General features: G+C 42.4%; 115 protein-coding genes, 5 tRNA genes and 1 pseudogene (1 of these 121 cut by a window edge). 76 read left to right on the forward strand and 45 right to left on the reverse strand.

Features of this window, described 5'->3' with window-relative positions; translation table 11 throughout:
- The first annotated feature begins 70 nt into the window (after nucleotides 1-70).
- From H528_RS0100010 to H528_RS11930, 9 genes are all read left to right on the forward strand, one after another.
- On the forward strand, nucleotides 71-907 hold the full coding sequence (locus tag H528_RS0100010; RefSeq protein WP_022852299.1) for a FliH/SctL family protein: 837 nt from the start codon (nucleotides 71-73) through the stop codon (nucleotides 905-907).
- Nucleotides 894-2204 carry a FliI/YscN family ATPase gene (locus H528_RS0100015; protein ID WP_022852300.1) on the forward strand — a complete coding sequence of 437 codons (1311 nt, stop codon included), beginning with the start codon at nucleotides 894-896 and terminating at the stop codon, nucleotides 2202-2204. Before H528_RS0100010 ends, H528_RS0100015 begins: the two co-directional genes overlap by 14 nt.
- Complete coding sequence (locus H528_RS0100020) at nucleotides 2201-2641, forward strand: flagellar export protein FliJ (RefSeq protein WP_022852301.1); 441 nt, start codon at nucleotides 2201-2203, stop codon at nucleotides 2639-2641. The genes H528_RS0100015 and H528_RS0100020 overlap by 4 nt, the downstream gene beginning before the upstream one ends.
- Nucleotides 2628-3194, forward strand: coding sequence for a MotE family protein (locus H528_RS0100025; RefSeq protein WP_022852302.1), 567 nt, complete (start codon nucleotides 2628-2630; stop codon nucleotides 3192-3194). Before H528_RS0100020 ends, H528_RS0100025 begins: the two co-directional genes overlap by 14 nt.
- 60 nt (nucleotides 3195-3254) lie before the next feature.
- On the forward strand, nucleotides 3255-3731 hold the full coding sequence (locus H528_RS0100030; RefSeq protein ID WP_022852303.1) for a flavin reductase family protein: 477 nt from the start codon (nucleotides 3255-3257) through the stop codon (nucleotides 3729-3731).
- Nucleotides 3731-4399, forward strand: coding sequence for a tetratricopeptide repeat protein (locus tag H528_RS0100035; protein ID WP_022852304.1), 669 nt, complete (start codon nucleotides 3731-3733; stop codon nucleotides 4397-4399). The genes H528_RS0100030 and H528_RS0100035 overlap by 1 nt, the downstream gene beginning before the upstream one ends.
- Nucleotides 4399-4905, forward strand: a complete 507-nt coding sequence (locus H528_RS11925; protein ID WP_022852305.1) for a DnaJ family domain-containing protein — start codon at nucleotides 4399-4401, stop codon at nucleotides 4903-4905. Before H528_RS0100035 ends, H528_RS11925 begins: the two co-directional genes overlap by 1 nt.
- 35 nt (nucleotides 4906-4940) lie before the next feature.
- Nucleotides 4941-5017: transfer RNA gene (locus H528_RS0100045), tRNA-Pro, on the forward strand.
- A gap of 460 nt (nucleotides 5018-5477) precedes the next feature.
- On the forward strand, nucleotides 5478-6719 hold the full coding sequence (locus tag H528_RS11930) for an ATP-binding protein (RefSeq protein WP_022852306.1): 1242 nt from the start codon (nucleotides 5478-5480) through the stop codon (nucleotides 6717-6719).
- Between the two features lie 13 nt (nucleotides 6720-6732).
- Here the strand turns inward: H528_RS11930 and H528_RS14230 are convergent.
- From H528_RS14230 to H528_RS0100070, 3 genes and pseudogenes are all read right to left on the reverse strand, one after another.
- Nucleotides 6733-7107 (reverse strand): annotated as a pseudogene (locus tag H528_RS14230) (transposase); the annotation flags it as partial.
- 182 nt (nucleotides 7108-7289) lie between these two features.
- Nucleotides 7290-8327: a hypothetical protein gene (locus tag H528_RS0100065; RefSeq protein WP_157608046.1), complete on the reverse strand. Its 1038-nt coding sequence runs from the start codon at nucleotides 8325-8327 to the stop codon at nucleotides 7290-7292.
- A 64-nt stretch (nucleotides 8328-8391) separates the two neighbouring features.
- Nucleotides 8392-8958 (reverse strand): hypothetical protein, encoded by a 567-nt coding sequence (locus tag H528_RS0100070; RefSeq protein ID WP_022852310.1) that lies wholly within the window; start codon nucleotides 8956-8958, stop codon nucleotides 8392-8394.
- 302 nt (nucleotides 8959-9260) lie between these two features.
- Here H528_RS0100070 and H528_RS0100075 point away from each other — a divergent pair, with 302 nt between their 5' ends.
- Nucleotides 9261-9623, forward strand: a complete 363-nt coding sequence (locus tag H528_RS0100075; RefSeq protein ID WP_022852311.1) for a hypothetical protein — start codon at nucleotides 9261-9263, stop codon at nucleotides 9621-9623.
- Nucleotides 9613-10125, forward strand: a complete 513-nt coding sequence (locus tag H528_RS0100080; protein ID WP_022852312.1) for a type II toxin-antitoxin system VapC family toxin — start codon at nucleotides 9613-9615, stop codon at nucleotides 10123-10125. Before H528_RS0100075 ends, H528_RS0100080 begins: the two co-directional genes overlap by 11 nt.
- Nucleotides 10126-10269: 144 nt before the next feature.
- Here the strand turns inward: H528_RS0100080 and H528_RS0100085 are convergent, their stop codons facing one another.
- Entirely contained in the window at nucleotides 10270-10845 is a 576-nt protein-coding gene (locus H528_RS0100085; protein ID WP_022852313.1) for a flavodoxin family protein, read from the reverse strand.
- A 329-nt stretch (nucleotides 10846-11174) separates the two neighbouring features.
- Between H528_RS0100085 and H528_RS0100090 the strand changes: the two genes are divergently transcribed.
- Nucleotides 11175-11597: a Fur family transcriptional regulator gene (locus H528_RS0100090; protein WP_022852314.1), complete on the forward strand. Its 423-nt coding sequence runs from the start codon at nucleotides 11175-11177 to the stop codon at nucleotides 11595-11597.
- A gap of 3 nt (nucleotides 11598-11600) precedes the next feature.
- Here the strand turns inward: H528_RS0100090 and H528_RS0100095 are convergent, their stop codons facing one another.
- Entirely contained in the window at nucleotides 11601-12065 is a 465-nt protein-coding gene (locus H528_RS0100095) for a universal stress protein (RefSeq protein ID WP_022852315.1), read from the reverse strand.
- 324 nt (nucleotides 12066-12389) lie between these two features.
- Between H528_RS0100095 and H528_RS0100100 the strand changes: the two genes are divergently transcribed.
- The gene (locus H528_RS0100100) at nucleotides 12390-13151 is read left to right on the forward strand and encodes a hypothetical protein (RefSeq protein WP_022852316.1); all 762 of its coding nucleotides are present in this window, start codon (nucleotides 12390-12392) and stop codon (nucleotides 13149-13151) included.
- A gap of 31 nt (nucleotides 13152-13182) precedes the next feature.
- On the opposite strand, the gene H528_RS11935 is transcribed toward H528_RS0100100, so the two are convergent.
- Genes H528_RS11935 through H528_RS0100115 form a run of 3 tightly spaced genes read right to left on the reverse strand, consistent with a single transcriptional unit; the run spans nucleotide 13183 to nucleotide 15297 of the window.
- Nucleotides 13183-13776, reverse strand: a complete 594-nt coding sequence (locus H528_RS11935; RefSeq protein WP_022852317.1) for a phosphohydrolase — start codon at nucleotides 13774-13776, stop codon at nucleotides 13183-13185.
- A 4-nt stretch (nucleotides 13777-13780) separates the two neighbouring features.
- On the reverse strand, nucleotides 13781-14575 hold the full coding sequence (locus tag H528_RS0100110; RefSeq protein WP_022852318.1) for a 4Fe-4S dicluster domain-containing protein: 795 nt from the start codon (nucleotides 14573-14575) through the stop codon (nucleotides 13781-13783).
- A complete protein-coding gene (locus tag H528_RS0100115) occupies nucleotides 14575-15297 on the reverse strand; it encodes an ATP-binding protein (protein WP_022852319.1) in 723 nt (240 codons plus the stop codon). The genes H528_RS0100110 and H528_RS0100115 overlap by 1 nt, the downstream gene beginning before the upstream one ends.
- A 252-nt stretch (nucleotides 15298-15549) precedes the next feature.
- Here H528_RS0100115 and H528_RS11940 point away from each other — a divergent pair, with 252 nt between their 5' ends.
- Complete coding sequence (locus H528_RS11940; protein WP_022852321.1) at nucleotides 15550-17049, forward strand: methyl-accepting chemotaxis protein; 1500 nt, start codon at nucleotides 15550-15552, stop codon at nucleotides 17047-17049.
- 94 nt (nucleotides 17050-17143) lie between these two features.
- A complete protein-coding gene (locus H528_RS0100130) occupies nucleotides 17144-17620 on the forward strand; it encodes a hypothetical protein (protein ID WP_022852322.1) in 477 nt (158 codons plus the stop codon).
- A 23-nt stretch (nucleotides 17621-17643) separates the two neighbouring features.
- On the opposite strand, the gene thiC is transcribed toward H528_RS0100130, so the two are convergent.
- Both thiC and H528_RS0100140 read right to left on the reverse strand, forming a co-directional pair.
- A complete protein-coding gene (gene thiC, locus H528_RS0100135) occupies nucleotides 17644-18948 on the reverse strand; it encodes a phosphomethylpyrimidine synthase ThiC (protein ID WP_022852323.1) in 1305 nt (434 codons plus the stop codon).
- A gap of 1 nt (nucleotide 18949) precedes the next feature.
- The gene (locus tag H528_RS0100140) at nucleotides 18950-20032 is read right to left on the reverse strand and encodes a 3-isopropylmalate dehydrogenase (protein WP_022852324.1); all 1083 of its coding nucleotides are present in this window, start codon (nucleotides 20030-20032) and stop codon (nucleotides 18950-18952) included.
- A gap of 85 nt (nucleotides 20033-20117) precedes the next feature.
- Between H528_RS0100140 and H528_RS0100145 the strand changes: the two genes are divergently transcribed.
- The 3 genes from H528_RS0100145 (at nucleotide 20118) to H528_RS0100155 (ending at nucleotide 22556) form a co-directional block, all read left to right on the forward strand.
- Nucleotides 20118-20690 (forward strand): HD domain-containing protein, encoded by a 573-nt coding sequence (locus H528_RS0100145; RefSeq protein ID WP_022852325.1) that lies wholly within the window; start codon nucleotides 20118-20120, stop codon nucleotides 20688-20690.
- Entirely contained in the window at nucleotides 20677-21645 is a 969-nt protein-coding gene (locus H528_RS0100150) for a (Fe-S)-binding protein (RefSeq protein WP_084677607.1), read from the forward strand. The genes H528_RS0100145 and H528_RS0100150 overlap by 14 nt, the downstream gene beginning before the upstream one ends.
- Before the next feature lie 323 nt (nucleotides 21646-21968).
- Nucleotides 21969-22556 (forward strand): hypothetical protein, encoded by a 588-nt coding sequence (locus tag H528_RS0100155; protein WP_022852327.1) that lies wholly within the window; start codon nucleotides 21969-21971, stop codon nucleotides 22554-22556.
- A 7-nt stretch (nucleotides 22557-22563) separates the two neighbouring features.
- Here H528_RS0100155 and H528_RS0100160 read toward each other — a convergent pair whose 3' ends face one another.
- The 5 genes from H528_RS0100160 to H528_RS0100180 all read right to left on the reverse strand — a co-directional run bounded on the left by H528_RS0100160 (nucleotide 22564) and on the right by H528_RS0100180 (nucleotide 29677).
- Nucleotides 22564-25845 carry an LAGLIDADG family homing endonuclease gene (locus H528_RS0100160; RefSeq protein ID WP_022852328.1) on the reverse strand — a complete coding sequence of 1094 codons (3282 nt, stop codon included), beginning with the start codon at nucleotides 25843-25845 and terminating at the stop codon, nucleotides 22564-22566.
- Nucleotides 25846-25898: 53 nt separating this feature from the next.
- Entirely contained in the window at nucleotides 25899-27827 is a 1929-nt protein-coding gene (gene selB, locus H528_RS0100165) for a selenocysteine-specific translation elongation factor (RefSeq protein ID WP_022852329.1), read from the reverse strand.
- A gap of 9 nt (nucleotides 27828-27836) precedes the next feature.
- Nucleotides 27837-28379, reverse strand: a complete 543-nt coding sequence (locus H528_RS0100170) for an archaemetzincin (protein ID WP_022852330.1) — start codon at nucleotides 28377-28379, stop codon at nucleotides 27837-27839.
- Nucleotides 28380-28445: 66 nt separating this feature from the next.
- Nucleotides 28446-28982 (reverse strand): SAM-dependent methyltransferase, encoded by a 537-nt coding sequence (locus H528_RS0100175; protein ID WP_022852331.1) that lies wholly within the window; start codon nucleotides 28980-28982, stop codon nucleotides 28446-28448.
- The gene (locus H528_RS0100180) at nucleotides 28979-29677 is read right to left on the reverse strand and encodes a segregation and condensation protein A (RefSeq protein WP_022852332.1); all 699 of its coding nucleotides are present in this window, start codon (nucleotides 29675-29677) and stop codon (nucleotides 28979-28981) included. The genes H528_RS0100175 and H528_RS0100180 overlap by 4 nt, the downstream gene beginning before the upstream one ends.
- On the opposite strand from H528_RS0100180, the gene H528_RS14410 reads away from it, so the two are divergent.
- The 10 genes from H528_RS14410 to H528_RS0100230 all read left to right on the forward strand — a co-directional run bounded on the left by H528_RS14410 (nucleotide 29676) and on the right by H528_RS0100230 (nucleotide 36338).
- Nucleotides 29676-29843 carry a hypothetical protein gene (locus tag H528_RS14410; protein ID WP_022852333.1) on the forward strand — a complete coding sequence of 56 codons (168 nt, stop codon included), beginning with the start codon at nucleotides 29676-29678 and terminating at the stop codon, nucleotides 29841-29843. The genes H528_RS0100180 and H528_RS14410 overlap by 2 nt on opposite strands.
- A 125-nt stretch (nucleotides 29844-29968) precedes the next feature.
- Nucleotides 29969-30394 (forward strand): tRNA (N6-threonylcarbamoyladenosine(37)-N6)-methyltransferase TrmO, encoded by a 426-nt coding sequence (gene tsaA, locus H528_RS0100190; RefSeq protein ID WP_022852334.1) that lies wholly within the window; start codon nucleotides 29969-29971, stop codon nucleotides 30392-30394.
- A gap of 3 nt (nucleotides 30395-30397) precedes the next feature.
- On the forward strand, nucleotides 30398-30862 hold the full coding sequence (locus tag H528_RS0100195) for a 23S rRNA (pseudouridine(1915)-N(3))-methyltransferase RlmH (RefSeq protein ID WP_022852335.1): 465 nt from the start codon (nucleotides 30398-30400) through the stop codon (nucleotides 30860-30862).
- Nucleotides 30859-31713: a glycosyltransferase family 2 protein gene (locus H528_RS0100200; RefSeq protein WP_022852336.1), complete on the forward strand. Its 855-nt coding sequence runs from the start codon at nucleotides 30859-30861 to the stop codon at nucleotides 31711-31713. The genes H528_RS0100195 and H528_RS0100200 overlap by 4 nt, the downstream gene beginning before the upstream one ends.
- A gap of 30 nt (nucleotides 31714-31743) precedes the next feature.
- Nucleotides 31744-32085 (forward strand): PilZ domain-containing protein, encoded by a 342-nt coding sequence (locus H528_RS0100205; protein ID WP_022852337.1) that lies wholly within the window; start codon nucleotides 31744-31746, stop codon nucleotides 32083-32085.
- Between the two features lie 916 nt (nucleotides 32086-33001).
- Nucleotides 33002-33418, forward strand: coding sequence for a Fur family transcriptional regulator (locus H528_RS0100210; protein ID WP_022852339.1), 417 nt, complete (start codon nucleotides 33002-33004; stop codon nucleotides 33416-33418).
- A 3-nt stretch (nucleotides 33419-33421) separates the two neighbouring features.
- The gene (locus H528_RS0100215; protein ID WP_022852340.1) at nucleotides 33422-33529 is read left to right on the forward strand and encodes an RCKP-type rubredoxin-like domain-containing protein; all 108 of its coding nucleotides are present in this window, start codon (nucleotides 33422-33424) and stop codon (nucleotides 33527-33529) included.
- 15 nt (nucleotides 33530-33544) lie between these two features.
- Nucleotides 33545-33982, forward strand: a complete 438-nt coding sequence (locus H528_RS0100220; RefSeq protein WP_022852341.1) for a hypothetical protein — start codon at nucleotides 33545-33547, stop codon at nucleotides 33980-33982.
- Between the two features lie 64 nt (nucleotides 33983-34046).
- Complete coding sequence (iorA, locus tag H528_RS11945) at nucleotides 34047-35738, forward strand: indolepyruvate ferredoxin oxidoreductase subunit alpha (protein WP_022852342.1); 1692 nt, start codon at nucleotides 34047-34049, stop codon at nucleotides 35736-35738.
- A 9-nt stretch (nucleotides 35739-35747) separates the two neighbouring features.
- Entirely contained in the window at nucleotides 35748-36338 is a 591-nt protein-coding gene (locus H528_RS0100230; protein ID WP_022852343.1) for an indolepyruvate oxidoreductase subunit beta, read from the forward strand.
- Here the strand turns inward: H528_RS0100230 and murJ are convergent.
- Nucleotides 36325-37899, reverse strand: a complete 1575-nt coding sequence (gene murJ / locus H528_RS11950; protein WP_028845696.1) for a murein biosynthesis integral membrane protein MurJ — start codon at nucleotides 37897-37899, stop codon at nucleotides 36325-36327. The genes H528_RS0100230 and murJ overlap by 14 nt on opposite strands.
- Before the next feature lie 276 nt (nucleotides 37900-38175).
- Between murJ and H528_RS0100240 the strand changes: the two genes are divergently transcribed.
- Together H528_RS0100240 and H528_RS0100245 are read left to right on the forward strand one after the other, a co-directional pair.
- Entirely contained in the window at nucleotides 38176-38694 is a 519-nt protein-coding gene (locus H528_RS0100240) for a TRAP transporter small permease subunit (RefSeq protein ID WP_022852345.1), read from the forward strand.
- Nucleotides 38684-40042 (forward strand): TRAP transporter large permease, encoded by a 1359-nt coding sequence (locus H528_RS0100245; RefSeq protein ID WP_022852346.1) that lies wholly within the window; start codon nucleotides 38684-38686, stop codon nucleotides 40040-40042. Before H528_RS0100240 ends, H528_RS0100245 begins: the two co-directional genes overlap by 11 nt.
- Here H528_RS0100245 and H528_RS0100250 read toward each other — a convergent pair.
- Complete coding sequence (locus H528_RS0100250) at nucleotides 40019-41119, reverse strand: TRAP transporter substrate-binding protein (RefSeq protein WP_022852347.1); 1101 nt, start codon at nucleotides 41117-41119, stop codon at nucleotides 40019-40021. The genes H528_RS0100245 and H528_RS0100250 overlap by 24 nt on opposite strands.
- Nucleotides 41120-41324: 205 nt before the next feature.
- Between H528_RS0100250 and H528_RS0100260 the strand changes: the two genes are divergently transcribed.
- Entirely contained in the window at nucleotides 41325-41672 is a 348-nt protein-coding gene (locus tag H528_RS0100260) for a hypothetical protein (protein ID WP_022852349.1), read from the forward strand.
- 132 nt (nucleotides 41673-41804) lie between these two features.
- On the opposite strand, the gene H528_RS0100265 is transcribed toward H528_RS0100260, so the two are convergent.
- Together H528_RS0100265 and H528_RS0100270 are read right to left on the reverse strand one after the other, a co-directional pair.
- On the reverse strand, nucleotides 41805-42770 hold the full coding sequence (locus H528_RS0100265; RefSeq protein WP_022852350.1) for a histone deacetylase family protein: 966 nt from the start codon (nucleotides 42768-42770) through the stop codon (nucleotides 41805-41807).
- Entirely contained in the window at nucleotides 42763-45228 is a 2466-nt protein-coding gene (locus H528_RS0100270; protein WP_022852351.1) for a bifunctional acetate--CoA ligase family protein/GNAT family N-acetyltransferase, read from the reverse strand. The genes H528_RS0100265 and H528_RS0100270 overlap by 8 nt, the downstream gene beginning before the upstream one ends.
- 382 nt (nucleotides 45229-45610) lie before the next feature.
- Between H528_RS0100270 and H528_RS0100275 the strand changes: the two genes are divergently transcribed.
- The 17 genes from H528_RS0100275 (at nucleotide 45611) to H528_RS0100355 (ending at nucleotide 59815) form a co-directional block, all read left to right on the forward strand.
- A tRNA-Lys gene (locus H528_RS0100275) sits at nucleotides 45611-45686 on the forward strand.
- Between the two features lie 16 nt (nucleotides 45687-45702).
- A tRNA-Glu gene (locus H528_RS0100280) sits at nucleotides 45703-45780 on the forward strand.
- Nucleotides 45781-45805: 25 nt separating this feature from the next.
- On the forward strand, nucleotides 45806-46684 hold the full coding sequence (locus tag H528_RS0100285) for an MBL fold metallo-hydrolase (RefSeq protein WP_022852352.1): 879 nt from the start codon (nucleotides 45806-45808) through the stop codon (nucleotides 46682-46684).
- A gap of 31 nt (nucleotides 46685-46715) precedes the next feature.
- Nucleotides 46716-47873, forward strand: a complete 1158-nt coding sequence (gene metK / locus H528_RS0100290; RefSeq protein WP_022852353.1) for a methionine adenosyltransferase — start codon at nucleotides 46716-46718, stop codon at nucleotides 47871-47873.
- 6 nt (nucleotides 47874-47879) lie between these two features.
- Nucleotides 47880-48107 carry a hypothetical protein gene (locus H528_RS0100295; RefSeq protein WP_022852354.1) on the forward strand — a complete coding sequence of 76 codons (228 nt, stop codon included), beginning with the start codon at nucleotides 47880-47882 and terminating at the stop codon, nucleotides 48105-48107.
- A complete protein-coding gene (gene ahcY / locus H528_RS0100300; protein WP_022852355.1) occupies nucleotides 48107-49363 on the forward strand; it encodes an adenosylhomocysteinase in 1257 nt (418 codons plus the stop codon). Before H528_RS0100295 ends, ahcY begins: the two co-directional genes overlap by 1 nt.
- Nucleotides 49363-50043 (forward strand): 7-cyano-7-deazaguanine synthase QueC, encoded by a 681-nt coding sequence (queC, locus tag H528_RS0100305; protein ID WP_022852356.1) that lies wholly within the window; start codon nucleotides 49363-49365, stop codon nucleotides 50041-50043. Before ahcY ends, queC begins: the two co-directional genes overlap by 1 nt.
- Nucleotides 50024-50413: a YkgJ family cysteine cluster protein gene (locus H528_RS11955; RefSeq protein ID WP_022852357.1), complete on the forward strand. Its 390-nt coding sequence runs from the start codon at nucleotides 50024-50026 to the stop codon at nucleotides 50411-50413. Before queC ends, H528_RS11955 begins: the two co-directional genes overlap by 20 nt.
- Nucleotides 50414-50909: 496 nt before the next feature.
- Entirely contained in the window at nucleotides 50910-51146 is a 237-nt protein-coding gene (locus H528_RS0100315) for a DUF465 domain-containing protein (protein WP_022852358.1), read from the forward strand.
- An 11-nt stretch (nucleotides 51147-51157) separates the two neighbouring features.
- Nucleotides 51158-52849 (forward strand): biosynthetic-type acetolactate synthase large subunit, encoded by a 1692-nt coding sequence (ilvB, locus tag H528_RS0100320; RefSeq protein WP_033396017.1) that lies wholly within the window; start codon nucleotides 51158-51160, stop codon nucleotides 52847-52849.
- Nucleotides 52850-52859: 10 nt separating this feature from the next.
- Nucleotides 52860-53369 carry an acetolactate synthase small subunit gene (gene ilvN, locus H528_RS0100325; protein ID WP_022852360.1) on the forward strand — a complete coding sequence of 170 codons (510 nt, stop codon included), beginning with the start codon at nucleotides 52860-52862 and terminating at the stop codon, nucleotides 53367-53369.
- Between the two features lie 33 nt (nucleotides 53370-53402).
- Nucleotides 53403-56075, forward strand: a complete 2673-nt coding sequence (locus H528_RS11960) for a cation-translocating P-type ATPase (protein WP_022852361.1) — start codon at nucleotides 53403-53405, stop codon at nucleotides 56073-56075.
- A gap of 53 nt (nucleotides 56076-56128) precedes the next feature.
- A complete protein-coding gene (locus tag H528_RS0100335) occupies nucleotides 56129-56941 on the forward strand; it encodes a shikimate dehydrogenase (RefSeq protein ID WP_022852362.1) in 813 nt (270 codons plus the stop codon).
- Nucleotides 56931-58208, forward strand: coding sequence for a 3-phosphoshikimate 1-carboxyvinyltransferase (gene aroA, locus H528_RS0100340; RefSeq protein ID WP_022852363.1), 1278 nt, complete (start codon nucleotides 56931-56933; stop codon nucleotides 58206-58208). The genes H528_RS0100335 and aroA overlap by 11 nt, the downstream gene beginning before the upstream one ends.
- Entirely contained in the window at nucleotides 58205-58735 is a 531-nt protein-coding gene (locus tag H528_RS0100345) for a shikimate kinase (RefSeq protein WP_022852364.1), read from the forward strand. Before aroA ends, H528_RS0100345 begins: the two co-directional genes overlap by 4 nt.
- A 213-nt stretch (nucleotides 58736-58948) precedes the next feature.
- Nucleotides 58949-59680 carry a PEP-CTERM sorting domain-containing protein gene (locus tag H528_RS0100350; protein ID WP_157608048.1) on the forward strand — a complete coding sequence of 244 codons (732 nt, stop codon included), beginning with the start codon at nucleotides 58949-58951 and terminating at the stop codon, nucleotides 59678-59680.
- Between the two features lie 47 nt (nucleotides 59681-59727).
- Nucleotides 59728-59815 (forward strand) — tRNA-Leu (locus H528_RS0100355).
- Between the two features lie 142 nt (nucleotides 59816-59957).
- Here the strand turns inward: H528_RS0100355 and H528_RS0100360 are convergent.
- The 8 genes from H528_RS0100360 to H528_RS0100395 are packed head-to-tail and all read right to left on the reverse strand — an operon-like array spanning nucleotide 59958 to nucleotide 70496.
- Nucleotides 59958-61346: a sigma-54-dependent transcriptional regulator gene (locus H528_RS0100360; protein WP_022852366.1), complete on the reverse strand. Its 1389-nt coding sequence runs from the start codon at nucleotides 61344-61346 to the stop codon at nucleotides 59958-59960.
- Nucleotides 61333-62775, reverse strand: coding sequence for a sensor histidine kinase (locus tag H528_RS0100365; protein ID WP_022852367.1), 1443 nt, complete (start codon nucleotides 62773-62775; stop codon nucleotides 61333-61335). The genes H528_RS0100360 and H528_RS0100365 overlap by 14 nt, the downstream gene beginning before the upstream one ends.
- A 10-nt stretch (nucleotides 62776-62785) precedes the next feature.
- Nucleotides 62786-65362 (reverse strand): PEP/pyruvate-binding domain-containing protein, encoded by a 2577-nt coding sequence (locus H528_RS0100370; RefSeq protein WP_022852368.1) that lies wholly within the window; start codon nucleotides 65360-65362, stop codon nucleotides 62786-62788.
- A 14-nt stretch (nucleotides 65363-65376) separates the two neighbouring features.
- On the reverse strand, nucleotides 65377-65757 hold the full coding sequence (locus H528_RS0100375) for a response regulator (RefSeq protein ID WP_022852369.1): 381 nt from the start codon (nucleotides 65755-65757) through the stop codon (nucleotides 65377-65379).
- A gap of 18 nt (nucleotides 65758-65775) precedes the next feature.
- Entirely contained in the window at nucleotides 65776-68313 is a 2538-nt protein-coding gene (locus H528_RS0100380) for a PEP/pyruvate-binding domain-containing protein (protein WP_022852370.1), read from the reverse strand.
- A 9-nt stretch (nucleotides 68314-68322) separates the two neighbouring features.
- Nucleotides 68323-69099, reverse strand: a complete 777-nt coding sequence (locus tag H528_RS0100385; RefSeq protein WP_022852371.1) for a TIGR02186 family protein — start codon at nucleotides 69097-69099, stop codon at nucleotides 68323-68325.
- 1 nt (nucleotide 69100) lies between these two features.
- The gene (locus H528_RS0100390; RefSeq protein ID WP_022852372.1) at nucleotides 69101-70036 is read right to left on the reverse strand and encodes a sulfite exporter TauE/SafE family protein; all 936 of its coding nucleotides are present in this window, start codon (nucleotides 70034-70036) and stop codon (nucleotides 69101-69103) included.
- A gap of 1 nt (nucleotide 70037) precedes the next feature.
- Nucleotides 70038-70496, reverse strand: a complete 459-nt coding sequence (locus tag H528_RS0100395; protein ID WP_022852373.1) for a hypothetical protein — start codon at nucleotides 70494-70496, stop codon at nucleotides 70038-70040.
- 234 nt (nucleotides 70497-70730) lie between these two features.
- Between H528_RS0100395 and H528_RS0100400 the strand changes: the two genes are divergently transcribed.
- The 7 genes from H528_RS0100400 to H528_RS0100430 all read left to right on the forward strand — a co-directional run bounded on the left by H528_RS0100400 (nucleotide 70731) and on the right by H528_RS0100430 (nucleotide 80572).
- Nucleotides 70731-72251, forward strand: a complete 1521-nt coding sequence (locus H528_RS0100400) for a hypothetical protein (protein WP_022852374.1) — start codon at nucleotides 70731-70733, stop codon at nucleotides 72249-72251.
- Nucleotides 72226-74130: a hypothetical protein gene (locus tag H528_RS0100405; RefSeq protein WP_157608050.1), complete on the forward strand. Its 1905-nt coding sequence runs from the start codon at nucleotides 72226-72228 to the stop codon at nucleotides 74128-74130. Before H528_RS0100400 ends, H528_RS0100405 begins: the two co-directional genes overlap by 26 nt.
- 211 nt (nucleotides 74131-74341) lie before the next feature.
- Nucleotides 74342-77362: an FAD-dependent oxidoreductase gene (locus H528_RS0100410; protein WP_022852376.1), complete on the forward strand. Its 3021-nt coding sequence runs from the start codon at nucleotides 74342-74344 to the stop codon at nucleotides 77360-77362.
- Nucleotides 77363-77373: 11 nt separating this feature from the next.
- Nucleotides 77374-77826: a hydrogenase iron-sulfur subunit gene (locus tag H528_RS0100415; protein WP_022852377.1), complete on the forward strand. Its 453-nt coding sequence runs from the start codon at nucleotides 77374-77376 to the stop codon at nucleotides 77824-77826.
- On the forward strand, nucleotides 77801-78781 hold the full coding sequence (locus tag H528_RS11965) for a 4Fe-4S dicluster domain-containing protein (protein WP_022852378.1): 981 nt from the start codon (nucleotides 77801-77803) through the stop codon (nucleotides 78779-78781). Before H528_RS0100415 ends, H528_RS11965 begins: the two co-directional genes overlap by 26 nt.
- Complete coding sequence (locus H528_RS11970; protein WP_022852379.1) at nucleotides 78781-79761, forward strand: 4Fe-4S dicluster domain-containing protein; 981 nt, start codon at nucleotides 78781-78783, stop codon at nucleotides 79759-79761. Before H528_RS11965 ends, H528_RS11970 begins: the two co-directional genes overlap by 1 nt.
- Before the next feature lies 1 nt (nucleotide 79762).
- Nucleotides 79763-80572 carry an FAD/NAD(P)-binding protein gene (locus tag H528_RS0100430; protein ID WP_022852380.1) on the forward strand — a complete coding sequence of 270 codons (810 nt, stop codon included), beginning with the start codon at nucleotides 79763-79765 and terminating at the stop codon, nucleotides 80570-80572.
- Here the strand turns inward: H528_RS0100430 and H528_RS0100435 are convergent.
- A complete protein-coding gene (locus tag H528_RS0100435; protein WP_022852381.1) occupies nucleotides 80547-80999 on the reverse strand; it encodes a bacteriohemerythrin in 453 nt (150 codons plus the stop codon). The genes H528_RS0100430 and H528_RS0100435 overlap by 26 nt on opposite strands.
- 64 nt (nucleotides 81000-81063) lie before the next feature.
- On the opposite strand from H528_RS0100435, the gene H528_RS13850 reads away from it, so the two are divergent.
- Complete coding sequence (locus H528_RS13850; protein ID WP_022852382.1) at nucleotides 81064-81906, forward strand: rhomboid family intramembrane serine protease; 843 nt, start codon at nucleotides 81064-81066, stop codon at nucleotides 81904-81906.
- On the opposite strand, the gene glk is transcribed toward H528_RS13850, so the two are convergent.
- From glk to H528_RS0100460, 4 genes are read right to left on the reverse strand one after another with little or no spacing between them, the layout of a single operon-like run.
- On the reverse strand, nucleotides 81872-82849 hold the full coding sequence (gene glk, locus H528_RS0100445) for a glucokinase (protein WP_022852383.1): 978 nt from the start codon (nucleotides 82847-82849) through the stop codon (nucleotides 81872-81874). The genes H528_RS13850 and glk overlap by 35 nt on opposite strands.
- Nucleotides 82846-83376, reverse strand: coding sequence for an OmpH/Skp family outer membrane protein (locus H528_RS0100450; protein ID WP_022852384.1), 531 nt, complete (start codon nucleotides 83374-83376; stop codon nucleotides 82846-82848). The genes glk and H528_RS0100450 overlap by 4 nt, the downstream gene beginning before the upstream one ends.
- 12 nt (nucleotides 83377-83388) lie before the next feature.
- Nucleotides 83389-84000: a peptidoglycan-associated lipoprotein Pal gene (pal, locus tag H528_RS0100455; protein ID WP_022852385.1), complete on the reverse strand. Its 612-nt coding sequence runs from the start codon at nucleotides 83998-84000 to the stop codon at nucleotides 83389-83391.
- Nucleotides 83997-84581: a hypothetical protein gene (locus H528_RS0100460; RefSeq protein WP_022852386.1), complete on the reverse strand. Its 585-nt coding sequence runs from the start codon at nucleotides 84579-84581 to the stop codon at nucleotides 83997-83999. The genes pal and H528_RS0100460 overlap by 4 nt, the downstream gene beginning before the upstream one ends.
- A 58-nt stretch (nucleotides 84582-84639) precedes the next feature.
- Here H528_RS0100460 and H528_RS0100465 point away from each other — a divergent pair, with 58 nt between their 5' ends.
- The 5 genes from H528_RS0100465 to H528_RS0100485 all read left to right on the forward strand — a co-directional run bounded on the left by H528_RS0100465 (nucleotide 84640) and on the right by H528_RS0100485 (nucleotide 88481).
- Nucleotides 84640-85521, forward strand: a complete 882-nt coding sequence (locus H528_RS0100465) for a YicC/YloC family endoribonuclease (RefSeq protein ID WP_022852387.1) — start codon at nucleotides 84640-84642, stop codon at nucleotides 85519-85521.
- An 87-nt stretch (nucleotides 85522-85608) separates the two neighbouring features.
- Complete coding sequence (locus H528_RS0100470; RefSeq protein ID WP_022852388.1) at nucleotides 85609-85917, forward strand: DUF370 domain-containing protein; 309 nt, start codon at nucleotides 85609-85611, stop codon at nucleotides 85915-85917.
- Between the two features lie 2 nt (nucleotides 85918-85919).
- Complete coding sequence (gmk, locus tag H528_RS0100475; protein ID WP_022852389.1) at nucleotides 85920-86522, forward strand: guanylate kinase; 603 nt, start codon at nucleotides 85920-85922, stop codon at nucleotides 86520-86522.
- 1 nt (nucleotide 86523) lies between these two features.
- Nucleotides 86524-87261 carry a 23S rRNA (guanosine(2251)-2'-O)-methyltransferase RlmB gene (gene rlmB / locus H528_RS0100480; RefSeq protein WP_022852390.1) on the forward strand — a complete coding sequence of 246 codons (738 nt, stop codon included), beginning with the start codon at nucleotides 86524-86526 and terminating at the stop codon, nucleotides 87259-87261.
- Nucleotides 87261-88481, forward strand: coding sequence for a 3-deoxy-D-manno-octulosonic acid transferase (locus H528_RS0100485; protein WP_022852391.1), 1221 nt, complete (start codon nucleotides 87261-87263; stop codon nucleotides 88479-88481). The genes rlmB and H528_RS0100485 overlap by 1 nt, the downstream gene beginning before the upstream one ends.
- Here the strand turns inward: H528_RS0100485 and H528_RS0100490 are convergent.
- Together H528_RS0100490 and H528_RS0100495 are read right to left on the reverse strand one after the other, a co-directional pair.
- Nucleotides 88474-88725, reverse strand: coding sequence for an Lrp/AsnC family transcriptional regulator (locus tag H528_RS0100490; RefSeq protein ID WP_022852392.1), 252 nt, complete (start codon nucleotides 88723-88725; stop codon nucleotides 88474-88476). The genes H528_RS0100485 and H528_RS0100490 overlap by 8 nt on opposite strands.
- A complete protein-coding gene (locus H528_RS0100495; protein ID WP_022852393.1) occupies nucleotides 88715-89095 on the reverse strand; it encodes a response regulator in 381 nt (126 codons plus the stop codon). Before H528_RS0100495 ends, H528_RS0100490 begins: the two co-directional genes overlap by 11 nt.
- On the opposite strand from H528_RS0100495, the gene H528_RS0100500 reads away from it, so the two are divergent.
- A complete protein-coding gene (locus H528_RS0100500) occupies nucleotides 89073-89735 on the forward strand; it encodes a 5-formyltetrahydrofolate cyclo-ligase (protein ID WP_022852394.1) in 663 nt (220 codons plus the stop codon). The genes H528_RS0100495 and H528_RS0100500 overlap by 23 nt on opposite strands.
- Here H528_RS0100500 and H528_RS0100505 read toward each other — a convergent pair.
- Both H528_RS0100505 and H528_RS0100510 read right to left on the reverse strand, forming a co-directional pair.
- The gene (locus H528_RS0100505; protein WP_022852395.1) at nucleotides 89718-90728 is read right to left on the reverse strand and encodes a potassium channel family protein; all 1011 of its coding nucleotides are present in this window, start codon (nucleotides 90726-90728) and stop codon (nucleotides 89718-89720) included. The genes H528_RS0100500 and H528_RS0100505 overlap by 18 nt on opposite strands.
- A gap of 5 nt (nucleotides 90729-90733) precedes the next feature.
- On the reverse strand, nucleotides 90734-92443 hold the full coding sequence (locus H528_RS0100510) for a phosphoglucose isomerase (RefSeq protein WP_022852396.1): 1710 nt from the start codon (nucleotides 92441-92443) through the stop codon (nucleotides 90734-90736).
- A 162-nt stretch (nucleotides 92444-92605) separates the two neighbouring features.
- Here H528_RS0100510 and H528_RS0100515 point away from each other — a divergent pair, with 162 nt between their 5' ends.
- The 11 genes from H528_RS0100515 (at nucleotide 92606) to H528_RS11990 (ending at nucleotide 101873) form a co-directional block, all read left to right on the forward strand.
- The gene (locus H528_RS0100515; protein ID WP_022852397.1) at nucleotides 92606-92908 is read left to right on the forward strand and encodes a hypothetical protein; all 303 of its coding nucleotides are present in this window, start codon (nucleotides 92606-92608) and stop codon (nucleotides 92906-92908) included.
- Nucleotides 92908-93699, forward strand: a complete 792-nt coding sequence (locus tag H528_RS11980; RefSeq protein WP_022852398.1) for an ATP-grasp domain-containing protein — start codon at nucleotides 92908-92910, stop codon at nucleotides 93697-93699. Before H528_RS0100515 ends, H528_RS11980 begins: the two co-directional genes overlap by 1 nt.
- 81 nt (nucleotides 93700-93780) lie before the next feature.
- A complete protein-coding gene (locus H528_RS0100525; RefSeq protein WP_028845703.1) occupies nucleotides 93781-94161 on the forward strand; it encodes a hypothetical protein in 381 nt (126 codons plus the stop codon).
- Nucleotides 94158-94826, forward strand: a complete 669-nt coding sequence (gene rpe / locus H528_RS0100530; protein WP_022852400.1) for a ribulose-phosphate 3-epimerase — start codon at nucleotides 94158-94160, stop codon at nucleotides 94824-94826. The genes H528_RS0100525 and rpe overlap by 4 nt, the downstream gene beginning before the upstream one ends.
- A 93-nt stretch (nucleotides 94827-94919) precedes the next feature.
- Nucleotides 94920-96329, forward strand: coding sequence for a membrane-bound lytic murein transglycosylase MltF (mltF, locus tag H528_RS11985; protein WP_022852401.1), 1410 nt, complete (start codon nucleotides 94920-94922; stop codon nucleotides 96327-96329).
- A gap of 223 nt (nucleotides 96330-96552) precedes the next feature.
- Complete coding sequence (locus H528_RS0100540; RefSeq protein WP_022852402.1) at nucleotides 96553-96981, forward strand: MamS/MamX family magnetosome protein; 429 nt, start codon at nucleotides 96553-96555, stop codon at nucleotides 96979-96981.
- 311 nt (nucleotides 96982-97292) lie between these two features.
- Nucleotides 97293-97832 (forward strand): MamS/MamX family magnetosome protein, encoded by a 540-nt coding sequence (locus tag H528_RS0100545; protein WP_022852403.1) that lies wholly within the window; start codon nucleotides 97293-97295, stop codon nucleotides 97830-97832.
- A 37-nt stretch (nucleotides 97833-97869) separates the two neighbouring features.
- The gene (locus H528_RS0100550; RefSeq protein WP_022852404.1) at nucleotides 97870-98415 is read left to right on the forward strand and encodes a hypothetical protein; all 546 of its coding nucleotides are present in this window, start codon (nucleotides 97870-97872) and stop codon (nucleotides 98413-98415) included.
- Nucleotides 98393-99937: a sensor histidine kinase gene (locus tag H528_RS0100555; protein WP_157608052.1), complete on the forward strand. Its 1545-nt coding sequence runs from the start codon at nucleotides 98393-98395 to the stop codon at nucleotides 99935-99937. The genes H528_RS0100550 and H528_RS0100555 overlap by 23 nt, the downstream gene beginning before the upstream one ends.
- The gene (locus H528_RS0100560) at nucleotides 99934-101280 is read left to right on the forward strand and encodes a sigma-54-dependent transcriptional regulator (RefSeq protein ID WP_022852406.1); all 1347 of its coding nucleotides are present in this window, start codon (nucleotides 99934-99936) and stop codon (nucleotides 101278-101280) included. The genes H528_RS0100555 and H528_RS0100560 overlap by 4 nt, the downstream gene beginning before the upstream one ends.
- Nucleotides 101280-101873 (forward strand): DUF4405 domain-containing protein, encoded by a 594-nt coding sequence (locus H528_RS11990; RefSeq protein WP_022852407.1) that lies wholly within the window; start codon nucleotides 101280-101282, stop codon nucleotides 101871-101873. The genes H528_RS0100560 and H528_RS11990 overlap by 1 nt, the downstream gene beginning before the upstream one ends.
- A 42-nt stretch (nucleotides 101874-101915) precedes the next feature.
- On the opposite strand, the gene H528_RS0100570 is transcribed toward H528_RS11990, so the two are convergent.
- The 8 genes from H528_RS0100570 to tsaB form a co-directional block, all read right to left on the reverse strand.
- Nucleotides 101916-102680 (reverse strand): slipin family protein, encoded by a 765-nt coding sequence (locus tag H528_RS0100570; RefSeq protein ID WP_022852408.1) that lies wholly within the window; start codon nucleotides 102678-102680, stop codon nucleotides 101916-101918.
- Between the two features lie 134 nt (nucleotides 102681-102814).
- A complete protein-coding gene (locus H528_RS0100575; protein ID WP_022852409.1) occupies nucleotides 102815-104368 on the reverse strand; it encodes a sigma-54-dependent Fis family transcriptional regulator in 1554 nt (517 codons plus the stop codon).
- Nucleotides 104369-104388: 20 nt separating this feature from the next.
- Nucleotides 104389-105558, reverse strand: a complete 1170-nt coding sequence (locus tag H528_RS11995; protein ID WP_022852410.1) for a LeuA family protein — start codon at nucleotides 105556-105558, stop codon at nucleotides 104389-104391.
- Between the two features lie 186 nt (nucleotides 105559-105744).
- Nucleotides 105745-105832 (reverse strand) — tRNA-Leu (locus H528_RS0100585).
- 91 nt (nucleotides 105833-105923) lie between these two features.
- On the reverse strand, nucleotides 105924-106364 hold the full coding sequence (locus H528_RS0100590) for an Hsp20/alpha crystallin family protein (RefSeq protein ID WP_022852411.1): 441 nt from the start codon (nucleotides 106362-106364) through the stop codon (nucleotides 105924-105926).
- 67 nt (nucleotides 106365-106431) lie between these two features.
- Nucleotides 106432-107256: an ABC transporter permease gene (locus tag H528_RS0100595; RefSeq protein WP_022852412.1), complete on the reverse strand. Its 825-nt coding sequence runs from the start codon at nucleotides 107254-107256 to the stop codon at nucleotides 106432-106434.
- Nucleotides 107257-108240 (reverse strand): ABC transporter permease, encoded by a 984-nt coding sequence (locus H528_RS0100600; protein WP_022852413.1) that lies wholly within the window; start codon nucleotides 108238-108240, stop codon nucleotides 107257-107259.
- Nucleotides 108233-108958, reverse strand: a complete 726-nt coding sequence (tsaB, locus tag H528_RS0100605) for a tRNA (adenosine(37)-N6)-threonylcarbamoyltransferase complex dimerization subunit type 1 TsaB (RefSeq protein ID WP_022852414.1) — start codon at nucleotides 108956-108958, stop codon at nucleotides 108233-108235. The genes H528_RS0100600 and tsaB overlap by 8 nt, the downstream gene beginning before the upstream one ends.
- Before the next feature lie 39 nt (nucleotides 108959-108997).
- Between tsaB and H528_RS0100610 the strand changes: the two genes are divergently transcribed.
- Together H528_RS0100610 and H528_RS0100615 are read left to right on the forward strand one after the other, a co-directional pair.
- On the forward strand, nucleotides 108998-109687 hold the full coding sequence (locus H528_RS0100610; RefSeq protein ID WP_022852415.1) for a Crp/Fnr family transcriptional regulator: 690 nt from the start codon (nucleotides 108998-109000) through the stop codon (nucleotides 109685-109687).
- 367 nt (nucleotides 109688-110054) lie between these two features.
- Nucleotides 110055-110828 carry a C-GCAxxG-C-C family protein gene (locus H528_RS0100615; protein WP_022852416.1) on the forward strand — a complete coding sequence of 258 codons (774 nt, stop codon included), beginning with the start codon at nucleotides 110055-110057 and terminating at the stop codon, nucleotides 110826-110828.
- 48 nt (nucleotides 110829-110876) lie between these two features.
- On the opposite strand, the gene H528_RS13855 is transcribed toward H528_RS0100615, so the two are convergent.
- On the reverse strand, nucleotides 110877-112583 hold the full coding sequence (locus tag H528_RS13855; RefSeq protein ID WP_022852417.1) for a cytochrome c3 family protein: 1707 nt from the start codon (nucleotides 112581-112583) through the stop codon (nucleotides 110877-110879).
- A gap of 285 nt (nucleotides 112584-112868) precedes the next feature.
- Here H528_RS13855 and H528_RS0100630 point away from each other — a divergent pair, with 285 nt between their 5' ends.
- Nucleotides 112869-113185 carry the beginning of a TlpA disulfide reductase family protein gene (locus tag H528_RS0100630; protein WP_022852419.1) on the forward strand. 697 nt of this gene lie beyond the right edge of the window, so the window shows 317 of its 1014 coding nt (coding positions 1-317); it begins with the start codon at nucleotides 112869-112871; its stop codon lies beyond the right edge, outside the window.

The raw sequence follows: 113185 nt of genomic DNA on the forward strand, positions 1-113185 counted from the left end.
AACATTATCAAAGTGGCCAAACGCCTTGAACAAGAAGGAAAAATTGTGCTGGCCGTAGGGGAGGATGAATTTGTCTAAGATAATCAAAGGCGGAAAAACCAAGGTTTTTAATTTCTTTCTCCCTGAAGAAAAAGAAGAAAATTTCAGTGCCTTTTGCGAACTTTTGCCCGAGGAAGCCTGGCAAGAAATCGAAAGAAAAAGAGCTGAACAACAAAAAAAACATGAACAGATAGATCAAGAAAATGTTTCAACCATTGAAAATAACGTATCTTCTGAAGAGATCATAACTGAAGAAGAAAATAAAAATCTCCCTGAAGAAACAGAGAGCGAGGCTGAAAGCTTTGATATTTCCCAATTAAGCATTGAAGATTTGCGTGCTCATCCGGAAGTATCCCAGCGCATTGCCCTTATTGAGCAAGAGGCCTATGAAAAAGGCTTTGCCCAGGGGCAAAAAGACGGTGAGGCCCTTGCCAAAAAACAATATGAAACCCTCACGACAAGGGTTTCGGCACTGCTTAAAAATCTTGAAAAAACTATCGAAGAGCATGTTCTTTCTCTTGAACCCCAGCTCATTTTGCTGGTTAAGACTATTGTTTCCCAGATTGTTCAACGTGAAGTGGCTCTTAATGCCGAAGTAGTCAAAGCTTCTTTGCGTGAGGCGCTTTTGCACGTGGTTGAACAAACCCGCGTGAAGATTCATCTTCACCCAGACGACATGGAGTTTTTAGACGATATTTTGAACGAGTTAAGGGGAGAAATAAGCAAGCTTAAAGACTTTGAGATTGTGCCGGATGCCAACTTACAACGCGGAGGTTGCCTCCTTGAAACCGATTTTGGCCTGGTAGATGCCACGCTTGAACGTCGTTTTCGAAAAATTTTTGCGAGGTTGGATCGTGAAGGTTCCTAACCTAGAAGCCTATATCTCCCTTGTTAAAGATATCGAGCCGGTCACTGTCTGTGGCCAGGTAAAAAGGGTAGTGGGGCTAGTGGTGGAAGCGCAGGGCCCAAACGTGAGTGTAGGCGGGCTATGTGAGATAGAAGTAAATGGCGGGCCAAATATCCTTGCCGAAGTGGCAGGTTTTAAGGATGAAAGGGTACTTCTGATCCCCTTTGGAGACCCTCGTGGCATTGAACCTGGAAGCAAAGTTTTTGTGAGACCGCAAAGCGGGGTAAGGGTAGGGGAAGCCCTTCTTGGCCGGGTGGTAGATGCCTTGGGAGAACCCCTTGACGGCAAAGTGCTTCCGCGCCTGGAAAAACTTTATCCCCTTTATGCTGAGCCTTTAAAGCCCTTTGAGCGGGAACGCATTAAAGAACCTCTTGACGTGGGAATAAGGGCTATTAACGCCCTTCTTACTGTAGGCAAAGGGCAGAGAGTGGCCATCATGGCTGGCTCAGGTGTGGGGAAATCAACACTTCTTGGTATGATGGCGCGGCACACCAAAGCCGATGTAAACGTTATTGCGCTCATTGGCGAGCGCGGACGTGAAGTGCGCGAGTTTCTGGAAAGGGACCTGGGGGAAGAAGGCCTAAGGCGCTCGGTGGTGGTAGTGGCTACCTCTGATCAACCCCCACCCCTACGTATGCGCGGGGCTTATCTGGCCATGGCTATTGCTGAGTATTTCCGCGATCTTGGCAAAGACGTTCTTCTTATGATGGATTCCCTTACGCGTTTTTGCATGGCAGGGCGTGAGGTTGGTCTTGCTGTAGGGGAGCCACCTACGGCAAGGGGTTATACCCCTTCTGTTTTTGCGGCCTTGCCAAGGCTTCTTGAGCGCCCTGGGCCTAAGGTGGGCGGCGGAAGCATCACTGGCTTTTTTACCGTGCTGGTTGAAGGGGATGATTTTAACGAACCTGTGGCTGACGCGGTGCGCTCTATTGTTGACGGGCATATTGTTCTTACCCGTGAGCTTGCTCATCAGGGGCATTATCCGGCCATTGATGTGCTTCAAAGTGTGAGCCGGGTGATGCGCGATGTGGTTTCTCCTCAGCAAATAAATGCCGCTAAAGAGCTCATTAACACCCTTGCCATTTATCGCCGAGCTGAAGACCTAGTTAACATTGGGGCCTATGTTAAAGGAAGTAATCCCCAAATTGATAAGGCCCTTGCCAAAATTGACCGCATAAATGCTTTTTTACGCCAGGACGTAAATGAAAAAGCAACTTTTGAAGAAAGCGTTAAAAAGCTTCTTGAGGTCACACAATGAAAAGGCCAAGCAAAGCGCTGAAAACTCTTCTTTGGGTGCGGGAATTAAAAGAACAACAGGCAGAGCAAAGGTTTCAGCAGGCTCAGCAGGCGCTTTTAGACCTTGAAAACATGCTCAAAGAGGTAAGTGCAAGGCCTAAGAAGATTTTTGATGAAATTTCAGGAAAGGTTCTCTCAGGTGAGGAGATAAAGGCTGTTTATCAACATGTAGAAAAGCTCCTTGCTGAAAAAGAAGAAGTAGAAAAAATCCTAGAACGAAAACGAAAAGAGCTAGAGAACTTACGGCGAGAGACCATCAAGGCCCACCAGCACCGCCAGATTGCAGAGCGTCTTTGGGAAAGGGCTCAGAAGGCCTTTTTGAGGGAGCTTTTAGCAGAAGAAACCAAAACCGTAGAAGACATCATCATTATGAGGGGTAGGGGAGATGAAAACGCTTAAACTGATGCCTTTTCTTTTGATATTGGCTTTGCTCAAGCTAGGAGTCACCGGATGTTATTTTTTTCTCATTAAACAGGGAAAGATTGCTCTTCCGTCTCCTGTGTCAAAGGCCTATGCTGAGGCCCAAAAAAGCGAGCAAGGCTCTCCTTTTTCCTGCCCAGAGGCCCTTTATGAGGCCTTACGCCTTGAAAAAGAACAAATCGCCCGGGAAAAAGAATCTCTTTCCAAAAAGCAAGCTGATTTGAAGTTATTAGAAGAGCAGGTTTTAAGGCGTATTGCCGCCCTTGAAAGCCTTGAAGAAGAAATTGACAAAAAACTAAATGAACTTCGTGTTATCAAAACCAAGCGTTTTAAGCTTTTGGTAGGGGCCTATGGGAACATGAAACCTTCAAAGGCTGCTAAACTCCTTGAGGCCATGGAACCCAACATGGCTATCAAGATCCTTTCGGCCCTTAAAACCGAACAAGTAGCCCGCATTCTTGCGGCCATGCCCCCTGAAAAAGCCGCTTCTCTGGCAGAGGCCCTTTCTGGCCTTCCGCCAAAGGAACTTTAAGGCTTTTCTTATCCCTGATTTTTCTTTATGATTTAAGCATACGACCTAAAGGAGGGAGGCATGGGATTACAACAACTTATCACGAAATATGTTCCCCAAGGTGTTTTTGTAATTACGGTAAGGGACGGTGAAAAGATTAACGGGATGACCGCGGCCTGGGTCAGCCAGGTTTCCTTTAAACCAAGGCTTCTTTCAGTGGCCATAGCCCCTCAGCGCTACACCTACGACCTTATTCAGAATTCAGGCATCTTTTGCATCAATGTCCTGGGCGAAGGCCAGGTAGAGCTTGCTAAGCACTTTGGTTTTAAAAGCGGACGCGAGGTAAACAAATTCGAAGGCATCGACTATACCACGGCCCTTAAAGGTTCACCGGTGCTAAAAGATGCTATTGCTTATTTTGAATGCCAGGTAGTATCAACCTGTGAGGCAGGGGACCATGTGCTTTTCATTGGTGACATCCTTGATCATGGCGTTTTAAAAGAAGGTGTTGAACCCTTAATTTTCCGCTGGGATGATTATTTCGGAGGAAAGGGATAATGGCTGAAGAGAAAAAAAAGACCGAAACAGCTTCAGAGCCGGAACTTTTAGTGCTTCATGAAAGATGGGTTGAAGCGGCACGTTCCCATTTAAAAGAAATCATTGCTGCGGCTATTGCTATCGTTTTAGTGGTAGCGGCCTGGTCTGGTTTTGATTATTACCGCAAGAAAAAGGCAGATGACGCCGCGCTTCTTTATGCTCAGGCCTTGATGACTAAAGATGAACAAACACGCACGAGGATTTTAAATGATGTTGTCAAAAAATACTCAGGGACACCAGCAGCCCTTGAAGCCCGAATGGATCTTTTTGACGAGTACCTTGCGAAAGGCAAAATAGACCTCGCTTTAAAGGAACTTGAAAAGATCAATCAAAAGGCCAAAATCCCTCTTAAAGAATTCTCTAGCTTGGGTGTAGGTTACCTAAAGGAAGAACAGCGAAAATTTAACGAAGCGGAAAAGTTTTACCAGGAAGCAGCTAAGGCTCATATTGGTCTCGAAAAAGTTGCTTATTGGGATTTGGCCCGAGCCGCTGAACTTGCCAACAAAAAGAAAGAAGCACTTAAGTACTACGAAAAATTACTCGGTCTTAAGCCTGCGCCTGAAGTGGTAGATTTTATTCAGGTTAAGTTAGCCAGGTTTTCGGAGAATTTGTCTGACAAGGGGTCGTAATGTCCCTTTTGGTTTTCCAAAGGCTTGCTGAACAGCGTATCCAGGACGCTATCAAGCGAGGGGAGTTTGAAAATCTCCCCGGTAAGGGAAAGCCTCTTGAGCTTGAAGATTTAAGCCATATTCCGCAAGAGCTCCGGTTGGCGTACAAGGTGCTTAAAAATGCCGGGTTTCTGCCACCAGAGGTAGAACTTTTAAAAGAGATCCGGACCGTTGAAGACCTTATCGAACACCTGGAAGATGAAGAACACAAACTAAAGCAGATTCGCAAGTTGAATTACTTGATAATGAAGCTTAATCAGTTTCGCAGCCGGCCTATAAAGCTTGAAAAAGACCAATACTACTACCAAAAGATTGTAGAAAAGATAGAAGTTTTTGGTAGCAAAAAGAGCAAAGCCAAACGTTTAGAAGAACTAGAAGACGGGCGTGTCCCCAAGGTAGATTACAAGCGCATTCAACAACAGACCGTCCTTCACGCCCTCATGCGTCTTCACCGTCGCCGAGGTTGACACCCTTTGTGAGCAATTTATTATTAGTGGTGGTTCGGGACGTGGCTCAGCCTGGTAGAGCACTGGGTTCGGGACTCAGGGGTCGCAGGTTCAAATCCTGCCGTCCCGACCATCTTATCTCACTACCCTGAAATTGAAGACATCTCCTTTTTTTCACACCATGTATCCCGTGGTACTGGTTTCAGTCAGATTAATTCTTTCGGTATTCTTCCATGCGGATGTGTTTTAAGGCCTTCTTCGTCTTTTTTCACTTCACCAATGTCTTTCCCACGTCCTAGATTCCAGTAGCAGGACCACGATCATTTTGTCCGATCTGGAAAAAGGGAAGGGATTATACTTCTGGAGACCTTTGAATAATGTAGGAGCCAAGGGAATATCTTTTTCTATCTGAGAGCTTTGCGAAATTGCCTAGATCAGTATTGCAACCACCACTGCAAGGGATCCGTTCCCATTTTTTCGAAACGAAAAATAGGAACGGTTGCTTGAACGGGCCTTAAGAAAAGGTGTTTTGCAAAGGTCTCAAATTTGTATGGATGGTTTCGCTTCTAAAATAACCCTGTTAAAATGAAACTATGCTTCAAAACAGTAGGGTTAAAATTTATGTTCCACGTTTTTTGGAAGAGAAGATTACCCGGTATCTGGAGGCCCCGGAGATCATCGCCGTCCTCGGCGCCCGCCAGGTGGGCAAAACTACCCTTCTAAAACGTCTTTACGAAAGGGTTCCCGGGCCCAAAATATTTCTAGATTTTGAAGATCCCGAAGTACTGGCCCTCTTTGAGGAAGACGTCAAGGCTTTTGCTAGGCTCTATATCGAGGGCAAACGTTTTATCTTCATTGACGAATTTCAATACAGCCAAGACGGTGGCCAGAAACTCAAGTTCCTTTACGATCACTATGAAGCCAAATTTTTCATCTCCGGTTCGTCAAGTCTTGAAATCAGTTTAAAAACGGTTTCCTTCTTGGTGGGGAGGATCTTCATCTTCGAGCTTTATCCCTTCTCTTTCGGGGAGATCCTGTGGGCCAAAGATCCCAAACTCTTTGAACTCTTCTCAGAGGGCGCTCCTCTACCCCCTTCTTTGCACGAAAGGTTCCTTCAAATCTTTGAGGAATATTGCCTCTACGGTGGTTATCCCCGCGTGGTACTAGCTAAAGACCACAAGGAAAGACAGGAAGTCCTCAAAAATATTCTTAGAACTTACCTTTTGAAGGACATACGAGGGTTCTTCCGCCTGGCCACGGAGAGCCATCTTCAAAAACTCATCAAGGCCCTGGCCCTGCAGATCGGAAACCTTGTTCGCTACCAGGAGCTGTCCCCATTGGCCGAACTTTCTGTCCCATCCCTCAAGAAACATCTAGCCATCCTGGAAGAGACCTATATCATCAAGCTCTTGAAACCCTTCTACACCAACCGTCGAGTTGAGATCGTAAAAAATCCCAAGGTATACTTTTGGGATCTAGGCCTGAGGAACTATCTTGCCAGAGATTTCCGGCCCCTTTCCGAAAGGCCGGATCAAGGTACTTTGGTAGAAAACGCCATCGCCGTGGAGCTCTTCAAAAAGGGCCTGGAGGTGAACTATTGGCGCAGCAAATCCGGGGCGGAGGTGGATTTTGTAATTCAAGACCGTAAGCCCCTTCCAGTAGAGGTAAAGGCCGGCGTGGCCAAAAGCCCGGGAAAAAGCCTCCTGAGCTTCCTCAAACGCTACGCATCGAAGAGGGCTTTCATCCTCCACCGCGGCCAGCCCTTCTCCGAAACCCGCGAAAAGACCGAGCTCTACTACCTCCCCTGGTACGAGATAGCTCGGCGTACTTTTTGATTTTTTGAGAGCTTTTAAGTTCATCGAAACAACGGCGATAAAGATTCATGGATTTAAGGTCCTTTCGGAAGCGAGAGATGGTAGAATGGTCGGGGATGGAGTCTATGGCTGAGAGGCCGAGGAAGCGGCAATAGAAGAGGTTGCCTTTGAGCATGAGTTCCATTTCGGGGTCGGAGTGGCCGTAGATTTGCTGGATGATGAGGATTTTGAGCATGAGGACGGGATTATAGGCTTTGCGGCCGACTATGGCCGGATGGAGGGCGGCAAGGATTTGTTCTAAGGGATGCCAATCAATAAGCTTATTGATGCGAGAGAGGATGTCTTCGGGAAGATTTTGGTACATGAGATGCTCGCCGATAGTGAGCTGTCCGTTATTTTTCTTGAACATTGATTGACTCCTTTAGTTTTTCACTTAGAAATAGCATGAGAGAGCCTGATAATCAAGGATTTTGCAAAGGTCTCATTTATATTTTGTAATGATTGTTTCAATCTATATTCACTATTAGCAATTACAGCACAATAAAACCAGATCCCCATATTAATATATTCTGGATTTAGTTTGTTTTGTGATTAGAAATATTTCATTATTTCTACTTCTAATCTTTCTTTTTCTTCTTTTAATCTCTTTATGTATTTGAAATTTGATGAATCACTCATTCTCTTGATAATCCTAAATAGTTGTTTATGTTTTATATCGTTAAATAGCTTTCTGACTTTCTCATATTGATTTTTAAAATGAGGATATTCCACTAAAATTTCTCCCAAGATAGTTATAATTTGATCATTTTCTTTGATAGCACCTCTAAAAGAAAAACAGGATGCTATATCAAAACAGGCCGCGTCATTTGTTACAAAAATACTTCTATGGTAAATTTTATTTAAGGGAAAAATTATAGAATATTGTTGGACAATAAATAAGTAGAAAAGATCCCAAGCTGCTCCCCAAATACTTTGGAAAGGATCTTTATATTTTTTTATATTCAAAACTTTCCTTGCTTTTGTATCGCCACCAAATATTGCAAGGGCTACTTGTATGGGGTAAATGGTCTGAATTCCTAATTTTTCTGCCCAATAAATATATTTTTCTAAATTAGCAAAAGCTTTTTCCTTGTTCAAGCCTTCTCTAGAAATACAATAAATTTTTAATAAATGTACATAAAAAAGTAATAATAAATTTATTATAGGGTATACATTCTGAGGAGCTTCCTTCTCGTCTATAATATAATCTATAGTAAAGTTTCTATTAAATTTTGTATATTCATAAGAGGATAATAAATTCAAAATTTTTTTAGAAAAAGACAGAAATTTTTCATTGTTGACAGTCAAAGTTGCACGATCCGTAGCTAATTCTAATATTCCAAGATAAACAATAACATCAACTTTTGAATGATCTATTAATAGCATAAGAGTTTCAACTTTATTGGCTTGCTTGGGAGGTAACTTATCACGGTTAATATAGAATAATGCTAAATCTTGACATACATTATTATCTAATAATAAAACTGTCACTATGTCATTTTTAGCCAATTTTTCTACTTCAGAAAGAGATGGAGGATTACATTCTCCTTTATAGTCAATAAAATAATAAAAATCTGTAATGATCATCATCTAACGTCTTGGGTCAGTGGCTGGAATGAGCGCCAGCGGAATGCCAGTCCACTGAACACAATTGTTAGCGATTGTATCTCTTTAATACTTTTTCAATAAAGAAATTGATGTTAATTCCTATACCAAAAAAAGTGGGTTTTAATTCTATTGCTTCTAAACAATCTACTATTTTAGTGTTTTTTTCTTCAAATCTCTTCAAGAAGGATTCATTTTTGTCTATGGCAAAACGACATAATTCATCAAAGAAAATTTCCAATTCATTAAATTTCATATCAATTTCTGATATTGGAGCATAGAGTACAAGATCTTCTTCTGTAAGTTCATTTGGATGCGCTCCTAATAACAAGAGAGATGTACCAGAACGGTCTGCTTTGCGAACTAACGATTCAAGCATTCTATAATCAGGCAAACGCTTATGTAAGCATCTTGTTAATTCATTCGTTAAATTGATTCCGTCATGTCCTGCCACTATCGCCGCTTTGGGTCCAAGATTTTTTGCTAATTTACTAAAATTTTTTTCGATGATTTCTCTGTATCCACCTTGCCATTCATAATTTCCTAAAACGAAAACATATAAGTCTATCCCAGGAATTACAGGTAAGTTTTCAATAGTCGTTATTCTATAACCCATGTATTTTATCCTTCAGTAGCGCTAACATTTTATTTTAAGCGGCGATGATGAGTTTAGAAATTGGTTTATTACCCACCTTCTAATTCAGGCCCCTACCATGCATCTTATTCGATGTCAAGAAAAGTTGTCCCAAAGTCAAGCCCTGAACGCCCTGGTTTTCCTTTACAAACACGTACTCAAAGAAGAGTTGGAGAAACTCCTCAGGGAAGGTGTGCGTGTAGTGCTGGAGTAATCAGTCTCAAATTTGACAGTCTTTACGAATCGGCTTATCCTGTAAAAGACTGAATAAGAGGGAAAGGACTATGCGGCAAATTTCATCTCCAGCAACCTTCAAAGATAGTTATATTGCCGAGGTCAAAGAAGAACTCGCCAAAGAAGGAATACTGGTTCTCAAAATAAGGAAATCCGTTTCTGACAGAAAACCAAGGAAACTCAAGGCTCCAAAGCACATCAAGGTTATACTGCGCGAGGCTATTCTGGAACTTCTAAAGGAGAATAGAACACCTACTTACAAAGAAATTAAACAGAAAGCACTTGAGATATATAAAGAGAAGAAGCGCCAGCAGGAATCGGTTGTGGATAAATATTATGGTTTATGGAAAATAGAGGATAAGAACTTGGTGGATGAAATCGCTCTTGACGAAGAGATTTATTATGAGATCTGACATTAAATCCTTTTATGGTCGTAAGATTTTGGTGGATAGTAATGCTTTTATTTATTTCCTTACTGGCCAAAGTCCTTTAATTAAAGAAATTTTCCGTGCCTCAGTAGATAGAAAGCTCAAACTTCTTATTACTGTAAGGATTCTCGACGAAGTTATTTTTAAAATGTGTCTTTTATTGGCAAGAGCACGCTTCGGCTTTGAGAAAAATACATTAAAAAAGCTTAAAAATAATCCTTCCCTGATAATAGAGTTATCTAAAGATTGTCGGAAAATTATTGAGATGTGCGAGGATTTCAGATTCTCAATATTTGATTTCACTTTTAAAGATTTGCAAAAATTGCCTGATACAATGCACGATTACAGATTGATAGGTAATGATGCTTTGATAGTTGGTTTTATGCAAAAAATGAATTTAAAATATCTCCTTTCTGCGGATAAAGATTTTGACGCTGTTCCATGGATTAAAAGGATAGATCCTTTGGATAAAGAGGTAGTCTTATAAGGAAAATCCCTATGCGCAAAAACCCGCACGCATATTGAGGAATTTATAGAAAACGATAACCTTGCTGGTTTTATTCGGGAATGTCCACCCACCTTGATTTGTTCATTTTGAATTATAATTAGGTGGACACTCCCTCCCGACCATTTACCCGTAAAGCTTTTTAAGGACCCAGGCCATATTTTCTCCAAGGATTTTCATGGTTTTTATGCCTTCTTCGTCTTTTTCCACTTCGCCTATATTTTTTCCTCGTCCTAAGTTCCAGTAACAGGAGCCAACCACGATCATCTGTCCGATCTGGAAAAAGTGGTTTAGGGAGTCAAAGGTGTGAACCGCGCCTCCTCGCCTTACCGCCACCACCGAGGCACCAACCTTACGCCGAAACATATCCCCGTTGGCGCGGGCCACCATGCCACACCGTTCAATCAACGCCTTCATATTGGCAGTTAGATCGGCAAAATAGACCGGCGAGCCAAGGAGAATGCCGTGGGCCTCTTCCATCTTGGCAATGTAATCGTTTATGGGGTCATCTTTTTGGGCACAGCGCCTGTTTTTTTCTTTAAAGCACTTGTAGCAAGCAACACAGCCTGAAAGATTAAGGCCTGCAAGCTGGATAAGCTCTGTTTCTATGCCGTTTTCTTCAAGGACACCCAGAACAATCTTTAAAAGGATGGCGGTATTTCCGTCTTTGCGGGCACTTCCGTTAAAGGCCACTACTTTCATAGCGTTCCTCCTTTAATTTAGAAGACCTTTGTAAAACACCTATGATTTTTAAATAAAAAGTATCATCGATAAAAGTCTTTGCAAAACATTGGGAATCAAAATACCTTTGGGGCATTGATTAGGGCGCTTTTATTTCCTTTGCTTGACTTGTCGTAGCAGTTCTTATATAAGAAAATCTATTACTGGAAGCATTTTTTAATTGACAATGCTCTAAGGAATACGTTCTTATTTTTCGTTCTGAAAAATAGGAACGGATCCCGAAAGAATGTTGACTCAAAAATGCCCCTATTAATAACAAATTATTAAGACTTTTTACTGGAGTAACGTACATGGAGAAGCTTTTAGAGGAATTTAAAAAAATATGTCAGAAAAACGGTATCAAGGTAACTCCTCAGCGCATAGCAATTTATCAAGAATTGCTAAAAGCAGATGATCATCCTTCAGCAGTTGTTGTCTATGAGCGTATAAAAAAAAGATTCCCTAATATTTCGCTTGATACGGTTAACAGAACTCTTCTTTTGTTTGCTGAACTTGGCCTGGCAAGGATAATAGAAGGGCACGGAGATCCCAAAAGATTTGACCCCAACACTAAACCCCACCATCATTTTCGGTGTTTGAAATGTGGCAAGATCTTCGATTTTTATCACGAGCCTTATGATGAATTACATGTACCGGAAGAGATCAGCTCCAGATTTAAAATTCTATATAAACGAGTCAATCTTGAGGGCTTTTGCGAAAACTGCCGCAACTAAGCTTTAAGGTATAGCAAAGGGATCTGGCAACTCAGGAGACTTAACGATCAGTACAGTTTTATTAGTGCGATCAAGAACCCCGCGCGCAACACTTCCCAAGTAGCTTTTGGTGCTATGCGCTCCGTGGCTAGCCATGACGATAAGGTCAACATCTTTTTCAGCAGCCAATTTGGCAATCTCAGTTGAAGGAGAACCTTCGCGCACAACTTTGCTAATATTGATGCCAGCTTCTTCAAATTTTTTAACAGCTTTTTCAAGGGCTTTTTCAGCATCTATTCTGAGGGTTGCTATTAGATCTTCTCGCTCTACGTCGATAGGTGCAGCCCATAGGCTTGGTAAGTGTATTACGTAAAGACAAATCACTTCTGCATTTTCTTTTTTTGCCAAATAAATAGCCGGGTCAAAAGCAATAGCTGCCTCTTCGGAGCCATCAAAAGGGAATAAGATTTTTTGGATTTTCCAATTCATAATTTCCCTCCCTTACTTTTTTTAGAAGATATGAATCATTTTTATGAGTTTCAAGCGTTTTTTATCGAAAAACATCGTTTTAAAGAGAATAGTTTTAAATAACAAGAATTTTTTTTCACAAAATGCTTTTTAACTCAATTTGTGCAAAATATAGCTAAAGAGAGTTATTCTCAATAAAGTGAAGCTCTTTTGCCAATAATCTTTGTAGGGCTTTTTTTGGCTTGTAGTGACCTTTTTCTGCCCGCAAAGTTCCTCAATGGACATTGAGTTAGAAAAGAAAAATAAATAAAATGGTATCAAAATTTTAGAAATAGGAGGTTGTTTATGCGCAGGCTATTTTTTTTGTTGGTGTTTCTCTTTGTGGTTGTTCCTTTTGTTAACGCACAGCCAACTAAAATCGTCGTTAGGGTTAAAGCAAAAGACGCCAAATTTATAGGTTCAAGTTTAGGAGGAGTTCTCGTTATTATTAGAGATGCCCGTACGGGAAAGATTCTGGCTCAAGGCAAAACTGTTGGCACCACCGGTAATACAAAACTGATCATGAAGACCCCTCACCCAAGAGGCGTCCCCATTTCGGATGCTAAATCAGCCAAGTTTGAAGCGGTGATTGATATTAACGAACCAACTAAGATTGAAGTAACCGCCTATGGCCCTTTAGCACAACCTCAAGCGGCTAATAAGGTTTCTGCTACCCAGTGGGTTGTCCCCGGTAAAAACATCGACCAGGGAGATGCCTTTATGTTAGAGCTTCCCGGCATGATGGTAGATGTGCTTGATCCCCCGGCTCACGTAAAACTTAAAGGTACCCCTCAGGAGATAGCCCTGCGAGCTAACGTTGCCATGATGTGTGGGTGCCCTATCATCCCTGGAGGAATTTGGGACGCTAATAATTTCGAGGTAAAGGCTATTATCAAGCGCAACGGCAAGGTAGTAGATGAAATTCCCTTAAAATATGCTGGAAAACCAAGCCAGTTCGCAGCCACTTACAAGGCTACGGAAAAGGGAGTTTATGAGGCTATCGTTTACGCTTATTGCCCTGCCAATGGAAATACCGGGGTTGACTTCACCACTTTTATCGTGAAGTAGACAAAGAAGGCCGCCATGCCGGCGGCCCTCTTTACATCATGGCTTTGGCCAATATTTTTCCAGCTTTAGTCTTTAATTCTTTTGACATTTTGATACCTTCAACTAAAGCGCTTAAAACAACCGCATCATTTAAAACGGCGCTCTCAAGGCAATCTTCTTCAAGGGTTTTTAAGATTTCCTTGACGAAAATTTCCGGGATATTCAAATTTTTTAAAAAATTTTCTGGCTCTTGAATATCAAAAACGCAGGCTGCCGCAAGCACTACCGGAAGTTTAGCCCCTTCTTCAAGGGCAAGGCGTTCTGCGTATTTGAGCCTGTTTTTTAATAGGGCTCTTTTTTCTTCCGCTATTGTGCTAAGGGCTTCGGCTTCGATGCGGTCCTTAAAAACAGCCTGCTGTTTTTCCCGAAGCTCTGAGGGGAGTTCTCCTAAGCATTGTTCCGCATAAGGACAATAGGCAGCGCAACCAAAATCAAGGCGTGGATTAGGAAGCTTTTGCCCACAACCAGGGCAGGTTCTCGCTGCGTCATCCTTGAAAAATTCAACACTTTCCCCACAATTGGGGCATTTTACTTCAAAAATAGCATCGTCTTTCCAGTAACGGGTGTCTTGTCCTGGGCATTTCATTTTTTTAATTCCGTAACTCCTTTTTGGTTTGTTCCCAGCCAAGGCGTTCAATAATGGCGCCCAGACGTTCTCCTGCTTCACAATATTTTTTGTAAAAAGCTAACGTTTTTTTGAAAATTTCTAGGACTTCCTTGCCATTTGCGAAAGGTACCAGTTCTTTGGCTAACCGAGGATGGCGACCCAATTTTCCCCCAACAAGAACCTTATATCCTGTTTGAAAAATATTGATAGTACCCGTTTCACAAACCTTGGCACATGCTCCACAATGAAGGCAATTTTCTTCTTTTATCCGGGGGCCATCTGTTGCTAAAAAAATAGCGTTTTCTTCACAAGCCGTTTCACATTCTCCGCATAAGGTACATGTTTCAGGATTAATTTCTATTTTGGCCTGGCCTATTAAGGCAAAATCTTTTATCTGTACCTGAGAACACGCGTTGGGACATTCTGCTAGAGACACCCTGAACTGATGGTGATGCTTCAAAGGGCCTTTTATTTTTCCTTTTATAAAGGAAGTCAATTTTTCTTCTTCAAGGATTTTTTCGAGCTCCTGTAGCAGGTTTTCTGATGAAGTCACCGCATTCGGGCATCCCGACCCTCCAAAGCAGCTTTCAACTGAAAAGCCGGTTTCAGTTTGGGCGGCTTTTTCACGAAGGGCCTCTCTTGCAGCAAGCATCGCTTCTTTGGTAACAATTTTTTCACCACGTGCCTTTACGAATTCTTCTACTTTACGCTTTACTTTTTTTCTCACAAAAAATGGCACTCTTTTCAGTAATGCTTGAGCATCTTTTTCCCATTCCATCAGGTCCATCTCTCCTCTGAAATTATTTTTCCGTCAAGAGAGACAACTATTACGTTAAAGGGTTCTTTTATGCCGGCAAGTTCTCTGGCTTTTTTGATGATCATGGTAAGCCCGCGACAACATGGTACCTCCATGATCGCAAGGGTTAAGTCTTTTATCTCGTTTTTGCGAAAAATCTCGGCAAAGCGGGCTACGTAATGGTCAACGTCGTCAAACTTGGGGCATCCAATCATAAGAACCTTGCCGGGAAGGAAGTCCCTGTGAAAGGCTGGATAACTGAAGCCCACACAATCAGCTGCCACAAGTAACGATGCATCTTTTAAAAAGGGGGCCTCTGGGGGAATAAGCTTAATTTGGATAGGCCAGTGAGAAAGTGCTGAAGGGACGCTTTCCTTTTCCGTAAAGAAATTTCCGCTTGGTTCAAGATTTTTTAGCATTTCTCCTGGGCAGCCGCAGGCAAGGTCGGGCTTTTCTTTGTGTTTGAGAAATTCTTCAACAGCTTTCTCATCAAAGGCTTCTGCTTCTCTTTCAACGATTTTGATAGCCCCTTTTGGGCAGGTGCCAAGACATGCTCCTAGTCCGTCGCAATATTTTTCTGCGATAAGTCTGGCCTTGCCGTTTATTATCTGAATAGCGCCCTCCGCACAGGATGGAACACACTTTCCACATCCATCACAAAGCTCTTCGTCTATTTCGATTATTTTGCGCATTATCCGAGGCATAGGAATCTCCTTTTTAAAGTTTTATTTAAGAGACCTTTGCAAAACATTTTCAAAGGTCCGGCCCAGCCACCGTTTTCATTTTTCCCTTCCGAAAAAAACAGGAACGGAGTCCAAGTATTTTGCGTTCTTAAAAGATATTAGGCTGGTCTTAATAAAAATTCTTTGATGCAAATCAAGTTCTTCACTTCTTAAGATTTTTCTTAAGGCGGTCGAAAAGATAGGCGAAGACACCAGAGACAAGGAGGGTATCCTATGAACCTTAGCACTATCAAAGGACGTATCCAAGCGATTATCGTGGTTATGTTCTTGCTAAGCATCTTAAATGCCGGGGTGGTTTTTTGGTCCCTTCATAAAAACGAAGGAGATGCCAGATACGTGAACTACGCTGGTAGAGAACGAATGTTGGTTCAAAAAATTACCAAAGAAGTCCTTTCGAAGGATTTTGAATCCGCAAGGCAGACAGCAGCCCTTTTTGACAGTAGCCTCAAGGCCTTGCGCTATGGAGATGAAGCTATGGGGCTAAAGCCGGTTAAAGACGAGGCTATTATCGAAAGCTGGGAAAAATTAAATACCGCCTGGCAAAAATTCAAAAAGGCCCTTGATGAGTACATGGCCACCCAAGATGAGACAAGCCTTAAGTATCTTCTTGATCACAACATACAGGTTCTAAAACTCGCTAATGATCTCACCAAGAAATTCGAAGAAAAGGCCGTGGCTGGTCTTCACCGTTTGCGTATCTATCAGGTCTTAATTTCAGCCTTTAGTATTTCTTTGCTACTTGCTATCTGGTGGATGGCAAAGACCAAGATCATAACCCCGGTGGAAAAGGCAGTTGCCCTTGTTTCAAGGATTGCCGAGGGTGATTTTACCGTTAGGTTTCCTAAGACCGGGAAAGACGAGATCAGCCAGCTCTTGCAGGCCCTTGAAGGTATGACCACAAGACTGAGAGAGACCCTTTCTGGTGTAGTGCAGTCTTCTGATAAAGTTTACCACGCTTCAGAAGAAATATTCCGTGCTGGTGACGAGGTAGCAGAAAAGGCCCGCCACTTGGCTCAGGAGGGTGAAGAGGTTAAGGCAGCCGAAGAAGCTATCAATAACAATATCAGGGCGGTTTCTGCTGCTTCAGAACAGATGGTAGAGGCCATTACCGAGATCTCCCGTAATACTTCTGAAGCTGCCCATATTGCCAATGATGCCGTGGTAAAAGCTCAGGAAACCAATGAAATAGTCAACAAACTTAGCATTTCCTCTGAAGAAATCGGCGAGGTGGTAAACCTTATCCAGAGCATTGCTGAGCAAACAAACTTGCTTGCCCTTAACGCCACGATAGAAGCCGCAAGGGCAGGGGAGGCAGGAAAGGGCTTTGCTGTGGTGGCAGGAGAAGTAAAAGAGCTATCCCGTCAGACCACCGAGGCCACTGAAAAAATTGCCAAAAAAATCCAGGCCATCCAGAATGATGCCCGGGCTTCGGTAAAAGCTATCGAAGAGATTACCGAAATCATTAGCCGTATTAACGACATTTCCAACATGATAGCAAGTGCTGTCGAAGAACAGACCGCCATGATGGGAGAGATAAGCCAGGCAGCCAGTATGTCTGCAGAAAGTGCGGATCAAATCAAGGAAAAAGTAGAAAAAATGTCAGTAGCCATCCAGGAAACCGCAGAAAAAGGAGAAAGAAGCCGCGAACTCTCGCAGGAGATGATAGAGCTTGCCGCACGCCTGAAAGAGCTTGCTTCAAAATTCAAAGTCTAATGCCAAAAGGGGCGGCCAAGCCGCCCTTTTTTGTTTCCCAAATTAGAATTTTCAAGTAATAATAAAAGAAAAGCCTTTTCTTGGAGATCTGAAAATGTCTTTTAAGGTACTTTTCTCGCTACTTGTTCTAATACTTTTGAGTACAAGTTTAAATCAAGCTTATGCAGAAGATTTTACCCAGGAAGACCGGGAAAGACTCGTCCGCATTGAAACCACCTTGCAAGTTTTTATGGAACAAATAGACAAGCGCTTCGAGCAAGTAGACAAGCGCTTTGAACAAATAGACAGGCGTTTCGATGATGTTAACAAAAGGATTGACGAGGTTAACAAAAGGCTAGATCTCCTTACCACTTTTCTCTGGATTCTGGCAGGTATCTTTACTACTCTTACGGCCACGGTCATTGGGTTTGCCTACTGGGATCGGCGTACCATCATCCGCAGGGCAAGAGAAGAAAGTCTTGACTACTTTGAAAGAGAAGGAAAGTTTGCCAGGCTCCTTGAGGCACTCAAAGAATTTGCCAAGGAAGACGAACGCCTGGCAAAAATTTTGCGCTCTCATGGCCTGCTATAACCAGGGGCGGCCAAGCCGCCCTTTTAATTTTCTTTTTCTCCTTTGATATAGTCTTTGAAAACTACTTCTGCCTGCTCTAAGGCGCAGAGGTCTCCGCACATAGAGCAACGCCTTTGTTTCACGGATTTTCGTTCTTCTACCAATTGTTTGGCGTCATCAGGGAAAAGCAGACTATCAAATACTTTGTTCCAATTAAGGTCTCGTCGATCTTTACTGGCCTGCATATCGCGCTTGTCTGCGACACCACGGCGCTTAACGATATCGCCTACATGGGCTGCCAGACGGGCCGCTTTAACACCCAAAACTACATCTTCTTCGTTGGGAAGTGATAGATGCTCTGCAGGTGTTACGTAACAAATCAAATCTGCACCGGCTTTGGCAGAAATGGCGGCTCCAATGGCAGCGGTAATATGGTCATACGGGGCGCCGATGTCGGATGGTAATGGTCCAAGCATGTAATATGGCGCACCACCAGACATCTTTTTGGCTAAGAGTACAGAGGCTTCAATTTCATCGAGAGGAACATGCCCTGGGCCTTCTACCATGACTTGGCAGCCAGCTTCGCGCGCCAGCTCGGCAAGCTCGCAGTTAATAAGAAGCTCTGCTATTTGGGCCCGGTCAAGGGAATCATGAATTGCGCCAGCCCTTAGCCCGTTTCCAAGGGAAAGTACCGTGTCGTATTTTTTGAGGATATTGATTAAACGATCAAATTGTTCATAAAGCGGATTTTCCCGTTTGTTTTTGGTCATCCATTGGGCCATAAGGCTTCCGCCTTTGGAAACCAGACCCCCAAATCGATATCCCTGTTTTTCAAGCCTCTCTAGGGTAAAAAGATTTATGCCACAATGAATGGCCATGAAGGCAATGCCGTCGGCACACTGCCTTTCTATGAGCTCAAAAAGATATTCAGGGTCGAGTTTGGCAGGATCTTGATAGTCACGAATGGTTTCACAGAAAGCCTGATAAAGGGGTACATTTCCCACTGGAAGTGAAACTGCATTGATAATTTCTCGCCTGATGGTGTCCATGTCACCGGCAGCAGAAAGTTCCATCAAAGTGTCTGCCCCAGCTTCCTCAGCAAGGCGTGCTTTTTTCATTTCAAATTCAAGGTCACATACCAGGCTTGAGGTCCCAATGGAAGCGTTAACTTTAGTCCGCAAAGGCCCGCCAATACCTACTACGCGTCCGCTTTGGCGGGCCTTAAGGATGATAACCTTCCCTGAGACTACCAGGTCTCTTATTTCTTCTGGGGCAAGACCTTCGGTTTTCGCCACATCTTTTATTGCTTGCGTTAATTGACCGGCCCTGGCTGCTTCAAGCTCAGTCATGCTAAAGCTCCACCCCTTCTTTGGTGTAATTGGCTACTAGGTCACCTACTTCGCTGGTGCTATAGCCCATTTTGCCTGCTGAAAGGCTCTTTAAGTGATCGCGACACACCTTGATAACCGCCTTTTCTATGGCCTGGGCAGCCTCTTCTTCACCAAGGTGCTCAAGCATCATCATCCCTGCACAAATAGCAGCCAGGGGATTGATAACGTTTTTACCGGTGTACTTGGGGGCTGAACCGCCAATGGGTTCAAACATGGAGACCCCTTCAGGGTTAATGTTTCCGCCGGCAGCAATACCCATGCCTCCCTGGATAATGGCACCTAAGTCTGTAATGATGTCACCGAACATGTTGTCAGTCACGATAACATCAAACCACTCGGGGTTTTTCACAAACCACATGCAGGTGGCATCTACATGGGCATAGGATGTCTTGATGTCAGGATAGTCCTTGGCTACTTCGTAAAAAGTCCTTTCCCAGAGGTTCCAGGCGTAGGTTAAGACGTTGGTCTTGCCAACCAGGGTGAGTTCTTTCTTTTTGTTGCGCTTTTGGCAATATTCAAAGGCATAGCGAATACAGCGTTCTACCCCAAAACGGGTGTTAATGGATTCCTGGATAGCTACTTCCTGGGGGGTTCCCTTGCGTAAAAAGCCACCACCGCCAGCATAAAGACCTTCGGTGTTCTCTCGTACCACGACAAAATCGATGTCTTCCGGGCCTTTGTCTTTGATGGGGGTCCAGACTCCAGGATAAAGCTTAACAGGCCGCAAGTTGATGTACTGGTCAAGTTCAAAACGGATACGCAAAAGGATTTCTTTTTCAAGGATACCCGGGGTTACGTCAGGATGACCAATGGCGCCAAGGTAAATGGCGTCATGCTTTTTCAGTTCTTCAATGCCGCCTTCGGGAATGGTTTCTCCGGTTTTTAAGTAACGTTCGCCTCCCCAATCAAAATAATTGTAATTAAGTTTAAAACCAAAGCGCTCAGAGGCTGCATCAAGGACTTTTACCCCTTCTCGGATTACCTCTGGCCCGGTGCCGTCACCGGGAATTACCGCGATCTTGTAATTTTTTGTTTCTGCCATATTTTCTCCTCCTGAGATTTACTCTTGCATCTGCTTTTTTTAGTAGCAGAATAATTTTTTTCAAGTAAGTCTTTGGGGAAGAAAAATGAAATGGCACAGGTTAGCAAAGCTTCTTTTTGAGGGTGCTATGCTCAAACGCCTTGAGCGTACAGGTTACGCTTATTTGGGTACGGGAAAGGAAAATATCGCTGCCCATTCCTTTGGAGTGGCTTTGGCCGCAGCTACCCTTGCTAAGATGGTCCCTGAGGCCGATGAGTTAAAACTTTTAAAAATGGCCATTTTGCATGATTTTCTTGAGGCCCGCACTGGGGACTTAAACTCTGTCAATAAACTTTACGATCAGGTCAATGAGGAAAAAGCGGCTCAGGATGCCTTTTCCGAGCTCCCCTGGGCAGAGGAGTGGCAGGAACTTCTTGAGGAATACCGCGAGGCGAAAACACTTGAAGCCAGGCTTGTTCATGATGCCGATCAGCTTGATCTCATGATAATGCTTAAAGAGCAACACGATCTAGGCAATCCTTACGCACGGCGCTGGCTGATCTATGCGAAAAGACGCCTTAGGACAGACATTGGCCGACGTCTGGCTGAGGCCATAACAGAAACAGACTGGGCCTCATGGTGGCTTGATCAGTTTGTCGCTAAAGATGAAACCAAGTGATCTCTGCGCGCGTTGCGGAAAATGCCTGTCTGTATGCCCGGTTTTTAGGGCCACTGGAAGAGAAACCTACTCTCCACGGGGGAGACTCATGGCCTTATCAGGGGAGGCCGAAAGTGCCTCTCTTTTGCTTACGTGTATTCTTTGCGGTGCATGTGAGAAGACCTGTCCTAACAAAGTTCCTCTTCTAGAGACTTTTGCCCGGGCTAAGTTAAAACATCCAATTTCCACAAAGTATGCCTTAGAACTTTATGACCTGCTCCGTCCTTTTGCTTCAAAAATCAGGTCTGCCAAAAAAGACCTGGCACACCTAAGCCAAGGAAAGGTTGCCCTTTTTCTTGGCTGCGGCGGAGAGTTTCTCTATCCAAACGCTATTAAACACTTTATCAAGATTTTTCCTGAAAAAGAGCTTATTTTTGTGCCACAGGATCAGACCTGCTGTGGACTTCCTTTTTTGGCGGCAGGTGATGAAAAGGCCTTTTTAAAAAGTGCCAGGCAAAACTTAAAAGCACTTTCTCTGGCGGAAAAAGTTACTACCCTTTGTGCCTCTTGCTTTTTCGTCTTAAACGAACTTTACCCGCGGCTGCTTGGCGACGAATACAAAGTCTTAGCCGCCAAAACTTGCGAAGGACATTCCTATCTCTTTTCTCATCGGGCATTTAAGTTTTCCGTGTCTCAAGAAGAAATCTTTTTCCAGGTGCCGTGTCACCTTAAGAATACAGAAGTTTATCCTTTTTGGCGGGAGCTGGGCTTAAGTTATTACGAAGGATGCTGCGGACAAGCAGGAGCCTTTGGTTATCTTTTTCCAGGTTATGCCAGAGAAATAAACCGCAAACTATTCAAAGAGGCTTTTTTAACTGGTCCGCGCTTTTTGGCCGCAGCCTGTACCTCTTGCTTGCTGGCTTTGAAAAAGACTTTTCCAGAATATCCGGTAAAAATGCTGGTTGAATTTTGCTAAACTGTGATAAGCTATTTTCGGTCTGTCTGATTACTAGGAGCACAAAAAAGATGACATTTTGAACATGGTCATTGCGAGCGGTCCCCATTTCTTGTCATTTGCGAGCGAACACAGTGAGCGAAGCAATCTCGAAAGCGAAGGGACGGGACCTAGCGAGCGTGCAAGTCGCCTCGCGAAGATACTTTGTTGGATAAAATGTACTTCTAATAATATTTTTCGGAAGGAAAGATGGGAACGGATACCTGGCGAATGAGCCTGCAACACTGATCTCGGCAATCTTGCGTGGTCTCTTTAAGCTATCAATAAAAAGAGGAGGTTTAGGTATGAAACGTTTATTAGTGGTTGCTTTTCTTTTTTCTTTGGTGTTGGTGTCGGTGGGCTTTGCCGGAAATCTTGGTCTTTTTATCAGTGATAAGAACATTTACGCCTATGGTGAACAGGAAGTCTATACCTATTCCGGGACACCTTTAAACGCAGGGTTAGGTTTCTTCTATACCGACGATGATGGAAATTCTTGGCTTCTCAATCCCTATCTTGTAGCAACTGACCTTTACCAGCAAAAACCTCTTAACTTAGGGGTAGGATTTCAGGCAATTTTAGGAGAAGTTGAGCCCCACAATGTAGGTTACGATATCTTTGCTTTGGGCTTCCTCTTTACAGGTTCCTTTGATTTCACCAAAACCGCATCAAAATGGCCGGTTTATTTTGAAAGTAGACTTTTTTATGCCCCAGATATTTTGAGCTTTGCTGATGGCGAAAGTATCCTTTCCCTTGATATTGGTGCTTATTATAACGTAACCACTACTGCCTCTGTGGGGCTTTGCTTCAAAATAATGGACGTAAATATCGACAAACCTGACACTTCCTGGGATGAAAGTGCCCTGATGGTAGGAGCTAAAATCAGATTTTAAGCCCGATTTAGTCGCATTTTGAAAAGCCGCAACTGCGGCAAAAAAGACACCCTGATTCCATTTCAAGGGGGCCCCCGCAATCAGGGCAGGCCCCAAGAGAGGGCCTCTCTTCGGGCTTAATTTCAATGTTTAAAGCCTCTGCTAACACCTTGGCCACGGCATCAGGGCAAGAAAGAATGGCTTTCCCGTCTTCCCAGGCAGGGGAGGGGCACCTGATGCCAGCCAGTTGTTTGATTATGGCCTGAGGAGCTACTCCTGAGCGCAGGCAAAGAGAAATCAGCCTGCTGGTAGCTTCTATCTGACAGGCCGCACAGCCTCCGGCCTTGCCCATAGTGGCAAATACTTCACAAAGCCCCTTTTCATCCCAGTTAACCGTTACGTAAAGGTTTCCACAGCCCGTGCGTATTTTGCGGGTAAAGCCGTGGGTGATTTTGGGACGTGGCCTCGGAACAGTCCCTTCGCGGCGTAAAAGATTAAGTACCTGTGTGGGCCTTGAGCCGTAACGGTAAACCGTGACCCCTTTAAGCTTTAGCTTATGGGCCAAAAGATAGACCTTGCGCACGTCTTCTTTGGTAGCGTTCTCAGGGAAATTTATGGTCTTTGAGACCGCATTGTGCACGTGGCGTTGAAAGGCTGCTTGAATACGCAGGTGTTCCTCAGGGGTTATGTCAAAGGCCGTTACAAAAAGCTCTCTTATGTTTTTGGGGATTTCCTCTAAGTGTTTAATGCTTCCGGTCTTAAGGGCTTTTTCGGTGATTTCGGTAATTTTTTCTAGGGAAAAGCCGACTTCTTTGAGCGCTTTTTCAAAAAGGGGATGTACTTCCCGAAGCTCCGTGCCATCAAGTACCCGGCGCACGTATGCCACGGCAAAAAGAGGCTCTATTCCTGAAGAGCATCCGGCAATTATAGAGATAGACCCGGTGGGGGCTATGGTTGTGGTGGTGGCATTGCGCATGCATGGTGTCTTGGGACTATCCCATATGCTTCCCCGGTAGGCAGGGAAATTTCCGCGCATCTTGGCAAGTAAAGAACTTGCTGAAACAGACTCACGATTTATAAAACCCATTACCTCTTCGGCAACTTCCACGGCTTTTCGGGAATTGTAAGGGATACCCAGCTTGATGAGCATGTCTGCAAAGCCCATTACGCCAAGGCCTATTTTGCGGGTTTTTTTGGTCTGGGCTTCGATTTGAGGAAGAGGAAAACGATTCACGTCGATTACGTTATCAAGAAAGTGTACTGCCAGGTGGACGGTTTCTCGCAAACGCTCGTAGTCTATTTTTTTGTTTTTTACAAAATGTGAAAGATTAATAGAGCCGAGGTTACAACTTTCGTAAGGAAGAAGGGGCTGTTCCCCGCAGTTATGAACAATAAATCCGTTTGCATCAAAGGCATTTACCCCAGGTACTGCACAATCATAAACAGGCTCTGGCGGTAAAATTTTAATGTCGGTGACTTTGACAACAAATCTCTCTTTGTTCAGCTTTCTTTGATAGTTTTGGATAGCTTCCTTTAACTTTTGGCTTTTCTTTTTATGAGAAAATCCTATTTTTTCGTAAAAAGTTAAAATATTTTCTCTGGAAATAATCAGTTCGTGTTGTGTTTTTGTCCAATATAGAGAATAGCTACCTTTCCCATTAGGCAATTTTTTTCGTTGTTTGGAACGTCTGTTTTGATAAATGCGTGAAAAGATTCCCAGCCTTAGAAGCATTCTTTGAACGCGTTTCAGATTATTAAGACTACTTTGGGCCAAACGGATACTTATGCCTTTCTGATGACTTCCTTGTACGGATCCGTCAGCGTCAAAAAGTCCTCTCAGAAATCCCCGGTAAAAATCACTGGAACATTTTTCGATTGAAGCTGTTATTTGTTTTTGGCCAGGAGTTATGCCATATCTTTTTGCAAGAGACTTGATATAGGCAAGTGAAAGCCGGCATTCCCGGCGTTTAGAAAGAAAGATCCAGCCGCAAAAATCTCTACGATGTGGAAGAGAATAAGCAGCGGCTAAGGCTCCATAGTAAATTCCTTCATCAAAGGAGCCCTTTTCTTCAAAAAGCGAAAGAGTTGCCTTGTCTTTTTTTATCGTACCGTCACCTATCAGTAACCCCAACAAGTAACCTTCTTCAAAGTTGCCTTCTCCTGGCCAGTAAGTATTTTGACGGTGGTCGTTTAGTACGAGTAGATCGCCTATTCTAATTTCTCGAGCAAGGGTCCAATAAGTTTCTAAGCGGCAACGGGTCCTGGTACGAACTTTTAATAAAGGATGATTTTCGGTGACTTTAAGTTGAAACCCTTCTTTGGTGCAGATTTCATAGACTATTTTATTGCCGGTATAGAAAAAGCCGTAAGGGGCCCAAAAATCTTTTCCGTTAATTCTTGCCTGAAAAGAGACCTTGATAAGGTCTTTGACTTGTTTTGGCCCCTCAGCAGTCATTATCCAGGTGTCTTTTGTTACGCAGGGGTTGGTGGCCTCGATCATCCCTAGATTAGGGGTAGGATTTTTTTCGTTTATGTAATCAATAAAAATGACACCAGGGTCTCCGGTAAGCCAGGCGTTTTCCACCAAAAGATCAAAAAGCTTGCGGGCAGAAACACGGCGCACTACTTCTCCGTTTCTAGGGTTTATCAGGGCAAAGTCCTTGCCTGCAGCATAAGCCTGCATGAATTTTTCCGTAATAGCCACTGAGATATTGAAGTTAGTGAGCTTGGTGATGTCTCTTTTGATGGTGATAAATTCTTCGATATCTGGATGATCAATGCGAAGGATTCCCATGTTGGCCCCGCGTCTTGTGCCTCCCTGTTTTATGGCCTCGGTGGCAGCGTCATAGACCTGCATAAAAGAGACTGGTCCACTTGAGACTCCGTGGGTGGTGCGCACGATGTCTCCCTTTGGCCTTAATCGGGAAAAAGAAAATCCCGTGCCTCCGCCGGATTTGTGGATTAGCGCCGTGTGTTTAAGGGTTTCAAAGATGGATTCAAGGGAGTCTTCAATAGGCAAAACAAAACAGGCAGAAAGCTGACCAAGCTCGCGCCCAGCATTCATGAGGGTAGGGGAGTTTGGCAAAAAATCAAGGCTAGCCATGAGTTGGTAGAATTTTTCTTCTAGTTCTTCGAGGTTGGCGTTTTTGTCATAAAGAAGCTCAGCAGATGCCACCGCGCGGGCAACCCGGCGAAACATGTCTTCCGGGGTTTCTACAGGATTTCCTGCCTTGTCGCGCAAAAGATATCTTTTGGCCAGTACGATGAGGGCGTTTTCAGTAAGAGGAAGTTTTGTTTCTGGAAGCTTCATCTCTTGCCTCTTTTTTATTGAGGCTATCACAGGAAAAAAATTTCTGGCAAGATTTAAGTTTCTTTGCGGCGGAGTACGCGTTTGTCTCCCAGGCGAATAGTGACTTTTTCTCTGTCAAGGTATTCAAGGAGCGGAATCATGTATTTGCGGCTTGAGCCGTCAACGAGTTTACGGAAATCGCCCACTGCCATTTCTTTGTTCTTGGTGAGGAATGAAACTACACGTTTTTTGACTTCTTCAATTACATCATGGTGAAAAACCAGTTCATCACGAAGCTTAACGAGCTTTCCTTCCTGGAGAAGCAAGGAAAAGATTTCTTGTACAAGAGCGGGGTTTTCTTTGAACCTGGCAAGGATTTCGTCTTTATCAGGGGGAGTAAACCCTGCCTTGCGAAAGGCGTCTTCGATTTTTCTTTTAAGGGCTTCCTGTTCCTCGGCAAGGACGATTTTATGCTCTTTTAAGCGGATTATCTCTTTTTCCTGGACTATTTTGCCCTTTGCAATTAGCTCTTCAAGCATCTTTTCGTAAACACGCACTTCAAGCCCTGAGGGCAAACGTTGTTTGAGTTCTTCTTTTGTTAGGCCGGGTTTTAAGGGGAATTTTTCGTGAAATTTACGCAGGCGGTTTAGAATTTCTTGTTTGATTTCGTCGTATATTTCACGCGCCATGAAAAGACGTTTTGCTTCGGTTCGAATCTCTTTAATCTTGCCGTGTTCTTTGAGCTTTTTAAGGATTTCTTCAAGATCTTCCCCAAAAATAGAAACTCTTAGGGCAATTTCTTCAAAAGGAAGCCCCATCTCTTCGGCAATACGAAGGTGATAAAGAATGACGTCTTCGGTGGTTCCATCGCGCAAAAGCTTTAGTTCCTCTAGCTGGTGGCGTTGGGAGCGTTTGCGCCTGAAGGCCACGGGGTTAAGGACTACACCACCTCCAATGGTTATCATAGGTGAGTAGCTTCTGATGACAAAGTGGTCCCCTCGCCAGCAGACTACCGGTTCTTCCAGGCGCAATTGGGCCAGGGCCTCGCTTCCTGGTTCTATTTTGTCCGTGCCAAATAGAAAGACCCGTCCCAGGACCTCGCTTGTGCCGATATGGAAGCGTACCCTGGTATTGTGTTGAAGGGGCTTTGGGGCGCTTGAAAGATACTTGAGGGCTACGTCCACGATAAGGCTAGGTCTTAAGGCCCCTTTGTGGGCTACTACGTCGCCGCGTTCTAAGTCTTCTTTGGTAACTCCATGCAGATTCAAGGCGGTGCGCTGACCAGCCTCTGCCTGGTCACGGTCTTCGCCGTGGACCTGGATACGGCGCACTTTGGCATCTAGTTCTTTGGGATAGATTTTTACTTCGTCTCCTATTTTTACCTTTCCAGAAAGAGAGGTTCCGGTGACCACGGTGCCAAATCCCTTTACCGTAAAAACACGGTCTATTGCCAGGCGGAAGGGGCCTTTTGCCGGACGATCAGGTACCTGTTTAACAACTTTATCAAGGAGAGAAATGAGCTCTTCCAGGCCTTCTCCCGTGGTCGCTGAGACAGCAATCATGGGTGCATCTTCAAGGAAGGTTCCTTTTAGGGCCTCGGCAATGTCTTCTTTGATGAGCTCGAGCCACTCTTCGTCAACCAGGTCTTTTTTGGTGATAACTACGATTCCGGTCTTGACGCCAAGGAGTTCACATATTTCAAGGTGTTCTTTGGTTTGTGGCATAACACCTTCGTCTGCTGCTATCACCAGGGCCACGAGATCGACACCACTTGCTCCTGCTACCATGTTTTTTACAAAGCGCTCATGCCCTGGGACATCAACAATGCCAAGGCGCACTCCGCTTGGCAGGGTGAGATGGGCAAAGCCGAGTTCTATCGTGATTCCGCGTTCTTTTTCTTCTTTTAGACGGTCTGTATCAATGCCGGTTAAGGCCTTTACTAAGGTAGTTTTTCCGTGGTCAATATGTCCTGCGGTGCCAAGAATAACACGCTTTTCCGCCATAATTTCCCTCTAAATATTTCTTCCGAGTAATAAATTAATCCTTCGCCAGCACTCTGGACAAAATTTAGCAGGTTTTACGTCAACTTCCATGACGCTATTGGAATAATGCATTACGCAGGGGGCTTCGCAGTGGTCAAGGCCAATGGCATGGCCAAGTTCGTGAAGCGCTTCTTTTTGAACCCTTTCGTATAAGAGCCTGTCGTTAGGGGGTAAGTGATAAAAGGCATTATCAAGCCGCCGATAAGAGAGAAGGGCCGTGCCCTGTTTTAAGATTGAAATGCCAAAGACAAAATTTAAATCCCAGGCGTAAAGATCCACTTCACAAATACCGAGCTTAAGGCGCGAGCGGGTTTCGATATTTTGCTGGAACCAGGTAACCAGGTCGTCTGCTTTGAATTGTCCTCGTTCTTTATCAAAAAATTCCTGAGGAAGAGGGGCAGGTTCTTCAAAATAAACTTCTAGATTCAAATTCTCGTAAATACCACCTGCTATCGCGTCAATTACATCCTGACGCACGGTACCAAGGGGCACAAGGGATACCGCTTTAAACATCTCTTCCTCCTTGCCAAGGATGTCTAGAAAGAGTTAGCACAATGGCCACAAAGCACAAGATCATGTTCAGATGCGGTAAAAATAGATGGGGTCCTCTACTCTTAAAACTAAATAGGGAGAAAAACCCGGTAAAGGGAAATTGGCACTGATTATGATAGTGCCAGGCCTTGCTTCTTTTTTGATTTTAGGAGCAAGATCAAGCAAAAGATCCGGAAAAAGATAACAAAAGATTAAGTCATATTGAGAGAGATCACAGTTAAAGAAGTTTTTGCGATGAATTTTTACCGGGGTGCGGGTGAGGTAATTTAGCGTTTTTGCCAAAAGGTAAGCAAAGGGGTTTATTTCATATCCCTCGCCGATGACGCCGAATCTTTTATAAACTGCCCGCAAAAATCTTCCGTCCCCACAGCCAAGGTCGACAATTCTCTTCTCAGGGGAAAGCTCAAGGTGTTCGCAAATGGCCTTTATCTTCTTGCGCGAAGTGCCTACAAAAAGAGCGCCTTTTGTGCGACGTAGCACAGAAATAGTCCCTACGGCATAACAAAGCTTTAAAAAAGCAAGGGGCAAAAATAAGGCCAAGATAGCGTATAAAATGATCTTCATCTTTTTATGATCTCTACTTCTGCCAAAGGCTTTTGCTGAATAAGCCTTAGTTTTTCTCTTAGGGCAAGCTCAAGAAGTGCCAGAAAATAAGTTATGGCCTCTTCACGGCTCTTAGCCCGTTTAAAAAGATCTCGCAGATAAATGCGCTTTTTTTCAGAAAGGAGTTCTTCTATTTCTGCCATTTTTTCCTGGATTAAAAAGCGAGCCCTTGAAACCTCAAGAGGAGAGGGGGGCTTTCTTCCTAGGACTTCCTTTAACGCAGCAAGCAAGTCAAAAATAGAAACAGATATTTCTTCTGGCCGTGGCATATCGTACGGAGGTGCAACAAACACATCCCTGCCAAGAAGAGGCCTTTCCCAGAGTTTTTCTGCGGCTTTTTGGTAACGGTCAAGTTCTAGGAGTGGTTCGACAATCTCGCGCCGCGGGTCTTCTTCAAGTGATGTTTCTTCGGTTTCTTCCTCATCAGGGAGAAGCATTTTGCTTTTGATATAAAGAAGGGTAGCGGCCATGTAGAGGTATTCCCCTGCAATCTCAAGATCAAGGGCCTTCATCATCTCAAGATAGGCAAGGTATTGCTCGGTGATAAGGGAAATGGGAAGGTCAAAGATGTTAAGCTTGTTTTTGCGCACCAGGTGCAATAAAAGGTCAAGGGGGCCTTCGAAAACAGGAATTTTGACGATATACTCTCTGGTCATGAAGATCGAAGTTTTTTATCTCCCAAAATGCCGTAGTTGGCAAGGCATAATCTCCTTTTTAGAAAAGGCCAAGACTGAGCTTGGCCTTGACGCAGAAATAATTACCCGAGAAATCAAAGACAGCAAAGAGGCGCAGAAAATAGCTAAAACCTGTTCCTGGTTATGAATGAATCTTATTACTGTGAGTATTTTTTAATAGACAATGATCTCAGGGATCCGTTCCTATTTTTCGAAGCGAAAAATGGGAACGGATCCAGTAACGTCGGGCGATTAAAGCCCCCTAATTAAAAAATGGCTGAAGAGATTCCTTTAAAAAAGATTTGCTTTGAACCTATTGGCTTTGTGCACACCGAGGCCAAAGAAGTGCCGCGCTTTTACACGATTTCGCAGGTAAAAGGCCGCCTTGAAATTTTCCCAGAATACAAGCTCGGGTTAAAAGACATTAAGCCAGGAGACAGAATCTGGGTTCTTTTCCACTTTCACAAAAGCCCGCCTTTTGAAGAGCGCTATCTGATCCAAGAGCCCCCTCATCGTCCAGGAGAAAAGCGCGGGGTCTTCAGCACATGTTCTCCTGTTCGTCCGAATCCCATTGGGCTTTCGGCCTTAAAAGTGCTTTCTGTAAAGGAAAATATTATCGAGGTAGAAGGCCTAGATATCCTTGATGGCACCCCTATTCTTGACATAAAGCCCTATAAAACTGCAGAGGAAGATAAATAGCCCATGCGCTGGCCGGCAAAAGTGCGCGTAATTACGCCGGGAAAGATAAAGTTTTCTTTTATCCGGGAAGGTGTAGCATATTACGAAAAGCGTCTTAAAAATTATCTTTCGTTTGCTCTTGAAGAAAAAAAAGTCCCCAAAACTTCTCTTTCGACCCTAAAACAAAAAGAAGGAGAAGTTTTGCTTAAGGCCACCGGGAATGCCTTTATTGTTGCACTTGATGAAAGGGGAAAAATTTTTACTTCGCAAGAGTTTGCAAGGAAGCTAGAGAGTTTGCTTAATAGAGAAAGAGAAGTGGCATTTGTTTTGGGCGGAGCCTATGGGCTTTCAGAGGAGGTCCTTAAGCGGGCGGATTTAAAACTTTCTCTTTCCCTAATGACTTTTGGCCATGAAATAGCACTTCTTGTTTTTTGTGAGCAACTATACCGAGCACTTGCTATTCTTTCTGGTGAACCATACCACAAATGAAACCCCTGGTTTCAGTGATTATTCCTACGCATAACAGGGCCTCTTTTCTAAAAGAAGCGCTTGACTCTGTTTTTGCCCAGACTTTTCGAGATTTTGAAGTCATCGTGGTAGATGACGGCTCAAGTGATTACACGGTCAAATTAGTGGCCAATTATCCGATACGCTTTGTTAAGCGAGCCCAAAGGCGCGGGGTTTCTTCGGCAAGAAATGCAGGAATTCGCCGGGCGCGCGGAAAATTCTTGGCTTTTCTTGACAGCGATGACCTCTGGCTTCCCAAAAAACTTGAAATGCAGGTTTTGTTTTTTAAGAAACACCCTGAGGCGGTGGCTGTTCAGACTGAAGAAATCTGGATACGCAGGGGCAGGCGGGTAAATCCCCGCAGGCGTCACCAAAAACCCTCTGGCTTTTTCTTTGACAGGGCCCTTGAGCTCTGTCTGATAAGCCCGTCGGGAATAATGCTTAAAAGGGACGTGCTTTATGAGATAGGACTTTTTGACGAGAGTTTTCCTGTATGTGAAGATTATGAACTCTGGTTAAGGCTTCTAGCACGCTATCCGGTCTTTCTGATAAAAACCCCCTTGGTGGTAAAAAGGGGAGGCCATGAAGATCAGCTTTCCCGCACCCCAGGCCTTGATTATTATCGTTTAAAGGCCCTTTTTAAGATTTATCCTGAGCCATATTTGACGCCAGCTATGAGACTTTTGATAATTAGAGAAGCCAGCCAAAAAGCCGCTGTTTATCTAAAAGGGGCTAAAAAACGTGGAAAAATTCTCAAGATAAAAGAGATAGACGAAAAACTTAGAAAAATAAAACTATTTCCTGGACTTCCCTGTTTTAGAGCTTTAAAGTAAGCAAGATTTTCCGCCGATATAAAAAAAGACATGTTAGACAAACGTCTTTTCGAAAGATTTGATGTCAATTTTAGGTGCCACTTTGCTATTGATGGCACACCCCAAGTTTTAGATGCCAAGCTCGAAGACATTAGCCTTGGAGGCTTTCGTATTTCAACCTTTACTTCTCTTAGCCCTGGTCAGAGGATACTTTTTTCTTTTGAATCAAAGCCACCGGTAAAAGGCAAAGCCCGGGTTGTTTGGGTGCGCAAAGATGGCGAAAAATACTACGCCGGCCTTGAAATCGTAGAATTAAAAGATAAGTTTCGCAAAGCCTTTCAGGAGTTAATCAGTGAACTTACCTTTGAACACCTCCCAAGTGCTTACACATAGTTTGAGACCTTTGCAAAATTGCTGAGATCAGTGTCGCAAGCACAACCGCAGGGGATCCGTTCCCATTTTTCGTTCCGAAAAATAGGAACGGATCCAGAAACAGGCCTTAAGAAAAAGTGTTTCGCAAAGGTCTCAGTTTACAATTTTTAGATTAAATTTTTCTCATGAGAAATCGTTGCAAAAATCTATGAAATTTTGAACAACGTCATTGCAAACGAAGCCGAGCAATCTAGATCCCTCACTGTGTTCGGGAAAGCGATCGCTTCGTCGGCCCTAACGGGCCTCCTCGCGATGACGCCTTGGTGGTCATTGCGAGCCAAGCGAAGCAATCTCGGGTAGAAGAGTTTGTAGAGGTTCTAGAGGTTCTAGAGGTTTGGATTGAATGGGTATCGAAAGCACTATTTTTGTCAGTCATTGCGAGCGAACGCAGTGAGCGAAGCAATCTCGGAAAGAGAAGGGACGGGATCGCGCGGGCGTAAAGGTCGCTTCGCGGTGACTCCTTGTCGGACAAAACATGCTCCCCCGTTCCTGAAAATGAGGCCTCCCCGCCTGCCCCCGCGACGCTTTTTTATGCTTTCGTTTTGCCCCGCTGGGGTATGGGGGTTAATAATTCTGCAAAGGTCTCTTTCATGATTATTTTTATCATTTTAACATTTTTATCATTTTGCTTCTGTGTTACATGCCACTATTTACCTTTTTGGGCCATTTTGCGTATAAATGACTCTTGTCTTTGCGAGATAAGAAGTGCAGAATGTAACCCGAAAGATTAGCAGGGTGTGCTAACATTGCCTTGCAATGCTTTTTATCGAAATCCATATCACTAAGCGGAAAAATTAGTTGTAACAAGCTTGCAAAAAAAATATTTCTTATTATTTTATAAAGAGTCTAAATCAAAATAAATTTTGAGGTGATAGCCGTGACCAAAGAAAAGATCGAATATTTTAGAAAACTTGGCCTAAAGATGACCCCTCAACGTCTGGCAATCCTTGAATATCTTGAGGGGAACACCAGTCATCCATCTGCAGAAGAGATTTTCCGTTATGTGGAAGAAAAATTCCCGAGTATGTCCTTTGCTACTGTTTATAACACCCTTGAAGCCCTTAAGGAACGCGGACTTGTGCGCGAACTTAGCATTGAGCCCGGCAAAAAACGCTTTGATCCCAATACTTCTCCCCATCATCATTTTATTTGTGAACGCTGCCATCGGGTGTTTGATATTTTTGTTGATTTTGATTTCGAACTGCCAGAAGAATACAAAAGCCAATTTAAGATAACTAGTAGCGAAATTGTATTTCGCGGAATTTGTAAAGAATGTTTGGGAAAGGAGGTGTAAGCTATGGCAGTTTTTCGTTGTGAAAAGTGCGGAGCCACTAAAGAAGGCCGTTGTAAACCTCGCAAATGCCCTAAATGTGGAGAGCAGGGCACCATGAAAAAAGAAGAATAGGTATTGCCTATGTGTATGGAAGTAAGAATTCGCTGTGAATGTGGGGCCAAAGAGGCCCCTTTTAATCTAAGGGACAATATTTTGCCCCCTGAAGTTATTGTGGCCCTTTATTGTCCTGAGTGCTCTCAGCACGTCTCTTTTGACAAAGCCACCATGATTCTGGACAACGGCTGGATAATTGAATACGACATGGACCTTGCGCGTTTCATGGCGGTGGCCAAACTTGGCCTTCCTGCTGAAAAAATTACTCCTGCATTTCTTTTTGATGAGGGATATGCCACCTGGAAAGAGCTTTATCCTGGTGAACTTGAAGACATAAAGTCCGAAAAAGAAGCTATTGTTGCCATCCTTAAAGAAGATCCCCATCGGTATTTTCAGGAACTTAAAAACTGGGCCAATGCCAGAATGGAACGTTTGAAAGCCGAAGGCTGGCGCAAGGCCCAAAGTATTTAATTTCTACTTGCCAAAAAAACTCCCTCCAGTTAAAACCGTTACCTAACATAGGCGGGAGGTTTGTATGCATCCTCTAATCAAATCTAAACCCAAAGAAAAAGTTTTACTCCTTGGCAACGAAGCTATTGTTCGTGGTGCCCTTGAAGCAGGGCTTCGTGTTGGAGCTGCTTACCCTGGCACTCCTTCTTCTGAAATTGGCAACAATCTTTTTAGGATCCAGTACGAGCTACCTGGGCTTTATTTTGAATTTTCAACCAACGAAAAGGTCGCCACTGAAGTAGCAGCGGCGGCTGCGGCCGCAGGGCTTCGTAGCCTTACCTGCATGAAGCATGTCGGGTTAAACGTAGCAGCAGATGCCCTGATGACCCTTGCGTATATAGGGGTACGTGGTGGGATGGTGATAGTGGTAGCTGATGACCCGTCATGCCACTCAAGCCAAAACGAACAAGATTCCCGTTATTATGCCAGGCTTTCAGGGCTTCCGCTGCTTGAGCCGGCAACGCCTCAGGAAGCCTACGAAATGACCATTTATGCCTTTGATCTTTCCGAAAAATTAGAGCTTCCGGTTATCTTGCGCACTACGACTCGCGTTTCTCACGCCCGAGGCATAGTCCAGGTAGGAGAGCTTGCCTCTTATGACCAGGAAGTGAAAGGAGAGTTTAAAAAAGATCCCCGCAGATGGGTTCCTATACCAGCGGTGGCCAGGGTGCGGCACCAAGTACTTCTTGAAAAGATGAAAGATGCCACCCTTATTGCTGATAGTTCACGCCTCAATTATCAATACGGTAAAGGCAAACAAGGCATTATCACTTCAAGTGTTGCGGCAAACTATGTTTATGACATTGTCGAAGAATTCGATTTAAAAGACCAAGTCAAGGTTTTGGTTCTTGGATTTACTCATCCTCATCCAGTGAATCTTCTGGCGGATTTTTTGCGCTCGGTGGCAGACGTACTGGTTGTGGAAGAGCTTGAACCCTACCTTGAAGAGGCAGCCAGAGTAGTGGCTAAGGAAAGGGGCCTTTCTGTAAATATCATGGGAAAGGCCACCAGACATCTCCCGCGTACTTTTGAGTTTGAACCAAAAATAGTCAAAAAAGCTATGGCAGATGCCTTTGGTATTTCTTTCCCTGAGGGAGAAAAAATCGATGTTTCCTGGGTTCCAGAGCTTCCGCCAAGGCCTCCCACCCTTTGTCCCGGATGCCCTCACCGCGAGACATACATGGTAATTAAAGAAACACTAAAAGAACTCGGTGAGCTTGAAAATAGCATTTTCCCAACTGATATTGGCTGTTACACCCTTGGTATCCTTCCTCCTATCCAGATGGCAGATTATCTTATTTGTATGGGGTCAAGTGTGGGTTCTCCATGTGGATTTTCTGTTGCCACTAATCACCGCATTGTCTCTTTTATAGGAGACTCTACTTTTTTTCACGCCGGGCTTTCTCCTCTGGCAAATGCGGTTTTCAATAAACACAACTTTACGCTGGTAATTATGGACAATGAGACCACTGCCATGACTGGCCATCAGCCGGTACCTTCGCAAGAATTGCGTTTTAAGGAGTTGGCTGACAGACCACGCATTGATATTGAAGCAGTAGTCAAGGCCCTGGGAGTCAAAAACGTGGTGACTATCAATCCCTATCGCAAAGAAGAAGCTAAGGCATTGGTAAAGCCTTTGCTTGGAAAAAAAGAGCTTTCAGTGATAATAGCCAAAGCTCCGTGCATCCTTTATCGGCAAAGGGTTGCCAAAAAGTAGGAGGAATACATGCAAAAGCTTCGTATATTGACTGTAGGCGTTGGAGGGCAGGGAATTTTGCTTTTCTCTCAGGTGCTAGGGCGTGCCTGCCTTAAGGCAGATATTCCCGTGGTCATGTCTGAAGTACACGGTATGGCCCAAAGGGGCGGGGTGGTTGAAACAAATATTCTTATTGGTGGTTACAAGAGCCCCCTTATTTCAGAAGGCGAAGCCGATGTGCTGGTGGGGCTTGAGCCGGCAGAAGTACTTCGGGCTTTGCCCCGGGGGCGTAAAGACACGGTCATTGTTTCCAGCACCGACCCGGTTATTCCCCAGATTGTCAAAGACGGCCTTGCCAAATATCCTGACCTTGATCCTCTTTTTGAAAAACTGAAAGAATCTTTTCCAAAAGTTTATCTTTTTCCTGGGGAAAAACTTGCTAAAGAAGCCGGTACAGCCAAGGCTCTTAACATGGTAGCCCTGGGCGCCCTGGCAGGTACCGGGCTTGTCCCACTCAGTAAAAAAGCGTTCTTGGATGCAATGAAAGAAAGCATCAAGGAGAAATTTCTTGAGGCGAATTTTAAGGCTTTTGAAGCGGGATATCAGGTTACTTCTTCTTAGCCGTTAGTGAGAAGAGATAAAGACCTTCCCTAGGGCCTATTAACTTAATGATGCCAAAGTAAAGGCCAGCGCAAAAAGCAATGGTGCCAAGGGTGCCAAGGGCAAGCAAAGGGCCCTTGGCATCCCATAGTATTTCTCTAGCAAAATAAGCAATTCCACCCATGATTGTTACCGCAAATGAAAGTTTGACTACCCCTTTTGTGATCTTTCCAAACTCAAGCTTTTTAAGGATTTTCGCAAGAAAGGCTATCTGAAAAATGGCCTGGGCGGTGATACCAAGGCTTGTGCCAAGGGCTATAGCGCGAAAGCTTAAAACATGGACCAGGGAGACTACGGTTATCAGGTTTATCGCCACTGAAAGAAAACTAGAAAACATGGGGATCTTCGGGCGGTGAAGGGCGTAAAAAATCGGCGAAGTGACTTTGGTTAACGCGTATGCAGGAAGAGCCAGGGCAAAAAAAGAAAGGGCAGAAGCCGTGGCTAAGGTGTCCGCTTCGCTGAAACGTCCGCGTTCAAAAATGAGCTGTATTATAGGTTTGGCAAGGATTATTAAGCCTATCCCAGAAGGAAGGGCAAGGGACAAAGCCATGAGAACCCCAGAAGAATAGGTCTTGCGCAAGCTTGAGAAGTCTCCTTGACCAGCCTGGGCAGAGGCTACCGGAAGAATAGCCGTGGCAAGAGCTACCCCAAAAAGACCAAGAGGAACATACATTAAACGGAAGGCGTAGGAGAGCCAGGAAAGCGAGCCTTCTTCGCAAAGGGAGGCAAAATACGTGTTGATAAAGATGTTTAACTGCACCGCGGATAATCCGATAACGGAAGGCAACATCAGGTGAAAAATCTTTTTCACGTAAGGGTCTTTGGGTGCAAAAGAAAGCTTAAAGGAAAAACCTCTTCGCTTAAGAGCTGGGACCTGTATTGCTGCCTGCGCAAGCCCACCTGTAACTACTCCAATAGCCATGGCCAAAATAGGGGGGTATCCAAGTTTCACAAAAACAAAATAAAGCAAAACACCTACGGAGATAGAAACGAGATTGAATACCGCTGAGGAGGCAGCTGGCAAAAAGAATATGCCAAGTGCGTTTAGCATGCCGGCGAATACCGCTGAAACACTAACCAGGGCAAGAAAAGGAAACATGATACGTGTAAGTTCAACCGCAAGATTTTCTTTAAGGGGATTAGCTTTAAAACCAGGGGCCAAAAGATTTACCAGTTCACGGGCAAAGATTTCGCCGAGCAACACCAGCAATATTACCAAGACGAGGATAGTTCCCAGGGCACGGCCTGCCAGGCGCCAGGTCTTTTCAAGACCCCATTTTTCTTTGTGCTGGGTGAAAACCGTAACAAAAGCAGCAGCAAGGGCTCCTTCGGCCAGCAGGTCGCGAAGTAAATTGGGGATGCGGTAGGCCACCACATAGGCGTCCATCTGGAGCCCGGCTCCAAAAAAGCCGGCGAGCACCTGCTCGCGCACAAGCCCGAGGAGCCGGCTCAGGAGCACTGCGATAGTTACTGCTCTTGCTCCCGCAGCAATCTTTCGAAAACTTTTCTCTTCTTTCCCCATCAATATGCCTCTAAGGAAATTAAAATTAATTCCAAAGACCTTTGCAAAACATCTTTTTTTAAGCTCCGTCAAGGTCCGTTCCCATTTTTTGGAATAAAAAGAGAACGATCCTAGATAATTTGCATGGGAGAAAAAGGTTTTAAACGGGGACAGGCCAGGATACTTTCCCCGCCGGGCTTTTTCAGGGTTTCGTGGTGGGCAATCGCTTATAATGGTTAACAGGAACTTGGAACATTTGTTTGACATAAGAAGGCTTTTGACTAAAAATTACGCTTTATGAAAAAGCTTGCCTTTGCCATTGATACGCTTACGCGAAAAATTGCTTCTTTGCTAGCCTGTTTTTGCCTTCTGATGATTTTGCTCGGTTTTTTTAATGCGCTTTTGCGGAAGTTTTCCCAATCCCTTGGTGTGAACCTTTCTTCCAATTTTTATCTTGAACTACAATGGTATCTTTATAGCCTTATCTTTACCTTTGGGATTTCATATACCCTTCTTGCTAAAGAACACGTAAGAATCGACATTTTTTACGCCAAATTTTCCGAAAAGACCAAAACTCTGCTGGATTTTTTGGCTATCCTTTTTGTTTATATTCCCGCGGTGATAGTTCTTATATATTTGACCTTTCCCATGGTTGTTGAGTCTTTACGTATAAAAGAAATGTCCCCTGACCCCGGAGGTTTGCCAAGATATCCCTTAAAAATAGCCTTTCTCATTAGTTTGTTTTTGCTTTTTCTTCAAAGTCTCAGTGAACTCATTAAAACCTGGTTTCGCCTAAAGGGTGATCATGGCTCCTGAGAATTTTTTAGTGCCCCTTATGTTTGTCACCCTGCTAGTTTTTCTGTTTTTAGGTGTTCCGGTAGCCTTTTCTCTTTTGGGCACGGCTTTTTTATTTTCTCTTTTAGGGATTAAGTCTGGTCTTTTTGGTCCAGAGTTACTTCTAGCCCTTCCAGAGCGCATTTTCGGCATCATGGAAAATTACGTACTTTTGGCCATTCCCTTTTTCATTTTCATGGGCACTATGCTTGAACGCTCAGGCCTTGCGGAAAACCTCCTTACCACCATGGGAAAGGCCCTTGCAAGAATAAGGGGCGGGCTTGCTATTAGTATCGTTTTAGTTGGAACCCTTTTGGCTGCAGCCACAGGCATTGTGGGGGCCACGGTAATTACCATGGGGTTAATTTCTCTTCCCACTATGTTAAAACACAAGTATGCCAAACCGCTTGCTTGCGGCGTAATAGCTGCTTCAGGGACCCTTGGCCAGATTATCCCTCCCTCGATTGTTTTGATAGTGTTAGCAGATCAACTTGGCGTGCCGGTAGGAGATTTGTTTTTAGGGGCCTTAGTGCCGGGTATTTTGTTGGCAGGACTTTACATAATTTACATAGTTTTAGTTGCCTGGTTGCGTCCTGAAATTGTGCCAAGCTCAGGGGATAGCTCTAAAGCTTCGTTTAAAGAGCTTTTTCAGGTGGTCTTTCCACCGATTTTACTTATTGTGGTGGTGCTTGGAAGCATCTTTAAAGGTATTGCTACGCCAACAGAGGCAGGGGCCTTTGGGGCTGTTGGCGCTATTTGCCTGGCAATCCTTTACTGCAGCTTTAATATGAATGATTTAAAGGAAAGCCTTTATACCACGGTTAAGCTCTCTTCCATGGTTATGTTCATTTTGATTGGCGCCACAGCATTTACGCTTGTCTTCCGCGGGCTTTACGGTGATTTCTTGATAGAGGACATTTTTTCTTCACTTCCCGGAGGTGCTTGGGGTTTTCTCCTGGTGGTTAACCTTGTAGTTTTTGTCCTGGGCTTTTTTCTGGATTTCTTTGAGATTGCTTTTATCGTGGTGCCTCTAGTGGCCCCAGTGGCCGAAAGACTCTTAAGTGGCTGGTTTGAAGTTTTTCCTGAGCCAGCTAAGATAGCCTTGGTTTGGTTCGGGGTGATGATTTCTATGAATCTTCAGACTTCTTTTTTGACGCCACCCCTTGGTTTTGCACTTTTTTATCTTAAAGGAGTTGTTCCCCCCGGGGTAACAACGGCAGATATTTATCGGGGGGTGGTACCATTTATTGCTATCCAGTTGCTTGGTCTCTTGTTAGTAATACTTTTTCCGCAACTGGTTACAGGATTATTTCGTGTTGTTACCCCGTAGTTTTTGTCCAAAAATGTATTCATTCATGCTTAGTTCTGCGGTGCCAAACCAGGAGCCAATGTCTTTGCGAAACTTCATCCAGTCTTCGTATATGGCTTTGTAGAGCTTGTCTTTTTCTGCCAGCTCATCGTAAAGGGAAAAGGCTTCTTTTTCAGCCGCCTTCATGACGTCGTCAGGAAACTTCCTGAGTTTTACCCCGTGTTTTAAAAGGCGTTTTAAGGCCTCGGGATTTTTGGCATCATAAGCTAATATCATTTCCTGATTGGCTATGGCGGAAGCGTTTTTAAGTGCTTCCTGGTATTCTTTGGGAAGTTTTTCCCAGGCCTTTTTGCTCACCATGAGATGAAGTGTTGAGCCAGGCTCCCACCAGCCTGGATAGTAATAGTATTTGGCAATTTTATAGAATCCAAGCTTTTCGTCATCATAAGGGCCGATCCATTCGGTAGCATCGATGGCTCCCCTTTCAAGGGCAGGGTAGATGTCTCCCCCAGCAAGTAACTGAACGCTAACACCTAGTCTGGCCATGACTTTTCCTCCAAGTCCCGGGATACGGAAACGAAGACCTTTAAGGTCTTCAAGAGAGCGAACAGGTTTTCTAAACCATCCTCCCATTTGCACTCCGGTATTCCCTGCGGGAAAGCCTAAAAAGCCAAAATCATCAAAAAGTTTATTTAAGAGTTTTCCTCCTTGGCTGGTGTAGAGCCAGGCGTTTTGCGCGCGGTAGGTAAAACCAAAGGGCACGCCACAGGCAAAGGCCAAAGCTTCGTGCTTGCCGGTGTAGTAGTAAAGAGCGGTGTGCCCAATGGGAACCGCACCTTCGGCCACCGCATCAAAGACTTTAAGGCCCGGGACGATTTCACCGGCTGCATAGACCCTGATGTCAAAAAGGCCATCTGTCATTTCGCGTACTTTTTGGGCAATTAGCTGGGCTGTTCCAAAAAGCACATCAAGGGATTTTGGCCAACTTGTTACCATACGCCAGCGGATTCTTCTTTTGGCGTGCACGAAGACTGGCTTTGCTATTATGGATGCTCCAGCAGCAGCCCCGAGAGTCTTAAGAAAACTTCTCCTATCCATGCTCCCCCTCCTTATTTTGAAAAGACTTTGTTATAAAGACCTTAGCAAAACACCTTTTCTTAAGGCCCTTTCAAGGATCCGTTCCTATTTTTCGGAACGAAAAATGGGAACGGAGATCCTTGTGTTTTTATTTGCGAGGCTGATCTCGGCAATTTTGCAAAGGTCTTTTATACTTTTACCAAAAAAAATCAACTAGGAGTGTATAATGGCCAAGTTTGCCTTATTTGTCTTTAACGGTGACCCGATGTGTTTTGTCCATGTTCTTTTAAATGCTTTTGACATGAAAGAAAAGGGACACGAAGCAGCGATTGTAATTGAAGGGGCGGCCACTAAACTTTTGCCCTCTTTAGAAGCTAAAGAAAATCCTCTTCATTACCTATGGGTTAAGGCAAAAGAGCAAAATCTTGTTGCAGGGGTGTGTAAGGCTTGTTCCAGTAAAATGGGAACCCTTGAAGTGGCTAAAAAGATCGGCCTTTCTCTGCTTGATGATATGAATGGCCATCCAGGAATGGCTTCCTTTTATAAAAAAGGATTCACGATAATAACTTTCTGAGAGACCTTGCAAAACTCTTTCGAAGGTCTGTTCTGGATCTGTTCCTGTTTTTCGAAATGAAAAATAGGAACGGATTCTTGTGCTTGCAACACTGATCTTACAAATTTTTTGTAAAGTCTCTTAAAGATTAGCCTAATCTTCAGGGTCTTCTGCTTCTACGTCGAGCATGACTTTTAAGTGAACGGCCACGCATGCTGGAAGAATCTCGAGGTTGTAGCCGCCTTCAAGTACCGAAATAACGGGAAAATCAAATTCTACGCTCCATTTTTTGATAAATTCTGTTATTTCGGCAAATCCTGCTGAGGTTAGGTTTAGATAGGCTAAATCATCGTCCTGGTGGGCGTCAAACCCGGCCCCAATAATGAGACCTTCTGGTCTAAATTCTCGTACCACAGGTTCGATCTTTTGTTCAAATACTTCCAGGAATTCAAGGTCCCCAGCATTAAGGGGCAAGGGGATATTTAGCGTATATCCTTCACCTTTCCCCCGACCTGTTTCTTCGGCAAGCCCAGTTCCAGGGAAGCTAAACCTAGGATTCTCGTGGATGCTGATATAAAAAACTTGATCATCTTCATAGAAGGCGTTTTGTATGCCATTTCCATGGTGGGCATCCCAATCAATTATCAAAATCCTGCGGCCATATTTTTCTTGCCAATATTTGGCACCAATAGCAATGTTGTTCAAGAAACAAAATCCTAAAGCAGTGTATCTTTCAGCATGATGTCCTGGCGGCCTTACCGGGCAGAAAATAAATTTTTCTCCCTTTTCAGCCAGGCGAACCGCGTCAATCACGGCACCTGCGGCAAGAAGTGCGATTTCGTATGTGTCAAAACATATTTCATTCTCTTTGCCACAAATAAAAGACCGTCCTCTTAAACAGGCTTCTTCAAAACGCAAAAGATAATTGACGTCGTGGATTTTTTTTACCCATTCAAGAGGCGCAGGGTCAGGTTCTATTATTTCAACGATATTTCCCAAAACGCCTTGGGTAATGCGTTCCATAATAACATCAAGGCGCTCGGGGTTTTCTGGATGTTGGGGACTTGTTCGGTGAGCCTTAAAGTCTTCGGTATAAAGTACTGGTAGTTTCTTAATCAAGTTCTTTAACCACCCTTATTACGTCTTCTTCACGGACTTTCATTTTAAAGCCAAGTTTTTCTGCCAATTTTTGCATTCTAACATTTTCGCAAAGAATTTCCATCCAGATTTTCTTTAGCCCTAGTTGCTTGGCTACTTGAAGCATGGTAGTACATAAAAGCCATCCAAGGCCTTTGCCCTGCCAGTCATCTGCTACTAATAGTGCCATTTCAGCGCTTTCTTCATCAGGCAAACGCAAAAGATTTATCATACCAATGATGCGGCGTCCTTCTTCTTCTTTGGTTTCCGCAACTAAAGTTAGTTCGCGATCATAATCTATGTGACAGATACGTGCTAGTTCTTCATGGGAAATATGATTTCGCGGTTGCATGAACCTAAGACGCATAGTCTCTTCGCTTAAAGAAGAAAACATAGCAGCTACTTTCGGTTCGTCTTCAGGTTTAATAGGCCTAATAGTGACTACCGATCCATCTTTTAAACAGACATTAAAAATAAACTGGTTCGGATAAGGACAAATGGCAAGATGAGCTGGACAATAATAGGTATGAGGTTCTTTTTTGGGTAAAAAGGCAAAATCTTCAAGCCAGATTTTGGCATCACTAATAGCATAAGTTCCGTTACTAAACCAGACTGGATTTAATTCTATTTCTTTAATTTCTGGAAAGTTTACTATAAGGTGCGAAAAAAGAACCAAAAGTTCTTCTAAAGGCACCGAAGAAAAATTTTTTTCATTGATAAGATACTTATAAATATTTGTCCTTTCGAGAATCCTCTTAGCAAGAGTTTGGTTAAGCGGCGGAAGCCCAAGGGATATATCCCTTTCAGCTTTCATGGCAGGACCGCCGTAACTAAAACTTATCACTGCTCCGAAGGTTGGATCTTTAAGCATTCCTATGGCAAGCGGATACCAATCCTGGCTATCTTGCGCAGGACTTTTATCTGAGACATTAATATCGTATGCCTTTAAAACATCAAAAGTTTCCTCTTTTGAAAGGCAAAACCGGTCATTTTTAGCGGCGTTTTCTATGATTTTTCTTACTTTTTCGTTATCAGGGGTAAAGTTTTCTCTAAGAGTGCCGGGAGTCTCAAAGAGAAGGTTCAAAAGGTGGTCATAACGGTACATATAAAGGAAGCTTTTCACGGTTTCAACTGGGGTCAAAAAGTTGGGTATATTTTGTTCACTTAAGAGTTTGCGCCCAGCGTTTACCCTTTCTTCCCCCATGAAGCAGGCTAAAACAGGTTTGAATTTCACCTGCTGGGAGGCACGTACCACCGCCCAGGCAATTTCTTCGCTGTTAATACCAAACTCAGGCGTGTGTAAAACCACCACTCCATCCACCTGGGGGTCTTTAAGACAAAGAGTTATTGCCTTTTGATAATCAGAAGGAGAGCCATCAGATAAGAGATCTACCGGATTTTTAATTCTTTTATCAGGGAGTATTTCACGGAAAGCCTTCTTGGTTTCCGGGCTGAATTTGGCCAACTCGCCATTATTTCCCCGCAGGGTGTCCACTGCGATAGCTGCAGGGCCTCCAGAATTAGTCACAATGGCAAGCCTTCGGCCTTTAGGCCTGGGTTGTTTTGCCAAACTTTCCGCCACATAAAAGAGTTCTAAAATTTCATCAACACGCACTATTCCTGCACGGCGAAAGGCAGCATCATAAATGTCGTATTTGGTGATGAGCTTACTTATCTCGGTAAAATGTTCTCCGTTGAAAGAAAAATAGCGTCCGTTTTTCACCACCATAATGGGTTTGGTACGTGAAAAGGCCCTTGCTGCACTGATGAATTTTCGTCCAGATTTCACGTAATTAATGAACACGATAAGGGCCCGCGTGTGATAATCGAGCCCCAGATAATCAATCATGTCAGCCAGGTCTATATCGACTTTGTCCCCTAACGATGTAAAAAAGCTTAAACCTATCTTTTTCTTTTCAGCCCAATCAAGCACTGCAGACGCAAGGGTCGAACTATCGCTAATAAAGGCCAGGGTGCCAGGATCAAAACGATGGGGCACTACCGAGGCGTTTATTTTTAAATGTGGCCGTAGGAAACCCAAAGTATTGGGCCCAAGAATGCGGATATTGTGTTTTATTACGTATCCATAAAGTTGTGACAAGGCCACTTCGGGATTTTTCATACGTGCTACGAAATCTCTGGCAAGAATGACAACCCCTTTGACACCCTTTTTTACGCAGTCATCCAGATTTTTCCAAAGTCTTTCTACTGGACCTGCGATAATAGCAAGATCAACTTTTTGAGGGATGGCGGTTAAGGAGGGATATGGTTCAAGCCCGCAAATATTTTCTCCTTCTCCTACAAGAAACACCTCGCCTTTAAATTCTCGCCACAGGAGATTTCGAAGTAATAGTTCGCTTGGTGAAGCGTCTCCTGGAACGACATCCATTACTGCTACGGTTTTGGGTTTAAAAATAAAGTCTAGATTATAGATAGACATTTTTTACCTCGTTGTTGAAAAGCGTTTTCCAACAAATCACCGCAAGGATCATATGTTTGTTTTTGCAAAGGTTTCTTTTATTTAGCTGGCAAGAAATGTAAGCCGTTAATGCTAAATTTGCTAGAGAGCTACCCAGTTTTTATAACTTATTACCAAAACATGAGAAATTTTTCTTAAGAGGATTTCCCCTTGCTAGCCAAATTAAGCTTAATTTTTTGTTAGTTCTTAAATAATCTCTGATAATTTCTACCAAAAAAGACCTTTACCGAGCCAAGTTTTTCAAGGGTAAACGCATAGGACACTCAAGATAAAAGACCGAGCTTTATTTTTAAGATTCCCTTGACAGCAGGCGGAGGTGCCGTTATTTTTACTGTCGCTGGTTGGGTCGGTAACTCAGTTGGTAGAGTATCGGCCTTTTAAGCCGAGAGTCGCAGGTTCGAGTCCTGCCCGACCCACCAGGTTTTATAAAAAGGTGTCCCCGTCGTCTAGCCAGGTCCAGGACACCGGCCTTTCACGCCGGCAACAGGGGTTCAAATCCCCTCGGGGACGCCAAATTTTCCCTCCTAGGATTTCTCTCATGGAAATTCTGATTCTTGCTGCTGAAAGCTTGGGCGTTCGCTCCATGGCAACTTTTGTGCGCACCAAAGACGTCTCCGTCCTGATTGACCCCGGTGCAGCCCTTGGTCCTAAACGTTATGGCCTTCCTCCAGATAAGATAGAATGGCAAAAATTGCGGGAAATTAAGGCCCTTATTAAGGATAAAATCAGAGAAGCCGATTTAGTTATCATAAGTCATTATCATTATGACCACTATGACCCTGAATGGGCCAAAGAGCTTAAGGGTAAACAATTGCTGCTAAAAAATCCCGAAAAAGATATAAACCGCAACCAGGCTAAACGTGCTAAAGAACTTTTAAAAAGACTTGCCGCTTTTGGTGTTTGCTGGAAGATTGCCGAAGGGATGCGGCTCATTTTTGGAGAAACAGAAATTGTCTGCTCACCACCTTTAAATCACGGTCCTGATGAGCGTTTTGGAGCCGTGGTAGCAACAGTCATAAAAGAAAATGGCAAAGTCTTTTTGCATTCTTCTGATGTCTCAGGCCCGGTACAACAAGAAGCTTTAAATTTTATTTATAAGCACAGTCCTCAAATTCTTTTTATCGATGGCCCGGCAAGTTATCTTGGCCCCCGTTTTGGCTTGGAAGCCCTAGAGCTTGCCCGTAAAAATTTAGTTTCCCTGACATTAGAACTTAAGCCCGAATTTTTGATTATGGATCATCATTTATTGCGAGATCTTTCCTGGAAGACCTGGGCAGAAAATGTTTTCTCTGAGGCGGTTAAAACCAATACCAAGGTCCTTTGCGCAGCAGATTTTATGAAGAAAAAGCCTTTACTTCTTGAAGCTTTGCGCAAAGACCGCTATAAAGCCCTTAGCAAAAAAATTTGCAAGTACTAGCTATTTAGCTTTATGAAAGGGGGAAATGACCATGAGCTTATCTAACTTTCTTTTTACTTCGGAGTCTGTTACCGAAGGACACCCTGACAAAGTGGCCGACCAAATCTCTGATGCCATTCTTGATGCCATCCTTGAGAAAGACCCTTACGCGCGCGTAGCCTGTGAAACGTTGGTGAACACCGGGATGATACTCATTGCCGGTGAAATTACCACTGAAGCCCGGGTGGAGTACGCAAAGATCGCCCGTGGTGTGGTAAAAGAAATTGGCTATAACCACTCTGACCTTGGCTTTGACTGGCAGACCTGCGCCGTGCTTACCAGTGTTGACCGCCAGAGCCCAGACATTGCCATGGGTGTTGAACGAGGCGAAGAGATTGGCGCCGGAGACCAGGGGCTTATGTTTGGTTATGCCTGTGATGAGACCCCTGACTATATGCCCATGCCTATTTGGTACGCCCATCGCCTGGCTATGCGTTTAGCCGAAGTTCGCAAAAAGGGAATTCTTCCCTTTTTGCGCCCTGATGGCAAAACCCAGGTAACGATCCAATACGAAGACAAACGCCCCAAGGCTGTTCACACAGTGGTTGTGGCAGCCCAGCATGAACCCTGGGTGGAATATAAAGAACTTCGCGAGGCCATTATTGAGGAGGTAATCAAAAAAGTCATTGACCCCGAGCACTTTACCGCTGAAACCAAGTTTTTGGTAAATACCACCGGACGTTTTGTTATCGGTGGGCCGCTGGCAGACTGTGGCATGACTGGGCGGAAGATAATCGTTGATACCTATGGCGGCCGCGGACATCACGGTGGAGGTGCCTTCTCCGGCAAAGATCCCACCAAAGTTGACCGCACTCCTTCTTACTATGCCCGTTATGTTGCTAAAAACATGGTTGCCGCAGGGGTGGCCAAAGAGTTAGAAGTTCAGGTAGCTTACGCAATCGGTGTGCCAGAGCCTTTGGCAATCAACGTAAACACCAATGGCACCAACAATATTCCCCTTGACCGCATAGTTGAGATCATAAATGAGCTGTTTGATTTCCGTCCGCGCCACATGATCGAATATCTCAATATGAGAAGGCCTATTTATCGGAAAACAGCGGCTTACGGCCATTTTGGGCGTCCTGAGCCGGAATTTACCTGGGAGCGCCTTGACATGGTAGAAAAAATAAAAGAACTGGCCGGGCTTTAATTAACCATGATAAAAAAACTTCGTTTAGAAGACGCCGAAAAAGAAGAAAACCGCTATTATCAAAACTTAAGTATTGAAGAGCGGATAAGAATCTTTGAAGTCCTAAGGAGAAGATATGCTGCTGTCCTCGGACGTCCTTTCCCCCGAGTGGAAAGAGTTCTTAAGATTGTTAAACAAACATCAGGCAGGCCAAAGGATTTAGCTGACATTGAGTGCCTTAAAAGGAGGAGCTAATGGAGTTTCACGTAAAAGACCTTGAGCTGGCAGAGAAGGGAAGACTTAGAATTGAATGGGCCGGGCGCGAGATGCCTGTTCTCAAACAGATAAAAGACCGCTTTGAAAAGGAAAAACCCTTAAAGGGAATAAAACTCGGGGCTTGTCTCCATGTCACCACTGAGACTGCAAACCTGATGGATGTTCTTAAAGCAGGGGGTGCTGAGGTAGCCCTTTGTGCCTCAAATCCCCTTTCCACTCAGGATGACGTAGCGGCGGCGCTCGTGAAATTTTTTGAGATCCCGGTCTTTGCCATCCGCGGAGAAGATCGCGATACTTACTATGCCCACATAAAGGCCGTTCTTGATATAAACCCCAACATTACCATGGACGACGGAGCAGACCTTATTTCCACCCTTCATGCGGAATACCCGGAAAAAATCGCAAATGTAATTGGCGGCACAGAAGAAACCACTACAGGAGTTATCAGACTTCGTGCTATGGCTAAAGAAGGGGCGCTTAAGTATCCGGTCATTGCGGTAAACGATGCCCTTACCAAACACCTTTTTGATAACCGCTATGGTACCGGCCAATCCACCATAGATGGCATCTTGCGCGCTACCAATCGTCTTCTGGCTGGCTCTATTTTTGTAGTGGCAGGTTACGGTTGGTGTGGCCGAGGCGTGGCTATGAGGGCCAGGGGCATGGGAGCACGCGTCATTGTAACCGAAGTTGATCCTCTTAAAGCTATTGAGGCTGTCATGGATGGCTTTGACGTGATGCCCATGGATGAGGCTGCAGAAATTGGCGACTTTTTCTGCACCTTAACCGGGGATATCCATGTGATTCGCAAAGAGCACTTTCTAAAGATGAAAGACGGTGCCATTGTATCTAACTCAGGTCACTTTAATGTGGAGCTTGACCTTGATGGTCTTAAAGAAATTTCTCAGCAAGTACGCCGTGTGCGTGAAAATGTGGATGAATACACCCTGGTAAACGGCAAAAAGGTTTACATCCTGGCAGAAGGTCGTTTGGTTAATCTTGCTGCAGCTGAGGGCCATCCTTCTGCTGTTATGGATATGAGCTTTGCTAACCAGGCCCTTTGTGCGGAATATCTTGTCAAACATGGAAAAGAGCTTAAAAATGACGTTTACAAAGTCCCAGAGCACATAGATCGTTCGGTGGCAGAAATGAAGCTTAAGGCCATGAACATTCGTATCGACCGTTTGACTCCTGAGCAAGAAAAATATCTTTCTTCCTGGGAGATGGGAACATAATGCCCAAGGAGTTAGCAGTTTGCCTGGTAAGCGGTGGCCTGGATAGTTGTGTGGCTGCCGCTTATGCGGCTCAAAAATACGATCTTGCCTTTTTACACGTAAATTACGGCCAGCGTACCGAGGCTCGTGAGCTCAAGGCCTTTAACGAAATTGCAGATTATTACCAGGTAAAATATCGCCTGGTGGCCGATGTCCCAGCCCTTAAACAAATCGGAGCCTCTGCCCTCACTGACACAAACATTCCCGTACCCGAGGGAGCGGTGTCCACTTCGGATATTCCCGTAACTTATGTCCCTTTTCGTAACGCCCATTTTTTAGCCATTGCGGTTTCCTGGGGGGAGGTTTTAGGAGCCAAGCGGATTTTTATCGGGGCAAGTGAGGTTGATTTCTCTGGCTATCCAGATTGTCGCAAAAGTTTTTTTGAGGCCTTTAACCGTGCTATTGCCGAAGGTACCAAGCCAGAAACAGACATACGCATAGAAACTCCCTTGATTGAACTTTCCAAGGCAGAGATCGTAAGGCTTGGGGTAAAGCTCAAAGCTCCGCTTCACCTGACCTGGTCGTGTTATCAGCGGGAAGACGTTGCTTGTGGTGTTTGTGAATCTTGCCTTTTGAGGCTTAAAGGTTTTAAAGAAGCTGGTGCGGAAGACCCTATCCCCTATGAGCGTAAAGATATTTGAATGTAAAAGATGTGGCTTTTGCTGTCAGGGGGAAAGTACGGTTTCCCTTACTCCTCCTGAGCAGGAAAGTATAGCCATGTTTTTGGGTTTGAATCTTTCAGAATTTTTTGAGCGCTATACGGTTAAAAAGGGATCTCGTGTGGAAATGAAGACTATAAACGGCCATTGTATTTTTTTTGATGAAAAAGAAAAAATATGCCGTATTCATCCGGTAAAACCTTCTCATTGTCGCCGCTGGCCTCTTCATCCAAGTATCCTCAAAGACCGAGAAAGCTTTGAGATAATAAAGCGCACCTGTCCTGGTTTTTCTCCCTCGGCCACCTGGGAAGAGGTGGTTGATTTTATACGCTACATGGGAGATACCTGTTAAGCCCTTATTTTTCTTGCATTTCAGAAGAGACCTTTGCAAAATCGTCGTGATTAGTATTGCAAGCATAACCGCAAGGATCCGTTCTCATTTTTCGGAACGAAAGATAGGAACGGATCCTGGGTGGTTTATTTTTTGTTATGAAAGTCTATCTCTTGCCCCGATCATATGTAAAAAACACTAGACGCGGTGTTAAAAAAAGCCTAATAAAAAAATATGGAACAAGATACTTTTGTAAACTTGTCGGGATCTGTGTCGCAAGCACATCCTAGGATGTTTTGCCAAGATCGAGAACAAAATTTTAAAAACGAAATATTGCCATTAAAAACAGCATGAAAAATATTTCACAAACTATTTTTACACGATTGAAACAAAGGTTACAGAAAGAAACATTTTTGAAATTAAGATGATTTTGGAAATAAAATAAAATTTTTCACAAAATATTGACGTTTTATAATTTGAGCATTAAAAGACCAAAATTCACAAAGGGAGGTTACTTATGGATAAAGAAAAAGAACTCATTGCTAAGTATGCGGAAAAGGATGAAGAGCTTCGTAAACTTGTAGAGGAACATCGTGCCCTTGACCAACAGCTTGAAGAGTTTCACAAAAGACCTTATCTCACCGCTGAAGAGGAAGTAGAAAAAAAGCGTATTCAGGTTAAAAAACTAGCGTTAAAAGACCAAATTTTAGCTATAGTTGAAAAATATCGTAAAATGGAGGAGGAAAACAAATAGTGGCTAAGAAAATGACTGGTGCACAAATCATTGTCGAAGCCCTAAGGCGAGAGGGCGTTGACATCATTTTTGGCTATCCGGGTGGCGCTGTTATTGACATCTATGATGAACTTTACCGGGCGCAGGATATAAAGCATGTCTTGGTGCGCCATGAGCAAGGGGCTGCTCATGCGGCAGATGGCCTTGCAAGGTCAACCGGAAAAGTAGGCGTTTGTCTGGCTACTTCTGGTCCAGGCGCAACCAACACCGTAACAGGTATTGCTACGGCATATATGGACTCTGTTCCTATGGTCGTGCTAACAGGTCAGGTTCCTACCAAACTCATTGGTAACGACGCCTTCCAGGAGGTCGACATTACCGGTATTACGCGTCCGTGTACCAAACACAATTTTTTGGTAAAGCGCGTAGAAGACCTAGCCTGGACCCTTAAAGCGGCTTTTCATATTGCTAGAACAGGGCGTCCGGGGCCAGTGCTTGTGGATATTCCCAAGGATGTCCAGCAGGCCAAGACAGAATTTAACTGGCCTGAGGAAATCAGGTTAAGAAGCTATAATCCCACTTATGAGCCCCATAAACGCCAGGTGGAAAAGGCCTATCGTCTCCTTGAGGCCTCAACGCGTCCGGTAATCCTGGTTGGTGGTGGTGTTATCTCTTCTGGGGCCCATGAAGAAGTCCGCGAGCTTGCTGAACTCCTTCACATACCTGTTACCATGACCCTTATGGGTCTGGGGGGCTTTCCGGGGACTCACGAATATTCCCTTGGCATGCTTGGTATGCACGGCACTTACTACGCTAACATGGCGGTTGCCAATAGTGACCTTATCATTGCAGTAGGTGCGCGCTTTGATGACCGCGTAACCGGAAAGGTTGACGCCTTTGCCCCTATGGCCAAGATAGTCCATATTGACATCGACCCCACCTCTATCCAAAAGAACGTCAGAGTTGACGTGCCTATTGTGGGGGATTGTAAAAGGGCCCTTGCCAAGCTTCTTGAAATTATCAAAGAAGTTGGACGTCCGGCAAAACTCTGGAAAGAGCAGTTCAAAGAATGGTGGGAGCAAATCGAGATCTGGCGCAGACGTTATCCCCTCACCTACAAACAAGAAGGAGATTACATTAAGCCTCAGTTTGTCATAGAAAAGCTCTATGAGCTCACTGGTGGGGATGCCATTGTTTGTACGGAAGTTGGGCAAAACCAGATGTGGACGGCTCAGTTTTGGAAGTTTGATCGTCCAAGGACCCTTCTTTCTTCTGGTGGTCTTGGCACCATGGGTTACGGATTCCCTGCCTCTATAGGAGCTCAGATGGCAAACCCGGATAGACTCGTCATTGACTTTGCAGGCGATGGTTCCATTCAAATGAATATTCAAGAAATGGCTACCGCCATAGATCAGCGCTTACCAATCAAGGTCATCATTCTAAATAACGGCTATTTAGGCATGGTGCGCCAGTGGCAGGAGCTTTTCTACGAGCGCCGTTACTCTGCAGTTGAATTTGCCACTATCCCAGATTTTGTAAAACTTGCGGACGCTTATGGCGCCGTTGGCCTTCGGGCTACCAAACCTGAAGACGTTGAACCGGTTCTCAAAAAAGCCCTTGAGACCAAGAATCTCGTTCTGGTTGATATTCACATTGCGCCTGAAGAGGGCGTCTTCCCAATGGTTCCCGCTGGGCGGGCTACCACGGAAATGATTTTGGTGTAAGGAGAGAAGTATGGAGATGAACAACAGCGAAAGAAAACACACCCTATCAGTGCTAGTGGAAAATACTCCTGGGGCTTTGGCTCGTATCGTGGGCCTTTTTACCGGCCGCGGGTTCAATATAGACAGCTTGTGCGTGGCAGAGACCTTAGACCCCACCCTTTCTCATCTTACGCTTGTTACCCATGGCGACGCCATGATTATTGAACAAATAATCAAACAACTACGTCGCCTGATTGACGTCTATAAAGTAGTTGATGTTACCGAAGAAGGCGAATTCGTAGAAAGGGAGATGGCCCTTATCAAGGTCCGTGCCGAAAAAGAAACCCGCGCAGAAGTTTTACGCATGTGTGATATTTTCCGTTGTAAGGTGGTAGATGTGAGCCCTCGCACTTATACGGTAGAGGTAACCGGGCCTGAGAGTAAAATAGAAGCAGTTATCGAACTCCTAAAGCCTTTGGGAATAAAAGAGATTGTCCGCACCGGTCTTATCGCCATGAAAAGAGAAAAAAAGAGTCTATAAATTAGGGCCGCTTTTGCGGCCCTTCAAAACAAAGTGCCTAAAAAGCCCTCTTACCCTTATAGCTTAAGCTTAGAAAAACTGTTTGAAATTTATAATACCACTCCTTTGGGGCTTTCTTCAGAAGAAGTTCAGAAGCGTCTTGAAATTTTTGGTCTAAACGAATTAGAGCCCGCAAAGAAGAAATCTCCTTTAAAAATTTTTCTTGCCCAGTTTGCCAATGTCTTAATTTTTATTCTTTTGATAGCAGCAGCCATCTCTTTGTTGGTGGGGGACAAAGTAGAGGCTGTAGTCATCCTGCTAATTGTTTTTGCCTGCGGGATTCTTGGCTTTATCCAGGAATGGAAGGCAGACAAGGCCTTGGCCGCTTTAAAAGAAATGGCGGCCCCTGAAGCACTGGTATTTCGCGATGGAGGTCCTAAGAAAATTCCTGCTGCTCAAGTCGTTCCCGGGGATATTTTAGTGCTTGCAGCAGGAGACAAAGTCGCGGCAGACGTGAGGCTTATTGAAAGTATAAATTTGAAAATTGACGAGGCTCCCCTTACTGGAGAATCTGTTCCTGTAAGTAAAGATGCCTCTTTAGTTTTGCCTGAAGATACACCTCTTCCTGAGCGCCGCAACATGGCCTTTGCTGGTACCACGGTTATGAATGGACGAGGGCTTGGTCTGGTGGTTGCCACCGGCCAGGATACCGAATTCGGAAAAATTGCGCATCTTCTCAAAGAAGTCAAAGAAGAAAAAACACCTTTTGAGAAAAGGCTTGCTATCATTGGCCGTTGGCTCGGCTTGCTATCTCTTTTGGTAGCAGCTATCGCAGCATCTTTTGGAATAGCACGTGGTTACGACATACTGGAAATGTTTCTCTGGGGAGTTTCTTTAGCGGTAGCCGCTGTGCCAGAGTCCTTGCCTGCGGTAGTTACCGCAGCCCTTGCTATCGGGGTTTCCCGCATGGCCAAGCGCCACGCTATTGTTAAGCGTCTCCCTGCAGTAGAAACCCTGGGAGCCACTACGGTAATTTGTACCGATAAAACCGGCACCCTTACCAAAAACGAAATGACCGTCCGCAGGATATGGGCAGGAGGAGTAAGTTTTGACGTAACCGGCATGGGATACGCTATAGAAGGCGAGATTCTTTGTCTGGGAAAACCGGCTGATATCTCCCAAAAGAGAGCCCTTTATTACACCCTTTTAACAGGGCTTTTGTGCAATGACGCCCAAAAAACAAACGAACACTTTTCAGGGGACCCCACTGAAATAGCCCTTTTAGTGGCTGCGCTTAAAGCAGGGCTTGATCCTTCTAATTTTGAAAGAGTAGCAGAGATTCCCTTTGACAGTGATCGCAAACGCATGAGTGTGGTGGTAAAAGACCTTGATTCGGGAAGATATTTCGTACTTACCAAAGGCTCTTTAGAAAGTTTGCTTGATATTTCCACCGCCTTAATAAAAGAAAATCTTACCATCCCTTTGACTCAAGAAGAGATTCAAAAAATACGCGATGTTCACGACCGCATGGGAGAAAAAGCCCTCAGGGTGTTAGCCTGTGCCTTTAAAGAAGTAAAACAAGTGCCCACTTCTGAGGAAATAGAAAAGAATCTAAGTTTCGTAGGGCTTTACGGTATGATGGATCCCCCGCGCCCTGAAGTAAAAGAAGCCATAAAAAAATGCAAAACTGCTGGCATCCGTGTTATCATGATTACCGGAGACCACGCCAAAACAGCCCTTGCTATCGGACACGACCTGGGTCTTGTGCCTTCTCTTGACTCTTCTTTCGTTCTTACTGGTAAAGATCTTGAAAAAATAAGTGACCAGGAGCTTTCGCAAAAACTGTCGCAAGTTTCGATATTTGCCCGGGTTTCTCCAGAACATAAACTGCGTCTGGTAAAACTCCTTAAAACAAAAGGAGAAATCGTTGCCATGACAGGAGACGGGGTAAACGATGCCCCGGCCCTTAAGGCGGCAGATATTGGTATTGCCATGGGGATTACGGGTACCGAAGTTGCCAAGGAGGCCTCAGACATTATCCTAGCTGATGATAACTTTGCCACCATAGTTGCTGCGGTTGAAGAAGGGCGAAATATCTTTGACAACATAAAAAAGTACATGCTCTTTCTCTTGAGCTTTAATCTCTCAGAAATACTGGTATTGATTGGGGGATTCTTGAAGGGTCTTCCGCTTCCTTTGACGGCTGTTCACATTCTTTGGATCAATCTTGTAACAAATGGCCCCCCTGCCTTGGCCCTGGGGGTTGATCCTCCTGCTCCTGACATTATGGCCCGACCACCTAGGCCCCCTGAAGAAGGGATTTTTACCAAGCGTCTTGTTTCTCTCATTGCTGGGCTGGCAACACTTATCGCCATATTTTTATTGCCGATTTTTGTTTACGCGCTCTCTTCTGGACACGCTGTTATAGAGGCTCAGACGGTACTCTTTACTGGGTTTGTGCTTTTTGCCGTGGCGGTTGCTTATGTGTCTCGCTCTGAGCATTTAAATCTCTGGCAATTCAACCCCCTTGCTAACAAATGGCTGAATTTAAGCGTACTATTCATGGTGGTCTCACAAATCATAATTGTTTACTCGCCTTTTTTGCACAAATATCTTCATACGGTTTCCCTTAAAGCCTCATGGTGGGTAGCTTTATCTTTAGCTGCAGTTGCCTACCTGGCCATTGCGGAAATAATTAAGTTTGTCTTTGTGCGCATATTCCGCTAAAAGAAATACGATAATTCTTGGCTTGTTATCAATTTGCATTAAAGTTAGGTGCCATGGATACTTATGGAATAATTGGCTGGCCGGTTTCTCATTCCTTATCTCCTGCTATGCACAATGCGGCTTTTAAAGCCTTGGGCATTAAAGCGGTTTATGGCCTTCTCCCCCTGCATCCCTCAAAACTAAAAGAAGGAATAGAAGGCATTAGGGTGCTTAACATAAAAGGTGTTTCTGTTACGGTGCCTCACAAAGAGAATGTTATGGCCTTTCTTGATGAAGTTGACAATATTGCTCGTGAAATTGGGGCAGTTAACATCATAATAAACCAAGAAGGTAAGCTTTTTGGTGTAAATACCGATTGGATCGGTGCAAAAAAAGCTATCGAGCAAAAAATAAATCTTTCTGGGAAAAAGGCCGTAGTTATTGGGGCAGGGGGGGCTGCGCGTGCGGTGGTTTATGCCTTGGTGAAAGGTGGGGCTCAGGTACTAATCTTTAACCGCACTTACGAAAAAGCTCAAAAACTGGCAAGTGAACTAGGGGGAGAGCCTTTCCCTTTATCCCAAATCAAAAATGCCACAGGAGATGTTTTAGTTCAGACCACAAGTGTGGGGCTTAATGAAGACCAAAGCCCCGTGCCTAAAGAAATTCTTTCACGGTTTAAAGTGGTAATGGATATTGTATACAAACCCCTTGAAACACGTCTTCTCAGAGAGGCCAAAGAGGCAGGTTGTGAGGTAATAGACGGTTTAGAAATGCTCGTTTATCAGGGAGTTGAGCAATTCTTTTTGTGGAAAAATATTAGACCTTCTGCAGAGCTTATGCGCAAAGCGGCTTTAGAAGAATTATCAGGAGAAAAAAATGGACGCTAAAAAAGTCACACCAGTAGCAAAACCTCTTAATGCCAAAGTAAAAGTTCCTGGCTCCAAGAGCATCACCCAGCGTGCTCTCATTTGCGCCGCCCTAGCAGAAGGTGAGTCTTTTTTAGAGGGAGCCCTGCGCAGTGAAGACCCTGATCTTTTGGCCCATGCTTTAACTAGTACCGGAGTTAGTGTTGAGTTTGCGGCAGATAGTTTCAGGGTAAAAGGGGTAGGGGGGCGCCCTCATCTTTCAGGAAAAGAAATATTTATGGGCAATAACGGCACAGGGACCAGATTTTTTCTTGCCTTTGCTTCATTGGGCAGGGGGACTCCTATTGTGGTCACGGGGACCAAGCGCCTTTGTGAAAGGCCTTTTAAACCTCTCATCGACGCCCTTAGAGCTTGGGGGGCTGAGCTTCGTTCGCTTAAAAATGAAGGTTTTTTGCCAGTGGAAATCCAGGGTGGCGGCTTAAGCGGCCAAGAAGTAGAAGTTTCTGTAACAGAAAGTAGCCAGTTTCTTTCAGCTCTTCTTTTAGTAGGGCCATATACTAAAGAGCCTGCCAAGATAAAACTTACTAGCCCTTTGGTTTCCAGGCCGTACGTAGATCTTACCATAGCCATTATGCGCGCCTTTGGCGCAGAAATTACTGAAAAAGAAAGTCTTTTTTCTGTTTCCCATAAAAGGTATCAGCCAAAGAAATTCAAAGTAGAAGGGGACGCTTCAAGTGCTTCTTATTTTTTGGCAGCGGCGGCTTTAGCAGGCGGACAGGTAACAGTAACGAACTTGCCCAAGGAATCTTTACAAGGGGATTCTGCCTTTGCTGGCATCCTTTCACGCATGGGCTGTGAGGTTTCTTACCAAGATGGCGTTACGGTAAAAAGAGATCTTGCGAAGCCTCTTAAGGCTATCGACATCAATATGGGGCGCTATCCAGACCTTGTTCCTACTTTGGCTGTAGTGGCAGCTAAGGCCCAGGGTAAAACCTTGATAAGGGGAGTTCCTCACCTGCGCTTTAAAGAAACAGATAGGCTGAAAGCTGTAGCTAATGAACTAAAAAAGTGTGGCGTGCCAGTAGAGGAACTCGAAGACGGCTTGATTATCGAAGGTCAAGAAAAAATAAAAGGTGCCAAAATAGAAACTTATGAAGACCACCGCATCGCCATGGCTTTTGCTATTTTAGGATTGGTTGTTCCAGGAATTATTATTAAAAATCCTAGTTGTGTGGCAAAATCTTTCCCTAATTTTTGGGAAGTTTTAGAAGGTCTTTACCGGCAATGAAGATAATTTTAATCGGTTTTAGAGCTACTGGAAAAACTACCGTGGGAAAAAAACTTGCCGAGCTTCTTTCTATACCTTTTTTAGACCTTGACGAATATATCGTTAAAAAGGCCGGAAAGACCATTTCCGAAATAGTAGAAGAAAAAGGCTGGCCGGCTTTCAGGGAGTTAGAAAAAGAAGCCCTGTTTGAAATGAGCAAGAAGGACAACCTGGTATTGGCCTTAGGGGGTGGGGCTGTTATGCATGCTGATGAGATGGACCTTATCAAGGCTAATAGCTCTGTGATCTGGCTTAAGTCCCATCCGGAAATCATTTTAAAACGGCTCAGCGAAGACGAAAAAACCTGTGCTTTTCGCCCTGCTTTAACTGACAAAGATCTAGCCGAAGAAATAAGCCTTCTGTTAAGCAAAAGAGAACCCCTTTACGAAAAATACGCCGATTTAACCGTAGAAACAGATCACAAAGCTCCCCAGGAAATAGCAGAGGAAATTTTTTTCTCTTTGAAACAATCAAGGGCTTTAAACTAGCGTATAAACTCAAATAAAATAGGAAAAATTTTTCACACTAAGGGAAAAATTTTTACACTTTGTAACAATTCTTTCTCTCAAAGCCAATCATTTTTTGTCAGTCCTTGGCATTTTTACACCGAAAAATTATTAAGAGACCTTTGCAAAACCCTAGGATAAGCTCCTATTTTTCGTCGAAAGATAAATAAATTTGGCATATTATTTGCTTAAATTTTGAAAATCAAAATAGGGGAGGGGGGTTATGCACCATATATTTTTAATTTGCTTTTTTTAATGACTTTTTCTTCAACTTTACTAGCAGCCCACATACATTTTGAAGAATTCTTTTTAAAAGACGTAACCCTAAATAGCACTAATCCGTTTTACGAATGGACTTTTGATTTAGAAAATGACGATCTTTATTTTTGGTACATAGAAGAAGATAATGTTCAGAATCAGGGATTTGATTTTGTAACAATCGAGCCCAATCAAGATATAAATGATGTGACGCTATATGATGGCTGGTTCTTAGGGAGAATCCTTCCAGGAAATGACATTCATTATGCTTATTTGACTATGAGATTTACTAGCCAGAACCATAATTGTTGCCATAACGGTAATTGTAGCACCTGTGATGCAGAAGCCAGGTTGATCCTTGATAATTCAATTTATGGCGACTATACCATTGATGGAGGAAATGTTTTTAACAATATCAATGTGCTTACATATGTCGAGGATGATCATAAGCTCATTGTTAAATTACAATTAGCGTCATGCTCAGGCGGCGGCTGCTGCGGCTGCTGCGATTGTGACATTAAAGTGGACTGGGTAAAAATTTCAGGTTGCTTTGAGTGCGATGTTTGTGATCCCATCCCTGAGCCTTCAACTATAGTGTTGCTGGGGATAGGGATGTTTAGCGTCGTTACTATTTTCCGCCGCAAATTAAAACGCAATGGCCTTTCTTAATCTTGCAGCCCGGGTTTATTCGGGATAGAATCCCTATCCAGACGAAAGCCCGGGTGGCGGAACTGGTAGACGCAGGGGACTTAAAATCCCCTGGGGTAATACCCCGTGCCGGTTCGACTCCGGCCCCGGGCACCAATTTAAAGATCCTAAACGGATCTCTGCGGTTGTGCTGCAACTGTTCTCCTCAATTTTCAAAGATTTTTATAAATTAGAACGGATCCCTTGCGCTTGTGCTGACAACACTGATCCCAACGATTTTGCAAAGGTCTCTGTAAAATTATTTCGAGAGATCTACATTTTTAGTTATATTTAATTCCTTCATTTTACGCCAAAGGGTAGTTCTAGAAATGCCGAGAATTTTTGCTGTTTCCTTTTGATTAAAACCAGTAAGGTAGAGGATATTTTTAATATATTGTTTTTCATATTCTTTGAGTGGGAGAATATTTTTATTATAAGTTTTATCCATTAGTTTTAAATCAGGTGGTAAATCTTCAAGCTTAAGGATTTTGTTCTCACACAAAGCTACAGCTTGTTCAATGATATTTTCTAATTCTCTTACATTTCCGGGAAACGAGTAGTTTAATAATACTTTTACAACGCTTGCCTCTACTTGATAAACTTCTTTTTTAAATTTTTTATTATACCTTTCTAAGAAATATCTTATCAGTGCTGGAATGTCTTCTTTTCTTTCTCTTAAAGGAGGAACTTTAATATTAATTACGTTTAATCTATAATAGAGATCTTCTCTAAAATAACCATTCTTTATCATTTTTTTTAAATTACGATTGGTTGCAGCTATGATACGAATATCGATATTTACAGGTTTAGTCCCTCCTAATCGGTAAAATTGGCGCTCTTGAATAACTCTTAATAATTTTACTTGTAAAAGAGGGGAACATTCTCCAATTTCATCCAAAAATAAAGTACCATAATTAGCAGTTTCTAATAGACCTATTCTTTTAGAAACTGCACCAGTAAAAGCTTCTTTTTCGTGACCAAAAAGTTCATTAGCAGCTAAATCTTCACTTAATGCTCCACAATTAAAAGCTACAAATGGATTGTTTTTTCTGGGACTAAGGCTATGAATAGCTCGAGCTATCAGTTCTTTTCCAGTTCCTGTTTCTCCTTCGATGAGAACGTTACAATCTAGAGGTGCAACTTTTTCAATAGTTTCATAAAGTTTTTTCATTGCGAGGCTTTCACCAACTAAACCAGCAAAAAATGGCTGTTTTTTAATCTTTAATTTTTCTTTACATATTTCTATTCCTAAACTTTCATTTAGAGCTTTTTCTACAATTTTGTGTAGATCTTTAATATGAAAAGGTTTAGGTAAGTAATAATACGCTCCTTTTTTTGTAGCTTCTACTGCTCCAGGGATGGAAGCGTAACCTGTAATAAGGATAACTGGTAAACTTGAACAAATATCTTTTAGCCTTTCTAATAATTCTAAACCATCAATGTCTTTTAGACGGATATCGCTAATTACTAGATCGCACAGGTTGTCTTCTATAAAAAGAAGTGCAGAATATCCCTTTGTAAAAGAGTACACTTCATAACCATGCTTTGATAAAGCGGTCTCAAGACGCTTGCATGTTAAAGCTTCGTCATCAATAATAACAATTCTTTTTTTGTTTTCTTTTGTTTCTTTCATATTATTGTGCGGCATTATTATATCTCTTTGCTATTGGCAAAATGATTTTAAATATTGTTCCTTTCCCGACTTCACTTTCTACTTTTATATCTCCGTGATGTTTTTTAATAATACTATAGGAAACGGAAAGTCCTAATCCCGTTCCCTTTTCTTTAGTAGTAAAAAAAGGCTCAAAAATTTTATCTTTAATTTCTTTTGGAATACCAGGCCCTGTATCAGCAATTTCTATAATGGCTTTTTCTCCTTGCTCATATGCTTTTATCGAAAGTTTTCCTCCTCCTTGCATTGCTTGAGCGGCATTTACTATAATATTAATTAGAACTTGTTCTAGCTGATTAAAATTTCCCAAAATTTTGATAGGAGTATCTGGTATATCCAGTTTTGTTTCTATTCCTTTTGTATTTAGTTCATTACTTAAAAGTCTATAAGCACTTTTTATTAGTGCTGTTAAGTCTATTTCTTCAGTGGACATATCTCTTTTAGAACGGGCAAATTCTAATAGATGTAGTACTATTTCCCTAGCTCTTTCGCCTTCATGATAAATGTCTTGTAACATTTCAAGTATTTCTTCTTTATCTAAATCGTCGAAATTGTCAATAATAACTTCAACTGTCAAAAAGATATTATTTAGAGGATTATTGATTTCGTGTGCAATGCCAGAAATCGCTGTGCCTATTGCTGCCATTTTAGTTGCTTGTAATAGTTCCTTTTGTTTTGCATTAAGGGTGTGTAACATTTCATTTATGTTTTTTATTAGTTCTTCGTATTCTTTGTGTCTTAAAAGATATCTTTTATATGGAGGAATATATTTTAATTTGCCTTCTGAAATCTTTTTAATATTGACTGCTAAGTATTCAATTGGATCTATGATCCATTTTGCAACTAAATAAGCAGCTACAGGCACTATTATGATAGCTATAAGAAAAATAAAAATGGGTATAGACGAATATAAATTGATTTCCGAGTCAAGTTTTTCAGTTATTTTTTTTCTAATATTTGAAAAAAGCTCAGTTATTTCATGGCCTTTTTCTCTGACCTTTTTGGCAATATTTGGATCTATTTTTTCTTTATTAATTAGCTGTTCTACCAGCTTTTTGTATTCTTTGATTAGATAATGAAGTTGTGTTAACTCTTTATTTATGCCTAATTTTTTATAAATTCTATTTTTTCTATAATCATGTCCTAAATTTATAGATTTTATAGTTTTTTCAATTTTAGTTATGTAGTCAATAACGTGTAAGAGATCTTCTTTGTTGTGATACAAAAAATATGTCTTTTCGTATCTTCTTGCTTCTAGAATTTGGCGTTCTATGCTATCTAATTCAGTCCATAAGTATAATTTATTATCTATTTTTTTGATACAAAGATAGCTAGTCATTATAACTACTAATAAAGCTATAGTATAAAAGGCTACCGCAATGCCAATAACGTTTTTTAGGGTCATAGAGAATGATTTATTCGTGAACAACTGAATAATTCCCCTCCAAAAAAGCTTTAGCATATTTATCAACAAGATGGTCACTATTGACGGACATATCTAGTTGACGAACGTAAGCCATTAGTCGCCCAATTTGATTAAGAATCTGCTCTGTTTCTTTTTTAGTTGTTCCTCTTAAAATAGCTTTAAGACGATCAGCTTTAATATTGATTTTAAAACCAAAATGGGATAAAATTTTTTTAATTACTAGAAGTCTTCCTAATCTACCTTCTAGGTTGGCAGCGCCTCCTTGGAAAGAAAAAGCAATATAATTGCTAGCCATGTTATCTTCGCTACAGTAAGAATCTACAACCGCAAAGTGGTATGCTAGCTTACAATGGAAATTGAAATATTCCCGTGATATAAGGACATATGCCTTCCCAAAGAGATCCCTATCACGCACAAAAGACCGAGAAACTATAGAAATAAAACTTTGCAACTCAAAGGGAACGTTTCCTGCCCAACGAACATCTGGATGGCTCATACCTTCCCAAAAAGCCAAAAAGGGGATGGAACATACATCTTCAATGGTTATTTTTTTCTTAAAGGCCACATGAGGCTTAAGACCTCCTTCAATATCAACAACATAAAATACTATGGGTACTCGAGACGAAAATAGGATATGAGCCATTCTTGAATAGTCTTTTTCTCCCCATAAAAACATTTCTTTGATTAAAATTTCGTGACCAAATCTTACTAAATCATGGATAGATTTTATTTGTTCAGGAAATATTTTCCCGTCTTCTGGAATTTCGGCTAAATTCAAAGGAATAATATACTCAAGAACCTTTTCTATTTGTGAATCTCTCTTTTTTTTAGGAAATTTAGGAGAAATTTGAATTTCAAGGATGTTTTCTCTTCGTCCTAAATATAGGTTTCCGTTGATAGCATCCAAAGTTACTAACTTCCCATTAGGAATTTCTTCTGGAGTCAAAGATGGACATATTATAGCTGGAATATTGAATTCCCTCAAAATAGTGGCCAGGTGGCTCAAACTACTTCCTCGTAGGGAAATCAGGCCTTTTATATGGTGAACAATTGTTACTAAGCTTGGATCCATATTTTTTGTAACCACAATGGCTTGTTGAGGAAGGGATTTTATGTCTTTCAAATCTTCAAGCCAAAATATAGTCCCACAAGCCACGCCGGGGCTCACAGGATCCCCTTTACAAAGCAAAAATTTTGGAGAATTTGCCCTTTTGGCTTTTATGGAAAGGGTTTTTAAGGGGCGAGTCTGCAAGATATAAATATTTCCATTTTCATCAATGCACCACTCTATATCTTGAGGAGATTGATAATATTCTTCAATAGTAATTGCCATTTGATATAATTTTAATATTTCGTCAGGATTTAGGGAGGGCTCTTTTTGTAAGGAAATTGGAATTTCTTCTTCTTTAAGTCCGTTTTTTTTATCTGTCACCAATTTTTTACTTTTTGAAGCGATTTTTTGCTCTTTTATGTTACCTGTATGGCGATCTAAAACAAAAATATCCGGAAGATTATCACCTCCTACCACAGGTTTTCCTATTCCCCAATGAGCAGAGATAAGCATTTCTTCTTTAGACGAACTTATAGGATTGGCAGTATAAATAACTCCAGAACTACGTGCATTTATCATTTCTAATATTAGAACTGGCATTGACATTTTGTGTAGATTAAGACCTTTCGCCAGGCGATAATATATAGCTCTTTCTTCATAAAGGCTTGCCAACACCTCTAGATAAGCTCTAGGAACATCACTTAAAGGAACATTTAACTTAGAAAAAAATTGTCCCGCAAAAGAATATTCTCCGTCTTCTCCTAGAGCACTGGAACGAACACTCCAATATTCTGATCCTATTTTATTTAAAGCATCTGTTAATTTATCAGAAAATTCTTTAGGTAAACGGGAATTTAAAATGGCTTGTTTGATTTCCTTAGAAATCGTAGAAATTTTTTCTTTGTCTTCTATGTTCAGATTGTCCAAGCGTTTTTTAATAAAATTATCTAAATCATTTTTGTAGATTATTTTTTGAAAAGCAGATGATGATATAACTAATCCTTCGGGAACTGGGAGATGTAATACATTTTTAACTTCAGCTAAGTTAGCAGCTTTCGCTCCTATTTCATGGATAGATTCTTTAGAAATATTTTCTAAGAAATATATTAATTTAGGAGAATAAGTTTTCTCTATTAAATTCAAATCTTTTCTTATATTTTTAGCAATATTTTGATATATTTCATATAACCAGGTATATTTTCTGTCAGAAAATTCATTAAGAGAGTCAATAAAGGATAATGTATGAGATAGCAGTGATTCAATTTGAAAGACATAATAGGATTTATCACAAAATCTTTCTCGATTTTGGACAATTTCTGACATTAGATCAAGTATTTTTTCATTTTCCATCAATACTTTTTTAAAACAAAAATATTTCTTTTTTAGCTCTGTTGTTCCATATAGAATCTGAGTTGTAAAGTCAGGATCTTCAGTAGAATGATTAGAAAAATAAAAAGATTTTATTTTACCATACAGATAATCCAATTTTTTTAAAAAGATATCTACCAATTTCATTAAAATTTTAATTTTTATTTGGATTTTAGCTCTTCGATTGCCTTTAGTACAGACTTTTTAAGATCTTCTAAACGGAAAGGTTTGGGAATAAAATCAAAAACACCTTCTTGTATTGCCCTTCTTGCACTTTGAGCATCTGCATATCCAGTAATAATTATTACTTTAGCCTTGGGATTTAATTTCTTTGCTTTATTAAATATTTCAAAGCCATCGATATCCATTTTTAAGTCTGTTACAATAACGTCAAAGGGTTCCTTATCTAGTGCTAGTAAGGCTTCTTTTCCATTATTATATACTAAAACTTCATAACCAGATTTTTCAAAAGCTAGCTTTAATCTTTTGCCGACAATAGGCTCATCATCAATGACCATAATTTTATATTTAGAAGATGGCATTATATCCTCCAATATTTATTATTTTTTGAATAAAAATTTGCGATAGGCCTCTTCTATTGCGGAATCATCTTCCATAAGGACATCTAGTTGACGTGTAAAACCTATAAGTCTTCCTATCATTTTTAAAATTTTTGCTGCTTCTTCTAGAGGTATATTGGCAATTCTTGCTACTAAAAGGTCCCCCTTAGTCATTATATTAAAATCATAATATGATAATATCTTTTCAATAAGTTTTATACGTCTGCTTCTTTTAGCTAAATCTGCTGCTCCTCCAATAAATCGAAAATAAATATGATTTTCTCTTATATTTGGGGAACAATAAGTATCTAAAATATTAAAATGGTATCCAAAACGTAAGCTTAAATTGAGATAGTAAGTTGAGATGACAGCGATATTTTCTCCTAAATAAGAGGGAGATATTTCAGGAGTTTTAATCATACTATAAATAAAATCTTTAACTTGGAGTTGAACAGCTTCTGTTTGCCATACGTTAGGCTCTAACATTCCTGACAAAACGTACTTGAAAGGAATACATTCTATATCATCCAGCTTTACCTCATCTTTATCTTCCGTTCCTGGCTTTAATCCCCCTCCTAAATCAATTATCAAAATACCTGTTGGAATAGGGAGATCGAGCTTTTTAGTAATATCCTTGTTCAACAGATTTCCTTTTTCTTTTCCTATGCTTACTAGTTCTTCAACTGCTTTTTCATGACAAAAACGTAAAATATCATGAAAAGTTTTACAGAATTCTGGTTTAAAATTTCGCAAAAGAGGATCTACTAAATTAAGTGGAGCTACAAAACGAAGAATCTTTCGTAACAATCGGAACTCTTTAGTATCAGCTAAGTTCAATTGAGAAGCGGCTTGAAATTTAAGGAGTTCTTCCACCTTTCCTTTATAAATACAATTGTCTTCTGCATCTACCGTTATTACTTCACCAGGCTGAACCCTTTCAGTAATGTCTCCCATTCCCACTATAGCAGGAACACGAAATTCCCGACATAAAGTAGCCATATGACTGGTAGGAGAACCTATATTTGTTAAAATAGCTGCTACTTTAGGCATGATCCTAACAAACTGTGAAGAGTCTCTCGGTGCGACTAGTATGGCGCCCTCTGGAAATTTGTCTAACTCTTCTAGGGACTTAAGTAAAAAGACTTGTCCGGCCGCAATACCGCTTTGTGCTATTATCCCTTTTTTTTCGACTATTATGGGATATTTCTTCTTTACTTCTTGGATTTTATCGATTTCTACAATTTCGTTAGAAATAGAAAGAGGGCGGCTTTGTAGTAGATAAAGTACATCTTGGGGATTGATTACCCATTCTATGTCTTGGGGTCTTTTAAAATATCTCTCCAAACTAAGTCCTATTTTAGCTAGAGTTCGTACTTCCTCGTTTGTTAGGCAGGGGCTTTTTCTAATTTCTGGTGCAACTTCGGTTTCAATTGTTCCATCTTCAGATGGCAGTAAACAGTGTGTTTTATCTGCGATATCTTTTTCTAAAATATGATTAGGATCGCTTCTAGAAACAACAAAGCGATCTACCGGAAAACGTCCTTCAACTACTGCTCCTCCAAGGCCCCAATTAGCTGTAATCAGAAGAGTATCAAGATGTGGATCCTGAGGATTTATTGTAAATATTACTCCACTAGTTCTAGCTTCTACCATCTCCAAACAACCAACAGCCATAGCCATTTCCAAAAGATGACTACCAAACTTTCTCGCGTAACTTATAGCTTTGGGACCAAAAAGACTCGCAATAACTTTTTTATAGGCTATAATTAAAGCGGATAAAGTAGGAGGAACGTTGATTATAGTTTCGAACTGACCAGCAAAAGAGAGTTCTTGGTCTTCTTCCTGAGCACTGCTTCGTATTACTAAAGGTCTATCTTTACAAACCTCTTTATAATAATTCAATGCATTTTTCAACGCCTTATCAAGTTCAGGACTTATCTTTCCTTCTAAAATCTTTTTTTCTATTTTTTTGCGCTTTAATTCTATTGATTCTGTATCCTGATCTTCTAAGGCTTCCTTAAGTTCTTCCAATAAAGGATGTAATTTATTATACGTCAAATAGTTATTAAAAGCAGCAGAAGTGATAACAAAACCTTTTGGAATATTAAGCCCTAGATGTCTTTTAATCTCTAGTAAATGGGCCATTTTCCCGCCCAAAAGGTCTATGTCTTCTGGACAATTTTCATCTAAAATAACCGCAAACGGCCCATCAGCTACTTTATTTTCTATTAAAGCTTCTAAGCGCGTTTCTATTTGATCAAAAATTTGGTAAAGTTCTTGATAACGATTTTGGCAAAGTAGATTCAAATTATGAACAGAATGAAAAACTGCTTCACTAAGATCTTTAGTCACTTTGCGAATATAAGCCATATCGAAAATATAATCACCGCTAAGCTTATCTCCCATATCTGCAATAATTTCTAAAGCTTTAGTATTTGATTCTATCACCTCCCTAAAACGATGAAATAATACTTTTAAATCTGGTTTATCTTTTGTTTTTGATCCTAAAGAAGTAAAGATTTTTTTTAAAATATCCATATCAGCTCTTTAATGCTTAGACTTACCACCAAATATTAATCCTACTCCTATTCCTGCCACAATAGCAATAATAATAGCAATGATGCCGTAAAGGGCCGGTCTTTCTAGAGCCATATCAGAAATGGTCTTGAGAAGGCCCACTTTTTCTATTTTTATCTTCTTTTTACAAGAACCGACAACCTTGCCGTCCTTGATAGCATATACAGTCACAGTATAAACGTCTGGGGGAGCCTGAAAAGGCCAGTGAAAATGGAGTTGATATTTATAGCTAGGGCCTTCAGGTTCTATTTTAATTGAATTGAATTTTTCGCGATAGAGATGGTGATGTTCTTTGAATTTTATAAACTCTTTAATCCATCTGTTACGGTCAGGACCGGGATCAGGTTTTATTTTTACTTCTTTGAATAAAGCAGCATATCCTATGCCATATTTTGCTTGTTCTGTTTTATCCAAAATTTGATCTAATGGTTTATTAGAAAAAACCATAAAAACGATAGGAACGGGCTCGAAGGTTAGCTCGCCTACATTCATCCAAAAAAGACCTTTTACCTTTCCTTTTTTTCTCAAATGTAATTCTTCTGCCTTATCTTGGATGACAATTACTACGTCTGCTTTTTGATCACTGTGTCCAAAAATTTCTACGTCTTTTCCACTATAAAAAAAATGGATTGGAATATAATTGGGTACAATTTCACAAGAAATAGAGGCGAAACTTTTTTCAATCAAAGTTCCCAATAAAAAGATTCCTAATAAGATGGAGACGAAAATATATTTTTTGTTACGCATATTAATGTCCTCCTTTGTAAGATAGTAGAAGGTCGGGTTTCATAACAAGTCCAAGTAGCATTTTCACGGTTACTGCTAAAACTATTATAGCAAGTAGAATTTTAAGTTGTTCTCCTTTGAGGCGACGTCCGAAAATAGCTCCTATTTGTGCGCCTATAGTGGAACCTAAGAGTAAAAGAATAGCTAAAATAAAATCTACTGTATGGTTAGTATATGCTTGTAGAAAAGTAACTTCGGTACAAGTAAACATAATTTGAAAGAGACTAGTACCTACTACTACATGCATCGGCATTCTAAGCAAATAAAGCATCACGGGCACCATTAGAAAACCGCCACCAACTCCCATAATAGCTGCCAAAATTCCAACAAAAGCACCTAATAAGATGGGAACAATGACCGAATGGCTAACTCCAGATTTTTCAAAATATGTTTGAAAAGGAAGTCGGGCAATGAAGGCCCTTTTTTTACCTTTACTTGGACCTGCTGTTTTAGCAGTTGTTTGAGTTTCGCTTTTGCTTCTGCCTTTAAGTGCCATTAAACTTTCCACAAACATAAAACTTCCTACCAAACCCAACATGACCACGTAGGTAATTTTGATAAGGAAATCAGCATTACCCATAGCCCGTAATATTTTGATGATATGGACACCTAAAGCCCCTCCGGTAAATCCTCCTATTAAGAGAAGAAGGCCCATCTTGAAATCCACATTTCCTAAACGCCAATGAGCAATGGTCCCAGATGCTGAAGCTGCTACGATTTGATTAGCATCAGTAGCGGCCGCCACAGTAGGTGGGATCCCAATCATAATGAGTAGGGGGGTCATCAAAAAACCACCACCTACTCCAAAAAGTCCAGAAAGTAGTCCTACCCCAAGGCCCAATCCGACAATAAGGAAGATGTTCACACTGGTCAAAGCAATAGGTAGATAAATGTACATGTTACCCCTCCTCAAAATCTGTAAAATATGAAGATATTTCTTCCATAGACTCCATATCTTGTGGGACAGACACTATGAAAAGTTGTAGACTGGAATAAGGCCAGTCAGGATCTTGATAAAGTTTTTCTTCTACTCTTTTAAATTGGCCTTTTATACTTTCTGCTTCGGTTTCGTTTTTGGCTATTGATAAAACTTGAAAAACATTTTTGCGTTTAAGTAAGTCTAATAAAGAGGATTCTAAGTCTTTGTGATTAGTTAAATAGATTTTCAATTCAATACCTTCTTTTCCGGCTTTACTTTTAATTTTGGCGAGCATTTTTGTTACTTCAGGTCCATCTTCAGTTATATCCAAAAGAACATATACAGGGGCTGTTTCTCTTTTGGCCAGTTGTAGGGCGTAAAATCCACCGCATAAAATTTGAGATGAATCCAAAATCAATAAAACAATTCCTTTGCTCATGCCGTTAATTTCCTGTAAAAATTTTGAAATTATTTTTGCAAGGAGTGTTCCAAAATTTTTTTACGATATTTTGAAGAGTTATATTGCACTCCGGTTATCAATGAAGTTTTGGTTTCAAAAATGAAACAAATAAAATTGTTCACAAAAAATATGTTTCAAAATTGAACATAGATTGAAACAAGAGAGGGTGGGCACTAAATTTGCGTTACAATATGAAAAAGTAAGGTCAAAAAGATGAAAATATTTTCCTTTTTTAGAAATTTTTGGGGCTCCAAAAGCCTCTATTTAAAAGAGGCTGATGAACTTTTGCCATTAATTCAACGGGAGCGCCAACAAGAAATAGAACGACTTTTTGTAAAGATAGAAGCTCTCTTAAAAATATTAAGGGAAATTATTGACGAAAAACATCCCATATCCATTCATGACTTAAGGGTTTTATTGATTAACCTTTTCGACGAGGTGAGAGAACTTTTAAATCATTTACTATCCTTAACACAATCTGACTTCTTGTTAGCACAGAGATTGGAAGAACTAGAGAAAAAGATTATGAGACGTCTAAATAATCAACAATTAGAGCCTCCTTTAGTAACTAAGCTTTCAAAAATCGATATAGAAGATCAAGGATGGTTAGAAAAAGAGATTGCTATCTTAGGAGAAATAAAAAATGTTTTAGGCCTTCCGGTTCCAGATATTTTGGTTTTTACCCCGCAGGCCTGGGAAACTTGTATAAAAGAAGAAATAATAAAAAAAGGGACAAAAACACTTCCTTACAAATTAAAATCTGAGTTAAAAGAAATTATTAAATCTTATTCCGTAAAAAATGCTGTAAAATTACGGGTATTTAATGATCTGAACAATTTATCCTTAAAAGCTCAAGGCAATTTAGAGGCGATAACCAGCGCATATATAGCGTTATTAACAAGGGCTTTAAAAAGAAATTTAAGTCCTCAAAGCATATTAGTTTGGGAGGATATCCCTATAACTAGTTCTGGTGAATTTTATACTTCATCCCCTGACAGTCCCCATTTATCTTTAGTAGTTTTTGGCGAAGATATTTGTTATCTATCCAAGAATCCTTCTTTTGATAATCTTTCAGAAAATAGTTTGTCTTTGCAAGATAAAAGATCTTTTCTCATATATTCATTTATTTTAGAACATTTTTTTGGTTTTCCTTTACATCTTAAATGGATAAAAACAAAAAGCGGCCAAATTTTATTTTATGACGTAAAAGTTCTTAAGGGAATTAATCCTGAAATTGCTCATGAGAAAGTATTAACGGAAGGTGGTATCGTAGTATATCATGGAGTTGTTACCGGACAATTAAGTCTTCCTAAAAAATATCTGTTAAAAGATACTATTTTAATGATACCAAAAGGAGAAGATATAATCTCCGTATTATCTGAATCAATCCAAGGGGTTTTATTAGAGGAAGGACATCCACAGGATTTCATAGGACATCTTTGCCAGCAGCTTAAAATTCCGGCACTTTGCCAAGTAAAGGGTTTTCGTCAACTTTCAGAAGGAGCGATTGTTACACTTGATACTTACCATAGAAAGATTTATCAAGGGGGAAGTCTAGAAAAACCGCTCTTTCTTCCTTTTCAGGGGAAGGGGATAGAGGCGGCAAAAGGATACCGTCGCTTGAGAAAGTTAGTAGAATTAATATTTTCTGAAAAATCAAAAGAGTTCAGTATTGAACAATTAATTAAGACAAGTCAATTAAAATACTATGACATCTTCAAGAAGCAAAGATAAGGTAAAATACGATAATCAATTAATAAAATTCTTTTTAAGTGAAGGATTTTCTAACATAAAGACTAATCACTTGTCTTTTAAAGTTCTTTTAAGAAAGAGATATAATTTATTTTTAGAGATAGAAAAATTTAAAAGACAGATAAACAAGAAGATAACACTTTCAAAAATAGAAACAGATATTTTTAAGATATATAAAGAAATAAAGTCTATTATACAATGTCTCAATGATCTTTCTTCAGGAAGATATCGCTGGCTATATCCTTTGCTAGAAAATCTAAAAAAAGAAATAAAAGAAGAGTGTCTATCTCAAGAAAATAGGGTAGGGTGCCTTCCGTTAGAAGAAATAGATTTTTCTTTAAAAGATAAGATAGGAATTCCTGCCGCACAGTTAGGTGAAATCAAAAATAAATTGGATATTCCCGTCCCTCCAGGGATAGTAATTCCTTTAAGTCAAGGGGTATTGAAAAAACAGTATGAAGAAGAGATCGAACAATGTATAAAAAGATGGGGACATCCAGCAACCATTAGTATACAAATAAGTCCACTTAATAAAGAATTTTGGTTGTTACCCAAATTAGAAGTTTTGACCAGGATATGGAAAGAAGAACTCTTAATTGTTTTGGAAGATATTAAGTACCAAATACAGACTTGGCAGACATACGTAGGGAAAGAATCCTCCTTAGAAGGAAGTATAATTATCCAAAAATCTATTAAACCAAAGCTATCAGGTATTTTATATACATCAAATCCTTCTTGTCCCGAGCAACCTCTAATTTTTTTAAAAGACAATAAAAATTTTCTACTTATTGAAGACAACAAGCCCCCTTTTATAGAGAGCCTTTTATCTTATGCAGAAAGGATAAAATCTTATTTTAAAGAAGACATAATTCTCGGATGGGAAGTAGATGAAAATGAAAAAATATATATATGCCAATGTGTTCCAATAAATTCACCTATTTTAAAGTTTTCTTTTCAATCGGAAAGAAAAATAAGAACTGATTCTAGAAAGGACTTCCAAAAGTCTATTTCTATTTCTGAAGAGGCTTTTTTTAATGATCTCAAGGAAAAGATTACTTCTTTAACAATAGCTTTGCCTGAGAGTGAAGACTTAGCGGTAGTAGTAAATCCTAAAGAATTTAAAACTTTTCGAGATCTCAGTTTTTTTTCTCATGAAGCTGCCGTGCGCGAATTATTCCTTTTAGAAAAAGAAGGACCTCTTCATATTTTAAAAGATCCGCGAATTCCCATAACTTTTTATCTTTTAGACATCGGAGATGGTGTGCATCAACAAGCCCTTTTTAAAAGAGAAATTACCATATCCGATATTTGTTCTCTCCCTTTGCTTATACTATGGCGTGGGATGACTCATGAAGACGTAGATTGGAAAGGAGCAGTTGAATTTAATCTTGGCGGTTTTTTTTCGGTTTTATCACGTTCTTTTATTGAAACTAGCGTAAAAAGAGAAGGAGGAAAGGGTTATTTTGTTGTTGCAAGGGACTATTTGTATTTGAGATTGCGGCTTGCCTACCACCTCATGAATGTAGAAGCCTTTTTTAGGGAAGAAGGGGATAATTACCTAATATTTCGTTTACAGGGAGGGGGCGCAGGGTCTTCAGGACGCCATCAGCGCCTCCTTCTCCTGCGAGACATTTTAGAACCCTTGGGTTTTGAAGTAGAAATAACTTCGGATCTCATCTGCGGCCTTTATTTAGGACCAAGGGACAAAAAGCTTGAAATCACTTTAAATTATCTGGGGCGTCTTTTGGCTTTTACCCGTCAGCTGGATATGACTTTACATGACCAAGAAAAACGTAAAACCTACGTGGAAACCTTCCTCAAAGATTATTACCGGCAAATAACTAAAATCGAAAATTCTTAATCAGAGACAGCGCACGGGATCCGTTCCCATTTTTGCAAGTTTTATTTTACATAATGTTCATTATCAGACATTTTTTTGTTACGGTCCACTCTTGGGATGCTTAGGTCATTGGTGCTCCCTCACAAGACTTTGGAGTTGTTAGGGACTATACAGTTTTCTTTTGACAGGAATTGTCCTCGCGGCTTAAAATTGAGATAACCTCGGAGGTTTTATGGGAAAAGGCTCTGTCCTTATTGTTGGTGGTGGTATTGCAGGTGTTCAAGCTGCACTTGATCTTTCAGCCTCTGGTTTTTTTGTCTATCTCGTTGAAGCGCGTCCTGCCATTGGCGGCGTTATGGCCCAGCTTGATAAGACTTTTCCCACCAACGATTGCTCCATGTGTATTCTTTCGCCCAAGCTTGTTGAAGTTTCTCGCAACCAAAACATCAGACTCTTAACCCTTATCGAAGTCCTTGAAGTTTCAGGCTCCCCTGGTGAATTTTTCGTAAAACTCAGGCGTAATCCGCGCTATGTTGATGAATCTAAATGCATTGCTTGTGGCGAATGTGCTGCCAAATGTCCTAAAAAGGTTCCCAACGAATTTGATAAAGGGCTTTCTTTTCGCAAAGCCATCTACCTGCTTTATCCCCAGGCGGTACCGCTTAAGTACTCCGTTGATCCAAAGCACTGCATTGCCATCAGAAAGCCCGGCCGCTGTGGTTTTTGTCAAAAGGCTTGTCCAAACGGTGCTATTGATTTTTCTCAAAAAATAGAAGAGTTAGAGCTAAAAGTTGGTGCTATACTTCTTGCTCCAGGTTTTGATACCTTTGATCCCTCGGGTCTTGATCAGTACTGCTACGGGAGGCTCCCACAGGTGATGACCGCCCATGAATTCGAAAGGCTTCTTTCAGCCTCAGGGCCTACTCGTGGGGATTTAAAAAGGCTTTTTGATGGGAAAACTCCCCGAAAAATCGCCTGGGTGCAGTGTGTGGGCTCGCGGGATATAAATCGTGCTCAAGTCCCTTATTGTTCTTCAATTTGTTGCATGTATGCCTTAAAGCAAGCGGTTATTGCCAAGGAACATGCCAAAGAAGAACTTTCTACCACCATCTTTTACATGGATATGCGCACCATGGGCAAAGGTTTTGAGGAATATCTTGAGCGGGCCAAGGAACAGGGAGTGCGCCTTGTGCGCTCGAGAATTCATAGCATTTTGCCTCATCTAGACTCTGTTCTAATCCATTATCTAGACGAAAAGGGCTCCTGCCACGATGAATTGTTTGATCTGGTGATCCTTTCGGTGGGTATAAGACCTCATCAGAGCCTATATAATATTGCCAAGGCTTCTCAGGCTGAGCTTGATTCCTTTGGTTTTTTGAAAGAAAGTCTTCTTGAGAGTCGCCCGGGTATTTTTGTTTGTGGCGAGGCTTCTGGGCCAAAAGATATCCCTGACACCGTTGCTGAGGCAAGTGCCTCTGCAGCTAGAGCTCAAGCGCTGCTTGCTGATGCACGCTTTCAAGAAACCCAAGAAAAAGCCTATCCGCCCGAAAGGTTTGTATTTCCTGAGCCTCCAAGGATAGGCGTTTTTGTCTGTCACTGTGGCTTAAACATTGCAAGTGTGGTGAACGTAAATGAAGTAGCCCGTTTTGCCGCTCACCTTCCAGACGTATGCCACGTAGAGGATAATCTTTTTACCTGCGCAGAAGATACTGTCCAAAAAATTATAAAAGCCATCAAAGAAAAAGCACTTAATCGCATTGTGGTGGCAGCCTGCACCCCGCGCACCCATGAACCCCTTTTTCAAGAAACACTTCGTGCTGCAGGGCTAAACAGTGAGCTCTTTGAAATGGCAAATATCAGGGACCAGGACTCCTGGGTGCATCCTGAGACCCCAGATAAAGCCACCCAAAAAGCCAAAGAACTTGTGGCCATGGCTGTTAACCGGGTACGCCTTAAAAGGCCTGTTTCAGCCCAACGTGTAGAGGTAATTAACCGAGGGCTTGTGGTTGGGGGTGGGCTTGCAGGGATGCAAGCAGCACTATCTCTTGCAGAGCAAGGATTCCCTGTAACCCTTGTGGAAGAAAAAGAAATCCTTGGGGGATACGCTTTGCGGGTCCCGCGTACGGTTTACGGAAAAAGGCTCCCAGATCTTGCCCTTGCACTTGCTGAAAAAGTTAGCCACCATCCTCTGATAGACTTACGCCTTAAAACCAGTGTCATCGATGTTTCCGGTTCGGTGGGTCAATTTAAGACAAAACTTTCTGACGGAACTGCGGTGGAACACGGGATAGCTATTTTAGCTACTGGTGCACACCCGTACATTCCCCATGGCCCCTATTCTTTTGGCTACGGGCAGTCAGAAAACATAAAGATTAGCCTTGAGCTAAACGAGCTCATCAAAACGCATCCTGAAAAGATTAAAAGTCTTCGAGAAGTAATTTTTGTTCAGTGTGTGGGCTCACGCATCCCTGAAAGGCCCTATTGCAGCAGGGTGTGTTGCACTCAAACGGTGGAGCAAATCATCACCCTTAAAGAAATAAATCCAAAACTTAAGATTTTTGTCCTTTACCGGGACATGCGCACCTATGGCAAAAATGAAATACTTTATCAGAAGGCGCGTGAACTCGGCGCTGTATTTATCCGATATGATCTTGATAGTCTTCCTGAGGTAAGCCCAGGCAAAACTTTAAGGCTAAGCGTCTTTGAGCCTGTTATCAAAAAGACTTTGGAACTTTGTCCTGACTTGCTGGTGCTTGCCACCGCTGTGATACCAAATGAAAGCGGCATTGCTGTGGCTAAGCTTTTTAAGTGTGCCACCACTCCTCAAGGGTTTATGCTTGAGGCCCATCAGAAACTTCGTCCTGTTGATTTTGCTACTGAAGGGGTCTTTATGGCAGGGCTTTGTCATTACCCTAAGTCCGCAGAAGAAAGTTTGAGGCAAGCTCTCGCAGCAGCGGCAAGGTCTGCTACCATCCTTGCCAAAAAAGAATTGCCACTTGAGCCCCTGGTGGCAGAGACTGACCCGCGCAAATGTTCCGCTTGTGGCCAGTGTGTGGCGGTCTGCCCGTACCAGGCCATACATCTCGAAGAGACTAAACCTTTCGGCAGGGTTTCGGTAGTTAATACCTCGCTTTGTAAGGGTTGCGGAAATTGTACGGCAAGTTGTCGTTCAGGTGCTATAAGACTTAAAAATATAGATGAAGAAATTGTTATCGCAAGTATCGAGGCTGCCTTTGGCAGATTGTGGTATTAAAGGATTAAAATATGACTTTTGAACCGAAAATCATTGCCTTTCTCTGCAACTGGTGTAGCTACGCAGGTGCTGACCTTGCCGGGGTTTCCCGTAGGGCTTATCCGCCTTCCATTCGTATTGTGAGAGTTCCTTGCTCGAGTCGTGTTTCCCCAGCCATGATTTTTGATGCCCTAAAGTCAGGGGCCGACGGTGTGCTGGTGGCAGGGTGTCATCCTGGAGACTGCCATTATCTTACGGGAAACATGTTTGCGCGCAGACGGTTCTATATGCTAAAAAAGCTCCTTGAATTTACAGGCCTTGAGCCTGAAAGAGTCCAGTTTTCTTGGGTCTCTGCCTCAGAAGGAGATGTTTTTGCAGCAATTGTTAAAGAATTTACGATAACTCTCGAAAAACTCGGTCCAAATTTAAATTTTAGAAAAATTATTAAGGGAGAAGGCTTTGGCTTCCTTTGCAGAAAAGATTAAAGAAGCTGCGAAAAATGTCCTTAAAGAGGGCCTGGCCTCTGGAATTTTGGCTTACACCAAAGGTCAAGATATTTTTTGCGAAAGAATAACTTTTGTCTCTACCAAAGATGAAATTTCTAAAATTATCTGGCCTTCTTTTGGGGGTCTTAACCCTGCTAACTATCTCAAAAAACTGAAAGGGAAAAAATTAGCCCTTTTTGCCCCCGGATGTGTAGCGCGCGCTGTGGTTGTGCTTATCAAAGAGGGTCAAATAAAAAGAGAAGATGTTTTTTTAATCGGTGTGCCCTGCCCTGGTATGCTTGACCCCAAAAAGCTAAAAAATTCATTCCCACAAATCATAGCAATCGAAGACGATTTTAAGGAAAACCTTACGATAAAAACCCCTTCAACTTCGAAAAACTTAAAAAGAATCGATTTTTTACGTGATACTTGCCTTTATTGCAAATATCCTTTGCCAGAAACCTATAACATTTTACTTCCAGCTGAAGGGAAAAGGCCTGCCAAAGACCCTTACGCCTTGGTGGAACAAATCGAAGGTTTAGACATTTCTTTGCGCAGTAAGTGGTTTTGGGATCAGTTTCTTTCACGCTGTATTCGTTGCTACGCCTGCCGCAATGCGTGTCCGCTTTGTTATTGTGATTTTTGTTTTGTTGACGAAACAAGGCCAGCTTGGATTGGGAAAAGCCGCGACCCTATAGATGTTGCCCTTTATCACCTTGTGCGAGCCTATCATTTGGCAGGCCGGTGCGTGGAATGTGGGGCCTGTCAGGCGGCCTGCCCTTTTGATATTCCTGTGGCTCTTCTTACTAAAAAACTTGGAAAAGAAGCTTTACACGCTTTTGGTTACGAGGCAGGGCTTTCCCTTGAAGAGCCGCTTCTTTTTAACACTTTTCACGAAAACGACCCTGAAGACTTTATATTTACCCACAAGCTGAAAGAACAAGGAAAAATTTAATGCTTTACGTGTTAGGGCGCGAAAAACTGGATAATTGGCTAGCTTTTCTTGAAAAAAAGGCAAGGCTTTTTGTGCCGGGAAAAGAGAAGTTTGAACCCTATCAGGGAAATATCACCTTTGAAAGCAAACCTCTCCTTAGCCCCAAGGAGTTTTTTCTTCCTCCACGTGAGCCCATGCTTTCCTTTGAGGTAACTCCTGGAGCGTTTCCTGAAAAACTAAGCCCGTCTCCAGATGAGAGAATAATTTTTGGGGTGCGGGCCTGTGATGCTTACGCTTTAACCCTCATAAAAAAAGTCTATCAGGAAGATGTTTTTTTCTCTTTGCGATATAAAAACACAAGCCTTATCGGTAAGGCCTGCTTAGCAGAGAGCACGGATTGTTTTTGCTGGGCCATGGGTATTGACCCTTTTTCAGGATCGGGCTTAGATTTGCTCTTCCTTGAAAAAGATGAAAAACTCCTCTTAAAACCCATTACCGAAAAGGGAAAAACGCTTGTTCCTGTAGAAGCTAAAGAAGCTTTGCCAGAAGACAAAGCCTTATTCAACGAAATAGCTAAAAACTTTCTAAAAAATAAAAATCCCTCCCCTTCCCTTTTGCGCTTAAAAGAAAAAGACCTGATGACGATTTATAACGCGTCTTTTTGGGAAAAACTCTCCTTTGCTTGTCTTAACTGCGGGATATGTACGTTTCTTTGCCCTACTTGTTATTGTTTTGACGTGCATGATGAGGTTGTGGGCGAAAAGGGCCTGCGTATAAGGGTCCCTGACAGTTGCATGTTTCTTTTATACACCCAGCACGCCTCAGGGCATAACCCGCGCAGAAGTCCTCTTGCCAGGTTTAGAAACCGCTTTATGCACAAATTCAAATATTTTCTAGACGAATATGGAGAGCCTCTTTGTGTGGGATGCGGGCGGTGTAACACCAACTGTCCGGCAGGGATCAACCTTTGGGAGATAATACAGGCCATGGGTGAGGTTTAGCATGTATCCGGTGCCAGCCCGTATTGAAAAAATCCGCGTGGAAACCGAAGACGGCCTGATAAAAAGTTTTTACCTGCGCTTGTTAGAAGAAAAACCTTTTGTTCACAAACCAGGGCAGTTTGCGATGCTTTCTGTTTTGGGAAAGGGAGAATGCCCTATTGGTATTGCCTCTTCTCCCAAAGAAGAACTCCTAATGTTTTCTGTCTTTAGGACTGGTCTTGTTACCGATGCCTTGCACCGTTTGAGCGAAGGGATGGTAATTGGTTTAAGAGGCCCAATGGGAAACGGCTATCCGGTAGAGTCTTTTTGCGGGAAAAACATAGTGCTTATTGCAGGGGGCTTTGCCGTTACAACTCTTAGGACAACTCTTCTTTATCTTCTGGAAAACCGCAAAGACTTTGGCCAAATCACCATGATCTACGGTGCAAGAAGCCCTGGGCTTTTACTTTACCGCGATGAACTCAAGGCCTGGCAAAAACGAAAAGACTTAAACCTATACCTTACGGTTGACAGGGAAGTCGCTGGCTGGGATGGACTGGTAGGTTTTGTCCCGCAGATTACCGAAAAAATAGCACCTAGCGGGAAAGAAAGTGTAGCCCTTGTTTGCGGACCCCCGATAATGATTAAATTTACCCTTCCAATTCTTGAAAAACTTGGATTTTCCCCTCAGGATATCTATCTTTCATTAGAAAATAAAATGCGTTGTGGCCTTGGTCTTTGTCGCCATTGCAATGTAGGGCCTGCTCTTGTTTGTAAAGATGGCCCGGTATTTACCCTTGCTCAGCTTAAGCGCTTGCCTCAAGAATATTAGGGTTAGTACCGTTGAAATAACGCGCTGTTTCTTTGTCTATCTTCATGATATGCTCGCATAGCCAGTAGCTTAAAAAGGCAAAAAGATCTAACACGTTTCTTCTTTCATTTAGCCCTTCGTGGTAATCATCAAGCACCCCTCGAAACTCCTGGACTTTGTCTACAAAGTAGCGATGTTGTTTTAAATGGCGCTCAAGGAGATCTTGGGGGAAGCCGGGGGTTTCTCTCATCTTGGTCTCTTCGGTGCCAAAATGTTCAATGGTGTAGTGATTTAGAAACTCTAAGACGTCATATACTTCTTCCTTGGGAGGGGTTTTGCTACGCAAAAGCGCGTGGAGCCGGTTAAGGGTTTCGATAAGTTGTTCGTGCTGGGCGTCTATTTCGGGAATGCCAACCAGGAATTCGTCCTGCCATTTGATAAAAGACATACCCTCCTCCTGTTTAGATTTTCTATCCTAGCTTTTCGGAAACATTGCCCTTATCCTTAAAAAGATGTTTAAACTTTTGATAACCGGAAACAAAAAAGAGATTGACACATACTCTCTTGTCTTGTTGGCAAGGGGAATTGAACATGAGCTAAGACGCGGTGATAAGTGGGAGATTTGGGTCCCAGAAGAACTTTACGATAAGGCCCTTCAAGAAATAACCCTTTACCAACTTGAAAACCAAGAGACTTCCTCGTCCAAAGACAAATCCTCTCCAGGGGGCGCGGAAGGCGTAGTTTTTTCTATGCTTCTTTTTGCCATCTTCAATGTGGCTTTACTTGATTTTAAGCCAAAAGATGAATTGTTTGCTATAGGTACTGCAAATAACGTCCTTTTTTTAAAAGGTGAGTGGTGGAGGGTTTTCACTGCCTTGACCCTTCATAGTGATTTTGGACATCTTCTGGGAAACATATTTTTTTCTGGGCTGTTTTTTTATTTGCTAAGGGCTTATCTTTCGCTTGGTCTTTGCTGGCTTCTTGCCGTTTTAAGCGGTGGCATTGGAAACGCCTTAAATCTTGTCCTTTCACGTGGCGTTCATATTTCTATCGGTTTTTCCACCGCTACCTTTGGGATCCTTGGGGTGCTTTCGGCCTTTGTTTTCTTTGAAAGAGGAAGAAAACGCATTCTTATAACCTCTGGCTTTGCGCTGGGGCTCCTTGGGCTTTTAGGAGCAGGAAAAGGAAACATAGATTTAGGGGCCCATTTTCTGGGGCTTGTTGTGGGCTTTGTAATAGGCTGTTGTTTAAAGTTGTTTTACCCAGCGGACTTAAGGCACAAGTGGGAAACAAAAGGGCTTTTACTTGCCTGGGGTATTGTTATTTTTTCGTGGTATGTTGCTTTTTCGCGGTAAACCGGCGCGCAAACTTTGCTGCCCCTAAAAGGGCGGGATAAGGATGAGTTACCAGATAAATTGGTATGTTGCTTAAGGTCTCTTTAAGCCTGCCTTTATCTAAGAAGGCCTCTTGAAAAAGGCCCCTTTCAAAAAATGGTTCAAGCTTAGGGGCAATGCCTCCGGCCACAAACACTCCTCCTGTGGCCAGGCATTTAAGGGCAAGGTTTCCGGCTTCTCTCCCGTAGGCCTTAAAAAATATTTCAAGGGTTTTTTCCGAAAGGAGATCTTCTCCGCTTAAGCCAGCAGGGCCAATTTCTGAAGCCTTGTTAAAACGTGGGCTTACGCCTTCTTTTTCGCAAAGAAAGCGATAAATCTGCTCAATTCCTAGACCTGAGGCTACTCTTTCTACACTAACGTGGCCAAATTTCTTGGCCAGAAATTGATAGATCTCCCAGGTGAGTTCATCCCAGGGGGCAAAATCTACGTGGCCGCCTTCGGTTGCTACAGGAATGGGAAAAGAAGCGTGTTTTCTGATAAGAAGGGCTTCCCCAAGCCCTGTGCCTGCTGCAATAACAGCTATGTTACCCATAGGGTCGGGTTTTCCTGGCTTAATGGTTCTTAAATAGCGATTTTTTAAGAAAAAAACAGCAAGAGCAGTGGCTTCAAGATCATTTAGCAGGAAAACCTGTTTGATACCAAGGGATTTGGCAAGGGAAGATACCGAAAAGCGCCAGCCTACATTTACCATATTCACCTGACCACGCACCACCGGCCCTGCCACCGCAAGAGAAATCGTTTTTGGGACGATTTTAACTTCGCTGAGATAGGCTTTTATCAAAGAAGAAAGACTCTTAAAGTCTTTTGTGGCGAAACGCCTTAATTTTAGAGCACGAGCGGGACCCTCTTCTTTAAAAAACGCAAGAAGAGTCTTTGTCCCGCCGACGTCTCCTGCAAGGATCATTTCTTCTTGGAAGTACGATATTGATTGTAAAGCTCTACTACTTTGTCGGTAATGTCTACTTTTTCTGAGGCCCAGTAAAGCCCGGGCATTCTCTTTTCTAGGATGAGATCATAGTCTTCTTTTTCCGCAAGATTTTTTACGACTTGTTCTAAGTCTTTCATGATGGGTTTAAGGGCCTTTTCTTCTTCCTGTTTCATCTCAAACTGGGCATCTTCGCGAGCAGCCTGGTATTCTCTTAGCATTTTTTGATACTCACGTTCTTTTTCGCGACGGGCCTCTTCTGAAAGAAGCGGTGCTTTTTTCTCAAGGTCTTGTTTGAATTTGCGTAGTTTTTGCTCTTGGGCCTGCAACTTTTCTTTCAGCACGTTAAATTTTTCTTGGAGTTTTTTAAGGGCCTCTTGCCCGGCCTCTGATTTGCGCACTACGGCTTGCAAATCAATGACCCCGATTTTTAGCTCAGAAGCATACAAATTACTTAAAGAGCCAGCTACGAGCAAAAACACCAAACAAAAAACTAGCTTTTGCATAAAAATCCCCCTTTATTTAATTATCACAAAGTCAACCCGGCGGTTAAGGGCCCAGGCTTCTTCATTGTGCCTTGGATCAAGAGGTCTTTCTTCGCCAAAACTCACGGTGGTAAGTTGCCCTTCAGGGACGCCAAGATTAAGCAGGTAGCGTTTTACCGCAAGGGCACGGCGTTCGCCAAGGGCTAGGTTGTATTCACTTGAGCCGCGTTCATCACAATTACCCTGGAGTTCTACCCTGATCTCTGGGTGTTCCAGAAGATAACGTGCGTTTTCCATAAGCCGCTCTTTCATGTCGTCTCTGATGGCGTATGAGTCAAAGTCAAAAAAGATTGCTTTAAAAGGCCTTGTGCTGCGCCCGTAAATGAGAAGTTCTTCCCGATGAGCATCAACCCATGCGGCACTTTTTGGTTCAAGGCCTACTTCTTCAAAGGCAGGGGCCTCTGGAGAAGGCACCGCTTCTTCTACTTTAGCCTGAGGGATTTCTTCTGCTTGTTGGGGAGAGGTTTCTTGTTTTACAGATGGTGGTGGTGTTTCTGCCGGAGTGTAAGGGATTTCTTTTTTGGCGCAAGAAACAACCAAAAAGGAAAAAACCATCAAGAAAATCCAAAAGGTGTTTTTTGTCATAAGGGCCTCCTATAATCTACTCCGTAACCTGTAAGGTCATATTCTAAGAGAAACCTTCCTGTCCATTCTTCAAGAAGCTCTCTCATACGGGTGTTTATTTGATGGAGTAGCGTTAATTCTTCGTTTAAAACCTGGGTTATGTGGGCCATTTCCTTTTCGCTTAGCATCTTTTGAAGACGCAGACAAAAGTAATCACGGCAAAGCATAGGCCGTGCAAAAATTTTGCAACCAACTGGTCCCACAAAAAAACATCTACCTGGAACTTCTCTTTCTTCGGGAAATTTAACATCAAATAGGAGATTAAGAAGAAGAATTAAAACGCTACATTCGTTTTCAAGGCCAATTTTACAACAGCCTTTTTTATCAATTACGCTACATACGTAGCATTCTTTAAATGTTCCCGCCTCCTCCATGGCCTTATTAGAGGCGTTTACCGCCTTTTCATAACGGGGCAAAAGGGCCTTAATTAGTGCGTCTTTTTTTAAATCTTCTCCCCAAATAATGAAAATCTCCTGGGCGGTTTGGATTTTTTCCTCGATAAGACGGGTGGGATCCGGCTTTTCTTGCCTTAAATGTCGCATGAATCACTTTTTACCATTAAAGTGCATGGCAAAAAAGAGGATTGTTGGAGGAATTTTTATGACATTAAAGAGCATGACAGGATTTGGTAGGGCTGAGGAAGTCTGGGACACGTGGTCTCTCAGGGTAGAAGCCAAAAGTGTGAACCATCGTTTTTTAGAGATAGTGGCAAGGCTTCCCCGGCGCTATCAAGGCCTTGAAGAACACCTGAGGCGTCTTGTGCGAGAAAAATTCTTGCGTGGCCGGGTGGAGATTTATGTTCAGTTGATAGGCTCACCCCCTCAGGCACAGAGCCTTACTTTTAATGAAACCCTTGCCAGAGAATACATTTCAAGCCTCAATTACTTAAAAGTTCTCCTTGGACTTAAAGGAGAAATTGAAACCAAAGACCTTTTGCGCATGAGGGATATCTTTTCTCCCATGGAACAGGAAGAAGACCTTGAAAAACTCTGGGAAGAACTCTCCCCTGTGGTGGAAAAAGCCCTTAACTCCCTTCTCAAGATGCGGATAAAGGAAGGATCCTTTTTGGAGGCAGTCTTGCGCGAACAATTGGCAAAATTAAAAAAACTCATAAAAGAAATCCAGTCCAAAAAGGAACAAGTCTTTCTGGCAGCCAAGGCCCGCCTTGAAGAAAGGTTAAAACTTCTCCTTTCTGAAACAGGCCTTGACCCTTTACGGCTTCATCAGGAAGTGGTTATTCTGGCCGACAAAACAGACTTTACCGAAGAACTAGACAGGCTTCTGAGCCATCTCGAACAATTCGAAAAAACTTTAAGCGAAGAAGGCCCCCATGGCCGCAAACTCGATTTTCTGATCCAGGAGATGTTTCGCGAAATAAATACCCTATCGAATAAGGCTGCTAACGCCGAAGTGTCCCATCTTGCCGTGGAGGTGAAATGCAGCCTTGAGAAAATGCGCGAACAGGTACAAAACTTGGAATAAAATCGTTATTTTTTTCACATATTGACAAACAAAAACGTTTTGGTATTCTCTTTGACGAAAATTAGGCTTATTTACGGAGGATTGGAAATGAGTTGCAAATGTCGTCTTCTAAACATTGGTTTTGGTAACTCTGTTGTTGCCGAACGTATTATAGCTATTGTAAATCCTAATTCTGCCCCTATGAAGCGCCTGCGCGAAGAGGCGAGAGAATCAAAGCGCCTTATTGATGCCACGCAGGGGCGGCGCACACGCTCCATCATTATCACTGACAGCAACCACGTTATCCTTTCTGCTATCCAGGCAGAAACTATTTCTCAACGTCTGTCTTCGGATCTCCTTAAGACCTGTGCCGAAAACGGTGAGGAAGACCACGAAGAAAAGAGCAAGAAAGATTAGAAATGAGACGCGGAGTAGTTTTGGTGGTCTCGGCCCCTTCGGGGGCCGGGAAAACTACCCTTTGTCGCAAACTTATCGCAAAAGATCCTCTTATTTCTTTTTCGGTCTCTTATACCACTCGCCCTCCAAGGCCCAATGAAAGAAATGGCACTGATTATTTCTTTGTGAGCAAAGAAACCTTCCAGAAAATGATTGACGAAGGGGCCTTTCTTGAATGGGCTGAAGTTTACGGGAACTTTTACGGCACTGCCAAGGCCCAGGTAGAAAATGCCATTAAAGAAGGAAAAGACGTACTCCTTGATATAGACGTCCAAGGGGCCTTCCAGGTGCGTGAAAAACTCGGCCGTGATGCAGTGCTTGTCTTTGTGCTTCCACCAAGTTTTGAAACACTTTTTCAAAGGCTAAAAGCTCGTGGCACTGAAGATGAAATGACGCTTCGAAAAAGGCTTGCTGCTGCCAAAGAAGAAATTCTGCGAGCCAAGGCCTTTGATTATCTTGTGCTTAACGACAATCTCGAAGAAGCCTTTGAAGAGCTTTATTCCATTCTTCGCGCAGAAAGACAAAAGACCTTCAGACGCGAAGATTTGTTAGCGAGGTTTTTCTAATATGGCAGAGCTCATCTGGGGGATTAATCCAATCCTTGAATTATTGCGCACTAATCCTTCTCGCATCAAAGAAATTTACATTGCCAAAAAAGAACTACGCGGAAAGGTTTACCAAATAGTCGAAAAGGCCCGCAAAAACGAGATTCCAGTCAAAGTCAAAAAAGAATTCAAATTTCGCCTACCTGAAGATGCCAAAACACAGGGAGTTGTTGCCTTGGTCAAAGAATACGACTATGCCTCTTTAGATGAAATTCTTTCGAGGGCCAAGAAAAGCGATGATATGGGGCTCATCCTTGCGGTTGATGAGATAACAGATCCCCAAAATCTTGGTTCACTCATTAGAAGTGCAGTGGCTGCTGGTGCCCACGGGGTCATTATTCCTGAAAGAAGAGCTGCAGGTATCACAGGAACCGTGGTAAAGGCTTCTTCTGGAGCAGTGTCCCACATTCCGATTCACCAGGCCAAAAATCTTGGTCGGGTGCTAGAAGAATTAAAAGAAAAAAACTTCTGGGTAGCAGGCCTTGATGCCCACACCAAAACCACTATTTACCAGCTTGACTTAAGGCTTCCTTTGGTATGGGTGGTGGGAAGTGAAGGAAAAGGGCTTAGGCCTTCTATCCGAGAAAAATGTGATTTTTTAGCAGCGATTCCCATGCGTGGCAATATTGACTCTTTAAACGCTGCGGTAGCAGGTGCTATTGCCCTTTTTGAAACCATAAGACAGCGCTATTACTCCTGATGTTTAGCATTTATCGCAAGCTAGGCTATGTCTTGACTCCCCTTGTAAAACTAAAGGGGCTTTCCGCCTCACGCACCGGGACTCTTCCTCGGGCTGAGGTGTGGCTCCATGCTGCTTCTGTTGGCGAAGCAAACGTGGCTGCTGCTATTTTATACGAATTTTTGGCAATGAATCCGGGAACAAAAGTTCTTCTTACCTTGCAAACAAAAACCGGCGTCTTAAAGGCTAGAGAGCTTTTAAAAGACTATCCCGTGGCCATAAACCTTGCTCCGCTTGACCTGCCCTCTTTTGCCAGAAAGGCGGCCTCTTTGGTTAGGCCCCGTGTCTTCGCACTTATTGAAACAGAACTCTGGCCAAATTTAATTTACGAGAACCATCGCTTAGGAGCCAAGCTTTTTATTTTAAATGGCCGCATTTCCGCAAAAAGCTTCCCAAGATACCGTTATCTAACACCCCTTTTGCGTAAACTATTTAATTGTTTTACCCAGATAGCTGTGATTGGCCCTCGCGAGAAAAAAAGATTTTTAGCCCTCGGGGCACCTGAAAAAAAGGTCTTGATAGCAGGCAGTGCTAAATACGATCTCCTTGAAAAAAGACGCAAAGATTTATCTCTTGATGAGCTAAAGAGGCTTTTTTCTTACAAAAAGAAACTTTTTACCTTTGGAAGCATAAGAAGTGGCGAAGAAAGCGTAATTGTGAAGGCTTTATCGCGACTTGCCCAAAAATTTCCTGAAGTTTGTTTCGTTCTGGTGCCAAGGCATCTAACTCTGGTGACGCCCCTTACGAATCTCTTAAGAAAGGAAGGCTTCTCCCCTACTCTTTTTACTAAACTGAAAAAGGAAGGGGCTTCTCGGTCTCAAGTTGTCATTGTTGATGAGATAGGCCCACTTTTTGGTATTTATGCCTTATCTTGTGCTGCTTATGTAGGAGGAAGCCTTTGCCCTAAAGGCGGGCAAAATCCCCTTGAGCCTGCCTGTTTTAAAAAGCCTGTAATCTTTGGCCCCCACATGGAAAATTTCTCATATGAGGCTTGCGCTCTTCTTGAAACCGGCGGGGCCATAAAGGTCCCTGACGAAGAGACCCTTGTGCGCGCTATAGAAAACTTGCTAAGTGAAGAAGAAACAAGGCAAAAAACAGGAAAAGCCGCTTATCAGGCTTACCAAAAATTCCTCGGCTCAAGCAAGGTTTATGCTCAATTGCTTACGGAAAGCTTCAATTAGTTCCGCTATCCATTTTGATAACCGGACAGGTCATGGTGTGCTGAATATAGTCAATGCTTTGAAGTTTACGAATTACCATTTCTGACAAGGCATCGTGGTCTTCAGTTTCTACTTCGGCGATGATGTCGTATGGGCCCATGATGATGTCAAGTCTTTTAACTTCAGGCATATGCCGCAGGGTTTCAGCCACTTCAGAGGTTTTGCCTATCTGGGTATTGATAAGGATGTATGCTTTAAGTGCCATCTTCTCCTCCCTTGGAAAGCAGGCTTTCCAGAAGATCTAACATTTTTTGGTGGTCAAGGGGCTTTGAAAGCACCGCATCTGCTTCTCTTTCTTGGGCGAGATTTGCTACTTCTTCTCCGTAACCGGTAATGGCCACTACAGGGATATCGGGTTTTTCGCGCTTTATTACCGTAATTATTCCGATACCGCTCACGTAAGGCATGGTAATGTCGGTGATAACCAGGTCGAATTCTTCTTTTTTCAGTTTTTCAAGGCCTTTTAAGCCGTCTTCTGCTTTTTCGACCTGGTATTGGCCTTTCAGTATTAAAAAATCTGCTAAATTTTCACGGAGGGTATCGTCATCTTCGATGAGTAAAATTTTCTTGGCCATTTTGGAACCTTCCTGTTATTTACTTATTGCTTTAGCAAAATATTTAAGGGAGTGCAAATTGGTTCAAGATATTTCAAATTATAAAAAAACACTGCGCAAAAAAATATTGGCCAAAAGAAACGCGCTTTCCAAGCAAAGAAGAAAGGAATTTTCCGAAAAAATCAAAAATTATCTTTTAAAAAGTCCCTATTACTTGAAATCACAAAAAATTCTGTTTTATGCCTCCTTTGGAAGCGAAGTAGAAACCTTTGAAATGATAAAAGAAGCTTTGGCCCAGGGAAAGGAAGTCTACCTTCCTAAAACTTACGTTTCTCAGAAAAAATTGCGCCTTTTTCGCGTAAATAGTTTGAAAGAACTGAAAAAAGGCGCTTATGGCATTCTTGAACCCGAAGAAGAAAAGCAAGAAATCTCACCCGAAGAGCTCGATTTAATCATTTTACCTGGAGTTGCCTTTGACAAAAAAGGGGGAAGGCTGGGATACGGCGGAGGTTTTTACGACAGGCTCTTAGAGCAAGCCCCTCAGGCTATCAAGGTTGCCCTTGGCTTTGGTTGCCAGTTATGTGATGAGCTTCCCCTTGAAGCACATGATGTCCCTGCTGATGTCATTATTACCGAAGAAGGATTACACGAAATCTTTTAGCCGTTTTTGGCCTGAGGCAAGCTCTTCTAAGCGTGCAAGGCCTTTTCTATCTCCTAAGGCCACCACGACGTCTCCAGCCTCAAAAACATATTCTGGTGGAGGATTAAAAATCATTTCTCCGGTGGCTTTTTTAATAGCAAGAACAATTACCCCTGAGATTTGTTTTATTTGGCTATTTAATAAATTTTTGGCTACTAAGTCAGATTTCTCAGAGATTCGGACTTCTTCCAACTGAAGCTCAAGGTGTTCCTCAGGGGTGACCAGTTCTAAAAAGTCTGTGACTGCAGGGCGCAAGATGGTAAGCGCCATGCGCCTTGCTCCTATGAGATAAGGCGAGACAACTTTGTCGGACCCTGCCCTTTTTAGTTTTTTCTCAACGTGTTCTTCATCTGCACGGGCAATAATGAATAGTTTGGGATTCAAGCTTCGGGCAGTAAGAGTGATATAGACGTTATCAGCATCAGAGCGCAAAACCGAAACCAGACCTTTGGCCCTATTGATACCCGCTTTCTTTAAGACTTCTTCTTGGGTGGCGTCTCCTTCAAGAAACAGGAATCCCTCTTTTTCAATCTCTTCTACGGTTTCGTGATCCTTTTCAACTACTACAAACGGAACTTCTTTGGCAATCATGCGGCAAATATGCCTTCCGATGCGGCCGTAACCACAAATAATGTAGTGATCGTGGAGAGTCTCAAGCTTGGCTTCTAGCCGTTTGCGGCCCAGAAAATCTTGCAACTGGCCGGAGACAATGGTTTCCGTAAGCATGGTAAACACGTAAAAAGCAGTACCCACGCCGGCAAAGATTAGCAAAGAGGTGAAAATGCGCCCTTCAAAAGAAAGGGGGTGGACCTCCATATAACCAACGGTAGAAAGGGTAATGATGGTCATGTAAAAAGCATCAAAAAGGCCCCACCCCTCTATTACGATATAACCAATTGTTCCAATAACTATAACCAGAGTTAATAAAAACAAAGAAAACGCAAGTTTTCTCATACTTGTTAGTTTTCCTCGTCAGTAAGCCTTGTGACTTCTTCCATGAGATTATAAAACTTTTTCAGTTCCAGTTTATAGTTTTCGGTAAGATGTATGTGAATAACAGGCCGTTCATCTTCAGCCAGGGCTTGGAAATCGCCATAGGCCTGGGCAAACTGAAGATCCCAGAAGGTGAAGCCGAACTCAGGGATAAGCTGATCTTCCTTGCGGCCTTTACGGGTAAAAATAACAAAGCGCCCTGACCGTGGGCCGCCTTTAAAGAGTTGACCAATAGAATGCAAATACCTGGGGCCAAAGCCCATAATGGTTGAGCACTGGCGCCTTCCACGTAACAAAGTCCGCAGGTCGGTAAAGATTTCTTCTATTTCAGTATCGTAGGGCAAAAAGGGTAAAAAGGCGAAATACCCCCAGGGTGGGGTCTCATAAAGAAACTTTTTGAGCACTGCCCTTAAACGGGGATATTGAACCTTAAGACCGCCAGCGTAAAGAAAACCAACCTCAAGGTCATCGTCCACATAGAATTCTACGGGGAAATTCCCTGTTTGTTTAAAGGTTTCAAGGACTTCTTTGGTTTTATTTTTGGCCCTGATGACATCTGGTTCATCAAAGGGGTTTAAGCCAAGCCAGACTCCGCAAAGGGCCACAGCAAGTTCCCAGCGAAAACACTCAGCGCCAAGATCATAGCGATCAGGAAGCCAGTAAAGCTTAAGCGGAAATCCTGCTTCTTTTAAGTCGGAAAAAAGCCGACGATATAGATCCTGACGCCCCCTTAAACCCAAATAAACAAAAATGCGATCCGGACCATAAACAGTCGGAGAACCAGGGGTTTCACCTACCACAGGAATAATTCCAGTGAATTCTTTGCCAAGGCTTTCGGCAACCAGTTGTTCTATCCAGAGAGAAAAGGGCCTGAGCAGAGGGTCTGCAAGGATAGTGAGTTTATCTTGTCCTAAGAAAAAGCGCTCTGCCAGGTACTCAGAAAGCCAGGCTGCTGGGTTATATTCCCAGGGGATGTCAGGAGAGCAGCTTTGTTGCATTTCTTCAGCACTTTCAAGGAATTTTTCAACTTGAAGCCCCATAAGCGCTGCAGGTAAAAGCCCAACAAAGGTAAGTGCGGCATAACGGCCGCCTATGTCTTTAGGGTTCAGAAAAACACCGCAAAAGTTTTTCTCTTGGGCCTCTAAATGAAGAGGGGTGCCTTCGTCGGTTATGGCGGCAAAATTTTCTCCGGGGTTTTCTTTAAGAGCTTTAACTTTTTCCCAAAAATAGCGAAAATGAGCGGTGGTTTCGATGGTAGTGCCTGACTTGCTGGCAATAATGAAAAGGGTTTTGGCTAAATCACATTCTTTTTCAACTTTTTCTATTTCTTCGGGGTCAGTGGTGTCAATAACGTGAAAAGCTGGCCAACCAGGCTCTGGTCCAAATATTTTGCTCAGCGCTAAAGGAAAAAGGCTTGAGCCCCCCATGCCACAGAGGATTACTTTTTGGAATTTTTCCTTGGCCTTTGAAGCAAATTCTTTTATTGCTGGCAAATGAGGGCGCATTCTTTGTGGGGCATCAACCCAGCCAAGTCTTTCTTTGATTTTTTCTTGTGCTTCTTCGGGTAAAGGGAACACCGAGGGATCTTTGGCAAGAATGCGTGCCAGGATGTCTTTTTTTTCTTCTTCCGTGAGCTTTGAAGGACGCAACATTTTTCTGGAATCTTGAGAACCCATATTAACCTCCTTTTATTTTAAACGCCTAAAAAGCGCTTAGTTCAAAAACAAAAGAACTAAAGCCCATTTTTGGTCTAAAGCAGTTTTATAATAGCAAGAATACTTAAAGCAAGCCTTAAAAAGGCTTGGCTTTTTGATAAAGAGAAGTTAAGTTGTATTTCAATGCAGGGAGAAACTAAATCAACCAAAAGACCAGGGGTTAAAAAACGCTTTATTATTAACAAAAGGGCCCCTTTTTATGGGGGAACAAACCGCATTTTTTGTCCTGTATGCGGAAATGACGAAGACTTTTGGGAACACGCTGAAGGTGTCACCATTAAAACCCGCTATATCCAAAACGAAGACGGAAGTTTTACCCCTGTAGCAGACGACACCCAGGTCTTTGGCGAGATAAAGTTTATTTGTGGCAAATGTGGGGCTGATCTTTCCGAATACCATAAACAATTCCTTGAGATGCTCTTTTGATGCGCCCGCCATGGGTTATTCTCTCAAATAGAACTTTTCGAAAGCTTTATCATGAGCTTAAAGCAGGAGATTTCATCTTAGGAAGGCTCTCCGTTAAATTTGGCGAAGAATTTCTCTTTACAGACCTTCAGGCAAGAGGCATTAAAGCCTATCCTTCTTTTCTTTCCCAGTACCTTGCCAGGTCCAAATGTTTTCAGACGCTGGTTTACTCTAATGAAATGCTTCCTGGTACGCGTCTCATAAGAGACCGGCACGATTTAATCAGGGCTGTTAACGAATATGGCGCTTCAGGGGTTAAAAAAGTTGTTCTTAAACAAGATCGTTATAATTGCGGGCTGGGGGTTCATATTTTTGAAAATATCGAAAATGTTTTTAATTTTGCTACTTTCGGAAACTTGAGCTTTCCCTTTGTGCTCCAGCCTTTTATGCCAAATATTGCCGATGTGAGAGTTATCATCTTAGGAGATTATCTCGAGGCTTACATGCGCAAAAACCCTTATAATTTTCGCAACAATCTTTTCTTTGGTGGTGAAGCAAGACCGTATCAACTCTCTGAAGAAGAATATTCCTTTTGTCAAAGGGTCATGGAGAGAGGAAAGTTCCCTTTTGCCCACATAGACCTCATGATTACCCAAGAAGGAAGGTTTTATCTCTCAGAGATAAACCTTCGGGGAGGTCTAAAAGGCGCGTGCATTAAAGGCAAGACTTACGAACAAAAAGTAAATGCCCTTCACGAAAAAGCCCTAAAAGCCTTTCTTGAAGAAAATCCCGGGGCGAAAATTTTTGATTGATTTAAAACTTCTTGAAATACTTTTCAAAATTTTAAACCACAAAAGCCTTGCAAGCTAAAATGCTTTGTTTATGTTTAAGGCATGCTTCCCAAGGCAACACGTAAAGAACCTGTATTATTTCAAACGAGCACCGGGCTCATGATGGGGCTTGTGTGTTACCACCATGGCATGGAAACCCTTTCTTTTGTGCTTGAGAAAAGAGAATTTTTCGATCTTGAGTGGCCTGCTTTAGTTGCTATTGATGCCCAGGGGTGGCATCCTATTCCCCTTGGCCTGGAATATGTCGTTATGCAGCGTGCTAATATTATCTGGTATACCACCCAACTTCCAGAGCCCCTGGTAAGTCAATACAGGGAAAGGCTTCCCATTAGGCCGGATTCTCCGCCAGAGCCCCCTACTCCACCGCAGCCTCCAAAATCAAAAAAAGAAAAGATCGTCCGTTTTCCGGGGTTTAAAAAATGATCAAAATTGCGCCTTCCATACTTTCAGCTGATTTTGGCAAATTAGCTGAAGAAGTAGCCGCTGTTACACAAGCAGGCGCCGACGTGATCCATATCGACGTTATGGACGGACACTTTGTTCCCAATATTACCTTTGGCCCGGTAGTAATTAAATCGATAAGAGAGGCCTCGCCTCTGCCTTTTGACGTACATCTTATGATTTCAAACCCTGATGCCTATCTTGAAGCCTTTGCTGAAGCGGGAGCAGATTGGATTTCGGTTCACGTTGAAGCGGTAACGCACCTTCACCGTACAATATCTCGCATAAAAGAACTGGGTAAAAAGGCTGGCGTTGTTTTGAATCCCGCGACTCCTCTTGAATCTATTGATTACATCCTGGAAGACGTTGACTTTGTACTCATTATGAGTGTTAACCCGGGCTTTGGGGGGCAAAGTTTTATTCCTTCAGCCCTTAGAAAAATCCGCACTTTAAAAGAAACCATAAAGGCCAGAGGCTTAAATATCCCTATCCAGGTTGACGGAGGAGTAAACCTTAATACGATAACTGAAGTGGTAAGAGCCGGAGCAGATATAGTGGTGGCTGGGTCAGCAATCTTTGGTACAGAAGACTACCAAGCAACTATCAAGGCATTTCGTCAAAAAATTATCGAAACCTTAAGCATTTAAAGCTTTCTTTCTACTAACTTTCTTTTCTTGTCCTTGCCTATTTTTGCATAATATTTTACAAATTCTTGAACCTTCTATTACAGGTAATCCTTTATGAAGAAACCTTTTATCTTTTGTTTCATTATTCTATTTTTGTGTTCTTGTTCCCCTGAAAAAGAAATTCAGAAAAACCGTTTAGAACGTATTTTAGAGCGTGGTGAAATAAGAATTGTCACTTTGAACGGTCCCACTACTTATTATGAATACCGTGATGAGCCCTATGGTTTTGAATACGAGTTAGCAAAAGCCTTTGCTGATCATTTAGGGGTTAAGGCGCACTTCATAGTGAAAGACAATGTCTCTCAGGTACTTCAGGCTATTTCAGATGATGAAGCAGACCTTGCCGCAGCAGGCCTTACTATTACCCCGGAACGCAAAAAACATTTTCTTTTTAGTCTTCCTTATTATGAAGTTAAAGAACAGATAGTTTGCCGTAAAGGAAAGCCTTGTCCTAAAAATCCTTCTGACCTAACCTCACGATTACTGGTAGTGCCTAAAGATAGCAGCTACGAAGAAGCATTAGCAAGGTTAAAAATCAAATATCCAAAGATTAAATGGCAAACTAATTCTGAGTTGAGTACTGAAGAGCTTTTAGAATTAGTTTGGAGAGGAAAAATAGACTGCGTGGTAGCAGACTCTAATATTGTAGCTATAACCAGACGCTATTATCCAGAACTTTTAGTCTGCATGGATCTTGGTCCACCTGAAAAAATAGCTTGGATGATGCCTAAAGATGCTTTGGAACTCAAGGCTAAAGTTGATGACTGGCTTAGAAATTATTTGAATACCCAGGATTTTGAGATTCTTGAGGAGAAGTATTACGGTTTTGTTGAAATATTTGACTACGTTGATATTAAACGTTTTATAAGACGGATAAAAACGACCCTTCCACGTTATCTACCCCTTTTCCAGGAAGCTGCTAAAAAATATGGTTTTGACTGGACTCTTTTAGCAGCCATGGCCTATCAAGAATCCCATTGGAATCCTTATAGTCGAAGTCCTACCGGTGTCCGAGGCATTATGATGCTGACCTTGCACACTGCCCGTGAAATGGGAATTAAGAGCCGCCTTGATCCTGAGGCCAGTATTATGGGTGGGGCCAGGTATTTAGCAAAACTTCGACAGAGACTTCCCAAAGAAATTGAAGAACCTGATAGAGAAAGGTTTATGTTGGCAGCTTATAATGTTGGTTTAGGACATATCTTAGATGCTAGAGAGCTTGCCAAAGAGCTAGGTAAAGACCCCAATCGCTGGAGTGATGTAGCAGAGGTTTTACCTTTGCTCTCCAGAAAAAAATACTATCGCAAACTAAAACATGGTTATGCCAGGGGTTGGGAGCCAGTTATTTATGTTCAGCGAATAAGGAATTATCAAGACATCCTTCAACAGGTATTGGGTCTAAAAAAAACCGCGGTTTCTCGCCACTTATTAGATTTAGACGAAGAAATTGCCAAAAGGCAATAATATTCCAGCGAAACCTTTGCAAAATTAACGAGTTAGTTTTGCAAAAGGATCGTAGGTATTCTTCCTCCCTGCACAACCGTTTTCGCAATTAAATTCCTACAACATTGTCGAGCAATCAAAAATCGTCGATTGATTTCTCCTGAAAAACTTTGAAAATAGCCAGAAAATTTTTGGCACCAGCCTTGCGTTCAAAAATTCTTTAAAAAATAAAGGAGGTTTAAAAATGGAGAGATCAGGGAAATTATTAGGTTTATGGGTTTTGGCGGCTGTTTTGCTTTTGTACGGCTCTGTCTGGGCGGCAAATCAAGCTCCCCCCAATGCACCGTTGGTCCTTTCAGGAAACCCTATCACCATCTCCGGCAAAGTTAAGGCGGTCCCTGTTAAACCTAGTGAAGGCCTTGAAATTGAAACTGAAAACGGTGTTGTTACGATTTACGGCATAGGCCCTAGGTGGTTCTGGTCTCAGCGCGGAGTAACCTATCCCAAAGTGGGAGATGAAATTCAAGTAGAAGGTGTTGAAGTAACCTTGCCAAACGGAACAACTCGGATAGTGGCTACCAAAATTACTGTCTCAGGCAAGACAATTTTACTTCGCGGAGAAGACGGAAGGCCCTTGTGGAGAGGTGGCCCTAAAGGTGGGGCAAAGAAATAGTCCCTCCCTTACGAGGCAGGCATACCAGCCTGCCTCTTTCTAATCCTTTTCTTCCAGAATATTCATAGCATCAGGTCAATTGGCAAATCCATAGCTAACTCTGCGATCCGTTCCCATTTTTTGCGTTCCTAAAAATTAGGAACGGATGCCGGTCAACTCGTCTTTAAACTTCAGAACTATAAGTTCGACAAAAACGTCGACGAAGATATGGTTGTCGAATCTGTAACCGTTCAATGCCTTTAAAATTAGCAATTTTGATTTGGCATTTTTATTGCACTTAAAAATGTAAAAAAACAAAGAGGAGGTTTAAGATGAAAGAGGTAAGAAAGCTTTTAGGTCTATGGGTTTTGGCTGCTGCGTTGCTTATTGGCAGCTCAGCTTGGGCGGTTAATCCAAATCCTCCCAATGTTCCCTACATCCTTTCTGGAACACCTGTTACTATTACCGGGGTAGTTAAAGCGGTACCCTGGCCAGCAAGCCAAGGACTCCAGATCGACACTGGTGGAGAAATAGTGACTGTTTATGGTATTGGCCCTAGATGGTACTGGTTGCAAAATGGTGTTCCCTATCCTACCGTTGGGGAAGACATCACCGTAGAAGGCTATGAGGTAACTTTTCCTAACGGCACAACCAGAATTGTTGCTACTAAGATTACTGTTTCCGGTCAAACAATCGTGCTTCGCGGAGAAGACGGAAGGCCTTTGTGGAGAGGCGGCCCAAATCGTGGTCGCAGACTCCAAAATAATTCTTATAATAACCAACAAAACGTAGCACCCAATAGAACTTTTGGTAGAGGGTTGGGGCCTTGTGGGAGAGGTTTAGGCCCCTGCTGGAGATATTACGGACAATAAAAAATAAAGGGCCCCATAAGGGGCCCTCTTAGTTATTATGAAAAGACATTTGCAAAGTGGTTTTTTATTAATGTCTATTTTAGGATCCGTTCCCATTTTTCGTACCGAAAAATGGGAACGGATCCCTTGCGGTTATGCTTGCAACACTGCTCTCGGCAATTTTGCGAAGATCTTTATGAAATATTTGCAAAATTTTAGCCGATTACGGAACCATAAGGCAAGAATTATCCGCTACTTTATTTTTTCCTATTTAGTTAATTTTTTTCTTATTACATGTGTATATGGACAATCATTACAAGAATTAAGGGAAATCGAAGGTAAAGTTCTTTTATATTCCATTCCCACAAAGACTGCTATCATTCTTTACTTTGACGAACAAGGAAATTCAAGACGGTTAGAAGTAAAATGTGATAATCTAAGTGAACGTCTTTATATTGGAGATATTGTCCGATTAAAAGTTTTCCAAGATGAACATGGACAGTGGTGGGCAGCGGAAATTTCTATCTTAGAAAGAGGCGAACCAACTGGCATTCGCAAAAGGTTGCGGCGAGGGTTCATGCGTGGCATTAAGAAACATAGGTAGTTTTCCTTTTTGGAAATTAAATCTTTGTCTTTTTGCATTGTTATTCAGTGGGGTAATATTTTCTTTTTACATACACAATCGCGAAGTAACAAAGATTTTTCTATATCATGCCAGAGAAGATGCCATTACTCTTGCAGAACTTGTGCGCGTAAATACAGAAACAGGTATTTTAGCAGAAAAGATTATCGAAGATACCACCTCACATTTTTTAGGAAATCTGGCCTCATTTCTTGATTACCTGGACGATGTTGAACCTTTTTTACCGCAAGAACTTTATATGTTTGTCTTAGAAAATCATTTGGCAGGAGTTTATCTCATAAGAAAAAATGGCAAAGTTATCGAAGTTCCAGAATATTGGGTTCCAGAAAATTTTAAATGCCGTAAAAAGTTAACTTACGTACCACGTGATAATCTATTTCTATATTGTGCTTCAAATCTTAATTCTTTCAAAGAACTAATCTTAGGAGTTAGGATACCTGAACTAGAATCTCTTTATGAAAAGACTTCTCCAGAAGGAGTTCTTTTAAGGCTTTCGAAGCTACCACATATCAAAGCTGCCAATATCATAAATAAAAAAACTACTAAGACGGAAGTCGTCGCAAAAAACAATTATTTTGAAGCATATATTCCATTTAAAAATAAAACCATACACGTTATTTTTAAATCTTATGCTTTGAGATTAGTTGAAGAAAAATTGCATCGAAACTACTTAATTCTTGTAGGACTGATCTCGGTAATTGGTGTTTTTTTTACTATCATTTTTTATCTTTTACAAAGATTTTATCTACAAAGTGTTCAAGAATATGAAAGGGCCTTGGCTAAAGAAAGAGAAGAAGCAGCCCTTGGGCGGGCAGCTGCTACTATTGCTCACGAAATTAGAAATCCTTTAAATACCATATCGCTTGCCCTTCAACGTCTAATGATAGAAAGTAAAAACCTTACCCCTGAAGACAGAAAACTTCTTGACTTAGTACGCCAATCACTTTTACGTGCCAACCGTCCTATCGAGCAATTGCTTAAATACGCGAGACTAGAAAAACAAATTAAAAAGGAAAAATTTAATTTAAAAGAACTAGTCCAGGAAATATTAGAACTTTTTCAGGAACAAATTAAAAAGAAAAATATCAAACTTAAAACAGAACTTAACGACATCATAATTTTAGCTGATAAAAGTTTGATTTATCAAGTAGTAGAAAATATTTTTCTAAACGCTTTAGAAGCTATAGATAAAGAAGGGTCTCTTTTAGTAGAACTTTTTAAAGAAAATGGTTTTGCTGTCTTAAAAACTACCAACTCAGGGGAGCTTCCGCCAGAAGACAAACTGCAAGAAATTTTTAATCCCTATGTGACTTTTAAAGTGAAGGGAACAGGACTTGGTCTTGCCCTTGTGAAAAAGATAGTAGAAGCTCATGGCGGACGCGTTACTGCCAAGATTGTCTCAGATACATCCATAAAAAAAGAATCAGCAGCTACTCGATATTTTCAAATAGAAATAAGACTTCCTGTGGGAGAGGAAAGATGAAAATCCTTATAGTTGATGATGAAGAAGCTCAGTGCCAGCTGTTGCAAGGCTTTTTAGAAAAGCAAGGCTACGAAGCCATCTACGCTACCAATCCCAAAGACGCCTTAGAGATTTTCAAAAAAGAACCCGTCTGGCTGGTGCTTCTTGACCAGCGGATGCCAGAGATGACGGGTGACGAACTGCTGGTTCAAATGAAAAAAATTAATCCTAAGGCGCGTGCCATCATGATTACGGCTTATGGTGCTATAGACACTGCTGTAAAAGTTATGAAGCTCGGTGCTGATGACTTTTTGGAAAAGCCCCTTAATCTTGAAGACCTTTTGTCGCGCATAAGAAGGCTTGAGGCGGAAACTTTTACCTTCAAAGAAGCAGAAGAAGTCATAGAAGCTGTAGAAGAAGGCCCCTTACCTGTAAAGATCATCGCTGAAAGCCCCAAGATGAAAGAAGTTCTTTCTCTTGCCAGAAGAGTTGCAAAAACTCCTTGGCCTGTGCTCATTCGAGGGGAAACAGGAACCGGAAAAGAACTGCTTGCCCGTTTAATTCATCTCTTAAGTGACCGGGCAAACGGGCCTTTCATAGAAGTGAATTGTGCTGCTATTCCTGAGACCCTTTTTGAAAGCGAACTTTTCGGACACGAAAAAGGCGCTTTCACCGGAGCTACCCAGAGTAAAAAAGGGCGTTTTGAACTGGCACACAAAGGGAGTCTTTTCCTTGATGAAATTGGCGAAATGCCCCTTTCCCTTCAACCTAAACTATTGCGAACCTTACAAGAAGGAAAGATCTACCGCCTGGGAAGCGAAAAAGAACGCGAAGTAGACGTAAGGGTGATAGCTGCCACCAATCGCGATTTAAAGACCCTTGTTCAAGAGGGGCTGTTTCGCGAAGACCTTTACTATCGTTTAAATGTCTTTGAGATAGAAATCCCTCCTTTAAGAGAAAGACGAGAAGATATCCCCAAACTTATTGAATTTTTTACCAAAAAATACGCCTTAAGGCCTGTGGAATTCTCAGAAGAAGCCATCCACATGCTGCTCAAGTATTCTTATCCTGGCAATGTGCGTGAGCTAGAGCACATCATTCAGCGCACCGTGACCTTAGCTCGTACGTCTCTCATTCGTCCTGAAGATCTTCCTAAAGAAGTATGGCAGGCAAAAGAAAACAAAATCGGCCCCCTTGAAGAAAGGCTTGCAGCCCTTGAAAGACAGATGATCCTTGAAGCCTTAGAAAAAACAGGTTGGGTCCAAACAAGGGCCGCCGAGCTTTTAGGTATAAGCGAAAGAGTCCTGCGTTACAAAATGGCCAAACATAAGATTAAACGACCGGATAAAAAAGGAGGAAAATAATGAGAAAATACGTAAGTTTATTTCTCTTCTGGAGTTTTTTAGTACTCTTTGCTACAGGGATTGTCCTTTTTATTATGCCCCACGGGCGTGTTGCCTACTGGACAGGCTGGACCCTACTTGGCCTAGGTAAAGACCAGTGGCAGGCAATTCACATCGTCTTCGGTATTCTTATGATGATTTTTGGCATTTGGCACATTTGGTTGAATTGGCGCCCTCTTGTGAGTTACCTCAAGCAAAAGTTTGTGCCAGCAAGCCCGCTTATTATTTCAGGAGCCGTTTCCATTGTCTTGCTAATTCTTTGTATCTACAATCTTCCCCCGGTAAATTATCTTATCAATTTTCAAGAACAGATTAAGAACTCCTGGGTAAAGCCTGTTACCCCGCCGCCTGTTCCTCATGCGGAGCTTATGCCTATAAGAGATATTTGCTTACGTCTTGGTGCAAGGCCGCGAGACGTAATTGAAGGCCTTCGCAAACGGGGCCTTGAAGTCCCCTCTGGACGTATCTCCCTTAAAGAGCTTGCTCAGCTTAACGGAATGCGCCCTGTTGATGTTTATCGTATTATCCAAGAAGAAATACAGCAAAAGAAATAAAAAGATGCGAGGAGACAGAAAAATCTGTCTCCTCAATCGGGATTAGCTAATTTTTTGGTCCCTTTCTTCTTTTCGCAAAAAGGCTTTGAAAAAGTCTATGGGAATGGGGAAAAGGGTTACAGAATTGTTTTCTGCCGCTACTTCCCGGAGAGTCTGGAGATAGCGTAACTGGATAGTGATGGGAGATTCTTCCATCATCTTGGCAGCTTGAAGCAATTTTTCAGCAGCCTGAAGTTCGCCTTCAGCGTTAATGATTTTTGAGCGTCTTTCACGCTCTGCTTCGGCCTGCTTGGCCATGGCCCTTTTCATCTCATCGGGAAGGTCTATCTCTTTGATTTCTACTTTGGAGACCTTAACCCCCCACGGCTCGGTATCAGCGTCAAGGATTTCCTGAATCTTCATGTTTAATTTTTCGCGTTCAGCAAGAAGCTCGTCAAGTTCTGCCTGCCCGCATATGCTTCTTAAGGTGGTCTGGGCGAGCTGACTGGTGGCAAAATAATAATTCTCAACCTGGACAACGGCTTTGGCAGCGTCAACTACCCGGAAATAGACCACCGCACTTACGGAAACAGACACGTTATCACGAGTAATGACTTCTTGAGGGGGAACGTCAAGGGTAACAGTACGCAGGTCAACTTTTACCATTTTATCTATCAACGGGATGAGGATGATGATTCCAGGACCTTTAACGCCTATTAACCGGCCGAGACGAAAGACTACTGCCCGCTCATACTCCTTCAACACCTTGACAGCAGAGACCAAAAACAAAATTGCAAAAATTACTAAAAAAGAAAGGGGAATATTCATATCTTCCTCCTAGGTTTTTGGTAGCGATTTATTTCAGTAAAAGTAATTATAGCCGATTTTTGAATGGCTTTTTATGAAAAGTTTTTGGACTTAACAACAGGGATCCTAGCTTGTTTGCAAAGGTCGCTTAGGCTTTATAAAGCCACTGAAGGCCGGCCACGTTTAAGGGGGATATCTTTTTCTAGTCCGAGCTTTTTGATACGATAGCGCAGTTGCCGAAAAGTCAATCCTAATTCTTTTGCGGCACGGGCTACAATGAAGTTGTGTCTCTTAAGGGTATCAAGAATTTCTTCAGCAGAGGGTTCTTTGGTGGGTATTTTTTGTTCTTTCTGGGTTGCCTGGGACTCACGCACACGCAGCAGACTCTGAATATCTTTTAGAGATACCTTGCCTTCATCACAGATGATAAAAAGACGCTCAAGAAAATTTTCAAGTTCCCTTATGTTGCCCGGCCAATTGTATTCCACAAGAAAAGATATAACCTCTGGACTTAAAGTAAGTTTGCGTGCGTACTCTTTGCTCAAGCGGTTCATAATAAAGTTGATAAGTAGGGGAATATCTTCTTTTCGATCTCTCAGAGGGGGAATATTTATGGGGAAAACATTTAACCTGAAATAAAGGTCTTCCCTGAACTTCCCTTCCCTGACAAGTCTCAGGAGGTCTTTGTTAGTGGCCGCAATAATGCGCACATCAACCCGTTTGGTTTTGGTACTACCCAGGCGTTCAAATTCTCTTTCTTGAATAAAACGCAAAAGCTTGGCTTGAAGCGAAAGACTCAGCTCGGCAATCTCATCAAGAAAGACTGTACCACCATCGGCTTCTTCGAGGCGTCCAGGCTTGCTAGACACCGCACCAGTAAAAGCTCCTTTTTCGTAACCAAAAAGTTCGGCCTCAAGCAAGTTTTCAGGAAGTACCGCGCAATTTATCTTGACAAAGGGCTTCTCAGCTCTGGGAGAAAGCTCATGTATCAAACGGGCCGTAAGGGTTTTTCCTGTGCCAGATTCACCCAAAAGAAGCACCGTGGCCTTGGTTGGGGCGACCCTTCTTACCAGGGCAAGAACCTTCTGCATGGCAGGATTTCGCGAGGCCGCCATAAAATCGCTAAAACGCTTTTTAAGCTCTGTGCGCAAAATAAGATTTTCTTGACGGAGAGACTGCTCACGTTCTTCAAGCAAGATCCTCAGTTTTACGAATTGTGCAATGAGAAGGGCAATTATCTCAAGAAAGCGTATGTCTTCGCGAAAATCAATGTCCGGGCCAAAGAGTCTGTCAGCGGTAAGGACTCCGATAATATGCCCTTCAAGCTCTATGGGAACAGCAAGAAAAGAAATCTGCTCTTTTTCAAATTTTCGTGCCCCGGTACGGTTGAGAAACAAGGGCTCCTTACGCACGTCAAGAATAATACAGGGCTCACCGGTGACAAACACCTTTCCAGTGACCCCTTCTCCTGGGGCATAGATACCCCTTTTTTCTTCGTCTCTTGTTAGACCATACGAAGCCTTTATCACTAACTTGCCCAGCTCTTCATCAAACAAAGCCACTGAGGCCCGTTGCATCTTAAGCCTTTCTGCCAGGAGAAAAAGTACTTTACGCAGGGCTTCGTCTAAATCAAAAGCATGGCCAATAATGCGACAGGCTTCGTGTAAAACCTGAAGTTTAATACTGTCTATACTTTTTTCTTTTCCCATAATTTACTTTTTTGTAAAAATTAAATTTTCAAATTTGTCAGAAAATCAAGGTCAAGATCTTCTTCAACGGTACAGGTGTTTTTTGCAAGTATTTTTTGTACAAGGCTTAAGACCTCGTTATCAGAAAGAGGGGCCCCTTTTTCGCGTGAAATTATCTTTACTTGTTTGACAATTGTGTCTAACTCTTGCTCACTGATATTAAAGCCAAGTTCCTTAAGCTTAGATGCTATGGCTGCGCGGCCGGATTTAGCGCCTATTTCGAAGTGGTGCTTAAGCCCCACTTCTTCTGGAGGAAATGGCTCATAAAGTTTGCGATTTTTGTAAAGGGCTTCTACATGAAGACCTGTCTCACAATAAAAGAGTTTTTTACCTACAATGGGTTTAAATTCGGGGATGCTGACTCCTGCATGCCATGCTACGTAATGTACTAGTTCCACAAGACGTTTTAAGTTATATCTTTTGGCATTGCGGTGAAAATACAAAAAAGCAAGTACTTCTTCTGTGCGCGCAAGGCCTGCACGTTCGCCAAGCCCAAGAATGCTAACATCTGCCCAATCTGCTCCACTTTCTAAGGCACAAATAGCATTTGCCGTGGCCATGCCAAAGTCGTTATGCGCATGGATAGCAAGCTCTACCCCTTGAAAACGGCTCTTGAATTCTCGTACCAAATTAGCAACTTCAAGGGGAGTCCAGCGGCCCAGAGTATCAGATAATCTGATACGCTTAGCCCCTGCCTGAACAGCACTGTCAATAGCCTGCCAGAGAAAGTCTTTCTCTGCACGGCTTGCATCCTCAAGACCAAGAGATATAAAGGGGAATTTGTCGGCTGCAAATTTGATCAAATTTACAATTTTGTTAAGCAAATCCTTACAAGAAATGTGCAAACGTTTTTTAAGTTGAATATTTGAAACCGGAATGCTCAAATTGAGTTTTGAAGGAACGAAGCTTTGCGCAAGTAAAATGTCTTCTTTCTTGAGACGACACCAGAAACTCAGCCTTTCTGCAAAACCAGCCTGTTTCAAAGAACGCCATAGATTGAAAAGGTATTCATCTGGCTTTACTACGCCTATCTCAAGCTCTTCAATGCCGCAGGAGATAAGCCCTAAGGCTATTTCACGTTTTACCTGCGGCGTGAAATAAACTCCAAAACGCTGCTCTCCCTCTCGTAAGGTGCTCTCAAGTAACCTCATAACACTGGTTAATTAAGCAAAATGCGTTCCAGAAACCTTTGCAAAATTGCCGAGATCAATTTTGCAAGCACCCGGTGGGGATCCATTCCCATTTTTCGGAATGGAAAATAGGAATGGATCTCAGGGCTTAAAGTTTGTGGTTCTTTAAACCAGGAATTAAAGAGAGGAATTTAAGGAGTAAAATCTTGGTGCGGGAGGGGGGACTTGAACCCCCACGGGGAGGCGCCCCACCGGATCCTAAGTCCGGAGCGTCTACCAATTCCGCCACTCCCGCGGCCCTTTCAAATTGTCAATAAATAAGCATTTCGTCAAGGGGTAATTATGAATGTGGCCCGCAAAAGCGGGCCACAGGCGAGGGGTTTACCTTACTTTTCTACTTTGACGGGGATTTGCTTACCTTTGGCCTCGGCCTTTTTAGGAAGCGTTATCTTTAACACACCGTTTTTGTAAGTGGCCTCAACTTTGTCGGCGTCAACCTCTGCTGGGAGTTGAATACTTCTTACAAAACTGCCGTAACTTCTTTCAATTCTGTAAAAGTTCTCGCCCTTTTCTTCGCGTTCTTGTTTCTTTTCACCGCGAATAGTAAGGGTATTGCCACTGATAGTTATTTCTAATTCGTTAGGATCAATGCCGGGGACGTCTGCCCGCACAATAACTGCGTCTTTCGTCTCAGAGACATCAAGGGCTGGGACCCAATCGGTATCAAATACCTCTGGCAATGTTTCTTTGCCGAAGAACTCTGTCCAAAGCCTATCCATTTCACGCTTGAGCTCCCTTAAAGGACGGAAGGGTACGAGCTCAGCCATATTATCACCTCCTTTATCAGGTTCTGTTAAAAAGATAAGTTCAGAAAAAGTGCGGTCAACAGAAAGATTAGCGTGTATTTCGGCGAGGGTCTGTTACTTCCTGGATTGCTTCTCCCAAAAGATTAAAAGCAAGCACAGTAAAAAGAATGGCAAGCCCAGGAAAGACCGAAAGCCACCAGGCAATCTCAAGGGTTTCTTTTCCTTCGGTGAGCATGTTGCCCCAGGAAGGAGTTGGCGGCTGAACTCCTAACCCCAAAAAAGAAAGGGCTGATTCAACTAAAATGGCGCTTCCCACTCCAAGGGTTGCCGAAACAAGGATAGGTGGCAAAGCGTTTGGCAAAATGTGATAAAAGATAATGCGCAGGTTGCTGGCCCCGAGGGCTTTTTCTGCCAGCACAAAGTCTCGTTCCTTAAGGCTTAAAAACTCTGCACGCACCAGGCGAGCTACTCCCATCCAGCTGGTAAGCCCAATGACAATCATGATGTTTATTATCGAAGGCTCAAGATAAGCAATCACCGCTAGGATAAGGAAAATAGCCGGAAAACAAAGCATAATGTCTATGGCTCGAGAAATTACGCTATCAACTATCCCGCCGTAGAATCCAGCAAGCGCCCCCAAAAAAACCCCTATGGCCAAAGAGATACCCACGGCAATAATGCCAACTTGTAAGGACACGCGTGCACCATAAATAAGCCGCGAGAGCACGTCGCGACCGAGAAGGTCTGTGCCACAAGGATGGGCAAGGCTTGGGGGCTCAAGCACATGGGCTACGTTTATTGCTAGGGGATCATAAGGTGCGATGTACGGGGCAAAAATGGCCACCAGAAGAAGAGCCATTACCGCAACACCACTTAACAGTCCCAAAGGATGACGCAAAAGATCTTTAAACATCTAGGACTTCCCAAGCCTTATTCTAGGATCCACAAGGGCATAGCAAATGTCTGCGATTAAATTTCCAAGTAGTGTAAGTACTGAGACAATCACAAGGTTACCCATAATCACCGGGTAATCCCGCGCCATAACTGCCTGCCACATGAGCTGCCCTACTCCAGGAATACTAAAAATAGACTCAAAAATAACACTTCCCCCCACCAGCCCGGGAACAGAAAGCCCCAAAAGGGTAATTACGGGTAACAAGGCGTTGCGAAGTGCATGTTTGTAAATTACGTCCCTTTCAGAGAGCCCTTTGGCCCGCGCGGTTACGATAAAATCCTGGCGCAGGACTTCAATCATGGAAGAACGCATAAACCGCGAAAGTCCGGCAAGCCCTCCAAAGGCCGAAACAAAAATAGGCAAGACCAGATGCCTTGCCCAGTCAAGGACCTTTTCCCACCAGGTCATTTGCTCATAACCCATGAGGGAATGAAGCCCGGAAATAGGCAGAATATGCCACTTAATTCCAAATAAAAGCATTAAAAGAAGCGCCAGCCAAAATCCTGGCATAGCATAACCAATGAAAACAAAAACCGTGGTGGCCCTGTCAAATAAACTGCCTTCTTTTACCGCAGAGGCAACTCCCAAAGGGATGGCCACAGCGAAAATTATCAACATAGAAAGGACATTGATAAGGATTGTTACCGGTAGCCTTTCTTTGATTTTATCCCATACCGGACGGCGGTCTGGGGCAAAAGAACGCCCTAAGTCCAGAGTTACCAAGCCCTTTACCCAGCGCAGGTATTGCACATAAAGAGGCTTATCGAGCCCGTACTGGGCCCTTAACCTTTCGCGCATCTCTGGGGTGAATTTGGGATTAAAATCCGCCATGGGGCTTATGGGCTCGCCAGGTGCCAGGCGGATAATAAAAAACGAGATAAGCGTGATGCCCCAAAAGGTAATAAAAAGGCTTAGCAAACGTTTTAAAAACCAGTTAGCCATGCCCTACCCTAACCCTTTTAAGTTCAGCCTCAGAGGGCCGCAAATAAATGGGAAGCAGTTTTAAAGGGTCATCGACTAACCCTGAAAGAAAACGCTTGCGCGCAACAAACCCTATGTTTGCTGCACGAGGATGATCAAGATGAGCTGGCGCTCTCAAAAATTTGTCCCCTAAAATGGGTTTTAATTTTTCAGAGAAAGCCTCTGCGCCATCGCCCACAAAAATGACAGGTTCTTTGATGTAGTTGGCAAGTTTTTCGGGGCCAAGAAGAGAAGAGGGAAGAATCTCTTTTGGTTCGCCTTTTTCGAATTTATACAAGGCAGCGTAAAGCTGCTTTCGTCTAGCATCAAGCGCCGCACAAACAAGCTTGTCTGTTAAGAAAAGCTGATGAGCAAGGGCTAAAAGGGTCCCCACACCTATCAAGGGGAGCCCTGTGGCAAAATGAAGGCCTTTTGCTGTGGCAAGGCCTATACGGAGCCCTGTAAAACTTCCCGGGCCAATGCTTACCCCAATAGCGGAAAGATCGCTAAGAGAAAGTCCAAGGCGTTTTAAAAGAAACTCTGCCGAGGAAAGTAACCTTCTCGAGTGGGTTTCAGCGCTGGCAAGGGTTATCTCCCCAAGGACTTTTTCCCCTACGATAGCAACCCCGCCTACCGGGGTTGCGGTTTCAATGGCCAAAACCAGTTTTTCTTGTTGGAGGCTAGATTTAAAATCCAGCATAAATTGGTATGATAGGCTTAAGAGAGAGATTTGCAAGCTATGGAAAACAAAAAAGATTTCCTTGCTCAAACGATTCTTTTTAAGGGGCTTTCTCAGGAACAACTTGAGGCCCTAAGCCGAATCACTTACCCTAAGAGCCTTAAAAAGGGCGAAATCATCTTTACCGAGGGTGAACCAGCCCGAGGGTTTTATTTAATTCACCAGGGAAGGGTAAAAATTTTTAAAGAGTCCCCCAGCGGAAAGGAGCAAATCCTTCATATCCTAGGTGATGGCGAGCCTTTTGGGGAAGTGCCTGTCTTTGCTGGTCTTGATTTTCCTGCAAATGCCTTGGCACTTAGCCCCTGTAAACTCTTTTATATTCCGCGCCAAGAATTCGTAGCCCTTATCAGGGAAGACCCGTCTCTTGCCCTGAACATGCTGGGCATTCTTAGCAGACGCTTGCGTCAATTGGTAAACATGGTGGAAGCCCTATCGCTTAAGGAAGTTTCCGAAAGGCTTGCATCTTATCTTCTTTATCTTAGCGAGCAAACTGGTAAGCCACATTTTGACCTTGGCATGAACAAGAGCCAACTTGCGAGTTTCCTTGGCACTTCTCCTGAGACCCTTTCACGCATGTTTAGCAAACTTCAAAGACTTGGACTTATCAGGGTAAAGGGCAAAGAAGTTGAGATTTTAGCAAGAGAAGGCCTTGCTGAGATTGCCGCAGGTATTAAACTTTTTTCGTTTTAAACTTCAAAGAGATCTTCACAAAATGTTCAAGACCAGTGTTGCAGGCACGCTCCAGGGATCCAATGTCATTTTTTAGAGACCTTATGCAAAATTGCCAAGATCAGTATTGCAAGCACAACCGCAAGGGATCCGTTCCCATTTTTCGCTACGAAAAATAGGAACGGATCCCGGAACGGGCCTTAAGAAAAGGTGTTCAAAGGTCTCTTTTTAGATTTTGGCAATCAGGCAGCTTATTTACGCAAATTTTCAAAAAATTTTTAGAGAATATTAAATGACAATGATTTATAGGTTTTGACACAAAATAAATCTATCTTCAAAATTTCTATATAAAAAACAAATATTTTTAAAAGGTATAAAAGGAGGCTTTATGGACAAAATCAATTTGAAACGAAGAGATTTTTTTAAGGGGACAGGTGCTCTTCTTTTGGGTGTGGCGGCGGGAAAAATTCTTCCAGTTTCTGACGCCCAGGCAAAAGGTGTAAATGTTGAAAAATGGCCCTGGCCTTATGAAAAATTAGACCCGGTAGAAACAGCAGAGATTGCTTATAAACAATGGTACAAGTGGTTCTGTGGTGCATCGGTAGTTCATAGCGTGTTTTACCAGCTGCGTAAAAAAATAGGCGAACCATATACATTGTTTCCTGTAGAAGCTTTTATTTTTGCAGAAGGAGGAGTTGCCGGGTGGGGAACCATTTGTGGTTCATTGCTTGGCGCCAATGTAGTTACAAACGTTATCATAGGCCCGCGTACTGGAGGAAGCCACTTAGGTGCGCTTATGGGAAGTGAAATAATGGAGTGGTACTGTGAAGCTAATATGCCGGTATACGTACCTAAAAAGCCCAAGGTTCCTGTAGATAAGATTCCACACACTGTTTCTAATTCTCCTCTGTGTCACGTCTCCGTTGGAAAATGGATGAAAAAGGCTAACAAGCCATTAGGCAGCCCTGAAAGACGTGACCGATGTGCCAGAGTAACCGCAAGTGTTGCTTATCATTTGGTAGAGTTATTGAACAAATGGAAAGATGGGAAGTATGAAACCGAGGGAGAATTTCCTTCTGGTGATTATAGCATCCCTGCACAGCACAATTGTGAAGAATGCCACGGTGATAATGTTCCTGAACCCCCAGGAAGTGAGGACTAATTATTAGTGGTATTAAAAAAGGCCGCCTATCTGAGGCGGCCTTTTTATTTATTGAGTTGGGGGTTTCCAAAAAACAGGACGCAAGCGATCATAACTTTTCGGTGCATGGCACCCTACGATACAAGTTCCTCCTGTAGGGGTCTTTTTGAACGAAATGGGGTAAGCCCAGGCCCCAAAAGGCACTTCATAGCGGATGTGTTTTGCCTGGTTGCTTGCATGGGGATCATGACATGCTATACATGTCCTTCCTTTTTTTCTATGAACATGTAAGTAATGTAAGTTGAATTCTCCATCTCGGAAATTAGTTAATACATTTGTAAGTTTATTTCGAGCAATATCTTTGTTATGACAAGCAAAACATAAATCATAGTTTTCTGGCTTATAATCGATATAAAATTTAGGTGGAAAATATTTTACTAGTAGAGAAACATATTGAGAGCCATGCACATTGTGACAAGCTATACAATCTCCTGTTTGCACAGGGCCATGTTTGAATTTTGATTCCTTGATATAGTCTCCTAGATCAACGTGGCAATTAAAACACAAGGTCGTCAAATCGTTAGCTAACAGTAGTTCATAATTTGAAGAATGTGGACGATGGCAAGCTACACAATCGCCATTTTTTACAGGTTTATGTGGATATTTTTCATTCATAGCAGTAAAGATTTCAGGCGTTAATTCCTGATGACACGTGGCACACAGCTTCTCTTTTTGTTTTATTAATTGGAAACGATAAGGAGAACTATGAGGATCATGACACTGACTACAATCTTCCTGGGCAGGATCGTGAACAAATTTCATAGTAAAGTCTTCTTTTCTGTCTTGATGACACTCAAAACATACTTGTCCTTTTTCAGGTGGTGCCATAAGGAGTGCTTTATAATCCGATGCGTGAGGGGAGTGACAGGCAATGCAATCACCCGTCGCCACAGGACCATGCATATGTTTTTGGGTAAACATTTCTTTTTCATGACAGTTAAAACACAAACTACTAATTGTTTTTCCATCTCCTTTTAATTGAAAACGCATATTTGATTGATGGGGGTCATGACAATCGATACAACCTTCTTCTACGGGAACATGTACTATTTCTTTGGCAAATTCCTCTTTTTTTGCTTGGTGGCATGAAAAACAAAGATCTTGGCCTGTTTTGCTAAGTTCTAATTCATTAAAAGAACCATGGGGAGAATGACAGGCAATGCATACCTTGGCGCCTACTGGCCCGTGCACAAAAGGAGCTTTACCCTGGGTAGCATGACAATTACCAGTAGTACAATTAGCTTGTGCCGGGACATTTCTTTTAAAATTGTACTTCCCTCTTCTAAAAGAATGGCATTCTTTACATGATATCAATTCAGGGTCTTTGTGGACAAAAAAGTGTTTAAAACCTTTAGGTGGCTTCATACCCTTTTTTTGTTCCTTAGGGGAGAGATAAAAAATTTCATATTTTATGGAGACACCATCAGCAGAAATTTTCAGTCTGTTGAGACCCTTTTTCAGTTCTATAATGGCCCCAAAGGCTCCTGCGTCGGGAATGATTTTACCGCGAGGAGAAACAACCTTTACTCCTTTGATTTCTATCTTTTTAACCTCGCCGGATACCGTTCCTGCGAGAAAAATTCTTTTTTCTGTAACCCATACTTTGTTAGGAGGAGAAAAAATTTCAATTTGTACAGCTGCATTAACCACATAAGGGAACACAAGCAAAATGATTATTCCTAGCCCCGCCCTAAGAAGATTGGAGTTGTGCTTCATAAATTCTCCTCGAAATTAAAATTGAGTCTCCAATAGTTTAAAGTAAAATAAATTCTAGGTAAAAACTAGTAATTATTCATTTCAAGTGAAAATTTTTCTGGAAAATGTACTAAGAGCAGAAATTGACCTTTTATTTGCCTAAATTTACTCTTTAAAAGAGATGCTTACCTTTTGTGAAAAAAATCTTTTTAAATCTGCTGTTTTTTTCAAAAAATTCGTTGAAATTCATTTCAAAGTTATGCTATTTCAAAAAAGGAAACACAAACTAAGAAGTGAGGTCAAAAAATGAGATTTTTCTTGTTAAAGATTGTTTTTATCTTGGTGTTTATTCTCAGTTTGGAAAATACCACTTCCGCGGCTTTTCCCTTTCGAAATATAAAAGAGGGAGATACCTTACCTGATTTTTGTGTTACGTCTTATGGGGATAGTGCCCAGTTTTGTAGCAAAACAATTGATAAGATAACCATAATGATCTTTTGGGGTGCAGATATCCCTTTAAAAGAAAAACGTAGTATCAAAACGTTTAAGGCTTTTGAGAAAATAAAAAATGAACTACAAAAAAGAAATATAAAAATAATTGCCATAAACGTTCAGAATGATCC

The organism is Thermodesulfatator atlanticus DSM 21156 (assembly GCF_000421585.1).
GTDB classification, from domain to species: Bacteria; Desulfobacterota; Thermodesulfobacteria; order Thermodesulfobacteriales; family Thermodesulfatatoraceae; genus Thermodesulfatator; species Thermodesulfatator atlanticus.

Coding starts and splice junctions, on each gene's coding strand:
- H528_RS11935 (WP_022852317.1), bottom strand. CDS start 13,776: ATGAAATGCCCAGGACAAGACACCCGTTACTGGAAAGACGATGCTATT.
- H528_RS0100385 (WP_022852371.1), bottom strand. CDS start 69,099: ATGCGTAACAAAAAATATATTTTCGTCTCCATCTTATTAGGAATCTTT.
- H528_RS0100360 (WP_022852366.1), bottom strand. CDS start 61,346: ATGCCGCACAATAATATGAAAGAAACAAAAGAAAACAAAAAAAGAATT.
- H528_RS0100615 (WP_022852416.1), top strand. CDS start 110,055: ATGGACAAAATCAATTTGAAACGAAGAGATTTTTTTAAGGGGACAGGT.
- H528_RS14410 (WP_022852333.1), top strand. CDS start 29,676: ATGAAGATCGAAGTTTTTTATCTCCCAAAATGCCGTAGTTGGCAAGGC.
- H528_RS0100160 (WP_022852328.1), bottom strand. CDS start 25,845: ATGAAGCTTCCAGAAACAAAACTTCCTCTTACTGAAAACGCCCTCATC.
- H528_RS0100515 (WP_022852397.1), top strand. CDS start 92,606: ATGCAGGGAGAAACTAAATCAACCAAAAGACCAGGGGTTAAAAAACGC.
- iorA (WP_022852342.1), top strand. CDS start 34,047: ATGCATCCTCTAATCAAATCTAAACCCAAAGAAAAAGTTTTACTCCTT.
- H528_RS0100260 (WP_022852349.1), top strand. CDS start 41,325: ATGGCCAAGTTTGCCTTATTTGTCTTTAACGGTGACCCGATGTGTTTT.
- H528_RS11925 (WP_022852305.1), top strand. CDS start 4,399: ATGTCCCTTTTGGTTTTCCAAAGGCTTGCTGAACAGCGTATCCAGGAC.
- H528_RS0100380 (WP_022852370.1), bottom strand. CDS start 68,313: ATGGATATTTTAAAAAAAATCTTTACTTCTTTAGGATCAAAAACAAAA.
- H528_RS0100115 (WP_022852319.1), bottom strand. CDS start 15,297: ATGCCTCGGATAATGCGCAAAATAATCGAAATAGACGAAGAGCTTTGT.
- H528_RS0100435 (WP_022852381.1), bottom strand. CDS start 80,999: ATGTCTTTTATCAAATGGCAGGACGAATTCCTGGTTGGCATTCCCGAA.
- ahcY (WP_022852355.1), top strand. CDS start 48,107: ATGGAGTTTCACGTAAAAGACCTTGAGCTGGCAGAGAAGGGAAGACTT.
- H528_RS0100100 (WP_022852316.1), top strand. CDS start 12,390: ATGCGCAGGCTATTTTTTTTGTTGGTGTTTCTCTTTGTGGTTGTTCCT.
- rlmB (WP_022852390.1), top strand. CDS start 86,524: ATGGCAGAGCTCATCTGGGGGATTAATCCAATCCTTGAATTATTGCGC.
- H528_RS0100400 (WP_022852374.1), top strand. CDS start 70,731: ATGAAAATATTTTCCTTTTTTAGAAATTTTTGGGGCTCCAAAAGCCTC.
- H528_RS0100195 (WP_022852335.1), top strand. CDS start 30,398: ATGCGCTGGCCGGCAAAAGTGCGCGTAATTACGCCGGGAAAGATAAAG.
- murJ (WP_028845696.1), bottom strand. CDS start 37,899: ATGGGGAAAGAAGAGAAAAGTTTTCGAAAGATTGCTGCGGGAGCAAGA.
- H528_RS0100130 (WP_022852322.1), top strand. CDS start 17,144: ATGTCTTTTAAGGTACTTTTCTCGCTACTTGTTCTAATACTTTTGAGT.
- H528_RS11970 (WP_022852379.1), top strand. CDS start 78,781: ATGCTTTACGTGTTAGGGCGCGAAAAACTGGATAATTGGCTAGCTTTT.
- H528_RS0100365 (WP_022852367.1), bottom strand. CDS start 62,775: ATGACCCTAAAAAACGTTATTGGCATTGCGGTAGCCTTTTATACTATA.
- H528_RS0100180 (WP_022852332.1), bottom strand. CDS start 29,677: ATGACCAGAGAGTATATCGTCAAAATTCCTGTTTTCGAAGGCCCCCTT.
- H528_RS0100215 (WP_022852340.1), top strand. CDS start 33,422: ATGGCAGTTTTTCGTTGTGAAAAGTGCGGAGCCACTAAAGAAGGCCGT.
- H528_RS0100315 (WP_022852358.1), top strand. CDS start 50,910: ATGGATAAAGAAAAAGAACTCATTGCTAAGTATGCGGAAAAGGATGAA.
- queC (WP_022852356.1), top strand. CDS start 49,363: ATGCCCAAGGAGTTAGCAGTTTGCCTGGTAAGCGGTGGCCTGGATAGT.
- H528_RS0100245 (WP_022852346.1), top strand. CDS start 38,684: ATGGCTCCTGAGAATTTTTTAGTGCCCCTTATGTTTGTCACCCTGCTA.
- H528_RS0100295 (WP_022852354.1), top strand. CDS start 47,880: ATGATAAAAAAACTTCGTTTAGAAGACGCCGAAAAAGAAGAAAACCGC.
- H528_RS0100285 (WP_022852352.1), top strand. CDS start 45,806: ATGGAAATTCTGATTCTTGCTGCTGAAAGCTTGGGCGTTCGCTCCATG.
- H528_RS0100110 (WP_022852318.1), bottom strand. CDS start 14,575: ATGGAATGGGAAAAAGATGCTCAAGCATTACTGAAAAGAGTGCCATTT.
- H528_RS11930 (WP_022852306.1), top strand. CDS start 5,478: ATGCTTCAAAACAGTAGGGTTAAAATTTATGTTCCACGTTTTTTGGAA.
- H528_RS0100035 (WP_022852304.1), top strand. CDS start 3,731: ATGGCTGAAGAGAAAAAAAAGACCGAAACAGCTTCAGAGCCGGAACTT.
- H528_RS0100080 (WP_022852312.1), top strand. CDS start 9,613: ATGAGATCTGACATTAAATCCTTTTATGGTCGTAAGATTTTGGTGGAT.
- H528_RS11980 (WP_022852398.1), top strand. CDS start 92,908: ATGCGCCCGCCATGGGTTATTCTCTCAAATAGAACTTTTCGAAAGCTT.
- H528_RS0100150 (WP_084677607.1), top strand. CDS start 20,677: ATGAAACCAAGTGATCTCTGCGCGCGTTGCGGAAAATGCCTGTCTGTA.
- H528_RS0100025 (WP_022852302.1), top strand. CDS start 2,628: ATGAAAACGCTTAAACTGATGCCTTTTCTTTTGATATTGGCTTTGCTC.
- ilvB (WP_033396017.1), top strand. CDS start 51,158: ATGACTGGTGCACAAATCATTGTCGAAGCCCTAAGGCGAGAGGGCGTT.
- selB (WP_022852329.1), bottom strand. CDS start 27,827: ATGGCGGAAAAGCGTGTTATTCTTGGCACCGCAGGACATATTGACCAC.
- H528_RS0100450 (WP_022852384.1), bottom strand. CDS start 83,376: ATGCAAAAGCTAGTTTTTTGTTTGGTGTTTTTGCTCGTAGCTGGCTCT.
- H528_RS13850 (WP_022852382.1), top strand. CDS start 81,064: ATGTTTAAACTTTTGATAACCGGAAACAAAAAAGAGATTGACACATAC.
- rpe (WP_022852400.1), top strand. CDS start 94,158: ATGATCAAAATTGCGCCTTCCATACTTTCAGCTGATTTTGGCAAATTA.
- H528_RS0100095 (WP_022852315.1), bottom strand. CDS start 12,065: ATGAATTGGAAAATCCAAAAAATCTTATTCCCTTTTGATGGCTCCGAA.
- gmk (WP_022852389.1), top strand. CDS start 85,920: ATGAGACGCGGAGTAGTTTTGGTGGTCTCGGCCCCTTCGGGGGCCGGG.
- H528_RS0100335 (WP_022852362.1), top strand. CDS start 56,129: ATGGATACTTATGGAATAATTGGCTGGCCGGTTTCTCATTCCTTATCT.
- H528_RS0100540 (WP_022852402.1), top strand. CDS start 96,553: ATGGAGAGATCAGGGAAATTATTAGGTTTATGGGTTTTGGCGGCTGTT.
- H528_RS0100485 (WP_022852391.1), top strand. CDS start 87,261: ATGTTTAGCATTTATCGCAAGCTAGGCTATGTCTTGACTCCCCTTGTA.
- H528_RS11940 (WP_022852321.1), top strand. CDS start 15,550: ATGAACCTTAGCACTATCAAAGGACGTATCCAAGCGATTATCGTGGTT.
- H528_RS0100370 (WP_022852368.1), bottom strand. CDS start 65,362: ATGAAATTGGTAGATATCTTTTTAAAAAAATTGGATTATCTGTATGGT.
- metK (WP_022852353.1), top strand. CDS start 46,716: ATGAGCTTATCTAACTTTCTTTTTACTTCGGAGTCTGTTACCGAAGGA.
- H528_RS0100415 (WP_022852377.1), top strand. CDS start 77,374: ATGACTTTTGAACCGAAAATCATTGCCTTTCTCTGCAACTGGTGTAGC.
- H528_RS0100410 (WP_022852376.1), top strand. CDS start 74,342: ATGGGAAAAGGCTCTGTCCTTATTGTTGGTGGTGGTATTGCAGGTGTT.
- H528_RS0100500 (WP_022852394.1), top strand. CDS start 89,073: ATGAGTAAAATTTTCTTGGCCATTTTGGAACCTTCCTGTTATTTACTT.
- H528_RS0100240 (WP_022852345.1), top strand. CDS start 38,176: ATGAAAAAGCTTGCCTTTGCCATTGATACGCTTACGCGAAAAATTGCT.
- H528_RS11955 (WP_022852357.1), top strand. CDS start 50,024: ATGAGCGTAAAGATATTTGAATGTAAAAGATGTGGCTTTTGCTGTCAG.
- H528_RS0100490 (WP_022852392.1), bottom strand. CDS start 88,725: ATGGCACTTAAAGCATACATCCTTATCAATACCCAGATAGGCAAAACC.
- H528_RS0100140 (WP_022852324.1), bottom strand. CDS start 20,032: ATGGCAGAAACAAAAAATTACAAGATCGCGGTAATTCCCGGTGACGGC.
- H528_RS0100570 (WP_022852408.1), bottom strand. CDS start 102,680: ATGAATATTCCCCTTTCTTTTTTAGTAATTTTTGCAATTTTGTTTTTG.
- H528_RS0100375 (WP_022852369.1), bottom strand. CDS start 65,757: ATGCCATCTTCTAAATATAAAATTATGGTCATTGATGATGAGCCTATT.
- H528_RS0100155 (WP_022852327.1), top strand. CDS start 21,969: ATGAAACGTTTATTAGTGGTTGCTTTTCTTTTTTCTTTGGTGTTGGTG.
- H528_RS0100395 (WP_022852373.1), bottom strand. CDS start 70,496: ATGAGCAAAGGAATTGTTTTATTGATTTTGGATTCATCTCAAATTTTA.
- tsaA (WP_022852334.1), top strand. CDS start 29,969: ATGGCTGAAGAGATTCCTTTAAAAAAGATTTGCTTTGAACCTATTGGC.
- H528_RS0100170 (WP_022852330.1), bottom strand. CDS start 28,379: ATGTTTAAAGCGGTATCCCTTGTGCCCCTTGGTACCGTGCGTCAGGAT.
- H528_RS0100250 (WP_022852347.1), bottom strand. CDS start 41,119: ATGGATAGGAGAAGTTTTCTTAAGACTCTCGGGGCTGCTGCTGGAGCA.
- H528_RS0100595 (WP_022852412.1), bottom strand. CDS start 107,256: ATGTTTAAAGATCTTTTGCGTCATCCTTTGGGACTGTTAAGTGGTGTT.
- H528_RS13855 (WP_022852417.1), bottom strand. CDS start 112,583: ATGAAGCACAACTCCAATCTTCTTAGGGCGGGGCTAGGAATAATCATT.
- H528_RS0100230 (WP_022852343.1), top strand. CDS start 35,748: ATGCAAAAGCTTCGTATATTGACTGTAGGCGTTGGAGGGCAGGGAATT.
- aroA (WP_022852363.1), top strand. CDS start 56,931: ATGGACGCTAAAAAAGTCACACCAGTAGCAAAACCTCTTAATGCCAAA.
- H528_RS0100390 (WP_022852372.1), bottom strand. CDS start 70,036: ATGTACATTTATCTACCTATTGCTTTGACCAGTGTGAACATCTTCCTT.
- H528_RS0100525 (WP_028845703.1), top strand. CDS start 93,781: ATGCTTCCCAAGGCAACACGTAAAGAACCTGTATTATTTCAAACGAGC.
- H528_RS0100345 (WP_022852364.1), top strand. CDS start 58,205: ATGAAGATAATTTTAATCGGTTTTAGAGCTACTGGAAAAACTACCGTG.
- H528_RS0100550 (WP_022852404.1), top strand. CDS start 97,870: ATGAAAAGACATTTGCAAAGTGGTTTTTTATTAATGTCTATTTTAGGA.
- H528_RS0100545 (WP_022852403.1), top strand. CDS start 97,293: ATGAAAGAGGTAAGAAAGCTTTTAGGTCTATGGGTTTTGGCTGCTGCG.
- H528_RS0100600 (WP_022852413.1), bottom strand. CDS start 108,240: ATGGCTAACTGGTTTTTAAAACGTTTGCTAAGCCTTTTTATTACCTTT.
- H528_RS0100220 (WP_022852341.1), top strand. CDS start 33,545: ATGGAAGTAAGAATTCGCTGTGAATGTGGGGCCAAAGAGGCCCCTTTT.
- H528_RS0100505 (WP_022852395.1), bottom strand. CDS start 90,728: ATGAGAAAACTTGCGTTTTCTTTGTTTTTATTAACTCTGGTTATAGTT.
- mltF (WP_022852401.1), top strand. CDS start 94,920: ATGAAGAAACCTTTTATCTTTTGTTTCATTATTCTATTTTTGTGTTCT.
- H528_RS0100405 (WP_157608050.1), top strand. CDS start 72,226: ATGACATCTTCAAGAAGCAAAGATAAGGTAAAATACGATAATCAATTA.
- thiC (WP_022852323.1), bottom strand. CDS start 18,948: ATGACTGAGCTTGAAGCAGCCAGGGCCGGTCAATTAACGCAAGCAATA.
- H528_RS0100575 (WP_022852409.1), bottom strand. CDS start 104,368: ATGGGAAAAGAAAAAAGTATAGACAGTATTAAACTTCAGGTTTTACAC.
- H528_RS0100175 (WP_022852331.1), bottom strand. CDS start 28,982: ATGAAGATCATTTTATACGCTATCTTGGCCTTATTTTTGCCCCTTGCT.
- H528_RS0100020 (WP_022852301.1), top strand. CDS start 2,201: ATGAAAAGGCCAAGCAAAGCGCTGAAAACTCTTCTTTGGGTGCGGGAA.
- H528_RS0100510 (WP_022852396.1), bottom strand. CDS start 92,443: ATGGGTTCTCAAGATTCCAGAAAAATGTTGCGTCCTTCAAAGCTCACG.
- H528_RS11995 (WP_022852410.1), bottom strand. CDS start 105,558: ATGAGGTTACTTGAGAGCACCTTACGAGAGGGAGAGCAGCGTTTTGGA.
- H528_RS0100270 (WP_022852351.1), bottom strand. CDS start 45,228: ATGTCTATCTATAATCTAGACTTTATTTTTAAACCCAAAACCGTAGCA.
- H528_RS0100070 (WP_022852310.1), bottom strand. CDS start 8,958: ATGGGTTATAGAATAACGACTATTGAAAACTTACCTGTAATTCCTGGG.
- H528_RS0100205 (WP_022852337.1), top strand. CDS start 31,744: ATGTTAGACAAACGTCTTTTCGAAAGATTTGATGTCAATTTTAGGTGC.
- H528_RS0100030 (WP_022852303.1), top strand. CDS start 3,255: ATGGGATTACAACAACTTATCACGAAATATGTTCCCCAAGGTGTTTTT.
- H528_RS0100470 (WP_022852388.1), top strand. CDS start 85,609: ATGAGTTGCAAATGTCGTCTTCTAAACATTGGTTTTGGTAACTCTGTT.
- H528_RS0100145 (WP_022852325.1), top strand. CDS start 20,118: ATGAAATGGCACAGGTTAGCAAAGCTTCTTTTTGAGGGTGCTATGCTC.
- H528_RS0100465 (WP_022852387.1), top strand. CDS start 84,640: ATGACATTAAAGAGCATGACAGGATTTGGTAGGGCTGAGGAAGTCTGG.
- H528_RS0100610 (WP_022852415.1), top strand. CDS start 108,998: ATGGAAAACAAAAAAGATTTCCTTGCTCAAACGATTCTTTTTAAGGGG.
- ilvN (WP_022852360.1), top strand. CDS start 52,860: ATGGAGATGAACAACAGCGAAAGAAAACACACCCTATCAGTGCTAGTG.
- H528_RS0100090 (WP_022852314.1), top strand. CDS start 11,175: ATGGAGAAGCTTTTAGAGGAATTTAAAAAAATATGTCAGAAAAACGGT.
- H528_RS11990 (WP_022852407.1), top strand. CDS start 101,280: ATGAGAAAATACGTAAGTTTATTTCTCTTCTGGAGTTTTTTAGTACTC.
- H528_RS0100065 (WP_157608046.1), bottom strand. CDS start 8,327: ATGATGATCATTACAGATTTTTATTATTTTATTGACTATAAAGGAGAA.
- H528_RS0100590 (WP_022852411.1), bottom strand. CDS start 106,364: ATGGCTGAGCTCGTACCCTTCCGTCCTTTAAGGGAGCTCAAGCGTGAA.
- H528_RS0100075 (WP_022852311.1), top strand. CDS start 9,261: ATGCGGCAAATTTCATCTCCAGCAACCTTCAAAGATAGTTATATTGCC.
- glk (WP_022852383.1), bottom strand. CDS start 82,849: ATGATCCTTGCAGGAGACGTCGGCGGGACAAAGACTCTTCTTGCGTTT.
- tsaB (WP_022852414.1), bottom strand. CDS start 108,958: ATGCTGGATTTTAAATCTAGCCTCCAACAAGAAAAACTGGTTTTGGCC.
- H528_RS0100200 (WP_022852336.1), top strand. CDS start 30,859: ATGAAACCCCTGGTTTCAGTGATTATTCCTACGCATAACAGGGCCTCT.
- H528_RS0100560 (WP_022852406.1), top strand. CDS start 99,934: ATGAAAATCCTTATAGTTGATGATGAAGAAGCTCAGTGCCAGCTGTTG.
- H528_RS0100460 (WP_022852386.1), bottom strand. CDS start 84,581: ATGCGACATTTAAGGCAAGAAAAGCCGGATCCCACCCGTCTTATCGAG.
- H528_RS0100085 (WP_022852313.1), bottom strand. CDS start 10,845: ATGAAAGTAGTGGCCTTTAACGGAAGTGCCCGCAAAGACGGAAATACC.
- H528_RS0100495 (WP_022852393.1), bottom strand. CDS start 89,095: ATGGCCAAGAAAATTTTACTCATCGAAGATGACGATACCCTCCGTGAA.
- H528_RS0100430 (WP_022852380.1), top strand. CDS start 79,763: ATGTATCCGGTGCCAGCCCGTATTGAAAAAATCCGCGTGGAAACCGAA.
- pal (WP_022852385.1), bottom strand. CDS start 84,000: ATGACAAAAAACACCTTTTGGATTTTCTTGATGGTTTTTTCCTTTTTG.